General features: G+C 38.3%; 105 protein-coding genes and 1 tRNA gene (2 of these 106 only partly in view). 45 read left to right on the top strand and 61 right to left on the bottom strand.

Annotation, left to right across the window (positions count from 1 at the left end; translation table 11 throughout):
- Positions 1-997: the 3' portion of a DNA polymerase IV gene (gene dinB, locus LV716_RS08640; RefSeq protein WP_163417343.1), read on the top strand. It extends 113 nt beyond the left edge of the window; 997 of the gene's 1110 nt are visible here — the last part of the coding sequence; the start codon falls outside the window, past its left edge; it ends in the stop codon at positions 995-997.
- Between the two features lie 15 nt (positions 998-1012).
- Here dinB and LV716_RS08635 read toward each other — a convergent pair whose 3' ends face one another.
- Positions 1013-1465 (bottom strand): small multi-drug export protein, encoded by a 453-nt coding sequence (locus tag LV716_RS08635; protein ID WP_163417342.1) that lies wholly within the window; start codon positions 1463-1465, stop codon positions 1013-1015.
- Between the two features lie 188 nt (positions 1466-1653).
- On the opposite strand from LV716_RS08635, the gene LV716_RS08630 reads away from it, so the two are divergent.
- The gene (locus LV716_RS08630) at positions 1654-2232 is read left to right on the top strand and encodes a TetR/AcrR family transcriptional regulator (protein WP_163417341.1); all 579 of its coding nucleotides are present in this window, start codon (positions 1654-1656) and stop codon (positions 2230-2232) included.
- Between the two features lie 151 nt (positions 2233-2383).
- Here the strand turns inward: LV716_RS08630 and LV716_RS08625 are convergent, their stop codons facing one another.
- The 3 genes from LV716_RS08625 to LV716_RS08615 form a co-directional block, all read right to left on the bottom strand.
- Entirely contained in the window at positions 2384-2791 is a 408-nt protein-coding gene (locus LV716_RS08625; protein ID WP_163417340.1) for a plastocyanin/azurin family copper-binding protein, read from the bottom strand.
- Between the two features lie 33 nt (positions 2792-2824).
- Positions 2825-3373 (bottom strand): carboxymuconolactone decarboxylase family protein, encoded by a 549-nt coding sequence (locus tag LV716_RS08620; RefSeq protein ID WP_163417339.1) that lies wholly within the window; start codon positions 3371-3373, stop codon positions 2825-2827.
- A 286-nt stretch (positions 3374-3659) separates the two neighbouring features.
- Positions 3660-4508 carry a helix-turn-helix domain-containing protein gene (locus LV716_RS08615; protein WP_163417338.1) on the bottom strand — a complete coding sequence of 283 codons (849 nt, stop codon included), beginning with the start codon at positions 4506-4508 and terminating at the stop codon, positions 3660-3662.
- A 173-nt stretch (positions 4509-4681) separates the two neighbouring features.
- Between LV716_RS08615 and LV716_RS08610 the strand changes: the two genes are divergently transcribed.
- The gene (locus LV716_RS08610; RefSeq protein WP_163417337.1) at positions 4682-5203 is read left to right on the top strand and encodes a PAS domain-containing protein; all 522 of its coding nucleotides are present in this window, start codon (positions 4682-4684) and stop codon (positions 5201-5203) included.
- On the opposite strand, the gene pyk is transcribed toward LV716_RS08610, so the two are convergent.
- The 5 genes from pyk to LV716_RS08585 all read right to left on the bottom strand — a co-directional run bounded on the left by pyk (position 5200) and on the right by LV716_RS08585 (position 9554).
- Entirely contained in the window at positions 5200-6642 is a 1443-nt protein-coding gene (gene pyk / locus LV716_RS08605) for a pyruvate kinase (RefSeq protein WP_163417336.1), read from the bottom strand. The two genes, LV716_RS08610 and pyk, sit on opposite strands and share 4 nt — an antisense overlap.
- Positions 6643-6644: 2 nt before the next feature.
- A complete protein-coding gene (locus LV716_RS08600) occupies positions 6645-7109 on the bottom strand; it encodes an IPExxxVDY family protein (RefSeq protein ID WP_163417335.1) in 465 nt (154 codons plus the stop codon).
- 112 nt (positions 7110-7221) lie between these two features.
- Entirely contained in the window at positions 7222-7959 is a 738-nt protein-coding gene (gene rnc, locus LV716_RS08595) for a ribonuclease III (RefSeq protein ID WP_163417334.1), read from the bottom strand.
- 10 nt (positions 7960-7969) lie between these two features.
- Positions 7970-9220, bottom strand: coding sequence for a beta-ketoacyl-ACP synthase II (gene fabF / locus LV716_RS08590; RefSeq protein WP_163417333.1), 1251 nt, complete (start codon positions 9218-9220; stop codon positions 7970-7972).
- Positions 9221-9320: 100 nt separating this feature from the next.
- Complete coding sequence (locus LV716_RS08585; protein ID WP_010519573.1) at positions 9321-9554, bottom strand: acyl carrier protein; 234 nt, start codon at positions 9552-9554, stop codon at positions 9321-9323.
- 161 nt (positions 9555-9715) lie between these two features.
- On the opposite strand from LV716_RS08585, the gene purN reads away from it, so the two are divergent.
- From purN to LV716_RS08565, 4 genes are all read left to right on the top strand, one after another.
- Positions 9716-10288, top strand: a complete 573-nt coding sequence (gene purN / locus LV716_RS08580; protein ID WP_163417332.1) for a phosphoribosylglycinamide formyltransferase — start codon at positions 9716-9718, stop codon at positions 10286-10288.
- The gene (locus tag LV716_RS08575) at positions 10278-10913 is read left to right on the top strand and encodes a viroplasmin family protein (RefSeq protein ID WP_163417331.1); all 636 of its coding nucleotides are present in this window, start codon (positions 10278-10280) and stop codon (positions 10911-10913) included. Before purN ends, LV716_RS08575 begins: the two co-directional genes overlap by 11 nt.
- Positions 10914-11012: 99 nt before the next feature.
- The gene (locus LV716_RS08570; RefSeq protein WP_163417330.1) at positions 11013-11939 is read left to right on the top strand and encodes a PfkB family carbohydrate kinase; all 927 of its coding nucleotides are present in this window, start codon (positions 11013-11015) and stop codon (positions 11937-11939) included.
- Positions 11940-11986: 47 nt separating this feature from the next.
- Positions 11987-13885 (top strand): amidophosphoribosyltransferase, encoded by a 1899-nt coding sequence (locus tag LV716_RS08565; RefSeq protein WP_163417329.1) that lies wholly within the window; start codon positions 11987-11989, stop codon positions 13883-13885.
- 663 nt (positions 13886-14548) lie between these two features.
- Here LV716_RS08565 and LV716_RS08560 read toward each other — a convergent pair.
- A complete protein-coding gene (locus LV716_RS08560) occupies positions 14549-15157 on the bottom strand; it encodes a superoxide dismutase (RefSeq protein WP_163417328.1) in 609 nt (202 codons plus the stop codon).
- 115 nt (positions 15158-15272) lie between these two features.
- Here LV716_RS08560 and LV716_RS08555 point away from each other — a divergent pair, with 115 nt between their 5' ends.
- The 4 genes from LV716_RS08555 (at position 15273) to LV716_RS08540 (ending at position 23865) form a co-directional block, all read left to right on the top strand.
- Entirely contained in the window at positions 15273-18395 is a 3123-nt protein-coding gene (locus LV716_RS08555; protein ID WP_163417327.1) for an exodeoxyribonuclease V subunit beta, read from the top strand.
- A 9-nt stretch (positions 18396-18404) separates the two neighbouring features.
- Positions 18405-19598, top strand: a complete 1194-nt coding sequence (gene kbl / locus LV716_RS08550; protein ID WP_163417326.1) for a glycine C-acetyltransferase — start codon at positions 18405-18407, stop codon at positions 19596-19598.
- A gap of 113 nt (positions 19599-19711) precedes the next feature.
- Positions 19712-21070, top strand: a complete 1359-nt coding sequence (locus LV716_RS08545) for an OmpA family protein (RefSeq protein ID WP_163417325.1) — start codon at positions 19712-19714, stop codon at positions 21068-21070.
- A gap of 68 nt (positions 21071-21138) precedes the next feature.
- Entirely contained in the window at positions 21139-23865 is a 2727-nt protein-coding gene (locus LV716_RS08540) for a PD-(D/E)XK nuclease family protein (protein ID WP_163417324.1), read from the top strand.
- Here LV716_RS08540 and LV716_RS08535 read toward each other — a convergent pair.
- The 15 genes from LV716_RS08535 to LV716_RS08465 all read right to left on the bottom strand — a co-directional run bounded on the left by LV716_RS08535 (position 23860) and on the right by LV716_RS08465 (position 40190).
- Positions 23860-24573: an SDR family oxidoreductase gene (locus LV716_RS08535; RefSeq protein ID WP_205600110.1), complete on the bottom strand. Its 714-nt coding sequence runs from the start codon at positions 24571-24573 to the stop codon at positions 23860-23862. The genes LV716_RS08540 and LV716_RS08535 overlap by 6 nt on opposite strands.
- A gap of 392 nt (positions 24574-24965) precedes the next feature.
- Complete coding sequence (locus LV716_RS08530) at positions 24966-26060, bottom strand: hypothetical protein (protein ID WP_163417323.1); 1095 nt, start codon at positions 26058-26060, stop codon at positions 24966-24968.
- A 154-nt stretch (positions 26061-26214) separates the two neighbouring features.
- On the bottom strand, positions 26215-27789 hold the full coding sequence (locus LV716_RS08525) for a leucine-rich repeat domain-containing protein (RefSeq protein ID WP_163417322.1): 1575 nt from the start codon (positions 27787-27789) through the stop codon (positions 26215-26217).
- A gap of 52 nt (positions 27790-27841) precedes the next feature.
- Positions 27842-29566, bottom strand: coding sequence for a DUF5018 domain-containing protein (locus tag LV716_RS08520; protein ID WP_163417321.1), 1725 nt, complete (start codon positions 29564-29566; stop codon positions 27842-27844).
- 29 nt (positions 29567-29595) lie between these two features.
- Entirely contained in the window at positions 29596-31095 is a 1500-nt protein-coding gene (locus LV716_RS08515) for a leucine-rich repeat domain-containing protein (RefSeq protein WP_163417320.1), read from the bottom strand.
- Positions 31096-31146: 51 nt separating this feature from the next.
- Complete coding sequence (locus LV716_RS08510) at positions 31147-32463, bottom strand: leucine-rich repeat domain-containing protein (protein WP_163417319.1); 1317 nt, start codon at positions 32461-32463, stop codon at positions 31147-31149.
- 29 nt (positions 32464-32492) lie between these two features.
- A complete protein-coding gene (locus LV716_RS08505) occupies positions 32493-34088 on the bottom strand; it encodes a leucine-rich repeat domain-containing protein (protein WP_163417318.1) in 1596 nt (531 codons plus the stop codon).
- A gap of 28 nt (positions 34089-34116) precedes the next feature.
- Positions 34117-35112 carry a leucine-rich repeat domain-containing protein gene (locus LV716_RS08500; RefSeq protein WP_163417317.1) on the bottom strand — a complete coding sequence of 332 codons (996 nt, stop codon included), beginning with the start codon at positions 35110-35112 and terminating at the stop codon, positions 34117-34119.
- Positions 35113-35271: 159 nt separating this feature from the next.
- Positions 35272-35430 (bottom strand): hypothetical protein, encoded by a 159-nt coding sequence (locus LV716_RS08495; RefSeq protein WP_163417316.1) that lies wholly within the window; start codon positions 35428-35430, stop codon positions 35272-35274.
- Between the two features lie 231 nt (positions 35431-35661).
- A complete protein-coding gene (locus LV716_RS08490; protein WP_163417315.1) occupies positions 35662-37002 on the bottom strand; it encodes a hypothetical protein in 1341 nt (446 codons plus the stop codon).
- A 146-nt stretch (positions 37003-37148) separates the two neighbouring features.
- Positions 37149-37973: an AraC family transcriptional regulator gene (locus LV716_RS08485; RefSeq protein ID WP_163417314.1), complete on the bottom strand. Its 825-nt coding sequence runs from the start codon at positions 37971-37973 to the stop codon at positions 37149-37151.
- 280 nt (positions 37974-38253) lie between these two features.
- On the bottom strand, positions 38254-38712 hold the full coding sequence (locus LV716_RS08480; RefSeq protein WP_163417313.1) for a GNAT family N-acetyltransferase: 459 nt from the start codon (positions 38710-38712) through the stop codon (positions 38254-38256).
- A gap of 183 nt (positions 38713-38895) precedes the next feature.
- The gene (locus LV716_RS08475; RefSeq protein WP_163417312.1) at positions 38896-39384 is read right to left on the bottom strand and encodes a hypothetical protein; all 489 of its coding nucleotides are present in this window, start codon (positions 39382-39384) and stop codon (positions 38896-38898) included.
- Positions 39381-39671, bottom strand: coding sequence for a DUF1272 domain-containing protein (locus LV716_RS08470; protein ID WP_163417311.1), 291 nt, complete (start codon positions 39669-39671; stop codon positions 39381-39383). Before LV716_RS08470 ends, LV716_RS08475 begins: the two co-directional genes overlap by 4 nt.
- Positions 39672-40190 (bottom strand): DinB family protein, encoded by a 519-nt coding sequence (locus LV716_RS08465; protein WP_163417310.1) that lies wholly within the window; start codon positions 40188-40190, stop codon positions 39672-39674.
- A gap of 117 nt (positions 40191-40307) precedes the next feature.
- Here LV716_RS08465 and LV716_RS08460 point away from each other — a divergent pair, with 117 nt between their 5' ends.
- On the top strand, positions 40308-40751 hold the full coding sequence (locus LV716_RS08460) for an Lrp/AsnC family transcriptional regulator (protein ID WP_163417309.1): 444 nt from the start codon (positions 40308-40310) through the stop codon (positions 40749-40751).
- Positions 40752-40874: 123 nt separating this feature from the next.
- Here the strand turns inward: LV716_RS08460 and LV716_RS08455 are convergent, their stop codons facing one another.
- Entirely contained in the window at positions 40875-42401 is a 1527-nt protein-coding gene (locus tag LV716_RS08455) for a DUF5018 domain-containing protein (RefSeq protein ID WP_163417308.1), read from the bottom strand.
- A gap of 229 nt (positions 42402-42630) precedes the next feature.
- On the opposite strand from LV716_RS08455, the gene LV716_RS08450 reads away from it, so the two are divergent.
- The 3 genes from LV716_RS08450 (at position 42631) to LV716_RS08440 (ending at position 47490) form a co-directional block, all read left to right on the top strand.
- Positions 42631-44112 carry a sodium:solute symporter gene (locus LV716_RS08450; protein ID WP_233759262.1) on the top strand — a complete coding sequence of 494 codons (1482 nt, stop codon included), beginning with the start codon at positions 42631-42633 and terminating at the stop codon, positions 44110-44112.
- A gap of 312 nt (positions 44113-44424) precedes the next feature.
- Entirely contained in the window at positions 44425-45699 is a 1275-nt protein-coding gene (locus LV716_RS08445) for a ribonucleotide-diphosphate reductase subunit beta (protein WP_163417307.1), read from the top strand.
- Positions 45700-47490, top strand: a complete 1791-nt coding sequence (locus tag LV716_RS08440) for a ribonucleoside-diphosphate reductase subunit alpha (RefSeq protein ID WP_163417306.1) — start codon at positions 45700-45702, stop codon at positions 47488-47490.
- A 110-nt stretch (positions 47491-47600) separates the two neighbouring features.
- Here LV716_RS08440 and LV716_RS08435 read toward each other — a convergent pair whose 3' ends face one another.
- From LV716_RS08435 to cobA, 11 genes are all read right to left on the bottom strand, one after another.
- Complete coding sequence (locus LV716_RS08435) at positions 47601-48158, bottom strand: hypothetical protein (RefSeq protein WP_163417305.1); 558 nt, start codon at positions 48156-48158, stop codon at positions 47601-47603.
- 173 nt (positions 48159-48331) lie between these two features.
- The gene (gene recQ / locus LV716_RS08430) at positions 48332-50422 is read right to left on the bottom strand and encodes a DNA helicase RecQ (protein ID WP_163417304.1); all 2091 of its coding nucleotides are present in this window, start codon (positions 50420-50422) and stop codon (positions 48332-48334) included.
- A gap of 64 nt (positions 50423-50486) precedes the next feature.
- Positions 50487-51944, bottom strand: coding sequence for a rubredoxin (locus LV716_RS08425; RefSeq protein WP_163417303.1), 1458 nt, complete (start codon positions 51942-51944; stop codon positions 50487-50489).
- Positions 51941-55474, bottom strand: coding sequence for a nitrate reductase (locus LV716_RS08420; protein ID WP_163417302.1), 3534 nt, complete (start codon positions 55472-55474; stop codon positions 51941-51943). The genes LV716_RS08425 and LV716_RS08420 overlap by 4 nt, the downstream gene beginning before the upstream one ends.
- 157 nt (positions 55475-55631) lie before the next feature.
- A complete protein-coding gene (locus LV716_RS08415; protein ID WP_163417301.1) occupies positions 55632-56315 on the bottom strand; it encodes a response regulator transcription factor in 684 nt (227 codons plus the stop codon).
- A gap of 100 nt (positions 56316-56415) precedes the next feature.
- The gene (locus tag LV716_RS08410) at positions 56416-57738 is read right to left on the bottom strand and encodes an alginate export family protein (RefSeq protein ID WP_163417300.1); all 1323 of its coding nucleotides are present in this window, start codon (positions 57736-57738) and stop codon (positions 56416-56418) included.
- A gap of 29 nt (positions 57739-57767) precedes the next feature.
- Positions 57768-58595: an ABC transporter ATP-binding protein gene (locus LV716_RS08405; protein ID WP_163417299.1), complete on the bottom strand. Its 828-nt coding sequence runs from the start codon at positions 58593-58595 to the stop codon at positions 57768-57770.
- 17 nt (positions 58596-58612) lie between these two features.
- Positions 58613-59452 carry an ABC transporter ATP-binding protein gene (locus LV716_RS08400; protein ID WP_163417298.1) on the bottom strand — a complete coding sequence of 280 codons (840 nt, stop codon included), beginning with the start codon at positions 59450-59452 and terminating at the stop codon, positions 58613-58615.
- Positions 59453-59463: 11 nt separating this feature from the next.
- Positions 59464-60570 carry an ABC transporter permease gene (locus LV716_RS08395; RefSeq protein ID WP_163417297.1) on the bottom strand — a complete coding sequence of 369 codons (1107 nt, stop codon included), beginning with the start codon at positions 60568-60570 and terminating at the stop codon, positions 59464-59466.
- A 13-nt stretch (positions 60571-60583) separates the two neighbouring features.
- Complete coding sequence (locus LV716_RS08390) at positions 60584-61975, bottom strand: CmpA/NrtA family ABC transporter substrate-binding protein (RefSeq protein ID WP_163417296.1); 1392 nt, start codon at positions 61973-61975, stop codon at positions 60584-60586.
- A 235-nt stretch (positions 61976-62210) separates the two neighbouring features.
- Positions 62211-62987, bottom strand: coding sequence for a uroporphyrinogen-III C-methyltransferase (cobA, locus tag LV716_RS08385; RefSeq protein ID WP_163417295.1), 777 nt, complete (start codon positions 62985-62987; stop codon positions 62211-62213).
- 123 nt (positions 62988-63110) lie between these two features.
- Here cobA and nirB point away from each other — a divergent pair, with 123 nt between their 5' ends.
- From nirB to LV716_RS08365, 4 genes are all read left to right on the top strand, one after another.
- Positions 63111-65612 (top strand): nitrite reductase large subunit NirB, encoded by a 2502-nt coding sequence (gene nirB / locus LV716_RS08380; RefSeq protein WP_163417294.1) that lies wholly within the window; start codon positions 63111-63113, stop codon positions 65610-65612.
- A 78-nt stretch (positions 65613-65690) separates the two neighbouring features.
- Complete coding sequence (gene nirD / locus LV716_RS08375; RefSeq protein ID WP_163417293.1) at positions 65691-66065, top strand: nitrite reductase small subunit NirD; 375 nt, start codon at positions 65691-65693, stop codon at positions 66063-66065.
- A gap of 17 nt (positions 66066-66082) precedes the next feature.
- A complete protein-coding gene (locus LV716_RS08370; RefSeq protein ID WP_163417292.1) occupies positions 66083-66673 on the top strand; it encodes a DUF4202 domain-containing protein in 591 nt (196 codons plus the stop codon).
- A gap of 22 nt (positions 66674-66695) precedes the next feature.
- Positions 66696-68546: a type IV pili methyl-accepting chemotaxis transducer N-terminal domain-containing protein gene (locus LV716_RS08365; protein WP_163417291.1), complete on the top strand. Its 1851-nt coding sequence runs from the start codon at positions 66696-66698 to the stop codon at positions 68544-68546.
- A 498-nt stretch (positions 68547-69044) separates the two neighbouring features.
- Here LV716_RS08365 and LV716_RS08360 read toward each other — a convergent pair whose 3' ends face one another.
- The 5 genes from LV716_RS08360 to LV716_RS08340 all read right to left on the bottom strand — a co-directional run bounded on the left by LV716_RS08360 (position 69045) and on the right by LV716_RS08340 (position 74657).
- Positions 69045-69590 (bottom strand): hypothetical protein, encoded by a 546-nt coding sequence (locus LV716_RS08360; RefSeq protein WP_163417290.1) that lies wholly within the window; start codon positions 69588-69590, stop codon positions 69045-69047.
- Between the two features lie 51 nt (positions 69591-69641).
- Positions 69642-70481 carry a hypothetical protein gene (locus tag LV716_RS08355; RefSeq protein ID WP_163417289.1) on the bottom strand — a complete coding sequence of 280 codons (840 nt, stop codon included), beginning with the start codon at positions 70479-70481 and terminating at the stop codon, positions 69642-69644.
- Positions 70478-72415 carry a hypothetical protein gene (locus LV716_RS08350; protein WP_163417288.1) on the bottom strand — a complete coding sequence of 646 codons (1938 nt, stop codon included), beginning with the start codon at positions 72413-72415 and terminating at the stop codon, positions 70478-70480. Before LV716_RS08350 ends, LV716_RS08355 begins: the two co-directional genes overlap by 4 nt.
- An 11-nt stretch (positions 72416-72426) precedes the next feature.
- Positions 72427-73761: an SEL1-like repeat protein gene (locus LV716_RS08345; RefSeq protein ID WP_163417287.1), complete on the bottom strand. Its 1335-nt coding sequence runs from the start codon at positions 73759-73761 to the stop codon at positions 72427-72429.
- Between the two features lie 221 nt (positions 73762-73982).
- Positions 73983-74657 (bottom strand): response regulator transcription factor, encoded by a 675-nt coding sequence (locus LV716_RS08340; RefSeq protein ID WP_163417286.1) that lies wholly within the window; start codon positions 74655-74657, stop codon positions 73983-73985.
- Between the two features lie 802 nt (positions 74658-75459).
- Between LV716_RS08340 and LV716_RS08335 the strand changes: the two genes are divergently transcribed.
- From LV716_RS08335 to LV716_RS08320, 4 genes are all read left to right on the top strand, one after another.
- The gene (locus tag LV716_RS08335; protein WP_163417285.1) at positions 75460-75930 is read left to right on the top strand and encodes a hypothetical protein; all 471 of its coding nucleotides are present in this window, start codon (positions 75460-75462) and stop codon (positions 75928-75930) included.
- A gap of 657 nt (positions 75931-76587) precedes the next feature.
- Positions 76588-77118, top strand: a complete 531-nt coding sequence (locus LV716_RS08330; protein WP_163417284.1) for a YSC84-related protein — start codon at positions 76588-76590, stop codon at positions 77116-77118.
- A gap of 147 nt (positions 77119-77265) precedes the next feature.
- Entirely contained in the window at positions 77266-78171 is a 906-nt protein-coding gene (locus LV716_RS08325) for a DAPG hydrolase family protein (protein WP_163417283.1), read from the top strand.
- A gap of 234 nt (positions 78172-78405) precedes the next feature.
- Positions 78406-79089, top strand: a complete 684-nt coding sequence (locus LV716_RS08320; RefSeq protein ID WP_163417282.1) for a hypothetical protein — start codon at positions 78406-78408, stop codon at positions 79087-79089.
- 307 nt (positions 79090-79396) lie between these two features.
- Here the strand turns inward: LV716_RS08320 and LV716_RS08315 are convergent, their stop codons facing one another.
- Positions 79397-80101 carry an HD domain-containing protein gene (locus tag LV716_RS08315; RefSeq protein WP_163417281.1) on the bottom strand — a complete coding sequence of 235 codons (705 nt, stop codon included), beginning with the start codon at positions 80099-80101 and terminating at the stop codon, positions 79397-79399.
- A gap of 477 nt (positions 80102-80578) precedes the next feature.
- Between LV716_RS08315 and LV716_RS08310 the strand changes: the two genes are divergently transcribed.
- From LV716_RS08310 to LV716_RS08285, 6 genes are all read left to right on the top strand, one after another.
- Positions 80579-82954 carry a TonB-dependent receptor gene (locus tag LV716_RS08310; protein WP_163417280.1) on the top strand — a complete coding sequence of 792 codons (2376 nt, stop codon included), beginning with the start codon at positions 80579-80581 and terminating at the stop codon, positions 82952-82954.
- A 5-nt stretch (positions 82955-82959) separates the two neighbouring features.
- Positions 82960-83832 carry a DUF4249 domain-containing protein gene (locus LV716_RS08305; RefSeq protein WP_163417279.1) on the top strand — a complete coding sequence of 291 codons (873 nt, stop codon included), beginning with the start codon at positions 82960-82962 and terminating at the stop codon, positions 83830-83832.
- 284 nt (positions 83833-84116) lie between these two features.
- Positions 84117-84887: a sensor histidine kinase gene (locus LV716_RS08300; protein WP_163417278.1), complete on the top strand. Its 771-nt coding sequence runs from the start codon at positions 84117-84119 to the stop codon at positions 84885-84887.
- Complete coding sequence (locus LV716_RS08295) at positions 84880-85650, top strand: LytTR family DNA-binding domain-containing protein (protein WP_163417277.1); 771 nt, start codon at positions 84880-84882, stop codon at positions 85648-85650. The genes LV716_RS08300 and LV716_RS08295 overlap by 8 nt, the downstream gene beginning before the upstream one ends.
- 145 nt (positions 85651-85795) lie before the next feature.
- Positions 85796-86308, top strand: coding sequence for a hypothetical protein (locus tag LV716_RS08290; protein WP_163417276.1), 513 nt, complete (start codon positions 85796-85798; stop codon positions 86306-86308).
- A gap of 116 nt (positions 86309-86424) precedes the next feature.
- Positions 86425-86637: a hypothetical protein gene (locus tag LV716_RS08285; protein WP_163417275.1), complete on the top strand. Its 213-nt coding sequence runs from the start codon at positions 86425-86427 to the stop codon at positions 86635-86637.
- A 118-nt stretch (positions 86638-86755) separates the two neighbouring features.
- Here LV716_RS08285 and LV716_RS08280 read toward each other — a convergent pair whose 3' ends face one another.
- The 3 genes from LV716_RS08280 to LV716_RS08270 all read right to left on the bottom strand — a co-directional run bounded on the left by LV716_RS08280 (position 86756) and on the right by LV716_RS08270 (position 91104).
- On the bottom strand, positions 86756-89029 hold the full coding sequence (locus LV716_RS08280; protein WP_163417274.1) for a patatin-like phospholipase family protein: 2274 nt from the start codon (positions 89027-89029) through the stop codon (positions 86756-86758).
- A 1144-nt stretch (positions 89030-90173) separates the two neighbouring features.
- Positions 90174-90250, bottom strand: a tRNA-Ala gene (locus LV716_RS08275).
- 59 nt (positions 90251-90309) lie between these two features.
- Complete coding sequence (locus LV716_RS08270) at positions 90310-91104, bottom strand: universal stress protein (RefSeq protein WP_163417273.1); 795 nt, start codon at positions 91102-91104, stop codon at positions 90310-90312.
- A 53-nt stretch (positions 91105-91157) separates the two neighbouring features.
- Between LV716_RS08270 and LV716_RS08265 the strand changes: the two genes are divergently transcribed.
- The 6 genes from LV716_RS08265 to LV716_RS08240 all read left to right on the top strand — a co-directional run bounded on the left by LV716_RS08265 (position 91158) and on the right by LV716_RS08240 (position 95904).
- Complete coding sequence (locus LV716_RS08265; RefSeq protein WP_163417272.1) at positions 91158-91658, top strand: GNAT family N-acetyltransferase; 501 nt, start codon at positions 91158-91160, stop codon at positions 91656-91658.
- 12 nt (positions 91659-91670) lie between these two features.
- Positions 91671-93005 (top strand): MATE family efflux transporter, encoded by a 1335-nt coding sequence (locus LV716_RS08260; protein WP_163417271.1) that lies wholly within the window; start codon positions 91671-91673, stop codon positions 93003-93005.
- Between the two features lie 209 nt (positions 93006-93214).
- Positions 93215-93982, top strand: coding sequence for an enoyl-CoA hydratase/isomerase family protein (locus LV716_RS08255; protein WP_163417270.1), 768 nt, complete (start codon positions 93215-93217; stop codon positions 93980-93982).
- 195 nt (positions 93983-94177) lie between these two features.
- On the top strand, positions 94178-94606 hold the full coding sequence (locus tag LV716_RS08250) for a DUF3592 domain-containing protein (protein ID WP_163417269.1): 429 nt from the start codon (positions 94178-94180) through the stop codon (positions 94604-94606).
- 46 nt (positions 94607-94652) lie between these two features.
- The gene (locus LV716_RS08245; protein ID WP_163417268.1) at positions 94653-95102 is read left to right on the top strand and encodes a 6-carboxytetrahydropterin synthase; all 450 of its coding nucleotides are present in this window, start codon (positions 94653-94655) and stop codon (positions 95100-95102) included.
- Positions 95103-95136: 34 nt separating this feature from the next.
- Positions 95137-95904 (top strand): UDP-2,3-diacylglucosamine diphosphatase, encoded by a 768-nt coding sequence (locus LV716_RS08240; protein WP_163417267.1) that lies wholly within the window; start codon positions 95137-95139, stop codon positions 95902-95904.
- On the opposite strand, the gene LV716_RS08235 is transcribed toward LV716_RS08240, so the two are convergent.
- The 5 genes from LV716_RS08235 to LV716_RS08215 form a co-directional block, all read right to left on the bottom strand.
- On the bottom strand, positions 95901-97169 hold the full coding sequence (locus LV716_RS08235) for an MFS transporter (protein ID WP_163417266.1): 1269 nt from the start codon (positions 97167-97169) through the stop codon (positions 95901-95903). The genes LV716_RS08240 and LV716_RS08235 overlap by 4 nt on opposite strands.
- 1 nt (position 97170) lies before the next feature.
- A complete protein-coding gene (locus tag LV716_RS08230) occupies positions 97171-97554 on the bottom strand; it encodes a VOC family protein (protein WP_163417265.1) in 384 nt (127 codons plus the stop codon).
- A 4-nt stretch (positions 97555-97558) separates the two neighbouring features.
- Positions 97559-99247: a single-stranded-DNA-specific exonuclease RecJ gene (recJ, locus tag LV716_RS08225; RefSeq protein WP_163417264.1), complete on the bottom strand. Its 1689-nt coding sequence runs from the start codon at positions 99245-99247 to the stop codon at positions 97559-97561.
- Between the two features lie 58 nt (positions 99248-99305).
- Positions 99306-99659, bottom strand: coding sequence for a four helix bundle protein (locus tag LV716_RS08220; protein WP_163417263.1), 354 nt, complete (start codon positions 99657-99659; stop codon positions 99306-99308).
- A gap of 155 nt (positions 99660-99814) precedes the next feature.
- Positions 99815-100234 (bottom strand): OsmC family protein, encoded by a 420-nt coding sequence (locus LV716_RS08215; RefSeq protein WP_163417262.1) that lies wholly within the window; start codon positions 100232-100234, stop codon positions 99815-99817.
- A 55-nt stretch (positions 100235-100289) separates the two neighbouring features.
- Between LV716_RS08215 and LV716_RS08210 the strand changes: the two genes are divergently transcribed.
- From LV716_RS08210 to LV716_RS08200, 3 genes are all read left to right on the top strand, one after another.
- Entirely contained in the window at positions 100290-100892 is a 603-nt protein-coding gene (locus tag LV716_RS08210; RefSeq protein WP_163417261.1) for a carboxymuconolactone decarboxylase family protein, read from the top strand.
- Positions 100893-101009: 117 nt separating this feature from the next.
- Complete coding sequence (locus tag LV716_RS08205; RefSeq protein WP_163417260.1) at positions 101010-101579, top strand: DinB family protein; 570 nt, start codon at positions 101010-101012, stop codon at positions 101577-101579.
- Between the two features lie 81 nt (positions 101580-101660).
- Positions 101661-102245, top strand: a complete 585-nt coding sequence (locus LV716_RS08200) for a Crp/Fnr family transcriptional regulator (protein ID WP_163417259.1) — start codon at positions 101661-101663, stop codon at positions 102243-102245.
- Here LV716_RS08200 and LV716_RS08195 read toward each other — a convergent pair.
- The 8 genes from LV716_RS08195 to LV716_RS08160 all read right to left on the bottom strand — a co-directional run bounded on the left by LV716_RS08195 (position 102242) and on the right by LV716_RS08160 (position 107393).
- The gene (locus LV716_RS08195; RefSeq protein WP_163417258.1) at positions 102242-102817 is read right to left on the bottom strand and encodes a uracil-DNA glycosylase family protein; all 576 of its coding nucleotides are present in this window, start codon (positions 102815-102817) and stop codon (positions 102242-102244) included. The genes LV716_RS08200 and LV716_RS08195 overlap by 4 nt on opposite strands.
- Positions 102818-103014: 197 nt before the next feature.
- On the bottom strand, positions 103015-103368 hold the full coding sequence (locus LV716_RS08190; RefSeq protein ID WP_163417257.1) for a hypothetical protein: 354 nt from the start codon (positions 103366-103368) through the stop codon (positions 103015-103017).
- A gap of 31 nt (positions 103369-103399) precedes the next feature.
- Complete coding sequence (locus LV716_RS08185; RefSeq protein ID WP_163417256.1) at positions 103400-103870, bottom strand: YHS domain-containing (seleno)protein; 471 nt, start codon at positions 103868-103870, stop codon at positions 103400-103402.
- Positions 103871-104051: 181 nt separating this feature from the next.
- The gene (locus LV716_RS08180; protein WP_163417255.1) at positions 104052-104405 is read right to left on the bottom strand and encodes a nuclear transport factor 2 family protein; all 354 of its coding nucleotides are present in this window, start codon (positions 104403-104405) and stop codon (positions 104052-104054) included.
- A 92-nt stretch (positions 104406-104497) separates the two neighbouring features.
- The gene (locus LV716_RS08175; protein WP_163417254.1) at positions 104498-105550 is read right to left on the bottom strand and encodes an AraC family transcriptional regulator; all 1053 of its coding nucleotides are present in this window, start codon (positions 105548-105550) and stop codon (positions 104498-104500) included.
- Between the two features lie 55 nt (positions 105551-105605).
- Positions 105606-106277: a 16S rRNA (cytidine(1402)-2'-O)-methyltransferase gene (gene rsmI / locus LV716_RS08170; RefSeq protein ID WP_163417253.1), complete on the bottom strand. Its 672-nt coding sequence runs from the start codon at positions 106275-106277 to the stop codon at positions 105606-105608.
- A gap of 9 nt (positions 106278-106286) precedes the next feature.
- Positions 106287-106643, bottom strand: a complete 357-nt coding sequence (locus tag LV716_RS08165; protein WP_163417252.1) for a DoxX family protein — start codon at positions 106641-106643, stop codon at positions 106287-106289.
- Between the two features lie 63 nt (positions 106644-106706).
- Positions 106707-107393, bottom strand: coding sequence for a hypothetical protein (locus LV716_RS08160; RefSeq protein WP_163417251.1), 687 nt, complete (start codon positions 107391-107393; stop codon positions 106707-106709).
- A 158-nt stretch (positions 107394-107551) separates the two neighbouring features.
- Between LV716_RS08160 and LV716_RS08155 the strand changes: the two genes are divergently transcribed.
- From LV716_RS08155 to arfB, 7 genes are all read left to right on the top strand, one after another.
- Positions 107552-108196, top strand: coding sequence for a thymidine kinase (locus LV716_RS08155; protein ID WP_163417250.1), 645 nt, complete (start codon positions 107552-107554; stop codon positions 108194-108196).
- Positions 108189-109298 (top strand): alanine racemase, encoded by a 1110-nt coding sequence (gene alr / locus LV716_RS08150; RefSeq protein ID WP_163417249.1) that lies wholly within the window; start codon positions 108189-108191, stop codon positions 109296-109298. The genes LV716_RS08155 and alr overlap by 8 nt, the downstream gene beginning before the upstream one ends.
- A gap of 76 nt (positions 109299-109374) precedes the next feature.
- Positions 109375-109782, top strand: coding sequence for a large-conductance mechanosensitive channel protein MscL (gene mscL, locus LV716_RS08145; protein WP_163417248.1), 408 nt, complete (start codon positions 109375-109377; stop codon positions 109780-109782).
- A gap of 177 nt (positions 109783-109959) precedes the next feature.
- On the top strand, positions 109960-110973 hold the full coding sequence (locus LV716_RS08140; protein ID WP_163417247.1) for an aspartate-semialdehyde dehydrogenase: 1014 nt from the start codon (positions 109960-109962) through the stop codon (positions 110971-110973).
- Between the two features lie 77 nt (positions 110974-111050).
- On the top strand, positions 111051-113204 hold the full coding sequence (locus tag LV716_RS08135; RefSeq protein ID WP_163417246.1) for a prolyl oligopeptidase family protein: 2154 nt from the start codon (positions 111051-111053) through the stop codon (positions 113202-113204).
- Between the two features lie 63 nt (positions 113205-113267).
- On the top strand, positions 113268-114263 hold the full coding sequence (locus LV716_RS08130; protein WP_163417245.1) for a sulfate/molybdate ABC transporter ATP-binding protein: 996 nt from the start codon (positions 113268-113270) through the stop codon (positions 114261-114263).
- Complete coding sequence (arfB, locus tag LV716_RS08125; protein WP_163417244.1) at positions 114241-114645, top strand: alternative ribosome rescue aminoacyl-tRNA hydrolase ArfB; 405 nt, start codon at positions 114241-114243, stop codon at positions 114643-114645. The genes LV716_RS08130 and arfB overlap by 23 nt, the downstream gene beginning before the upstream one ends.
- Here the strand turns inward: arfB and LV716_RS08120 are convergent.
- Both LV716_RS08120 and LV716_RS08115 read right to left on the bottom strand, forming a co-directional pair.
- Positions 114642-115010 carry a nuclear transport factor 2 family protein gene (locus LV716_RS08120; RefSeq protein WP_163417243.1) on the bottom strand — a complete coding sequence of 123 codons (369 nt, stop codon included), beginning with the start codon at positions 115008-115010 and terminating at the stop codon, positions 114642-114644. The genes arfB and LV716_RS08120 overlap by 4 nt on opposite strands.
- Positions 115011-115101: 91 nt before the next feature.
- A protein-coding gene (locus LV716_RS08115) for a 3-oxoacyl-ACP synthase (RefSeq protein WP_163417242.1) crosses the window boundary here: on the bottom strand, positions 115102-115343 show its 3' portion. It continues 202 nt past the right edge of the window; 242 of the gene's 444 nt are visible here — the last part of the coding sequence; its start codon lies off the right edge, out of view; it ends in the stop codon at positions 115102-115104.

The raw sequence follows: 115343 nt of genomic DNA, 5'->3' as shown, positions 1-115343 counted from the left end.
TGGAGGTTCTAAACGAGGCGTGGTATCGGCGGCAAGCTACGAAGCCAGAAAGTTTGGAGTTCGCAGTGCCATGAGCGGCTATATTGCCCAGCGCAATTGTCCCGATTTAATTTTTGTAAAGCCCCGTTTTGACCGTTACAAAGAGGTTTCGCAACAGGTACGGAGTATTTTTTTTGAGTATACCGATTTAGTAGAGCCGCTTTCTTTGGACGAAGCTTATCTTGATGTTACCCAAAACAAAAAAGGGAATCCCTCCGCAACACTCATTGCAAAGGAAATTCGCAAAAAAATCTTGGGGAAAACCGGACTCACCGCTTCTGCTGGAATCTCCATAAATAAATTCATTGCAAAAGTCGCCAGTGATTACAACAAGCCCAACGGCCAGAAAACCGTAAACCCTGAAGAAGTAATCCAGTTCTTGGAAGATTTGGATATCCGAAAATTCTATGGGGTGGGAAAAGTGACCACAGAAAAAATGTACAAACTGGGCATTTTTACGGGACAGGACCTAAAGCAACGATCCTTGGAGTTCTTGGACAACAATTTTGGGAAAAGCGGAAAGTACTATTATTACGTGGTACGAGGCATCCATAACAGTGAGGTAAAACCACACCGCATTCCAAAATCCGTTGGCGCCGAACGCACATTTAGCGAAAATCTAAGTAGTGAAATTTTTATGCTGGAACGCTTGGAGAACATTGCTGCTGAACTTGAGAGACGCCTTCAAAAATCCAAAATTGCTGGAAAAACCGTTACTTTAAAAATTAAATATAGCGATTTTACGCTTCAAACCCGGAGCAAAACACTTCCGTATTATGTCGCCAATAAAGGGCTGATTCTTGAAACTGCCAAAGAGTTGTTATATCAATCCACATTGGAAAATTCGGTTCGCCTATTGGGGATTTCACTGGCAAATCTGAATACGGAAAAAAAGAGGAAAGAGCAGCCTGAGAAGGAGAAGGAATCCGTATCCGTGCAACTCAAGTTCGATTTTTAAAGTCGACGTCTAAGATTATAGCCCTTCTACAGAAACTGTCAATGTCCAAATAATCACGGATGAGAGAAAAATACCTATGGCATTGGCAAAGAATGCTTTTTTCTTTTCAATCTTAAAAAGATATGAAGCTATGCTCCCCGCGTATACACCTGTACCTGGCAGGGGGATCATTACGAAAAAAACCAGTCCCAGAAATCCAAATTTTTGAATCTTGGTGCCAGAGCCTGTTTTTGCCCTCCGAGCAACAAATAGTGCAGATTTCTTGTAAAAACGCCATTTGGTCAGATAACGGTTGATGTTTTCCAAAAAAAACATCATTATCGGAAACACGGCTACATTTGCCAAAAAGCATGCAATAAAAACCAGATAGCTGTTCAACCCTTTCATAATACCATAGGGTATTCCCACCTTGGCTTCTCCAAAGGGGGACAAACTCCAAAGCATAGCAGTGATTAAATCTATGATCATAGATTTTTTTGAAATGCAAAATTAGTCAGGAAATGCTTTAATCCATGAATTTTAAACGCTAAAAAAAGATTAAAACTTAGCACTAAAATCTCACTCTACAACGAGTTTACACGCTTCTGCAAAGACGTCAAAAGTACATTTTGCATAAAGAACAAACAGACAGACCAGTCTTTTCGTATATTTACTCTATGGAAAAAAACCCAATCCATCAAAAAATCATTACAGTTGCTGGTGAGCTCTTTTATACTAACGGATACAATAGTTCAGGCGTTAATGAAATCATAGCCAAATGTGGTATTGCAAAAGCAACATTGTACAGCCATTTTAGGTCTAAAGAAGCTATTTGCCTGGCTTACTTACAACAACGCCATGATACCTTTCTAGTATCATTGAAAGACTATGTAGCAAAAAGGAAGAAAGGGAAAAACCAATTGTTGGCCATTTTTGATTTCTTGATAGATATGTACCGGGAAGGAGACTTTTATGGATGTTGGGGCTTGAAAACCTTGGGTGAACTTTCACCAAATCAAAAAAACATATTTAACGCAATCCAAAAACAAAAGACAGAATTATTGTCGTATTTAGGTGGTCTTGTAAAGGATAACGTTATCAACGTATCAAAGGCCGAAACCGAAAAAATATCTGGTGGACTTTACTTACTATACGAAAGTGCCATCACAGAAAGTCATCTATTTAAAAATGATTGGCCCATTTTTATGTCCAGAAACATAGCGCCCTCTATTTTTAGCAATTTTCAATTGGTTTAAAACAAAAAAACGCCTAAAGAGCTTTCGTTTTAAGTTGTCTGGTCGAACTTGTCGAAACCGATTGTTGATGACCAACACACAAGGTATTTCGACAAGCTCAATATGACAATTACATTTGCTCTTTAGGCGTTATCCTAAGTTATTTTAGATACTACTTTACTATTAAAGTGTTGTCCGTTGCTGTTGGGTTTAAAGGACAGAAGTATACATACTCACCTTTACTTAACTTCGTGGGTTTTGAAGTTTGCGACGCACCTGTTTTAACAGGCTGGGTAACATATGCCGTCTTAATGTGGTTTTCAGGTTTACTGACATCCTTTCCCTTTTTTACCAGAACAAAGCCTACATCGTGCCCTACATCATTGTTTGCAATATCAAAAACATAGGTTCCTTCGGATACCGTTATCTGTTTTTGAGTAAACTCACCAGAAGTTTGTTCCAATGCAATGGTTTTTACTGGAGCATCTTTCATCATTTTATCCTTCATCATCTTGTCCTGGGCACTAACTGTAAATACAGTTCCTACGGCCAATACTAAAATTGCTACTACTTTTTTCATTTTTGTAATTTTTAATTTATTATGGTTTATTAATTATGCTTCTACAGCTTCTAGAGGTTTTGCCACTGGAAAGTCAACGGGTACTTTAGTTGTACTGTGTACATAGTTTGATATGGTTTTGTCTCCTACAAGAACTATGGTATCTATCAAGTTCTCCTTGGTCCAGCCAGCTTCAAAGAAGTTGTTCAGTACATCGTTGTCCGTTGCCCCTCTATTTTCCGTAATGTTTCTTGCCAATCGTGCCAGCGCATCCAACCTGTTATCAAAAGATGCTTTTCCTGCTCTCAATTCTAAGATTTGATCTTCGGTAAAACCGTTCATCTTACCTATTGCAGTATGTGCCGACAAACAATAGATACAGTTATTGACTTGGCTCACGGCCAAATTAACTGCCTCTTTTTCCTTTGCTTTTAAAGATGTTTTAGCATTGGCAAAGTTTAGGTAGTTCTGTAGTGCATTTTCTGAGTGGGCATAGGTAGCGTATAGATTTGGAACAAAGCCCAAAGCTTCTTGCAAGCTATCAAAAATTGCCTGATTGGTAGTGTTTACTTCTTCTTTTTGAGGTACATTGAATGTGCTCATAATTTTCAATTTTATTTAAAAGATTATTAGATATGGATTAAGAATTTGTGATGAACGGCTTTTCCGCATCACAATAAAAATCGTGGTGGTGTTTCTGCTCGCAATGTGCAGCAGATATAACAGGTGACATTACCTGTCTTTTGTGATTTGAAAAAATCGCTATGAGATTGAATATTGATTTTTCTGTTGCTTTCATTTTACTACTTCTTTAATTATAGGACAAAGATGTAGCTAAAAAGAAAGGAGGTGTTAGCAGCGATTTCCCGACTACTTGCCCAAATTTCCTTTAGGCGGTCAAAGTGAGGTTTTCTCTATACTCGGAAGGTGTCATCTGGGTCATTTTTTTAAAGAAACGACTAAAATGTGCTGGATCGTTAAACCCCAGATCATAGGCAATCTCTTGGTTTTGTTTATCGGTGAAGTGAATAAGGCGCTTTGCTTCCAAAACCAAGCGTTGTAAAATAATCTGCTGCGGAGATTTTTGATTATAGATCGAAAAAAGATTGGACAATGTTTTTGGAGATTTATAGAGCATTTCGGCATAATCGCTCACTTTTCGTTTGGTCTTGTAATGTATGTCTACCAAAAAATTGAATTTCCGTATAGTGTCTATCTGATCATTATCGAGTGCTTTCACAATAAGTTGTTCCTTGGCCAGACGTGTACTCATAATGATCAGTCGCTTCAAGAGCATTTGTAGCATATCACCCTGTATGGTATCTGGAGTAGAGAACTCATCTACAAAAACATCATACCAAATATTGAACTTTCTTAGCTGATCGCCCTCAATCGTGATTATGGGCAAATCCTGGGTGCCAAAAAAAAGGATGCCGTTACAGGAAACCTCACTATCGTGATCAGAAATACAATAGAACTCCCTATTAAAAAGAATGGATGATAAGGGTAACCTGGTCTTGGAAAAAGATACGTTTTGCAAATAAGTAACGGTAACTATTTGGTTGGGCAGTAGTCGAATTTCTATATCATCTACATCGATAATAAGGGGTTCATTGTTTCTATTCCATAAAAATTTAATGGTATTAAAGGTCGAAGTGAAACGTTGGTAATCATTTTTAATATCACTTGTCAATCCTAAAATAGCTCCTAATTTTGAGTCCTTATATTCATATTTCATCCAACCGTAATGCTTTGATTTGTAGGTATAGTACACCTAATTCTGGAAATTAGTCCACAATTCTTGTTTATACTTACATCTTTTTTAAAACACATTCTAGGCTATTTATTAAACAAGAGTGTTAATGTTCTCATCAGATTTTACTGCTACTAAAACTTTTAATAGTATTGAGCATGGAAAAGACAAGATTTTATGATGAAGCGATAAGTAATTTTTATCGTGACAAAGAAATAATAAGCTACCCTATAAGTTCTCTCGATATATATGCACAACATTTTAGCAAAGTCTGTAAAAACCTCCAAGATGTAAAAAGTTTGGGTGATTTGGCCAAGACCTCAAAATGGAGAAACGATGTGCCATTCCGAAACGAAATTCTGGATAAAGAGCATGTTGTTGTCGTAACGGACACCAAGTTAAACATTGTCTATGCCTCCCAAAATATCTATTTAATGAACGGATACCAACCAAACGAGGTCATTGGACAAAAACCAAAAATGTTCCAAGGTGAGGCTACCTGTAAAGAAACCACCAAAAAGGTTTCTGATGCCATAAGAGAGCAACGAGAGTTCGAAGCTGTTATCACCAACTATAGAAAAAACGGATCTATCTATAAATGTTGGATCAAAGGGTCTCCGGTTTTTGACATCAGCGGAAAAGTTGTCAATTTTATTGCATTTGAAAAAGAAGTAGCTTAAAAGCTACACGTTTCTATTTCCGTAACACGCAATGTATTCACCATACCTTTGTCCTTTATGGGCATGGCAGCCAGACTAATAAGCATATCCCCTACATCTAAAAACCCTTTCTTACAAGCGATTTGGTTTACATCTTCTATAGTTTCATCCGTAGAAACATATTTGTCGTAGTAAAAGGATTTTACGCCCCAAAGTAAGTTTAACTGGGTCAAAATTCTTTTGTTGGACGTGAACACAAGAATATGGGCACTTGGTCTCCATGCAGATATCTGAAACGCTGTATATCCACTATTGGTCAACGTTGAAATGGCCTGTGCCTGAATTTCATTGGCCATTGTTGCAGCATGATAGCATACAGATTTTGTAATGTACCTTTTTGTACGGATATGGGGTGGTGTTTGCGGAACGTTGATAAGGTTAGAGCTTTCTACGCTGACCAAGATACTGGTCATCTTTTCTATGACCTGAACGGGATAGTTCCCTACGGAGGTCTCTCCAGAAAGCATTACCGCATCTGCCCCGTCCATTACAGAGTTGGCGACATCGTTTACCTCTGCCCTTGTTGGTGTTAGACTCGTTATCATGGTTTCCATCATCTGGGTAGCAATAATAACGGGAATTCGTGCTTTTTTGGCACGTAATACTAGTTTTTTCTGAATAAGTGGCACTTCATGTGCAGGAACCTCAACGCCTAAATCTCCACGAGCTACCATTAAACCGTCGCAATAAGCAACAATTTTATCAATATTATCAACTGCTTCGGGCTTCTCTATTTTGGCAACGATGGGAATCTTGTGCTCGGAGTGTTTATTGATTAAGTTCTGCAGATCCAATAAGTCTTGACTGTGGCGCACAAAGGATAACGCTATCCAATCCACTTCCAATCCTACAGCAAAAATGGCATCTTTGATATCTTTCTCCGTTAAAGCCGGTAATGATATTGCAGTATTGGGCAGATTAACCCCCTTCTTGGACTTTAAAGGTCCACCTTGTACCACTGTAGCCGTTACCTCATCTTTACCATTGGTTGATTTCACTTCAAAAATGAGTTTTCCATCGTCCAATAAAATACGTTCTCCCTGTTTTACATCTTGGGGAAAACTTTTGTAATTCATATAGACACGCTCTGCACTTCCTTCAAAAGGTTCGCCAGTGGCAAAAGTAATTTCATCTCCAGGGGCCACAACAGCTTCGCCCCCCATAACTCCTACCCTAAGTTTTGGGCCCTGTAAATCAGCAAGTATGGAAGTATTGACTTCCAGTTCAGCATTTAGATCACGTATCATTTGAACACGCTCTGTAACATCGTCATAGGAAGCATGCGAAAAATTTATCCTGAACACATCTACCCCTTTCAACATCATTTCTTTAAGGACTTCTCTCTTACTGGTGGCTGGACCTAAAGTCGCTACAATTTTTGTCTTCTTTCTAGTTGGCATTTCTAAAAGATTAAGTTTCTTTTTGATCTTAAGGTTGTTGTTTCCACGGAATACGCCGTAATAACCTTAGGTATTTTATTAATCAATTTTATGTGTTGTTCAAACAGCAATTGGTTTTCAGTGTCGACTTTCAAAAAATAATCAACTTCTCTTCGTTCCCTTATCAAATATCCTGTTTTAAAGGAGGTATTGTTTTCAAAGAAACCCTCAGAAGGCATGCTTACCTCTACTTTGCATTTATTGGAAATAAGGCTCCAATACCTATCATTTACTTCATCATCCCATTCAAATGCAGCGAACGAAAGGTTTTGTTCAAAATGCAAATCCGTTTTCATTCTTTTTAAGTACAGTTGGCATGCAAAATTTAACACATAGGTCATAGCATAATCTTCCAAACTACTATGTATTGCGATGAGCTTAAAGCTGTCATCATAAAAGTCTGCTGATATTTTATGCGTAGTTGACATGACGTTAACACTAACTGTAAATATACTCCTAATACATTTGCCAGCCTAGTTGAAATTAGGTCAATGCATAACGAAGCTTTACGAAAACGTTAGAGTTTACCTTTATTTAAAGTTACTGATTTTCAATTCTGCTCTGTAACGCAAAATATGCTCTTTTGGATGCCTTTTCTTCTGCCTTTTTTTTAGAGGTAGCCCTAGCTTTGGCCATTATCTTCTCGCCAATACTAAGTTTAACCGCAAAGTGTTTTAGCTCATCATTACCCGTGTCTTCATAAACATCGTAATTGAATGTTTTCTTCTGTTTTTGGCACCATTCTATGACCAAGCTCTTGTAACTGATTACTTTACCTTCCAGTTGCTCAATATCAACATAGGGACGTATTACCTTTTCCCGAATAAATTTTTCGCAGTAGGGATAACCTTTATCCAGATATATTGCTCCCACCAAAGCTTCAAAAACATTACCATGAATATTCTCTCCAAAATGGGATTTGGGTATACGGCTCTCTACATACCGTAAGAGTTCTAGGTCTTTTCCCAATGCATTCAAATGTTTTCTGCTTACAATTTTTGAGCGCATTTTGGTGAGATATCCCTCATCTCCCTCGGGAACTTCTTTATACAGGTGTTTCGAAATAATTGTCCCTAACATGGAATCGCCCAAAAACTCCAACCGCTCATAATTCATGGGGTTACCGTCCGAGTCTCTTTTATTTACTGAACGGTGCAAAAATGCCTTTTTATAGATACTAAGGCTCTTAGGCTTAAATCCCAAAATTTTTTTCATTCCCAAAAAAAATTCCCCATCCTTTTTTGGAGGGGAATTAAATATTTTGGAAGTAAATTTCATCTGTATAAAACTACCCTATTTTTTTAAATAAAATACACGCATTGTGTCCGCCAAAACCAAAAGTATTGCTCATGGCGACATTAATTTCCCTTTTTTGTGCCTTGTTTAATGTTAGATTAAAGGACGGGTCTATATTTTCATCTACGGTACTGTGGTTTATTGTAGGTGGAACTATACCATGTTCCACAGCCAGTATGGATGCTATGGCCTCTATTGCTCCCGCAGCCCCCAACAAGTGACCTGTCATGGATTTGGTAGAATTGATATTGATGTTCTTAGCGTGATCTCCAAAAACTTTAGAAATGGCCTTAAGCTCGGCAACATCTCCTAAAGGTGTAGAAGTTCCATGTGTGTTTATATGGTCTACATCTTCTGGTTTTAGTCCTGCATTTTCCAAACAATTCTTCATTACCTCAACAACACCGATACCTTCAGGATGTGGTGCGGTCATATGGTGGGCATCACTGGATAGTCCACCGCCCAAAACCTCTGCATATATTTTTGCCCCTCTTGCCTTGGCATGCTCGTATTCCTCTAAAATCAATGCTCCTGCTCCTTCACCTAACACGAAACCATCTCTGGTCCCATCAAATGGTCTTGAAGCTGTTTCTGGACTTTCGTTTCTTGTTGATAATGCATGCATGGCATTGAAACCTCCCATTCCAGCTATGGTAACCGCCGCTTCACTTCCTCCAGTAACAATTACATCGCAATACCCTAGGCGTATAGAATTTAAAGCATCGAACATGGCATTTGCCGAAGAAGCACAAGCAGAGACCGTTGTATAATTTGGACCCATAAATCCATGCTTTATGGAAATATTGGCCGGTGCAATATCTGCAATCATTTTAGGGATAAAGAACGGATTAAACCTTGGAGTTCCATCTCCATCAGCAAAGTTTAAAACTTCTTGTTGAAAAGTTTCCAAACCTCCAATTCCTGCTCCCCAAATAACACCTACCCGTAACTTATTTATCTCGTCTAGATTTAATTTAGCATCTGCAATGGCCTCATCTGAGGAAATCAAGGCATACTGGGCAAACCTATCCAACTTTCTTGCTTCTTTTCTATCAAAAAAATCTCCAGGGTTATAGTCTTTAAGTTCGCAGGCAAATTTGGTCTTAAACTTTTCGGTGTCAAAATAAGTAATGGGCGCACAACCGCTCTTACCATTTTTTAGTCCTTCCCAATAAGCCCCTAAATTGTTACCTATAGGTGTGAGGGCACCCATTCCGGTAACTACTACTCGCTTTAACTGCATTGAACTTTGTTTTATCCTTTGGAACCTAAATTAAAAAAAAATTATCCATGTGATAGCTATCACATGGATAATTTATAATCGTTAGTAAGATATCATAAAATTACTTCGCTTCTTCTATATAGCTAATGGCTTGACCAACAGTTGCAATGTTCTCTGCTTGATCGTCCGGAATCTGGATATCGAATTCTTTCTCAAATTCCATGATAAGTTCAACAGTGTCCAAGGAATCCGCTCCTAAATCATTGGTAAAGCTAGCTTCTGGTACAACTTCATTCTCATCTACACCTAGTTTATCAACGATGATAGCCTTTACTCTTGATGCAATGTCTGACATAATTTTATCGGTTTTAAAAATTTAATCGTTGGCAAAAATATAAAACTTTAGATTAAATACACCATTTGTCGATAAAATGTGTCTCAAATCAAACATCTTACATATGAGTATAGTACTTTAGCCCTAAAGAATAAGTCAAAAAGTATAGTAGAATCCTTAGTATGAAGCGAATCGTAATCCTGGCCTCTGGTAGTGGTTCCAATGCGGAAAACATTATTCATTACTTTAAAGAAAATGATTCGGTCGAGGTAGCCGCTGTTTTGACCAATAATAAGTTGGCCAAAGTATTGGAACGCTGTGAACGGCTTTCGGTTCCCGCTTTTTTTTTTAACAGGGAAGCATTTTCACGTTCGGACAGTGTTATCGGACTACTGAAAAGTCTAAATCCAGATTTGATTGTTTTAGCCGGGTTTTTGTGGAAAATCCCGTTATCCTTAGTCGATGCTTTTCCGAATACCATCATTAATATTCATCCTGCCTTATTACCCAAATATGGTGGAAAGGGCATGTATGGTGCTAGAGTGCACGAGGCCGTAAAAAAGCATTCCGAGCCCGAAACCGGTATTACCATCCATTATATAAATGAAAACTATGATGAGGGAGCAATTATTTTTCAGGCAAAGATCGATGTGCTCCCCACCGATAGCGTAGATGACATAGCAGACAAGGTGCACCAGCTTGAATATGAGCATTTTCCAAAAATTATAAAAAAATTGCTTCAAGATGGCCAATAAACCAAAATTTTACGTAGTCTGGAAAGGCAAAAGACCGGGCATTTATGAAAAATGGGCGGATTGCAAAGCACAAATCGAAGGCTTTAAAGGAGCTCAATACAAATCTTTCCAAGAATTTGCAGAAGCGAAAAAGGCTTTCAACAGTAATTATTTGGAATACAAAGGAAAATCCAAGACCAAAAAAGAGCTTTCTGCAGAAGATCTCTTAAAAATTGGAGAACCCAACTATGATTCCATTTCTGTTGATGCAGCATCCAGTGGAAATCCGGGTAAAATGGAATACCAAGGTGTCGACACCAAATCAAAAAAAGTGTTGTTCAAACAAGGCCCTTTTGAACAGGGAACAAACAACATTGGAGAATTCTTGGCCCTAGTGCACGGTCTAGCATTTTTAAAAAACAATAAAAGCTCCCGCATACTCTACTCAGATTCCAGAATTGCCATAGGTTGGGTCAGAAAAAAGAAATGTGGTACCAAGCTAAAGAAAAATGCCAAAAACAAAGTTGTGTTCGAACTTATAGACCGCGCAGAAAAATGGCTACGTGAAAATCGCTATAACACTCCCATTGTAAAATGGGAAACGAAAGCTTGGGGGGAAATTCCTGCTGATTTTGGAAGAAAATAGGGCAGTCGATTATCAATTCTTCATCTTTTATCTAAATACGGCACATGTAGTTATGAATGGTATCGCTAAAGTGTATATTTGCAGCAAATTTTAAGATTGATGGGTAAACTTTTGATTGTTGGGTCTGTAAATATAGATAGTATAGAGACCCCTTTTGGAAAGGCCGACAGTATCGTTGGGGGGTCTGCGCCATTTATTTCCTTGGCTGCTTCCCAGTTTAAGGTAAACTCTGCCATAGTTTCTGTTGTTGGCGAAGATTTTCCTCAATCCTATTTAAACATATTGGAAGAACACAGGGTTGACGTTTCAGGAATTGAAATTGTTAAAGGCGGCAAGACTTTCTTCTGGAAAGGGAAATATCATAACGATTTAAATTCTAGGGATACTCTAGTAACGGAGTTGAACGTGCTGGCAGATTTTAATCCTATCGTTCCGGATAATTTTAAGAATGCCGATGTGGTCATGTTAGGGAACCTTCATCCTTCCATCCAAATGGGTGTAATCAATCAAATGGTAGAGCGACCAAAGCTTATAGTTTTGGATACCATGAATTTTTGGATGGACAATACCTTGGACGAGTTAAAGGATGTTATTCAGCATATTGATGTAATCACCATAAATGATGAAGAGGCACGCCAGTTGACAGGAGAATATTCTTTGGTCAAAGCTGCTGCCAAGATACAAGATATGGGACCTAAATATGTGGTCATAAAAAAAGGGGAACATGGGGCTCTTTTATTTAATGAGCAGCAAATTTTCTTCGCACCGGCCTTGCCCTTGGAGGAAGTTTTTGACCCCACCGGCGCAGGAGATACGTTTGCTGGTGGTTTTGCCGGTTTTTTGGCCGAAGCAAAGAATATTTCTTTTGAAAGCATGAAAAACGCAATAATACATGGTTCCAATCTAGCTTCATTTTGTGTAGAAAAGTTTGGAACAGAAAGGTTGGTCAACCTGCAAAAGCATGAGGTTGATAATCGATTATTACAATTTAAGGAGTTGACACAGTTCAATATAGAATTAACATAAATACCTGCCCTGAAAATTTTTCAGGGCTTTTTTATTTTTAAGATATTATGAGTGATCCTATTAAGCACGAATGCGGAATATCACTGATCCGTTTGCTTAAACCTCTTGAGTACTACAAAGAAAAATACGGTACTGCTTTCTACGGCGTCAACAAGATGTACCTAATGATGGAAAAACAGCACAATAGAGGTCAGGACGGAGCTGGTTTTGCAAGCATAAAGCTGGATATGAATCCGGGAGAACGTTACATGAGTCGCGTACGTTCCGCACAACAACAGCCAATACAAGATATTTTTGCCCAAATAAACAATAGAATAAACACTGCATTTGCAGAATATCCCGAATATGAGAATGACGTTGACCTTCAAAAAAAACATATTCCATATATAGGAGAGCTATTGATGGGTCACGTTCGCTATGGAACTTTTGGTAAGAATAGTATAGAAAGTGTTCATCCTTTTTTAAGACAGAACAATTGGATGCACCGTAATCTTATTGTTGCCGGAAATTTTAATATGACCAACGTGGACGAACTGTTCAACAACTTGGTTACACTTGGCCAGCATCCCAAGGAAATGGCAGATACGGTAACTGTCATGGAAAAAATTGGACATTTTCTGGACGATGCCGTAGCCAAACTATACAAACAAATAAAAAAGGAAGGCTTTAATAAAAGAGAGGCTTCGCCCTTAATAGCGGAGCGTTTAAATGTTGCCAAAATCTTAAGGAAAGCTGCCAAAAATTGGGATGGCGGTTATGCCATGGCAGGTCTTTTAGGGCATGGAGATGCCTTTGTATTTAGAGATCCTGCCGGAATACGGCCAGGCTACTATTATAAGGATGACGAAATTGTGGCCGTTGCATCGGAGCGGCCGGTCATTCAAACTGTCTTTAATGTTCCCTACGAGAGTGTGAAAGAGCTAGATCCAGGGCATGCTGTCATTATAAAAAAGAATGGATCCGTCCATCTCGAAGAAATATTGGAACCTACAGAACGAAAAGCCTGTTCTTTTGAACGCATCTATTTTTCTAGGGGAAGCGATAAAGAAATTTATCAGGAACGAAAAATGCTGGGAAAATTGGTATTCCCCCAGATTTTAAAATCCATTGATAATGACTTGGTCAACACCGTATTTTCATACATCCCCAACACCGCAGAAACTTCGTTCTATGGAATGGTGAAAGAGGCCCAAAATTATCTCAATAAAAGAAAAGAAGAACAAATATTGGCACTGGGCACAAAAATTACGGGGGATGAACTCCATGAGATTTTAGATGTTAGGCCAAGAATAGAAAAGGTGGCCATCAAAGATGCAAAGCTGAGAACTTTTATTACCCAAGATAGCAGTAGGGATGATTTAGTAACCCATGTTTATGATGTTTCTTATGGTTCTGTAAAAAAGAACGACAACCTTGTCATTATAGATGATAGTATCGTTAGGGGCACAACGCTAAAAAAGAGTATTCTTAAGATTCTAGACCGATTATCCCCCAAGAAAATAATCGTGGTTTCATCAGCACCTCAAATTAGATATCCAGATTGTTATGGTATCGATATGGCCAAATTGGAAGATTTTGTTGCTTTTAAAGCGGCACATGCGCTACATAAAGAAAATGGGACAACCCATATCATAAAAGAGATTTATGAAAAGTGTCTCGCACAAACAAGCTCAAAGGACAAAGAGGTGGTAAACTATGTAAAGGAGTTCTACGCGCCTTTTACGGCACAGCAAATCTCAAAGAAAACCGCCGAGATACTGAGCCCAGATGATATTAATGCGGAAGTTGACATTATATATCAAACAATTGAAGATTTACATAGGTCTTGTCCAAAAAATTTAGGAGATTGGTATTTTACAGGCAATTATCCAACTCCCGGCGGTAATAGAGTCGTAAACAGGGCCTTCATTAATTTCTACGAGGGGAAGAATCAAAGAGCTTATTAATTCGCTTTTTCTTATTTCGCAAAATATGTGCATTTCATCGATGAAACGAGTAGATTGGCGGGTTTTTGTACGATAGGATAAAGTCAAAACTACTTTAGCAGAGCCATAGCATAAGTAGGTTAAGTTCATGGTAAGATTTGGGGCAAAAAAGGTGGAAGCTATTCCACCTTTTTTATTTTATACAGTTCAACTTTACGCTCGTAATCTTTTTCCTCATCAATAGTACCCGCCAACGACACCCATAGTAATTCAACCAAATAATTAGGGTTTCATCTAAAAGCTTTTACTCAAAGGATAAGCTTGCCCTATTTTTGGAGAACCATAGCATAAGTAGGTTAAGTTCATGGTAAGATTTGGGGAAAGAGGGCGAAGGAGACTTCGCCCTCTTTATATTTGAACCCCAACGATTTAACAGATTTTAAGCGAGCTGCGGCCACTTTTAGAAATTTGAAAAATCAAAAAATTCCACAAAAACTTTTGTTATTTCTCACAATACCAGTATTTTAGTTTTGCCATAGCATAAGTAGGTTAAGTTTATGGTAAGATTTGGGACGAAAAGGGTGAGGGCTTCCTCACCCTTTTCTATTTTTGACTTTTCATGAAATACAAAGGCCCTGTACAAAATTGTACAGGGCCTTTTTAAATCTAAAAAATGCTATTTACTTATTTCCCAGCTTGATAGTTCTCGGAAACCTTATCCCAATTGATAACATTGAAAAATGCAGAAACATAATCCGGTCTCTTGTTTTGATAGTTTAAGTAATAGGCATGTTCCCAAACATCCAATCCCATAATAGGATTTCCCCCACAACCCGTTTCGGGCATTATTGGGTTATCTTGGTTTGGCGTTGAACAAATTGTAAGTTTACCACCTTCGTGTACACAAAGCCATGCCCATCCAGACCCAAATCTAGTTCCAGCTGCAGTGCTAAACTCCTCTTTAAAGCTATCAAAAGAGCCAAAAGCTTCATCGATTGCCGTAGCTAGATCACCGCTTGGCTGACCGCCTCCATCTGGTGACATTACTTCCCAAAAAAGACTGTGGTTGTAAAATCCTCCACCATTGTTTCTAACTGCTCCATTGGACATGTCAAGATTGGATAAAATATCAAGAATCTCTTTTCCTTCTAAATCCGTACCCGCAATTGCACCATTTAATTTAGTGGTATAGCCATTATGGTGCTTTGTGTGGTGAATTTCCATTGTTCTTGCGTCAATATGAGGCTCTAGAGCATCATACGCATAAGGTAATTTTGGTAATTCAAAAGCCATAATTATTTTGTTTTTAAGTTATTAATGATTCTTGTAAAAATACGGTTTTAAGAGATATATTCATTTAATTCCTTGTTAAGTTAAGTGAGGTAATCCGTAATTTGCAAGAAAAAAATTGGGGACGTCCAACTTTAAAATATACAATGCATCTGCTGGTTCTGGTAAAACATATACCTTGACCAAGGAGTATCTTAAGTTATTGTTCTCCAATGATTCCCCAACCAAGTTTAGGCAAATATTGGCCATAACCTTTACGAACAAAGCCGTGGAGGAAATGAAAACCAGAATTCTTGAGAGCTTATACAGTTTTGGGTCTATTAAAAATCCCGCTGATCAAGGAGCCCTTTTTCATGAAATTTGCCAAGACCTTTCATTGAATGCCCAGCAGTTGCAATCAAAATCAAAACGTGTCCTTAAAAGAATTCTGCACAACTATTCTTTTTTCGAAATCTCTACCATAGATAAGTTTAACCACAAAATCATAAAAACGTTTGCCAGGGACCTTCAACTTTCCCAAAACTTTGAAGTAGAACTGGACACCGAACAGCTTTTGGAAGAGGCTGTTGGTAATTTATTGGAACGCTCGGGCAGTGATAGAGAGCTTACCGATATACTTATTGCTTTTGCTCTTGAGAAAATTGATGATGACAAAAGCTGGAATATTTCTTATGATCTTGTAGAAATTGGAAAGCTACTTTTTCAAGAAAACCATGCCCCCTATCTTGAAAAACTGGAATCAAAATCCTTAGGAGATTTTAAACGGATACAAGCCAAGGTTACAAAGGAAATTAAACTATTGGAAAAAAAAGCCGTTGAAGCGGCAGAAAGAACTCTTTCAGAAATTGATGCTCTTGGGTTTGATGCTTCCGATTTTCCAAGACAAACCCTTCCAAACCATTTTAAAAAAATTCAGAATAAAGAATTCAATGTTAAGGTGCTCTACAGCAACAAACTGGAACAAAACCTAATTGATGGTAAAATTCTAAAGGCAGCAGATAAACGGGATTCCACCAAGCTCGGGGCAATCGTGCTCAACCAATTTTCAACAATTAAAAAAGTACTATATCAACTCAATTATTTTAAAAATATCTACGGCAATATCGTTCCATTGGCCCTAATCAATGAGATAGCCAAAGAAATAAAAAACATTGAGCTTGAAAAGGATATTATCCCCATTTCCTCTTTAAATTCCCTGCTTTCCAAAGAAATCAAAAATCAACCTGTACCTTTTATATATGAAAGATTAGGAGAAAAGTACCGCCATTATTTTATTGATGAGTTCCAAGACACTTCTCAAATGCAATGGAACAACCTAATTCCTTTGATCAGTAATGCCCTCGAAAGCGAAGACGAAAAAAGAGAACGTGGTTCTTTATTTCTTGTTGGTGATGTAAAACAGGCCATTTATAGATGGAGAGGTGGTAGGGCCGAACAGTTTTTAAATCTATTAATGATCCAAAACAATCCTTTTGTACTGAATCCAACGGTAAAAACCCTAGATACCAATTGGAGAAGCCACAAGGAGATTGTTCAATTTAACAATACTTTTTTTGCTACCATTGCGCCTTTATTTAAAAATGAGGATTACAGAACACTATTCTTAGAAGGCAGTAATCAAAAACCAAATAGCGAATCGGGTGGTTTTGTACAACTGTCATTCGTACAAGGGGATACTCCACAAAAAAATGAAGAAGCCTATTGTGCCGAAGTTTTAAAGGCAATTGACCAAGCTACATTACATGCCTACCGCTATTCAGATATTTGTATTCTGGTGCGTGACAATTCCAAAGGAATGTTGCTCGCTGATTTCTTACTTCAGAACAGGGTTCCCGTAATTTCATCGGATTCGTTATTGCTTGGTAAAAACCATAAGGTAAATTTCTTGATATCATTGTTGAAACTAATCGATAATGTTCATGATAAAGATGCGGTTTATGAGGTTTTGATGTTCTTAGCTCCTTCTGAAGATACTAGACATGATTTTATAGCCCAAGCCATTAATGACCCACAACTATTGCTTTCAAAAAACTATGGATTTCATATCTCAAAATTGAAGGGGCTGTCTGTTTTCAATATTTTGGAAAATGCCATCGTTCAATTTGACCTCTCCAAAACCGATGCCGCTTATCTTACCTTTCTAATGGATGAAGTATTACTTATAGAGAAAAAGGAAGGTCCTGAAATTCATTCTTTTCTAAAGCATTGGGAACAAAAGAAGAATACGCTCTCCATAGCCGCTCCAGATACTATAAATGCCATTAGGATCATGACGATTCACAAAGCTAAGGGTCTGGAATTTCCAATTGTGATTTTTCCTTTTGCCAATACTATAATCGATGATAAAAGAAAAAAGAAGAAGTCTTGGATTCCTACGACAGCTGTTGAAGAAAACCTAGGGTTACCAGAGTTTTTGGTGAATATCAATCAAGAAATGTTACATTATAATGAGGTTGCCGCAGAAATCTATTTGGATGAATCCAAAAAAACAACCTTGGATGCCATTAATGTGCTGTACGTAGCTTTGACCCGTGCCAAAAAGGGGCTGTTCATTATTTCTGAAGAAGGTAAAAAAAATAGCGTTTTGGCTGAGGCCAATTCCTATTCGGATGTATTCCTTTATTATTTACAAGAGCAAGGTCTTTATAAAGACGAAGAAACATGTTATTCCTTCGGAAGCATATTAAAAAATGATACTGTCAATTCTGAAACGTTGGAAGAGAATCAATATATCCCATATATCACAAGAAACAAAAGGGACGAAGGCTTTACTGTTTCAACCAAATCCGGTCAGTTATGGGATGATCAAAAAAGAACCGCTATCGAAATGGGCAATTTGGTCCATCATACGCTCGGCAACATTAAAACTTCAGATGATATTGAAAACGTAATCAAGGAACTAAAAGAATGGGGACATCTTCAAAAAGAATTTGAAGATTACCTAGAACAAAAGATTTTAGCTGTTGTAAACCATCCTGAGCTAAAAAGCTACTTTTCCAATGATTACGAAATCCTGAACGAGCAAGAAATACTAACTGTATCTGGAAAATCCTTCCGACCAGATCGTCTTGCGGTAAAAGGAAATACTGTAGTTATTATGGACTACAAAACGGGAAAGCCCTCTATTTCGCACGAACAGCAAATTTTAGAATATGCCCAAGTATTAAAAGACATGAATTTTGAAATTAAACATGCTATAATTGTCTATATTGACCAAAAAATAAATCCTATTTTCCTTTAATTAAAAACTATGTACGGAAAGATAAAAGAACACCTTACCCATGAATTGGATACTATAAAAGAGGCAGGGCTCTTCAAAAAAGAGCGTATTATAACGTCTCCACAAGATGCGGTGATAAAAATATCGACAGGACAGGAAGTCATTAATTTTTGCGCAAATAATTATTTAGGGCTTTCATCGCATCCAGAAGTGGTACAAGCTGCAAAAGACACACTGGACTCCCATGGGTTTGGAATGTCCTCTGTCAGGTTCATTTGTGGCACTCAGGATATACACAAAGAACTGGAAGGAAAAATAGCTGATTTTTATGGTACCGAAGATACTATTCTTTATGCAGCTGCCTTTGATGCCAATGGGGGAGTTTTTGAACCTTTGTTGACCGCGGAAGATGCTATTATATCAGATTCCCTGAACCATGCTTCCATTATTGATGGGGTTCGTTTATGCAAGGCAAAACGCTATAGATATGCAAATAACGACATGGCCGATTTAGAGGCTCAACTGAAACAAAGCAAAGAAGATGGAGCTAGGTTCAAAATAATTGTTACCGATGGTGTTTTCTCCATGGACGGGCTTTTGGCTCCTCTAGATAAAATTTGTGACTTGGCAGATGCTTACGATGCCATGGTAATGATAGATGAATGCCATTCCGCTGGATTCATTGGCGAAACAGGCAGAGGAACCTTGGAGGATAAAGGTGTCATGGACAGGATAGACATAATTACCGGCACATTGGGCAAAGCGCTAGGTGGTGCAATGGGAGGGTATACCACAGGGAAAAAAGAAATTATTGAGCTATTGCGTCAAAGGTCCCGCCCATATCTGTTTTCCAACTCTTTGGCCCCTGCCATTGTTGGAGCTTCTATTAAGGTTTTTGAAATGTTGGAAAACGACACTTCCTTAAGAGATAAGCTCGAAAGCAACACGGCCTACTTCAAGAAAGGCATGAAAGAGGCTGGTTTTGACATCATCGATGGTGACTCTGCCATAGTCCCTGTTATGCTATATGACGCAAAGCTATCCCAAAAAATGGCGGACATGCTATTGGAGGAAAATATATACGTTATCGGTTTCTTCTTTCCAGTAGTTCCAAAGGGCAAAGCAAGAATCAGGGTGCAGTTATCGGCCGCTCACGAAAAGCATCATTTGGACCAAGCAATAAACGCATTTATAAAGGTAGGTAAGACTTTAAAAATCGTTTAAGTGCGACAATTCTTCTATGTATTGCGTTAAAAAAAAAGAAAAATTGATTTTGTTAATAGTTCTTAACAACTTACATTTGCAGCTGATAAACACTTAAACTTAAAATTTTGAGCATGAAACATCTTAGCAAATTATTAGTTGTTGCCCTAGTTTTTATAGGAGCTAACAACATACAAGCGCAAGACGAGAACAATCCATGGCAGATTAGTTTCGGAGTGAACGCTATTGACGTTTACCCAACTAATGACGAAAACAATCCTTTCTCAAGCACAACATTGTTTGATGAATACTTTAACGTATCTGACCACTGGAACATCTTGCCATCTGTTTCCTTTGTATCTGTTTCTAAATACGTTGGTGATGGTTTCTCTGTTGGTGCAAGAGGTTCTTTGAACAGAATCGAAAAATTAGGTGACCAATCAGTTGATGACCTTTCACATTACGCTATAGATGGTACAATTAAATACAACTTCCTTAAGAACACTACTATAGATCCTTTTGTTGAAATAGGTGGTGGTTATACTTGGGTAGACGAAATTGGTGCTGGTACTGCAAATGGTGGTATTGGTGTTAATGTATGGTTTTCAGAAAACATTGGTCTTACATTACAAACACAGTACAAGCACGCTTTCGAAGATTACTTGGTTAAACATTTCCAGCACATGGCAGGTCTTAGCATCAAATTTGGTGGAACTGACACTGATGGTGACGGAATCTACGATAAAGACGATGCTTGTCCAGAAGTTGCTGGTCTAGAAGCTTTCAACGGTTGTCCTGATGCTGATGGTGACGGAATCGAAGATAGCAAAGATAGCTGCCCTAACGAAGCTGGTTCTAAAGAAATGAACGGTTGTCCTGATTCTGATGGTGACGGTGTTGCTGACAAAGATGATGCTTGTCCTAATGAAGCTGGTCTTGAGTCTTTAGCTGGTTGTCCAGATGCTGACGGTGACGGAGTTGCTGATAAAGATGATGCTTGTCCTAACGAAGCTGGTCCTGCTGAAAACAAAGGATGCCCATGGCCAGATAAAGATGGTGACAGCGTATTGGATAAAGACGATCAATGTCCAGATGTAGCTGGTACTGTTGCAAACAACGGTTGCCCAGAAGTAACTGAAGAAGTTCAAAAGCAATTGAACGACTACGCTAGAACTATCTTGTTCGATACTGGTAAAGCTTCCATCAAAGCTGAGTCTACTTCAGTAATGGTTGATATCATCCAAATCTTGAACGAGTATCCTAACGCTAAGTTTACCGTTGAAGGTCACACTGATAGTGTAGGTAGCGCTAAATTGAACCAGTCACTTTCTGAGAAGAGAGCTAACTCTGTGAGAGATTTCTTGATTGACAAAGGTATCGGTTCTGATAGATTGACTGCAATCGGATACGGTGAAGACAAGCCTATTGCTACTAACAATACTAGAGCTGGTAGAACTCAAAACAGAAGAGTTGAAATCAACTTGGTAAAGTAATTATAGGAAAACTTTAGTTTTCTATTTGAAAAGGCTCTGCATATGCAGAGCCTTTTTTATTTTAGCATATGCATCAAAGCTTTCTTGAACATGTTCTATATGACCTTCAGAAAAAAGAAGTGGCATTGGAATCATGTACCTTTATACTTCCCAGTAAGCGATCAGGCACTTTCCTGAAAAAATATATTTCTTCGATCATCACCCAAAATATCTTTAGTCCAGAAATTCTGTCGATTGAAGATTTTGTGTCCCAAATTTCCGGCATAGTTACAGTCCCTCCTATAGATTTATTATTAGAACTCTATAGCTCATATAAAAATTCAAAAATAAAAGTCCATGATGATTTTAACACTTTTCTAAAATGGGGACAAACACTATTACAAGATTTTAATGAGATAGACAGATATCTTATTCCAGCCAAAGACATTCTCAATTACCTTTCAGCTATCAAAGAGCTGACCCATTGGTCACTGCAAAGCAATAAGACTGAGCTAGTTCAAAACTATATGGAACAGTGGCAAAATCTTGAGGTGCTATACAATTCTTTTACTGTTTCTCTTTTATCCCAAAACAAAGGATATCAAGGTTTGGTGTATCGAAAAGCTGTTGAAAACCTTGATGATTACTCCCAATCCAGGAAGAAAAGCCAAATCATATTTATAGGCTTTAACGCCTTAAATACAGCGGAATCCATTATCGTACAGCATTTTCTTGAACATCCCGACAATAAAATCTATTGGGATATCGATTCCAATTTTCTAGATGACCCTATTCATGATGCAGGTCTTTTTATTAGAAATTATCAAAAAAATTGGTCGTACTATCAATCAAGAAAACTGTCCGGCATCCACAATATTTTTACTTCGTCCAAGTCGATTTCTATTACCGGTGTTCCAAAAAGTATTTCACAAGCCAAATATGTTGGTAACCTATTGCAGGACATCCAAGCTACATCTTCTATTGGTCTAAAAAACACTGCGCTTGTTCTTGCTGATGAGTCCTTATTGAATCCGGTCCTTCAGGCAATTCCCCAAGGAATAAACGAAGTAAACATAACAATGGGATTACCGCTCGAAGAAACACTTTTGTTTTCTTTTTTCATTACGTTGTTAGAATTAAACATCGGCAAAACTGAAAAAGGGTGGTTCTATAAAGATGTACTCAAATTTACTTCTAATCCCTATTTTCAAACCATTTCCGCATCAGAAAAAAGAGCTTTAGCTAAAAACATCACTGCGGACATAAAAGCAAACAACTGGCTTTACCTCAACAGCAACAACCTTTCTAATTACCATGAATCACAACGGCTTATTGACATTATCTTTCCCTTAGAATCCATGACTCCCATCAACTGGGTCGAAGGTTGCTTACTTCTTATCCAAATGTTGAAAGAGATTTATCAAAAAGAAGAAAATAGTAAAGAACTAGAATATTTATATAGATTTTATACTATATTCAACCAGCTCAAACAACATGTTTCTACCGTTGGCTTTATAACAAACCTAAGGTCGATACGGAGTTTTTTTGCTCAACTCTCTTCCATAGAGACATTGGATTTTATAGGAGAACCGCTCTCCGGTTTACAGATCATGGGCATGTTGGAGAGTAGAAACCTAGATTTTGAAACTATCATTCTCACATCGGTAAATGAGGGTATTCTTCCCTCTGGCAAATCTAACAACTCTTTTATTCCTTTTGATGTAAAACGAGAATATGGCTTGCCCACTTATAAGGAAAAAGATGCGATATATACCTATCATTTTTACCGACTGTTACAACGGGCAAAAAATATTCACATCATCTATAATACAGAACCGGATGTTTTGGAAGGGGGAGAAAAAAGTAGGTTGATCTCCCAATTATTGACGGATGAAAAACTCACTCCCTACATAACATATACCGTTGCATCCCCTCAGGTAGATATTCCTTTGCGTTCAGTGCCCGAAATAATCAAAAGTCCATTGCTTTACACTGACATAAAAACTTTTGCCAATACTGGTTTTTCTCCCACTTCGCTTACCAACTATATCAAAAATCCCATAGAATTCTATAAAAGGAACATTCTTAAAATAAATGATGTAGAAAAGGTACAGGAAACTATAGCAGCTAATACCTTTGGTACTGTTGTTCACGATAGTTTAGATGAGCTATATCAACCATTTATTGGGAGAGTACTAACGATGGAAAACTTTTCTCCTATTCGCAAAAAGGTAGAAGAAATCGTAGTAGCCCACTTTCATAAAAACTTACCGGGAATAGACATCACTAAAGGGAAATTTCTTTTGGTTTTTAAGGTCATTGTAAAGTACCTGAATACTTTTATTGATAAAGAAGTTATACAACTAAAAAAACATGAAATTAGAATAGTAGGTCTAGAGCAAAAGTTTTCAATAGCACTGGATTTTAATGGAGTTGATTTTCCCATAAAGTTAAAAGGTACGCTGGATAGAATAGATGAAGTAGATGGTATTTTAAGAATAGTCGATTATAAGACCGGAAGGGTGGAGCCAAGAAACGTAAAAATCAAAGATTGGGAAGAGCTCATCACCAACTATGATAAAAGCAAGGCATTCCAACTGCTATGCTATGCATTTATGTATTCCAAACAAAACAATATCGAATCTATACAGGCGGGTATCTACTCGTTTAAGAATTTAAATCAAGGCTTTTTACCTTTCTATTGTGACGGAAATAGCATCACAAAAGAAGTTTTAAAAACTTTTGAAGCTTATCTTGAAAAATTGATTTGCGAAATCTGTGACCCAGCTATACCCTTTTCTGATAAAATATTATGACTTCAAATCAGGTCTTGTTGGTCTAACCTCTATTTTGCTAGGCAATGTTCGCGGATGCATCATCAATAAATCCACGACCAATTTACCAATATCCTCTGCCTGTATTTTCCAAGCATCCTTTTCAGAAGGTTCGTTACCATTAAACTCAGAAGCTACGGACCCGGGCATAATCGTTGTTACCTTAATGTTGTATTTCCGCAAGTCCAACATAGCTGCTTGGGTAAAGCCAACCACACCAAATTTAGTCGCATTGTAGCCAGCACCTTGTGCAAAAAAGTTGGTTCCTGCTAAACTAGCCAAGGTCACATAATACCCTTCAGATAGTTTTAAAGCTTCAACAGAGGCTTTTAACGTATGGAAAACACCGTTGAGGTTTGTATTTATCATTTGGTGCCATTCGCTCTCTTTCATTTCATCAATAGCGGAAAAATGACCGACTCCCGCATTGGCCAGCACCACATCCAACTTCCCCCATCTTTCAATGACCTTTTTAATGGCATTGACCTCATCCTGGAGTTTAGAAACATCCGAACAAACCCCCAAAACGTTGTCCTTGTCCGTCAAACTTTGCACAGCTTCTTCCACACCTTTTTGGTTTCTTCCGCTTATGGCCACTTTCATTCCTTGCTTCAATAGCATTTGTGCCACACCATATCCTATTCCTTTAGTTCCTCCAGTTATATAAGCTACTTTACCTGTTAGGTCCATAATCCAAATTTGTTTAGAATACAAAATTCGTAAAACTATCTTTAAAAAAGCAGAAACCACCCAAATTTGGGTGGTTTCCTTTAAACACAGTATTGAATCAACATGCTAAACAAAAAAATCTAAACCTCACTATCAAATTACACTGACCTTATGAAAACTGGTCAATAGGTCACGGTTGTCTGTTGACCAATTCTAGTGTTTTTAAAGATGATGTTGAGAATTGAACATACTAATCACATCATTTTAGTGCCGTATATTTTATTCTCAAAATTTTAATAAAAGTACTTCCCATTTTCAATGGGCACTTGTCAAAAAATCAAGTTTTTAAAGTACTATAGTGATTCAAAAACAAAATTGGCACATAATAAAGGTGCTAAACAGCAGTAAAATAGCTACTCGCAATCCACTCGCCTTTTGCTACTTGAAATCATTCGTCTGTAAAAATAAGGTCCGCTAAAAGCACTACCATTATGGTTTTGGGCTATGGTAAACTCTTCGACCATACATTTTCCATTTCCGTATGATACGTATACGTACAAGCTAATTTCCCTAATCTTTTTCCTATCATTGTAAGGTCCCACATATGAAGCGACCCAGTCCGTTTTAAACTTTATCTTTTTCACGGTACCATCCCATCCTTGATCTCTGAATTTCTTCTTCATGATTTCAAGCGATTTGTTGGCCAATGTCGCATCCCTTCTGCCTTCTTCTAAACTGGAGAATGTAAGTCCCGAGGATAGCATGTTGTTTGCGCTTTTGACCAAAATAAACTCACCAACTGCAAGTGGTCTAATTACATTTTTTGCAAACGGCACATATTCAATTCTAACATTATGTTCTCCATCTGGTAATTTATCCAATTCTTCAAGCCAATATTTAGACACCAACTCGTCTTCAGGTTTTGGGGCCAACCATACCTGTCTTGTAGTATGGTGCAAATTTTCATCATCAAACGTTACGTTCTGTATTCTCCAGTTGGACAACTCTCCATTAATATACAATAAATACTCTGCCATGGCCGAACTGTACTTATTGCCACGAGTGACCTCTCTGGGACTATTTTTAGGGTCATCGCTTACATAGACCGTATCATTGGGAATAGAGCTCAGCAAGTACATTCTGCCATAGATATGGTCTCCCGAAGTGAGTTTTGTTTTTATTTTTGAAGGGTTTTCGCTACCAAACTGGATTTTTTCATTGGAAAACAGAATCTTACCAATGTTTTTTCGATGCATTTCGCTGGTAATCTCCTGCTGCGGAAGATCTTCCCTCCAGTTGTACTTAAGATAGGAAACTCCGTCCTTTTCATATAAAAGACCCTCTTCTTCCCATCTTTTTCGCTTAGCTTCTTCTTTCGCTTTCCTTTTTTTTTCCAAATATATCTCACTTTTTGATTTGCCCTCTGTGTTTTCTTCTTGCGCAGAAATATTCATGCTAAATAAGGTGATAAAAAAAATCACTAGAATCTGTATGTTATTTGACATCATAATATTGGTTTTAATTGTTTGGATTTCAATTTCAACCAATCTTTACTGCAGAGGTCGATACAAAAAATCCAGAAACAGTATGCTTTCGTTTATTTGATATATTGAAAAAAGTTTAATAGTTTCTATTTGGATATTGTTATGGGTAATTTGATTTTTATTCGCAAATAGCAGAATCGTCTTTTATGAAAGTCTCTAAATCCATATCGCAAATCTCCTTAGGGATACTCGTTAAAGAATTGTTTTGCAGGGCCAAAATCTTAAGGTTTTGAAGATTGGACAGTTCGACAGGTATACTTGTTAGCGAATTATTGTACAAAGACAATGTCTGAAGGTTTGTTAGATTGGACAATTCCTTTGGAATACTGACCAACGAATTATTGTACAACCTAAGTTCTTGAAGGTTTGCAAGGTTACCGAGTTCTACTGGCAGACTTGTCAAAGAAGCATTGTGTAAATAAAGCCTACGAAGATTTGAGAGATTCCCTATTGCAGATGGGAGACTTGTCAAGGGATTATCACGCAACCAAAGGTCTTGAAGGCTTGTTAGGTTTCCAAGTTCTGCTGGTAGACTGGTTAGGGAACACAAGTGCAAATAAAGCAGTCGAAGGTTTGATAAATTCCCAATCTCTGCTGGTAGACTGGTTAACGGGTTATCATATAAGTAAAGCTCTCTAAGATTGGCGGTAAGGCTACCTATTCCTGTTAAATCCGTTAGGGCGTTGCTTCTCAAATTAAGTCGGAAGAGCTTGGTGAGCTTACTTAAAACTGGAGGAACGCTGGTCATAGCATTGAATTCCAAATTAAGTATTTCCAGGTTAACAAGATTCCCAATTTCATTTGGTAAGCTTTTTAAGTCAAGACCAGACAATGAAAGAGCTCTAAGATTGGTCATACTGCCTATTACCGGAGGAACACTGGTCATCGAATTACTTTGTAGACCAAAGTCTTCAAGGTTGGAAAGGCTACCTATCGTTTCTGGAATACTTATGAGGGAATTGTAACCCAAATAAAGTGTATTGAGTTTTACCAGATTTCCCAATTCTGAAGGAATGCTCTCTAACGAATTTCGTTCTAGATCAAGGGTTTCTAAATTTGTTAGTTTTCCAATTTCTGACGGTAAGTTTGTTATCAGATTATTTGATAAATACAGATATGTAAGGTTAATAAGGTTACCTATTTCATTGGGTAAAACTACCAAGCCACTCTCTTCAAAACTTAGTCCTGTTACTACCCCATTTTCAACATAAACACCCTGCCAATTAGAAATGTCATCCTCCTCTATATCCCAGCTCAGGGTATTGTCCGGATTGGCATTGTACAGTTTAACAAGTATCTGTCTTTCCGTAGGGGAATCATTAGATAATGAGACCGTATAGCTAACCTCGCTATCATCCTCGGCCGTAACCTTGTATATTACAGAATCGGTAAAATCTGTGACCACCTTTTCCTTTGGATTTACTATCGCTTTTTCTGATATTGTAATCGTCGGTTTTAATACTTTTACATTCACACCAAATGGAACGGTGGCCGTAATCGTTTTGGCATCTTTGTCTATGGTAGCGGTAACATCCTCCGATAATCCATCGTTGTCGCTCGCCAAAAATTTGAAAGAAGTGATCTCCTTGGCATCACTTTTTTCTGTTTCTCTATCGGTTCCATTGTTATCGTCGTCCTTGCTACATGAGGCCAGTACGAACAGGCTTATAAATAGTATGCTGATTCTTTTCATTTTGAAGGTATTATTTTAACTATGCTGTATATAGTCCAAAAAAGCTTTAATATTAATTATCCAATAGAAATACATTTACCTCGTTTCGCCTTATAAGTTCAATGAAAGCTTGCGAAAATAGTTCTTCATCACCACGATCAATACGTAACCTATCCAAGCTCTCCAACCCTGCCATTTCCTCTGGAAAGCTTGAAAAATTATTCCAAAAAATCTCAAGTTGTTCAAGCTTCTTAAGCCTTCCTATTTCCTTAGGAAGTGTGGTCAATTCATTTTCCGGAACTTTCAAAATTTTAAGATTGGATAGATTCCCTATTGCTGCAGGAAGGGCGTTCAAACTGTTTTCATCAATATCAAGCTGTTCAAGATTGGATAGGTTCCCTATCCCTGGGGGAAGCTCGGTAAGGTTGTTCGCTCCCAAGAACAATATCTTTAAATTCGTGAGCTCAGATATTACATTGGGATATATTCCTATTCGGTTGTTGTTAAAATAAAAACTCTCGAGACTACCCTTTAGATTTTCCATTTCCTGGGGCAATTCGGAAATCTGGTTTAGGCTTAAATTCAAGACCTTTAGTTTGGTCAACTTTCCAATACCTGCAGGAAGTGTACGGATACCATTATTAATAAGGGATAGTTTTTCCAGTTCGGTAAGACCGGTAATCGATTCCGGAATAGTGCTTATTCGTTTCAAGACAACACTTATCTCGGTGACCCTACCGTTAACGACCGTTATCCCCTCCCATTTGGAGAGGTCTTCCTCTTCAATGTCCCAGCTTGTGGTGTTCAAACGGTTTGCATTGTACAGGGCAATAAGGATTTCCCTGTCCGTTAGCGCCTTCGTTACGGTGATTATATACTTCTGTTCACTATCATCGGCGGCCGTTACCACGTACTCCACCGCCTCACTAAAATCAACAACCTCCTTGTCCCCTGGGCTTACAGTCGCATTGGCCGATACCTCGACCGTAGGGCGCAATGCACTTATCTCCGTGCCCGAGGGTACCTCGGCCGTGATGGTCTTCCCTTCCTCATCTATAGTCGCATCGATATCTTCCGACAGCGCATCGTTGTCCGCTGCCAAAAATGTAAAGGAGGTTATAGCCTTGGCACTGGACCCTTCAACATTGACCGTGACCGTATACTTTTGCGCACTGCCGTCCGAAGCCGTAACCGTATACGCCACGGCATCGCTAAAATCCACAGCCGTCTTGTTTTCAGGGGTAACACTGGCCAGTGCCGAAAATGTGATGGTAGCGACTAACCCCCTTACATCGGTGCCTACGGGAGCCTCTGCCGTGATGGTCTTTTCTTCCTCATCGATGGTCGCCTCGACATCCGTGGACAGCGCATCGTTGTCGGCTGCCAAAAACTTGAAGCCAGTGATAGCCTTGGCACTGGATTTTCCTATAATTACAGTAATTGTGTACTTGTTTGTACTGCCATCCTCCGCCGTAACGGTGTAGGTGACTTCTTCGCTAAAGTCCCTAGACGTTTTGTCTTTTGGGTCCACTGTGGCCTTTTCCGACAATGCAATGGTAGGCTTTAGCGCCTTTACATCGGTGCCCACTGGAACTTCTGCCGTTACCGTCTTGGCACCTTTGTCGATGGTGGCCTTTACGTCTTGCGATAAGGCTTCGTTATCGCTCGCCAAAAAGGTAAAGGCGGTGATTTCATTGGCATCGCTCTTTTTCGCATCGCCACCGGTGTCATTGTCATCGTCCTTGCTGCAAGCGGCGAGCACGAACAGGCTTAAAAATAAAATACTGATTCTTTTCATCTTTGAGTATATGTCTTATTTTGGGGCTACTACTGCTCACAAACTTGGTTAGCATCTTTCTGGAAATCTTCGATGTTCAAAGCACAGATTTCCTTTGGGATTGTGGTGACTGGGTTACCTTGAATAAGAAATGCCTCCAGTTTCGATAAATTACCTATCTCTCTGGGGAGCTCCGCAATTTGGTTGAAATGCAAAATCAAGTCTTCCAAATTGGTAAGGCTACCTACGGAAGCCGGTATTGCCTTTATCTTGTTCTCCCTAAGGTCCAATCGGGTCAAATTGACAAGATTGCCTATTTCGTCTGATAAGCTCTCGATACTGCTTTCAGTGATATTCAAACTGGTCAGGTTTGTCATTTGGGTTATCCCCTCAGGGAAAGTCTCCATGTCGGAACTTCCAAACCCTAATATGGTGAGGTTTTTTAATTGTGTAATCTCTTCCGTGAAATTGGTTATCAGGTTTCCGCCAAAAAAGAGTGTTTCCAAATTGGTAAGATTACCAATGCTCGACGGGATTTCCGTTATTTTGTTGTCCGAAATACTCAACTCGGTCAAGTTTTTTAGGTTTCCTATTTCGGTTGGAATCGCATCGATATTAGTTTGGGCAATCGTTAAGGATTTTAGGTTTTTCAACTCCCCTATCTCTTTGGGCACACTGCTCAAAGATGCATTGACTATAAAAATAGATTCCAAGTTGGGGAGATATTTAATCTCTGGAGGAATGGCCGCTATATTTCTCGAAGTATAAGGAAAACTGAGCGATCGTACCTTTCCTTCATCATTGACTCCAACACCTGACCACCTGGTTATAGAGGGGTCAAAACTCCACCCTAAATTAGGGTTTGCCCTTCCAAATGCCATAAGGGCCTCTCTTTCCGTCAGTGCGGTAGCAGCTGTATATTCCGCCTTGGAACCATCTTCGGCCGTTACGGTATAGGTCACTTCGTTTGTAAAGTCCGTTGCAACCTTTTCCACTGGATCTACCTCGGCCTTATCCGATATTGTTATGGTAGGCTTCAATGCCGTTACGTCGGTCTCGGAAGATATCACGATTGTGATGGTCTTGTCCTCTTCATCGATATCTGCTTCGATATCTTCTGAAAGGGCATCATTGTCGCTCGCCAAAAACTTGAAGGAGGCAATCGCCTTGGCACTTGATTTCCCCAAGGTCACCGTGACCGTATATTTCGCCTCGCTGCCGTCCTCCGCGGTGACCGTATAGGTGACCGCTTCGCTAAAGTCTGTCTCAGCTTTGTCCTTTGGGCTAACGCTCGCTCCTTCCGATACCGTTATGGTCGGTTTGAGCGTCTTGATATCGACATTCGAGGGTAGCTCTGCCTTTATGGTCTTATTTCCCTTGTCTATCGTGGCCTTTACGTCTTCGGAAAGACCCTCATGGTCGGTTGCCAAAAAAGTGAACGAGGTAATCTCTGTGTCACTGCTTCCGTCCGTTCCATTGTTGTTGTCATCGTCCTTGCTGCAAGCGGCCAGTACGAACAGGCTTAAAAATAATAGGCTTAACTTTTTCATCTTTGGATATTTGAATTGTTTTTCTGTTTATGGTTTAGAGTTGGAGTTTTGTTATTCTTCGCAGACTTGGGTATCGTCCTTCCTTAGCTCATCAAGATCCAGAGCACAGATTTCTTTCGGTATAGCGGTCAAGGGATTACCTAGAATCCATAGTTCTTTTAGATTGGACAGGTTCCCGATTTCAGAAGGCAACGAGGCCAAGGAATTATCACTTAGATACAATTCTATTAAATTGGTGAGGTTTTCTATTTCTGATGGTAAAGATGTCAAGGAATTTTTGCGTAAGGACAGTTCTTGAAGATTTTCCAAGTTGGTCAGCGCAACAGGAAAACTGGTCAAGGAATTTCCACTTAATCTTAAAATCTCCAGTTTTGAAAGGTTGCCCAGTTCGTCAGGAAGGGTCGTTAAGGTATTGTCGAACAACAACAGTTCTGTTAAGTTCTCCAAGTTGCCCAGTTCGCCAGGGATGGTCGACAATGGGTTATTGCTAACAAACAATTTCTTTAGATTTATCAAGTTGCCAAGCTCAACAGGGAGATTGGTCAAGAAATTATTTGGTAAAAACAATTCTTCCAGCTTTTCCAAGTTGCCCAGTTCTACAGGAATATCCTTGAGCGCATTGCTGCTTAAGTACAGCTCTTCTAGATTTGATAGGTTGCCCAGTTCTGCAGGAATGGATGTGAACCCATTATTCGTCAAATTCAAGCTTTTAAGGTTGGTCAAGTTGCCTATTTCCAAGGGAACCGATGCTATCGTATTTCCTGAAACAGACAGTTCTGTTAAGTTCTCTAGGTCACCGATTGAAATAGGTAGCGTAAGCAAGTTGCTCAGGCCCAATCCAAGACCTACCACTTTGCCACCTTCCATAATAACCCCAGACCAGTCAGAAGGTTCCTTTTCTAAATCCCAGCCCAACGTATTTTCTGGGTTTGCATTGTAAATTGCAGCCAAGGCATCCCGCTCCGATAGCATTCTGTCGATTTCAACAACATATTTTGCTGTACTGCCATCCTCTGCCGTTACAGTATAGGTAACTTCCTCGCTAAAGTCTACAGTTACTTTGTCCTTTGGGTCTATGGTTGCCCCAACAGATACTTTGATCGTGGGCGTAAGACTTGAAAGATCAGCCGCATTAGGAACACGTGCCCTAATAGTCTTGGTATTGCCATCTATTGTGCCTGGAACATCCTTGGAAAACGATTCGTTATCAGACATTAAAAAGGCAAATTCCGTGATTTCCTTAGCTTCGCTTTTTTTCGTGTCGCCACCGTTATTGTCGTTCTCATCATCCTTGCTGCAAGCAGCTAGTACGAAAAGACTCAAAAATAAAATGCCTATTTTTTTAATATGTAATTCTATATGTTTCATGCTGTTTATTCTGTATTGTCTATTGATCGCTACTCTTCGCAGATGGCCTCGTCGTCCTTTTGGAAGTCATCAATATCCAAATCACAGATTTCTTTGGGAATGCTGGTTATCTGGTTACCGCCTAAATAGAGTTTTTCTAGGTTGGTAAGCTTGCCCATCTCCGAAGGCAACTCACTGATTTTGTTAAAACTCAGATACAGTTTCTTAAGGTTTACCAGACTTCCTATTTCTACAGGAAGCGTAGTTATATTGCTTAACTGTACACTGAACTCTTCAAGATTAGTAAGATTCCCGATTTCCTTTGGCAAACTGGTGAGATTGTTATTATCCCCTACAGATAAATAAACAAGCGTTGTCAAGTTTCCTATCTCTGGTGGAAGTGTGGTAAATGAATTATAGGAAAGCGCAAGTAGCTCTATGGAACTTAGGTTTTCCACTTCGGCCGGTATTTCATTTATACTATTTGAGTGCATTCTCAGTTCCCTTAGGTTTTCTAGACTGGTAACTCCCGTAGGGAAACTGGTTAAACGGGTTCTGAACAAATTCAAGATTTGTAGGCTTCCCTTTAAGTTGGCTATCCCGTCGGGTACATTGGACAATGGATTCACCCCCAAGTCCAAGTCTTCCAATTGGCCCAAACTCCAAAGCTCGTTCGGGAGTTCTTGGATTCCATTGTCGTAAAGGTTAAGCTCCCTAAGGTTTTGCAGTTGCCCTATTTCCGATGGAAGACCGGTCAATGAATTGTTAGCAAAATTCAACACCTTTAGGTTTGTCAAATCCCCAATAGCAGTTGGCAAGCTTTCTACCCGACTGTCCCTTAACCAAAGTTCCTCTAGGTTTTTTAGTTTCGTTATCTCTTCGGGAAAAGCAGTGAATTCCTCTGCGTATAGGTAAAACGCTTTCAAATTGGACAGCTCTGCTATTTCGGCGGGTAATTCGCTTAATTGCTTAGAGTCAAAATAGAGCGCTTTAAGGTTTTGGAGTTTTCCTATTTCGGGAGGCACTGAACTTAATTCATCTTCCTGAATAAACAATGTATCCAATGTTACGAGGTCCCCTATAACGGCAGGAAGCGTATTGATTCCCTTATTGTATATATTTAGTCTGGAAATCCCACTATCCGACAAGGTGATCCCTTCCCAGCTGGAGATGTCCCCATCTTCCAAATCCCAGTTGAGCGTGTTGTTCGGGTTGGCCTCATAAATATGGGTCAATACTTCTTTTGCCGACAACATCTCCATTATTGTGACATTATATGTTACGGAAGTGCCATCCTCAGCCGTAATCGTATAGGCAACGGTTTTCGTAAAATCAATACCATCCGCGCCTGTTGGGCTTACCGTGGCATTTTCGGAAATCTCTATGGTAGGGCTCAAGGCAGACACATCCGTTTCTGAAGGAAGGGTTACTTCTACCGTCTTGTTATCTTCATCGATGATACCTTCAAAGTCCTGCGACAGCACTTCATTATCGCTTGCCAAAAAAACAAAGGAAATAATCGTCTTGGCATCGCTCAGTTCTTCTTCGGTCTCACCACCGCCATCATTGTTGTCATCACTGCTACAGGAGGCCAGTACAAAAAGGACCAGAAACAAAATGCCTGTTTTTTTGATATATGTGTTCATATGTTTTATGTTGTTTATACATTAATCTTTATTCTTCACAAACTGCATTTCCAATACTAAAACTTGGGAGGTTCAGGTCACATATCTCCTTAGGAATTGTATCCAAGCGATTTCGGTCTACTAAAAAAGACCAAAGTTTGGTAAGGTTACCTATTTCCCTGGGAATGCTACTGATCCTGTTGTTACTTAAGACAAGGCGTTCAAGATTTGTTAAGTTTTCAATATCAGGGGGAATGCTACTGATTCTTGTTTGAGTTATAAACAGTTCTTTGAGCATTCTAAGATTCCATATTTCGTTTGGTACCGTACTCAGAAAATTTTTCCCTATTGACAATATTTCAAGATTTTCAAGATTCCCTATTTCCTTGGGTATCTCGCTTATCCCATTGCCATATACGTATAAGACCACTAGTTCTGAAAGGCTTCCAATTTCTTTGGGCAAAATGGTCAGGCCCTTTTCTGAAAGTCTTAGTTCCGTAACCTTGCCATTCTCCAAGGTAACCCCTTCCCAGTTGGACATGTCATCGTTCTTTAAATTCCATCCCAAACGGTTGCCCGGGTTAGCGTTGTAAAGTTTAACCAGTACCTCCCGCTCCGTAGGAGCGGTTATCGTTACCGTAACGGTATATTCCATTTCGCTGCCATCCTCGGCCGTTACCGTGTAGGTGACCGCTTCGCTAAAATCAGCTACTGCTTCATCCTTGGGGTCCACAGTTGCCTTTTCGGACAGTTCAATGGTAGGTTTCAGTGCCTTTACTTCTGCTACAAAAGGAACGGTTGCCGTAATCGTGTTGGCCTCTTTATCTATGGATGCCTGTATATCCTCGGACAGTGTCTCGTTATCAGCGGCCAAAAAGCTAAAGGCCGTGATTGCCTTGGCATCACTTTTTTCCACTTCCTTGTCGGGTTCCTTGCCGATCTCGGTACCATTGTCGTTGTCATCGTCCTTGCTGCAAGATGCCAGTATGAATAGACTTAAACATAAAATGCTCAAGTTTTTTACGTATTTGTGTGAGGTTTTCATGAGTTTGGGTTTAAAAATGAATTCTTTTTTGTTAACATTGACACAGGTCTTTCAGTAAGGCATCTTTAAGAATGCCTCATTGTTCTTTTAAATCATTTTCAAGTGTGTTCTGAAGTGTGCCCGATGCATACGATTGGGCAATAGGTTTATAGCGCCAGCTTAATCACCGGGCATATGAACCAATGGAAATAATCGATTCTCGTCTTTGACAAAATCTATGCGCTGCAACATCTGGTGCATTGCCATGTAAAAAGATTGCATTATAGTTTTTGGAATAAAATAATTACGAAAGAAAAAGAAAAAAATGTCTTTTTTCATAAGAATTTAGACTTTAATGTTGATATTGACGACTACAAAGTTAGAAGCGGAAGCTATACCCTTGTTTGTCAAAAAATCAATTTTTTTGAAAAAGCTCGTCAGAAAATTAATTTTTACGAAGTTTTTATTCTGACCCTATAGGTTAATTTGACCTTACATTAAATCTTTGTAAGCATTTGTTTTTAAATGCTTTGTACAACGAATCTTTAAAAGAATCCTATTTGTGGGCAGTTATTGTATCCACTCCAGCGAATGGTTTTTTTCCTTTATAAAATTGTGGGATTCTTTTACGCTAAAGTTCAAAAAATCGATAATTACCTTACTTTTTAAAGCGTGACCCTCCTTTTTGTCATATCCTTTTGTGGCCATTGTGGGCACTATATAAGGAAGGTCCGTAAAATCCATATGACCTGCATTTTTAAACCTTACCCAGTGGGATTTCTCAAAATTTTCCTCCATTATTTTTTTCACACCATCAAGCTCAAGCTTCTTGATTTTTTGATACAGTTTAACATTTGGGAGATTCTTTTCTTCCAATTCCTCATCGGGTAATGTAGGGGAAAATGAGCTTATATACAGCAACGGAACATCAAACGTTTCTATCGATGTTAAACTTATTGGCCCATCAACATTGATGACGGATTTTATATTTTTATCCTCTAGACCTGCAACGGTAGCAGTTGTTCCTCCCAAAGAATGTCCCATCAAGACTACTTGATCAAAATTGATATGGTTGGCGAGGAAAAAATCGTTGTTCTTGATGTTTTGAAGTGAAACCAAAATATCGTCCACTTGGTTGGGAACCACTTTTTGTACCAAATCTTGAATGAACTTTTTTTGGGCTTTAAAAGTTAAGGTTGTGGCATTGGACTTGTCAAGACCATAGCGTTCGAACGAAAAATTATGATCTATGGCCATAACCACATATCCATTTCCTGCGATTTCTTGAAGCAAAGCGGTGTTGTCCAAATTAGTGCTCGCTGCTCCATGTGAATATATGACCAATGGAAATTTAGCAGCACCTTCGATAACTTCCATAGTATAATAGGCAGCTGTTTCCACTAGGGACAAGTGCCCAAATACAAAATTTGGCATTCCCATTAATCCATCTAGGGACCGTTCTCGGTTTTGAAGATATTTACTGCGTTCTATAGTTTCTTGACTGGCTGGAAACCAAAATTTTACCAAAATATCCCTGTGTTTCCCTTTTGTGTCTTTAAGTGTTAGGTTGTAAGTACCAACCCTGTACTTGGAAACCAGTTCTGGAAACTCAAAAACAGGAACCAAAATGCTTACAGTTCCACTCACCAATATAAATAGTAAGGTCATAATCAATATGACTTTTCGAAATATCGTATTCTTCCATCTGTTGACATTGACTACAATAAGCACTATAGAAATACCATAAACAAAAAACATTTGCCATCGTATTCCTTCCAAGTAATAGTGCAATCCAAAAGGAATCAGGAGTACAACTGCCAAAATAGATTTCCTTCTGATTCTTCTGTTCGCAACTAGCCAAAGTATTGCAAGGCACACTTCTAAAAATAAAAGGAACTCGAACGGTCTCATACAAATTGTTGCCTCATCAGGAAATTTATTGCTGTTTCAAAAATCTTGGTCAAAATAAGAGCACAGTGCCATTTTTGATTTGTCAAAAAGTCAAGTTTTTATGAATTTTCATTTACATAAAAACTTTCAGCAGAATTGACGTACTGTTATTTTTGATAATATGAAGGCGACTTACCATATACCTTTTTGAATACCTTACTAAATACCGATAAATCACTATATCCAAGCAAATCAGCTATCTCGCTTATTGAGAATAAGCCTTCTTCAAGATGTTCTTTTGCTTTGGTCACCTTGAGCCAATTTATGTATTTATGAGGTGTCTTGCCGTAAACAGCTTTGAAGGATTCATAAAGATGATATTTGGACAAAGATGATTCCAGTGTTAACTCTTGAAATGATATGGGATTAGCGATATTGTCATGAATGTATTCGTAAACAATCAGCAATCTTCTATATATTTCTAGTTGAGTACTCTTTTTCTTTGCTACTATTTTACTGACATGGTTGTATGCATTTATCTGTTCTTCAGATATTCTTTGTAAAACTTCTATAGACAGCTCTTCGGGAGAAAAGAGTTTAAATTCTTCATTAGTACTTTGTTGATGTATGGATTTTAAAAGCTTTCCTGAGGGAAAGTAATCCGCATTCAATGGGCTTTCCATGTAGAAAGAGCTTTCATCAATTTGATTAAAAGGAGTATCCAATAGCTGTTTTATAGTAGCATTGTTATAAAAATTGAGCTGTTTCCTAAAGGTATCGGAGATGATTAGGCTCAGCACATCAATATATTCCTCTTTCTCGTTGCTATACTTCCATCCTGAACTAGGATTGATCACTATAAATCTATTTTCTCCGACCTTAACACTTTTGTGCTTCCAATGGAGCTCCCCCACACCATCTTTAAAAAAGATTATTGTCAAACTATTATCATCAAAAACGTAGTTTCCCAAAGGAGTAACAAAACGCATCATATAGTTCTTGTCATTAAAAAATTGGGGAGGCTTACTGTATTCTATGGTGGAAAAATGGTCGTAATATTTATCTCTATATTTAGCGATACTTCTTGTTTAAAAGGTTGATTGTTAGTTTTCTGATAGGTTTTTACGCATAAAATCCCATAAGAATATTACGGTAACAAGAGGTTTAAACTACAAAAAGGTTGCGCTAAATTTTTATTTAACTAGTTAAAAACTCAATTTTTCACAAGTAGTGAGGATGTACTTTTAAAGTATTGTTTTAGTCATTTTTTCATTACTCTAGGTGGAGAAAAAACCGCTCTTTTGTTTTTGAAGATGCACCTATTTGGTTATAGAACTTTATCGCACTTTGATTAAAGTAGGGCGTTTGCCACTCCATTCTTCGACAACCCATTTGTTCCCCTTCAACCTTTATTCGCTGCATGAGTTTTTTGCCTACTCCCATGCCTCTTGCAAGCTCTTTCAAGAAAAGGCAATCAATATAAATATAATCGTTGGCGCTCCACGTAGCATACTGCTTCATGTATGTGGCATAGCCTATCAACTCGTCATTACTTTCCACTACTAGACAGTACAGCTTTTTCTTTTTGCCGAACAGGTCTTTTTTTAGCTTACTATTTTTTCCATTTCGGATATAACTGGATTGTTCATAAATGGCATGAGCTTCGCAAAGATCAATTATAGCTTCAACATCATCTGGTCTTGCAAAACGTATTTGTGTTACTATTTTCATCTTTTAGATTTGTTTGATGTATTGAAATGTCAACGTCTTTTTCAATGATGTCTTTCGCCAGCCTTTTATCTCCTTGAATTTCAGAATAACTTACCACAATAAAACAAATACCCAGTAGATACAAAATTCCAAACAATCTGCATAGGTTATCCCAAAAAGACAAGCTTCTCAAAATCCTTTCTTTTATGTTATCCGGTTTTTTGATTGCGCCGTAGTAAGTGTATCTCTCAAATAGCATTCAAAACTTGGTTTTCCATTTAAAACAGTATTGATCCAAGCTTGTCGCTCATGTGCAAAAATTTCCAATTCCCATACACATAATAAGGCATTTGTACCGTAGGGCGAAGTGGTAATTGCGGTAGGAGTTTCATAACTGGAAAAGAAAATCTTGGTCTGTATCATTTCACCGCCAGTCCACCAATTCAATAAAATCCAGACACCTTCTCTTGCTTCGTGTGCGATCAAGAATGCCTTTTTATAATTTGGGAGTTCTGTATTTCCTATCTGCTCCAGCCAAGTAGGGAGCTTATCAAAAATATGCTGTAACGTTTTCTTGGATTGAAAAGCCTCCCTATTGGTCACGGTGTATACTTTTACATCCCACAAATTGATTTTGTTGACTCCCTTAAATTCAATTAATCTTGGTCGGTAAATAGCAAAGTCAGGTTTCATCTATGTTCTGGTTTCGTATTTTTATATTTTTCAATCAATAGCTCTACAGCCTTTATATCCTTAGGTTTATAAACACGTTTATTGGATGGAGGATACTTTTTTATCATTGCTTTAGGCCTTAGAGGTCTTTTTTCAAAGTTTCCTCCACAACTGGGGCAAATATTCTTGAACAGTTCCAAAGCACATTCACTACAATACGTACATTCAAAAGAACAGATCATTGCTTCTGTTGAATTATATGGAAGGTCTTTATTGCAGTGCTCACAATTTAGTCTTAATTCCAACATTTATAGATATTTTTCTTTTACGATTTCCATATGCCAGATTTCATGACCCAATATGGTGAATGCAGCAGCTCTAGCGGACATTGCATTACCATCAGCGTTTCCTATGGACATAAGGTCATCGTTAGTTAAGCTGTTCAATAATACTACAGAATTTTCACGATTCACAGTAAACTCAGTAACAAGCACTTCAATCGATTTCTTTTTGGCCCCGGAAGGTGCTATATAAATATTCTGGTCAAATCCTGCCAATGGCAGTTGATCTCTTCTTGCTATTCTAAAACATCGATACATAAAAATACGCTCGGTATCGATCAAATGTTGAAAAACTTCCTTTACGGTCCATTTATCTTCACCGTATCTAAAGTCTAGTTTAGCTTTTGGTATATTCAGGAAAAAATCAATCACTATATTGCGTTGGGCACTAAAACCCTTTCGGAGTTCCATCGTATTGGAAAGCTTATGAATGTATCTTCCATAGTATGGATTGAATTCATTTTCATTTAATTGTTGTATTGTCATTGCTGATTCTTTTGTCCAACAAAGTTAAAATCAAAGTAGCAACCGACTAATTATTTAATAATGTAAAAAATATATATTTCCTTATATTTAAATGTTTTTAATTAAAAATATTAATTAGTGAAGGTTGATAAGACAAATTGGAAAATATTGGAAATACTGCAATCCAATGCGAGAACTGCCTTAAAGGATATTGCAAAAGAAGTTGGACTGTCATCTCCTACAGTTGCTGAACGGATTCAAAAAATGGAAGAAGCAGGGATTATCGAAGCTTATGCTTCTAAAATTAATATGGAGCGTTTGGGCTATTTACTCGGAGTTTACATCTCCATAAAAATTCGTTTTGGGCAAGTAGAACATTTTCAAGCTTATATCTCTTCTGTACCGGAAATCTGCGAATGCCATAAATTGACCGGGCACGATTGTATGCTCATGAAGGGTTATGTTAGAAATCCCAAACATCTAGAAGACCTTAACGAGAGACTGGCCATTTATGGTGAATTGACCACATCGCTCATTTTGAACAGTATAGTCGACAAAAAAATATACGCAGGGCCTTTTTAAACCATCCCATCCTCAAAAGAACCGGCTTACCATAGGCCTACGTGCAAAAAAGAAATATGGTCGTCTTTTTAGCACGTAGGCGTTGGGTTTCATGTTTTTCTGCTTAGGTTTTTGTAAGTGTTTTTATTTTTCACAAACTGCATCCCCTTTTTGGAAATTCGGAATATTCAAAGCGCAGATTTCCTTTGGGATTGTAGTGACTGGGTTACCTTGAATAAGAAATGCCTCCAGTTTCGATAAATTACCTATTTCTCTGGGGAGCTCCGCAATTTGGTTGAAATGCAAAATCAAGTCTTCCAAATTGGTAAGGCTACCTACGGAAGCCGGTATTGCCTTTATCTTGTTCTCCCTAAGGTCCAATCGGGTCAAATTGACAAGATTCCCTATTTCGTCCGGTAAGCTCTCGATACTGCTTTCAGTGATATTCAAACTGGTCAGGTTTGTCATTTGGGTTATTTCTGCTGGGAAAGTTTCTATGTCGGAATTCCCAAACCCGAGTACAGAGAGTTTTTTTAATTGTGCTATTTCTTTGGTGAAAGTGGTTATCAGGTTTCCGCCAAAAAAGAGTGTTTCCAAATTGGTAAGATTACCAATGCTCGATGGGATTTCGGTTATTTCGTTATCCGAAACGCTCAACTTGGTCAAGTTTTTTAGGTTTCCTATCTCGGTGGGGAGGGCATTGAGTTTGGTTTGGGCAATCGTTAAGGATTTTAGATTTTTGAGCTCCCCTATTTCTTTTGGAAGACTCTCTAAAAAAAATGAATTTACGATAAAGATAGATTCCAGGTTGGGGAGATATTTGATCTCTGGAGGAATAACGCTTATCCTTACCCTCGAAGCAAAAGGAAAACTGAGCCCCGTTACTTTTCCTTCATCATTGAACTTGACGCCTGTCCACCCAAATATTGGCCGATCTAGATTCCATTCGAACTGTAAAACCGGGTTCGCATTATAAATCGCAATAAGGGCCTCTCTTTCCGTCAGTGCGGTAGCAGCTGTATATTCCACCTTGGAACCATCTTCGGCCGTTACGGTATAGGTCACATCGTTGGTAAAGTCCATAGCTACCTTGTCGTCTGGGTCTATGGTTGCCTTGTCCGATAGGGATATCGTAGGCTTCAATGCCGTTACATCGATCTCGGAAGAGATTGCTATGGTAATCGTTTTGTCTTCCTCATCGATATCTGCTTCGATATCTTCTGAAAGGGCATCATTATCGCTCGCCAAAAACTTGAAGGAGGCAATTGCCTTGGCACTTGATTTCCCCAAGGTCACAGTGACCGTGTACTTGGACTCACCGCCGTCCTGTGCCGTTACTGTATAGATGACCGCTTCGCTAAAGTCTGTCTCAGCTTTGTCCTTTGGGCTAACGCTCGCTCCTTCCGGTACCGTTATGGTCGGTTTAAGCGTCTTGATATCGACATTCGAGGGTAGCTCCGCTTTTATGGTCTTGTTTTCCTTGTCTATCGTGGCCTTTACATCTTCCGATAGGCCTTCATGGTCGGTTGCCAGAAAAGTGAACGAGGTGATTTCGGCTCCACTATTTCCCGTTCCGTTATCGTTGTCATCGTCCTTGCTACAAGCGGATAGTATAAAAAGGCTCAAACATAAAATGCCAAGTTTTTTTAGGGTACTTTGTTTCTTTTTCATGAGTTTGGGGTTAAAGTTAAAATTGTCCATTGTTTTAGTTTAAAATAAATCGTTCGGTTAAGATTGACGAGTACAAAAGTCGGGGCTAATTCATATTCCTTTTCGTCAAATAATTAATTTTCAAATGGTAATTGAGCCCAAACTGCATACAAGGCCCTATAAATTCTTAAATTGCAAGTATTACCAAATACGTTAAGCTAAAGACCAATCTTTAAAACAAACCGTTACTTTGAATCTCATCCTAGTTTTTTCCGTTATCGCAGGATATTTTATCTTGTTGATGGTCATCTCCTACTTTACTTCAAAAAATAGAAGCGACGAATCCTTTTTTACGGGAGACCGCGAATCCCCCTGGTTTTTGGTAGCCTTTGGGATGATCGGGGCGGGGCTTTCTGGGGTTACCTTTGTTTCGGTACCTGGAATGGTAGGCAACAACAGCCTGTTTTTTTATCAATTCATCCTTGGTAATATTGTTGGTTATCTTTTTATCACATTCGTACTTATTCCACTCTATTACAGGTTGCGATTGGTTTCTATCTACTCCTATCTTCAAGAAAGGTTTGGTAAAAAAACCTATAAAACAGGGTCATTGTTTTTTTTGGTGTCCCAATCTTTTGGAGCTGCGCTTCGACTTCTGTTGGCAAGTAAAATACTTCAATTTGCTTTTTTTGAACGGCTTGGTGTTCCATTTTTTGTAACGGTCATTATCATCCTTGTACTCGTATGGCTCTATACCAATAAGTCGGGCATCAAGACCATTGTTTGGACCGATACGTTCCAAACCACGTTCCTGATTTTTGGTGCTGTCGCCAGTGTATACGCCATTGGGGAATCGCTGGATCTGTCTTTAGGGGAATCTGTTCAAGCTGTTACGGAGCACAAGTATTTCGAAATCTTTAATTGGGATGGAAAGTCCAGCAATAATTTTTATAAACAGTTTATTGCAGGTATCCTCATTGCCATTTCCATGATCGGTCTTGACCAGAATATGATGCAAAAAACACTTACCTGCAAGAATCAGTGGGATGCACAAAAAAACACCCTTACCTATAGCTTGATCCTCGCCCTTACCCAATTTCTATTTTTAGGCCTTGGTATATTGTTGTACATCTATACTGAAGAAAATGGCATTTTACTTGAAATGAACGAAAAAGGTGTACTTCTAAATACAGACTCATTATTTCCAAACTTGGCGTTGAACCATTTAGGACTCATTGCCGGAATAAGTTTTCTATTGGGAATAATAGCGGCGTCATTTTCCAGTGTAGATTCTGCACTCACCGCACTTACCACATCATTTACCTATGACTTTTTGAATATTTCGGACAAATCCGGAGAAGAAAAGGAAAAATTAAAAAACAGGGTCCTCTTAGGGTTTTCGGGTGTCGTCTTTATCATTATCATGGCATTCTCCAATAGTGAAGGTGATGTTATTTCCTTAATATTCAAAGTAGCGGGCTATACCTATGGACCGTTATTTGGAATTTACATGTTCGGAATGTTCACGAAAATGCAGATAAAGGATAATATCGTTCCTATAATTTGCGTTGTGGCTCCAATTGCCACCTATCTTTTAGGTGTATTTTTCAAATCCCGTTTCAACTTCGACTTCGGATTTATAAACATTGCCGTCAATGCATTGTTGACTATTGTTGGGCTTCTTCTTATTCAAAAAAAGGTGGCTCATTTACCCAAAAAAGAACCTAAATAAGTTTCAGCATTTTGTTGAAGCAATTCTTTCAAAGCATTTCAAACTAAAAGGTAAAATCCGTGTTTATTTAAAGCTTCATTTTCAATAAAAATCTTTTTACAGAGAAGCATTAGCTTTTCATTTCTATTACAAGTATTTGATTTTTAATAATTTACAGTTCTATTTATTGTGATTTTGATTATAAAATTTAGCCTGTATTTAAAATTGTTGATAATAGTGTGGAAAACCTCCATGCCTTCCACAAAAAATAATGGCAATAAAATTTGACCTTTATACCTTGCTTTTTTAGTATAATTCCAATCACAAGACACTATGGAGATAACGCACGTCATTAAAAGGGACTTTGCTACTCGACCCTTTCAATTACACAAGATAACAAACGCTATTTTAAAGGCCATGACGGCCGCGGAACATGGAGGCATGGACGATGCTGGCCGTATTTCCCATCTTGTTTATGATGCGCTCCTAAAGCGTAAAGAATTGGACAAAAACTACGTGCCCACCGTAGAAGAGGTGCAAGACTTTGTTGAGAACAAATTGATGGAAAGTGGATTTTTTGATGTAGCAAAGGGGTATATTCTCTATCGTAACGAACAGGCCCAAAAACGCAAGTCCAATATTTTTGAAAAGCGTATCAACCTAAAGCCTTACGAATATCCAGCGCTCTACGAGTACGTGCCTGCTATAAGACATTCCTATTGGATTCATACCGAATTCAATTTTACCAGTGATATACAAGATTTTAAGGCGCGCCTTACCAACAAGGAACAAAGTGCCATAAAAAACACCATGTTGGCCATTTCACAGATTGAAGTAGCCGTGAAAAGTTTTTGGGGAGATATTTATCATAGAATGCCAAAACCAGAAATTGGATCAGTGGGAGCTACTTTTGCCGAAAGTGAAGTACGCCATCATGATGCGTATTCCCATTTGTTGGAAATTTTGGGCCTTAACGAGGAATTTAAAAATTTAAAGAAGAAACCCGTAATCATGAAGCGGGTGCATTACTTGGAAACGGCCCTTAGAAATGCAAAAAGTGAGGATAATAAGGAATATGCAGAATCAATTTTATTGTTTTCCCTATTTATAGAACACGTTTCCTTGTTCTCGCAGTTCTTGATCATCATGGCATTCAACAAGCATAAAAACATGTTGAAAGGAATTTCCAACGTAGTGGAGGCTACTTCAAAAGAAGAACAAATCCACGGAGATTTCGGAATTGATGTTATCAAAATCATAAAAGACGAAAATCCTGATTGGTTCAATGCCGATTACCACAACATGATACAAGATATGTGTAGAGAAGCTTTTGCTTCCGAAAGCAAGATTGTGGATTGGATATTCGAGGAGGGAGAATTGGACTTTTTGCCTAAATCCTTGGTGAACGAATTTATCAAAAACAGGTTCAACAATTCTCTTGAGAGTATAGGCATTGATAAGATTTTTGAAGTCGATGAAGCATTATTGGCCCAGACAGAATGGTTCGACGATGAAATTATCGGTACAAAACATGGCGATTTCTTCGTGAAACGCTCCATTAACTATAGTAAAAGAACACAAAGTATAACCAGTGACGACCTTTTTTAAATGATTGATTCAAAACACACGGCAACCCCTAAAACAACAGAAATAGTATCCGATAGCGACCAGCTCGTAAACGCAAGAAAAGAAGCCTTAAAAAATCTGGCCACAGCATCAAATGGTGGGTTTGAATGGCTGACCGAACATAGTAGAAACTTTTTGGCCTCAGGCTATTTGACGCAAGGTTATACTGCGGAACAACGCATACGCGAAATTGCGGATAGGGCAGAACAATTATTGGGGATACCTGGTTTTTCCGATAAGTTTTATGGCTATATGTCACAGGGTTTCTTCTCTTTGGCATCACCCGTATGGTCCAATTTTGGCAAGGAAAGAGGACTTCCTATCAGTTGTTTTGGATCTCATATCGATGATGATATGGGCAACATTCTTTACACGCAATCCGAGGTAGGGATGATGTCCAAACTTGGTGGTGGTACATCTGGGTATTTTGGCAAGATCAGGCATAGAGGAGCTGAGGTAAAAAATAATGGTCAAGCATCTGGTGCGGTCCACATCATGCAGCTTTTTGAGTCTATGGTAGATGTTGTGAGCCAAGGCTCTGTTAGGAGGGGGCGTTTTTCTCCTTATCTACCAGTAGAGCATCCAGATATTATGGAGTTTTTGGAAATCGGCACCGAAGGAAATCCAATCCAAGAGTTGACACATGGTGTCACTGTAACCGACCAGTGGATGCAGGAAATGATAGATGGAGATACTAAAAAACGTTCTATCTGGGCAAAAGTATTACAGCGAAGAGGAGAAATGGGCTATCCCTATATTTTCTTTAAAGATCATGCGAACAACGCTGCGGCTGATGTTTATAGGGACAAAAAACATAGTATTTACGCCAGTAATCTTTGTACCGAAATCATGTTGCCCTCCAACGATAATTGGTCGTTTGTTTGCGTACTGTCTTCTGTAAACCTATTGCACTACGATAAATGGAAAGATACCGATGCCGTGGAGACCATGGTATATTTCCTTGATGCCGTAATAACCGAATTCACCCAGAAGTTAGAAGCATATCGTGATTCCGATGATCGTGAAGACCGACAGACTTTTCTTTTTATGGAGCGCGCCTATAATTTTGCAAAAGAAAACAGGGCTTTAGGATTGGGTGTTTTGGGATGGCATTCCTTATTACAGTCTAAAATGCTTCCGTTCAATAGCCAAGAAGCCTATAACCTCAACAATGAGATTTTCCGTGCAATAAAAGAAAAGTCCTATAAAGCTTCCGAGGAGTTGGCCACCAAATTTGGAGAACCAAAAGTCTTAAAAGGCTATGGTCGACGTAATGCCACCTTGAACGCCATTGCCCCTACTACTTCATCAGCTTTTATTTTGGGCCAAGTGTCACAAGGAATAGAACCTATTTGGTCCAATACCTATGTTAAGGATATTGCCAAGGTAAAAACGACCATCAAAAATCCGTTCTTGTTAGCACTTTTGGAAGAAAAAGGGAAAAACACTACAGAAGTTTGGAGAAGTATTAGGGATTATGATGGTTCCGTACAACATCTCGATTTCTTGACAGAGGAAGAAAAAGATGTGTTCAAGACCTATTCGGAAATTGACCAACTGGATATTATTTATCAAGCTGCCAATAGACAAAATCATATTGATCAAGGGCAATCGGTCAATATTATCGTACATCCAGATATGCCAGTGAAAGAAATCAATAAAATCCATGTTACTGCATGGAAACTTGGCTTAAAATCACTGTACTATCAACATAGCATGAATGCTGCACAAAAATTCAAGCAAAAGAAAGAATGTGCTAGCTGTGAAGCGTAAAAAGTAATCTAGAATGTCATATTGAGCCTGTCGAAATATGTATTGGCCCATTAACCATTATTTGGTTTCGACAAGCTCAGTGACCTCTATACTTTATGGAACAATCTTTTTTATTCCAATTCGGCTTTAAAAGCACCTTTTATTTCAATTTCTTCACTACAATCCGATACACAAATTCCCTTAAAGTAAAATGTTCCAAAAATCATTTCCCCTTGTTGTTTGGGAATTCCTTTAACAGTTAATTTTTGCCTAAGCGTTTTTACCTTTGGGTCTAACGGTGGCCCCGGCATCCTATAATCAAATTCCGATTTAAACTGATTGTCAACAATCTTTATTGTCAAATTTTGGGAATACGCAGGATTTGTTTCGTAGATATTCAGTTCAAGAGTGTCAGCGTCTATTCGCCTTAATTCCGTAAACCTCATCAATCTCAGGCTGTCATTATTTACAATTGCATTGGATGTTATGATATATCGTGTCGAATCAGGAACATTATCATATCCAGATTCCGTTCGCAAAGTCATGGGGTTTAATATAAACTCCGTTGAATCAAACAAACCACTATTCAAGTTTATGTCAACAGCTATTGTATCAAATGCTGTTTTATCTTTTAGAGTTCCGCAAGAAATTAAGGTTGTACAAAGTATTGTTAACAGGGGATTTTTCATTTTAAAGTTGATTTTTGAATGGTACTTAATAAGCCATTATCCTTATTTTCTACAACTTGACTGCCCTTCGATTGCTCATATCTGTATCTGTACACGGAAAAGGGAGGCTAACGAAAATATAGCATGGATTTTGATGATACCAAGGAATAGTAATCAAACCTATATTACATAAATTACACATCCAGAAAATACAATCCAATTTTTATCTTCCAATAGGGTACCTTCTCTTCAAAATAGTCGAAATACGCTTTTAACCCTTCCGCTTCGGGCAAGTTGATTTTGGCATTTTCAATTTTGGAAAGTTCATCGAGAGTAATTAGTTCTTGAAGGTCTATTTCCTCACCCTGGGCATGCATCTTTATTAAGTGGTTGTAGATAGTATTTTCGGTAAGCTCTCGCTTTTGGGCAATTTCCGAAGGAGATAATCCCTCTTTAAACATACCAAACGACTGCTCGTGCGTTGGAATTTTTGGTTTTGATTCTTCAACATGAATTGCTATCTCTTTCAGGAAAACTTCGGCATACTTCTCCAATTTGGCTTCTCCCACTCCTGATACTTCGGCAAATTCTAATGGGGTGAGAGGCAATTTGGCTTCCATATCCTTTAAACTGGCATCTCCAAAAACTACATACGCTGGTACACCCTCTTCCTTAGCAATTTCATAGCGGAGCAAACGAAGCTTTTCAAAAAGGCCTGTTTTACTAGTTTGCTGCCGTGTTTTCTTTTCAGTTTGTTTCTCCACCTGATTCAGCTCTGCTAATTGCACCTGTTTTTTATGAAACAGGACTTCTTTTGCCAAAGGGGTCAGTGCAATACGATTGTTCTCCTTAAAACTGATTTCCAAAACGCCTTGGTTGAGCAATTGAATTACATACTGTTGCAAATCTTGCCAAGAAACATCTTTTACCGCGCCGTAAGTCTTAATATATTGAAGTCCTTTATCAAATACCTGTGCGTTTTGAGCACCACGAAGCACATCGATAAGGATTCCCATGGGTTCTTGCTCTTTCATACGGGCAACAGCCGAACATATCTTTTGTGTCAGTATCGTCCCATCAAAATAAGATGGTGGAGCTTTACAGATATCACAGTTGCCACAATCCTCGGTAACGTGTTCCCCAAAATAATTAAGCAATGCAATACGGCGACAGCTTAACGCTTCGGCAAATTGCTGCATACGCTCCAATTTAGCATTTTGTACTTGGGCATTTTCGCTTTCGGCTATAAATTTTTGCAGCTGGAATACATCCGCATAGCTATAAAAAAGTAACGTATGGGAGGGCAGGCCATCACGCCCCGCCCTGCCGATCTCTTGATAATAGCCTTCCAGGTTCTTTGGCAAGTTGTAGTGGATGACCCAGCGTACATTGCTCTTGTCAATACCCATCCCAAAAGCTATTGTAGCGCAAATAATCGATGTACGGTCATTGATAAAATCTTCCTGAACTTTTGTGCGTTCCTCAGCACTCATTCCCGCGTGATAAGCTTGGGCTTCATACCCTGAATTGCGAAGCTGCTCCGCTAACTTTTCTGTACTTTTTCTGCTCAAACAATACATAATCCCGCTTTCATCGGAGCGTGCTTGCAAGAAGTTTAGAATCTGCTTGACACGGTTTTGTCCTGGTCTAACATCTAAATACAAATTCGGCCGGTTAAAAGAGGCCAAATGCCTCGAAGCATCTAAAATTGAAAGCTGTTCTACTATATCGTCTTGTGTTGTTTTATCGGCTGTAGCCGTTAGCGCTATTACGGGAACTTCTGGAAAACTCGTTTTTAAACTTCCCAATTGTTTGTATGCTGGCCTAAAGTCGTGTCCCCACGAGGAGATACAATGTGCTTCATCAACAGCAAACAAGCTAATTTTCAATGCCTCAAAAATCGTATTGAACTGAGCAATGCTTTCCGGTGCAACGTAGAATAATTTCAGTGCTCCATTTTTAAGTTCTTCAAAAATGGCTTGTTGTACTTCTTGTGGTTGTGAACTGTTGTAATATGCCGCAGACACTCCGTTGGCATTTAAAGCGTCAACTTGATCCTTCATCAATGCAATCAACGGGGACACTACGATTGCTGTTCCGTCCATGACCAAAGCAGGCAATTGAAAGCAGAGGGATTTTCCACCTCCGGTAGGCATAATGGCCAAAACATCTTTTTTGGAAAGGACATCTTCTATTACTTCCAACTGGTTGGGCCTGAATGAATCGTAGCCGAAGTGCGTCTTGAGGAGGGGTAAAAGTTGTTGTTTATAATCGATAGTAGGCATGGCCAAATGTAATAAATGTTTGGCTACATTTAGTGGGAACTATAAGGTCAGCCAGTATCCATTACTACAAATCAAGCGTTTTTGCTTGTTCTATTTTCAATTCGGTTTTAATAAACGCATCTTTAGAACTACCACAAACGGAACAAACGTATTCTTCAGGGAGTTTTTCAAATTTTGTGCCTGAATCTATAGCATTTTTGCTGTCCCCAAGACTTTCGTCATAAACGGTCATACAAGATGGGCACTGGTATACTTCGCTTAGCGACATTGTTTTTTCCGAAACTTCGGTTTCTTTATTTTTTGTTGCGCCCAGTTGTTCAAAATATTTTTTACTGAGTTCCATTAGGAGCCCAGGCAATTCAATCTTATCTACATCCTGAGCATAAGAGATATAGTTGTTTGTATTGGGGTCAAAATTTTCAAAATACAACACATTATAGGTGGGTCTTACAGCAAACTCCTTTACAATTTCCGGAGCTTGGTTTTTCTCAATGATCACGGATGAAAAGTGAGATCTCTTCCCCGCTTCATTACTTATACCAAACGTGAGTCCATAAGTACTGATATCATTTTGGTCAAAACTACGTACTAAGAATTTTTTAAGCTCTAGAGCCTCTGTATCGTCAACAGGTAAATGCCAGTTCATTTCCAATTGTGAATGCCTGACATTAATGCCCCATTGTCCAAGAAAGCGTTCCAATTCCGGACGGCTTTTTTGTTTGATGCCTTTCACAATGAAAGACTTCCAAGGGGTAATACAAATCTTTCCAACACTATTGTCCAAACAAAAACCACAAAATTCCTTTAAAAACTCCAAATCATATCTGTTGTTTCTCCAATAGAGCCCCAACCAATATTGATCTAGACCCATACGGTTCATCCCTTCATAATACGGAAACGTTAAATACGGTATTTCCAAAGGCTTGGCGATACTCTTGTTGTTAGTATCTATACGCTGATTGAGCATATAAAAAAGGGTGTCAATGGTATTGGCCTCCGTATAAATGGCCTCAATGGCCTTACAAATTTTCACAATATCCCAGCTGTAAACCAAAACAGGATAATATGCCGCCTTCTCCCAATGCGGTAAGTCCACATGCAAATACCAATAGTCTTCTTGGTCCGAAGCAATAAAATTCAAGTTTCCGCTAAATAGGGGTACCAGACGTTGTTTGGGATCCGTAATATTGATTTTCAACTTAGGTATGTAATCGAACTGTTCCAAAATATAAAGATAGGTCGAACCCTTGAGCCAATAGGTCATCTCAAAAATATCGGCCGATACGTATGAGCAAACAATATTCTGAAAACTTCGGTCCCCAATTACATCGTTACCGAAAGAAGGAGTTAGATTGTCTTCAATATTATTTTTAGTGTCCAAAGGAAAAAGTAGGTCTTGTCTTGAACCAAAATAGACTTCGTTCAATCCTACTGATGTCAGCATGGTAATGCAATCTTTAAGCTCACCAGGGGAAGTCACTCCACCCTTTAAAAATATGCGATATAAGTTGTCATTTTTCATGCTTTTACTGTTTTTACTTCCGTATCAAGTAATGCCTTCACCTCGGGCTTGCAACTACCACAGCCAAGACCCGCTCCAGTTTCGACACATATTTGAGTGAAGCTATCACATCCATTGGCAATTACATCTTTAATATTTCCTTCGCCTACCTGACTGCATGAACAAATGAGTTTACCCTTTAATGGAACCGTATTGGATGTTCCCCTTAGGAGTTCGTCGCGCTTTTCGGAAAGTTCAATTTCATCTTCGATTAACCGTTTAAACTCTGCAAATTCATTTTTGTCTCCCATCAATATGGCTCCTTTTAACGTATCATCTTTAACGATACACTTTTTATAGAACCTTTTGCGCACATCCATCAAAATGATTTCTTCAAATGAACTATCATCGGGTGGAACATTGACCATCCCAATACTGCAAAGATCTAAGTTCTCAAACTTTAAAATGTTCATGAGTACAGAGCCCGAGTACATACTTCCAAGGTCACCTAAAATATAGTTAGCGGCAATGTCGGCTTGTTGCTCTGCAGCAGAAGTGATCCCGAACAAAGAATTTTTGTATTCTGCAATTTCACCCAAAGCAAAAATGTCAGGTCTACTGCTCTGCAGGTACGAATTGACCTCTACTCCTCTACGTGTTTTGATATCCGCGCTTCTTGCCAATTGAATATTGGGTCGTGTACCAATAGCATAAACAATAGCATTGCATGTTATGGTCCGCCCTGTTTTTAATGTCACTTGAAGTGTGTGTTTGCTTTTTTGTTCTTCAAAAACAGTGCTCACTTCACTATCAAAGTAGATTTGAATACCTCTCTCGGTGACGTCTTCGGCCAATAAGCGACTGGCCACGGCATCAAGTTGGCGTTCCATTAGACGTGGCGCACGTTGGATAATGCTGATATTGATATCGATTTTTTTAAGCGATGCTGCCAGTTCTAGGCCCAACAGTCCGCCCCCGACAATAACCACATGTTGTTGGTTGGACGCAAGTCCTGTTTCATTTAAATAATGTTTCAACCTATCCGCATCGCCTCTTTCACGCATCGTGAAACGTCCTGCCAAGTCCATTCGAACTTCATTGGGCACAAAGGCCCGACTACCAGTGGCCAATACGAGAATGTCGTATGAATGTGTTTTGCCGTTATCATCAGTAACTGTTTTTTCCTCGGAATCTATCCGTGAAATACCATTTGAAGGATAAAGATTGACATTCAACCTTTCTAGTTCTCCCCGCTTTAACTTGAGTAAGGACTCCCAAGGCAATTCCTCGTTCACATATTCTGGCAACAGCACCCTATTATAAAAAGGATAGGCTTCTTTTGAAAATACATAGAGGTCGTCGTCCTCATTTTTTTCTCGATATGATTGAATAAATCGATAGGCGGCAGCACCAGCGCCAACAATCACTATTTTTTGTTTTGGTTTTTGATATTTCTCGACCTTGACCGCACAATATTTAAAATCCGGCTCTTTAGAAATGGGATCTATCAAATCGTTCGTCAAGTTATTGGCCCTACTAAAATCGTTGTTCAAGATTTTACCCCAGTGCATGGGCAAAAAGACCACTTTCTCCCGAATATCAAAGTTGATTTTGACCTTTACCCGTACACTGCCCCTTCTACTGGTAACTACCGCAATATCTTCTTCTTTCAAACCATGTAAATAAGCATCTACTTTGTTCATCTCAAGATAAGGTGTGGGAATATGTGTGAGCAAACGTTTGACCTTACCTGTTTTGGTCCGGGTATGCCATTGGTCACGAATACGTCCAGTATTCAATATCAGTGGATATTCAGAATCCGTTTGTTCCGATTGGTTATATATTTTTCTTGGAGCATTAAAATGAGCCTTTCCATTGACGGTGAAATAGTTATGGTCTTCAAATAGCCGTGGTGTTCCTTTGTGGTTTTTATGTGGAACTGGCCACTGAAAACTCCCTTCGTTCTTTAGACGCTCATAGGACAGTCCAGAAATATCAATGTTGGTGCCCTTGGTCATCAAGCAATACTCATCGTACACTTCACTGGCCGAATTGTATTCAAAACTTGGATAACCCATTTCTTGACCAAAGCGCCATAAGATTTCTGCATCGGGCAACGCTTCACCAGGTGGGTCGATTACTTTGGGTAAATAACTGATACGCCGTTCCGAATTGGTCATGGTGCCCTCTTTCTCTAACCAACCTGCCGCAGGAAGCAGCAAATCCGCATATGTTGTGGTTTCGGAACGATGTGAAATATCTTGAACAACAACAAAGCTTGCGTTTTCGAGTGCTGCTTCCACTTTTTTGGCATTGGGCAGACTCACTACAGGATTGGTGCAGATAATCCAAACGGCTTTTAGTTTCCCATTTTTCAATGCATTGAACATTTCTGTAGCGGTAAGTCCTGGTTCTTTCTTTATGGGTTTTCCACCCCAAAATTCCTCCACTTCTTTTCGATGCTTGGGATTCCCCAAATCTCGATGCGCCGCAAGAAGATTGGCCATACCCCCAACTTCTCTACCTCCCATGGCATTGGGTTGCCCAGTAAGCGAAAATGGCCCACAACCTGGCTTACCAATCTGTCCGGTAAGTAATGAAATATTGAGCAATGCCATATTTTTATCCGTTCCGATTACACTTTGGTTCAGCCCCATGGTCCACATGCTAATAAACCGTTTGGAAGTACCAATGAGTTTACCGGCTTTCTTAATTTCTTCTAGAGTAATTCCACATGCCGCCGCAGCTTGTCTAAGTGTCAAGCTAAAAGCACTTTGCCTGCAAGCTTCAAAATTTGAGGTGTGCTTTTTGATAAAGGACGTATCTATTTTTTTGCGTTCGATCAACCATCGCGCAATGGCATTGAACAAAATAACATCGGTACCGGGTAAAATTTGAAGGTGTATATCGGCCAAGGCACATGTCTGCGTTTTTCTTGGGTCTACAACGATTACTTTAATATTGGGATTAGCTTCTTTATGCTTTTCCAATCTTCGGAACAAAATGGGATGACACCATGCAGGATTGGCCCCAGCAATCAAAAAACAATCGGCTAACTCGATATCTTCATATGCTATAGGCACCGCGTCTTCTCCCACTGTTTTTTTATAGCCAACAACAGCAGAACTCATGCACAAACGGGAATTCGTATCAATATTGTTGGTGCCAATAAAACCTTTGGTCAATTTATTGGCCAGATAGTATTCTTCTGTAAGGCATTGCCCAGAGACATAAAACCCAACACTATCGGGGCCATGTTTGTCAATAATACTTTTGAAAACTGCAGCCGCCCGCTTAAACGCAATATCCCAAGTAACCCTTTGTAATGGGTGGTTTCTGCTCCAACGCATCTCTGGATACAAGATTCTGTCACTCGTATCTTGGGCCACATAGTTCAGGTTCTTGCCCTTAGAACAAAGCATCCCTTTGTTTACGGGGTACTCTTCATTTCCAACAACCGATAGTGCTCCACGACTATCTTTGGTTACGGTAATTCCGCAACCTACCCCGCAATAGGAACAAATGGTATCTTGGCTTTCTTTTTTCTGCATAGCAACCTATTTGGTTTTTGCTATTTTTTAAAAAAGAAAAATAGAAAATTACGTAGTAATACGTAGTAAAGATTTCGTAATAGTTAGGCTTTATTCTTGGAGATTGGTAATTCTCGCACGTTTAATTTGTCAATTCCAAATCAGAAATGGAAAATGATTAGACCAACCCAGCTTCTCTAGCTTTTTTAGAAAGCTCAATCAGATTTTTGACTTCCATTTTACGCATCAAGTTAAAACGGTGGGTTTCTATGGTACGTTTGCTGTTTTGCAGCTGCTCCGATATTTCTTTGCTCGTATAACCCGACAAAATCAACTCAAGTACTTGAAGCTCTTTATTGGTTAGATCAAAGGCATTCGCTTTACTACTTTTTGAGAGGTTTACTTTGTTAGCCGCCTGTCCTTGACCAAATAAATTGTTCACCAATACGTTTGAAATATCCCCACTAAAATATTTGCCTCCTTCATCAACAGTTCGTATGGCCTTTATAAATTCGTTCTTATCCGTATCTTTTAATAGATAGCCATTGGCCCCTGCTTTTACCGATTTTAAAATATATTCTTCTGAATCGTGCATCGACAGAATGATGCACTTGGTTTTGGTATTTCGGGCATTCAATTTTTCAACTGCCTCAATACCGCCCATTTCAGGCATTCGAATATCAATAATCAAAATATCAGGTTGTTTCTCTGCTACCATAGCCATGGCCTCAGTACCATTGGATACTTCACCTATCACTTGGAGATTGTTTTCTTCTTCCAATAAGGCACGGATTCCGTCACGCACTAATGCATGATCATCGGCAAGCACAATTTGAATCGCATTATTAAGAACAGTTTCCATTTGAACAAAAATAGCCCAAAATCTGAATTGTCGAAAAAAATAGGTTGCCATGGCATTTAAATGCCATGGCAACCCTTCCTAGTATAATCAATGGTAGTAATTATTTAGCTTTTTTTGCAGTGGTAAAGAGGGTTGGTTTGATAATCAGCATTGCCCATGCCCAGTTTTGGGAACCTTTAAAATCAATCGCTGTTTCTGAACCCAGCCGGGCCGTTTCCAGTTCCTCCAAACCATCAGTTGCAAATAATTGGGAGTAGCCCAGCTTAATCGCAAAGCCATTAAACTTTTGGGTCAATACGATATCCAGTTCATTGCCAAGACTACGTTCCCCACTAGGCGTTTTTTCCATGCCATTAAAGTTCAAAAACTTCGTGAACAAAGTGGTTTTATCACCCAAGTTGAATATGGCACTTGCATGAATGTCCAACAAACCAACTCTGTTGACCCAATTGCCCACGTAGAAGTGGTCCATAAATCCATTGAACTTGTGGTTTGTTCCAAAATGGGGTAAAAAGGCCTCTGTGGCTTCGGTAGTAGTATCATCCCCACTTATCGCCTCGATTCCCAGACCCAATTTGGTTTTTGGGCTTATGGCATAAGTACTCTCCAGACCTAACAGATAGGCACCTTCAATGTCAATGCCATTAAAGAATTTTCCAGTCTGCAAGAATGCATTGCCCTCTAATCCAAATTTTCCTTTCTTATATGTTAAGTGAGTACCCGCGGTAAACGTACTTTGAATATCACTGACTTCCCCTGTATCACCGTCAATTTGTTGAAAACCTAAGTTGGCCAATAACAGGCTTGCACTAAAGTTGTTGAACTTTTTCTTGGCATAAAGGTGTTGCATTGTCTTATACTGGAAAGGATTGCCAGAATTGAATTCGGTTCCAGCATTTTTGAATCCAAACTTAGGTGCATTTTGCGAATCTGAATCTAAATCTTGGTTGAACGCAAAGCCAAGGTCAAACATAAATCCATCTTTTCGATATTTTATCATTGCTAAATCGTGATACCTCCCTTGCTGTGCCCAATCCAGACCACCAAAATAGCGTTGGTCATCATAGGACAAAACCTGACGCCCCAATTTTGTGGACCATCCTTTCCCTAACTGCAATTCTGCCCAAGCTTCAAAAAGACTAAAGGTGTCGTTGGCATCAATCGGGGCCAATTGTGGATTTTCGCCCCAAATTTGAAGGTCTTGAATATTGATATAGATTTCGTAAGAATCCGTTTTATAACCTGCCCCTATACGAGCTCGGGTGTTCGTCACAAAGCCGGCATCGACACCATCTTGTTGTAAGAATTGAAATCCGTTTCTATACTCCGTTCTTGGTCTAAATTGCGCATCCAGTGTAAATTGCGCTATTATTGGGTTAACCGATAGAATAAATAGGAATAAAATAAAATATAGCTTTTTCATAATTTCTGAGTTTACGTTGAGTGAGGTTTTTAATGTTCTAAAAAATCAATTAGATGTTTGCGATAGTTGTAATAGTCATTATGTTCCAAAACTGATTTTCGAGTTCTTGGTCGCTCGAAATCAATATTCAGAATGTCACCGATTTTTGCCTTTGGTCCACTGGTCATCATAACCACACGGTCAGCCAGAAAAATAGCTTCGTCCACATCATGGGTAATCATAACAGCCGTAATTTTTTCCTTGTTCCAGATTTCAATCAAAATATCCTGAAGTTCGCCTCGGGTCAATGAATCTAGCATTCCAAAAGGCTCATCCAGCAACAATACTTTTGGTTTAAAGGCAAAGGCTCTGGCAATACCCACACGTTGCTGCATACCTTGTGAAAGTTCGTTGGCCTTTTTGTTGAAGGCTCCCTCGAGTCCTACTTTATGCAAGTAATATTTGGCAATATCTTTTCGTTGTGTTTTTGTTGCATGTGGAAACACCCGATTAACGCCCAAAAGTACATTCTGCAGGGCCGTCATCCATGGCATAAGGCTTGGGGACTGAAAAATAACGCCCCGATCTGGTCCAGGGCCTTTAACAGGGTTCCCCAATACGGCAATATTTCCACTTGAGATAGGGTTTAATCCGGCAATCATGGAGAGCATGGTAGTCTTGCCGCAACCTGAATGCCCAATAATGGTTACGAATTCTTCTTTAAGGATTTGTAGGTTCAAATGCTCTAAAACCACATAGTCACCTTTTGGTGTCGGATATACCTTTTTCAAATCCCGCAAATCCAACATCACTTTGTCCAACGGAAATGTAATACCATTTTCATGGGTTTTTTCGATTGTTGTTGTCGCTGTGCTCATCTTAAAAAAATTTTACATTAGGCTACAAAGCTTTTTGGACTTAATTCAGGAAGCTCATAGGTGATGGTAGATACCGCTTTTCGTTCTTCACCAATGTCCATCAAGTACTCAATTATGGCGTTTCGGGTTTTTTTGTATTCAGCATTGTCATTCAATGCGGTCTTGTCCCTTGGACGGTCAATATTGATTTTAAACTCTGGTCCCAAAGTAGCTTTCGGGCCCGGTCTTAGAGGGATGATACGGTCCGCCATATAAATACCCTCGTCCACATCATTGGTAATAAGCAGTGCCGTTCGCTTGTCCTTGCTCCAGATGTTCAATATTTCATCTTGGAGGTTGCCTCGTGTCAATGCATCTAACGCACCTAAAGGTTCGTCCATAATAATCATCTCTGGATTCATGGCCAATGCCCGTGCAACTGCCACGCGTTGACGCATGCCTCCGGACAATTCTTTGGGGCGCTTGTTAATGGCAGGTGTTAAGCTGACCATATCCACATAATCGGCCACCCTTTGATCGATTTTAGTTCTGCTCTCTTTAGGGAATGCTTCTTTGACTGCCATAGCTATATTCTGACCCACAGTTAGCCACGGCAATAGTGAGTAGTTCTGGAAAATCACTCCTCTTTCATGGCTCGTATCCTTTACAGGTTCGCCTTTGAACAGCACTTCGCCAGTGGAGGGTTGCAATAGCCCATTGATTAAGTTGACCAAGGTAGTCTTCCCGCTTCCGGTAAATCCAACAATGGCAACAAACTCTCCTTCTTCAATGGACAGGTTGATATTTGTAAGTACCTCGGTGGCGCTTGTACCCTCACCGTATATTTTTCCAATATTGTTGAGCTCTAAATATGCCATGACTTGCGTTTTTATGCTGTAGCGTTTTTGTTAAATGAAACTGCATTTTGAATCCAAAGCATAATCCTATCCAATAGAAAGCCAATTATGCCAATGACGAACATGGCCACAATGATTTTTGAGTTTGAATCATTAGCCCCATTTTGGAATTCTTCCCAAACGAAAAGACCAAGTCCAGGGCTCTGAGCCAAAAGTTCAATCGCAATCAAGACCATCCACGCTACAGAAAGGGTAATACGTAGACCTGTAAAAATTAAGGGAAGCGAAGAGGGCAAGATTACTTTGAAGACTTTTTGAATCGGTCCTAATTTCAACACCTTTGCCACATTGATATAATCTTTGTCCACAGAAGAGACTCCCATAGCCGTATTTACCAAGGTGGCCCACATTGAACATAATCCGACACTGATAAACGAAATCACGAAGGAGTTGTCAGAGCTAGTACCTATCAATAGCGTTTTCACAATCATAAAGACCAACAAGTACCATACTACCGGTGACACTGGTTTAAAGACCTGAATGAACCAATTGATGGCATTCCTTAAGGTATTGCTCAGCCCAATGACAATACCAATAGGAACAGCAATAAAAAATGCCAGTAAAAACCCTGCAAAAACCGTTTTCAAACTGGTCAATACAATATCAATGAACGAAGGTCTGCCAGTGTATACGATGGGTTCTTTTCCCTTTTCCAATCTTTTGGTATTGAGTGCTTCGGTCTTTGCAATGAAATCCAATTTATCTTGTTTGATGATGTAGTGATCCGCAACCAATGTTTTAACCGAAGCCCAGACTTGACTTGGTGAAGGCAGGGTATTGGTCTGACAATCAAGACCGCCCGTGGCAAAACAAGCCTGTAGGGCGTTAGCTGCTACTTGACCTTGATCCTGTAAAGTTTTTTCGACCCTAAAATCGATTTCTCTCTGACGCAAGATGTCCGAGCCTATATGCCAAATTCCAAAAAAGGCCAAGATGGATATCAGCGGGATGATGAGTTTTTTCAGGACGCTTTTAAACTCAAATTTTGGGAGTTTCAACTTCAGTTTTGATACTAAACCCCGCACACCAACGGCCCATTTTATTTGTTCTGCTTTGGTTACTATCACACTTTGCTTCATGGCTTCTAGTAATTTAAAGTGAAGTCTCTTCTTTATTTCCTATTTTGAAGCTATTGATATAGCCAATGGGATCTTTTGCATCGTACGTATTGCCATCAATGAATTCCGATGTGGCTGGTTTGTAGCCATCTGTAGTTGGAATGTCACTTGCAGGAATATGGCCTTCGACCACCAAAAGTTCTGCCGCTTTTCTCCAGATATCTGGACGATAAATATCTTTGATGGTCTCACCGTACCACTCAGCTGGCTTTGACTGAGGAATCTGCCCCCATCTGCGCATTTGGGTCAAAAACCAAATACCGTCCGAATAAAAAGGATAGGTCGCATCATACTTGTAGAATACATTGAAGTCGGGCATGGAACGTTTGTCACCTTTTTCAAACTCAAAAGTACCGGTCATAGAGTTGGCCAACACCTCTTCTGGTGCACCCACATATTGTGACATCGACAATATTTTTACCGCCTCGGCCCTGTTTTCAGGTTCGTCCAACCACTTCCCGGCACGAATCAGGGCCTTAGTGACTGCAACCGCTGTGTTCGGATTTTCTTCAATAAACTTTTTAGTCATAACGAAAACCTTTTCCGGATTGTTCTTCCAGATATCGTAGTTGGTAGTAACAGGCACACCTATCCCTTTAAAAACAGCTTGCTGATTCCATGGTTCGCCCACACAATATCCATAAATGGTGCCCGCCTCTAAGGTTGCTGGCATCTGTGGCGGTGGGGTGACGGATAACAATACCTCGGCATCTATCTGGCCTTGAACATTATCGGCTGTATACATACCAGGGTGGATACCTGCAGCAGCAAGCCAGTAACGAATCTCATAATTATGGGTCGATACTGGAAAAACCATTCCCATTTTAAAAGGCTTTCCGCTATTCTTATAGCCTGTAATAACTGGTTTTAAAGCGTCTGCTTTTATGGGATGTACCGTTTTACCTTCAGAATCCACAGGTACGTTGGATTTCATTTTGGACCAGACGTCGTTTGAAACCGTGATACCATTTCCGTTCAAATCCATAGAAAATGGGGTTACTAATTCTGCCTGTCTTCCAAACCCAGCTCCAGCAGCAATAGGTTGACCGGCCAACATATGGGAACCATCTAATTGTCCATCAATAACACGGTCTAGGACATTCTTCCAATTTGATTGCGCCTCAACGGATACGAACAAGCCTTCATCTTCAAAAAAGCCTTTTTCCTTTGCAATCGCCAAAGGGGCCATATCCGTCAATTTGATAAAGCCGAATGTCAACTGTGGTTTCTCGATCTCCAAGGATACACTTGGCACATCTTTGACTTCGGCCAAATCAGCCGACTTCTTCTCTTTTTTACCACTGCAAGCGGTCAACACTACTGTTATAAGCGCAAGACCGAATAGGTTCTTAATTGTTGATTTCATAATCGTATGTTTAAAAGGTTGTACACTTTCTTCTTCAACAAACATACAGTAATAAATACGTATTTATACTTAGTTATAAAACATTTTAAGTCTTACTACGTATTTTTATGAGGAAAATAATATATGAGATGAAAAAATTAAGACTTCAAAATAATATGTGGATGAAATTGTGAAATCGAAAATGAGTAAACCATGGAAGGTTATAGAAATCACTTATTATTTGTAAAAAGCAAGATTAAAATGAAGAATGCAATACACGTTGCACTTCTTCTTCAAAGAACGATGGGTGCTCCGCCACTACATCTCCAACGACGATTATGCCTGGTTCGGAAAAGTCTACATCGCGAACCATGGCATCAATACCATTTAAGGTGGCTACCATACAAGATTCGTTGTTCAACGTACCGTTTTGTATTAATGCAATAGGAGTAAGTCCACTACGATACTTTCTTATTTCACGGGCTATTCGCGCTATTTTTCGAACTCCCATCAAAATGACCAGAGTTGCTGTAGATTGAGCAGCGAACTCTAAATCTTTAGAAAAATCTTTTTCCTTTTTCGTTGCTGTCACCACCCAAAAACTGCTGCTTGCACCTCTTTTAGTAACGGGTATTCCTTGGCTTGCAGGTACAGCAATGGCACTACTTACTCCTGGTATAACAACAACAGGAATACCGAACGATTCCACATAATCAATCTCTTCGGATGCACGACCAAAGACAAACGGATCCCCACCCTTTAAGCGGACAACATGACCATAGCTTAAGGCATATGTCACCAATAAGGTATTGATTTCTTCCTGTGACGAATAGTGTTTTCCACAACGTTTCCCTACGTATATCTTTAAAGTATTTTTTGGAATTTCTTTCAATAAATCTTTATCTATCAAGGCGTCATATAAAACTACATCCGCACCTTGCAAAGCCTTCAAACCTCTTATGGTTATTAGGTCTTTACTTCCCGGGCCTGCACCCACCAGAGTAACTTTCGGGGTTAAGGGAACTTGTTTCATTTTTACTTTTTGTAAGTTCTTATTGCTGATTTCACAACAAGGGTACGTAATTATTTTGATATAATTATATAAAAAATACGTAATTATACGTAATATTGCTTTGTTCAACTTAATTGAAGTGATATGAAAACTATTCTAGTCATAGGTAACGGAATGGTTGGTTATAAGTTTTGCGAGAAGTTTGTGGCCCAACCCAAGCATGAAGAATTTCAACTTATTGTTTTTGGTGAAGAACCTCGTGTAGCTTATGACCGAGTACATCTGAGCGAGTTTTTTGAGAACGGTGATGCTGAAAAATTGACGTTGGCACCACGTACATGGTATGAAAAAAACAACATCACCCTTTATACAAACGAAAGGGTAACCAATATCCATAGCACCAATAAAACAGTGACCACGCTAAGTGGAAAAACATTTGCTTATGATTATTTGGTCTTAGCTACAGGTTCCGTTCCCTTTGTGCCACCCATAAAAGGGGTTTTAAAAAAAGGGGTTTTTGTATATCGTACCATTGAAGATTTGGAACAGACCATGAAATTTGCTGAAAGCATCAAAGGAGGTAAAGCTGCGGTACTTGGTGGTGGTCTTTTAGGCCTGGAAGCGGCAAAAGCCGTGAAAGATATGGGGCTTGAGCCTCATGTAGTGGAATTTGCACCGCGATTGATGCCACGTCAACTGGATGATGACGGAAGTTTGGCACTACAGACCAAAATGAACGAACTGGGTATTTCGGTACATCTCAACAAAGCCACTCAACAAATTTTGGGCAACGGAAGTATTCAGGGTATGGAATTTTTGGATAACGAACAATTAGCTGTTGATATGCTTATTATCTCCGCAGGTATCCGACCTCGCGACGAACTTGCAAAAACATGTGGGCTGGAACAAGGCCCTAAAGGCGGCATTGTTGTTGACAATACTATGCGTACTTCGGACCCTGATATTTTCGCTATTGGTGAAGTAGCGCTGTACAATAAAATGATATATGGTCTAGTGGCGCCAGGGTATGAAATGGCACAGGTGGCCGTTGATCAAATTCTAGGCGAAAACACCCAAATGAGTGCTTCTATCGATATGTCGACCAAGTTAAAACTAATTGGGGTAGACGTAGCCAGTTTTGGAAATCCGTTCACTACCGATGATGAAGCACATACCATTGTATTTGAAAATAAACTACAAGGAATTTATAAGCGTATTAATATATCCAAGGACGGAAAACTACTATTGGGGGGCATACTCGTTGGTGATGCCGATGATTACAATATGCTTCTACAGTTATATCAAAACAAAATGACACTTCCAGAAAATCCAGAGGATTTAATTCTTGGAGCTAGAGGAGGTGAAGGTTCTGCTGTGGGCAATGTTATGGATTTACCAGATGAAGCCGTTGTATGTTCCTGTGAATCGGTCACTAAGGGAGCCATCTGTTGTTCAGTGATAGACAATGGCAATGAAAGCTTAAAAAGCGTTGCGAAAGCAACCAAAGCGACTACGGGCTGCGGAGGTTGCAAACCAATGGTTTCCGATTTAGTTACTGAAAGTTTAAAATCGTTAGGAAAAACCGTCAAAGTACGTATTTGTGAGCATTTCGACTATTCGCGTCAAGAACTATATGACATTGTCAAAGTTCGTAACATTCAAAATTATGATGAACTATTGGACGCCGTAGGACAAGGGCATGGTTGTGAGATATGTAAGCCCGTAGCCGCTGGTATTTTTGCCAGTTTGTATAATGAAACTGCCAATATGCAACAGACCATTCAAGATTCAAACGACAGGTTTTTGGCCAACATCCAACGTAACGGCACCTACTCTGTTGTACCTCGGGTGGCAGGGGGCGAAATCACACCAAAACAATTGATGGCAATGGGGCGGATTGCACAGAAGTACGATTTATATACAAAAATTACTGGAGGGCAACGTATCGATATGTTTGGTGCCAAGCTTCATGAACTCCCCAAAATTTGGGAAGAGCTTATTGCCGAAGGCTTTGAAACTGGTCAGGCCTATGGCAAATCGCTTCGTACCGTGAAAAGTTGCGTAGGTTCCACATGGTGCCGCTATGGAATGGATGAAAGTGTGAGCTTTGCCATTGAAATTGAAAATCGATATAAAGGCATTCGCTCACCCCACAAAATGAAAGGCGGGGTCTCCGGCTGTATTCGGGAGTGTGCTGAAGCGCGCTGTAAGGACTTCGGATTTATAGCTGTTGAAGGGGGTTGGAACGTTTATGTTTGCGGTAACGGTGGTGCAAATCCGAAACATGCAGAGCTTTTCGCCGAAAAGGTAGATAAAGAAACTGCCATAAAATATGTAGACCGCTTTTTAATGTACTATATCAAAACAGCAGCACCATTGACACGAACAGCGGCTTGGCTGGAAAAACTGGAAGGTGGTATTGCCTATCTTCAAAATGTCGTCATCCATGATTCTCTTGGTATTGCAGAAGAATTAGATGCTGAAATGCAGCGTTATGCCGACACGTATCGATGTGAGTGGAAAGAGGCTGTTGAAAACCCTGAAATTAGGTCACGTTATACACACTTTGTCAATTCAAATGAAGAAGACAATAACATTGAGTTTGTTTCGCTCAGGGAACAAAAAATGCCAAAGGCATGGACTTGATGAAGTACGAGGTACAAAGTGGGAGGTACAAAATTAGAAGTGAGAAGTTGGAAGTACAAATTTAAAAAATGACAAACGATGATGACACTAAATACCTATGAAGCAATGACTGAAGATGAGGTAACTGTTTGGTTTAAAGCAGCACCGGTTTCAAAGTTTCCAAAAAATGGAGGTGCTTGTGTAAAGTACAAGGACAAACAGATTGCCGTATTCAATTTTACACGTAAGGATGAATGGTATGCTTGTCAAAATCTTTGCCCACATAAAATGGAAATGGTACTTTCCCGTGGCATGGTCGGTGAAGATGGGGAGCATCCCAAAGTGGCATGTCCGCTTCATAAAAACACTTTTTCTTTAAAAACAGGTGAAAACTTGAACGGGGTATTGGATGCAATCGCCACATATCCTATCAAAATAGAAAACAACTTTGTGTATCTTGGCTTTTCAGAGTAACGCTTTAAAGTACACAAATGGGAATTTCTACAAAACAGGCCGAAGCATTCCGGCTTTTTGATGAGGCCAATCGCAAAGACCCCAACAGTGAAGTTTTTGAGGGCAAATCCTATCCTAAGGAATTATTGTATGCCCAACGCATGACGGAAACCCTCAATGCTTTTGCTCCTGAAGCTTCTGAAGCATTGCGGCTCACTGCAAGATGCCAACATATCTGTAGGTGGGAGATTCCCCGTGATGCCTATGAAATGAACCGGACAGGGTATCTCAAATGGCGACAGGAGCTCAAGAAATTCCATGCCCAAAAATCAAGGGAACTGCTTGAAATTGCAGGGTATGATAATGACCTTATCGAACAGGTCGAATTTCTGTTATTAAAAAAGCAGCTCAAAAAAAACGAAGAGACCCAAACATTGGAAGACGTCATTTGTTTGGTCTTTTTAAACTATTATTTTGAACCTTTTGCCGCAAAGCATGATAACACAAAGGTCATCGATATTCTGCAAAAGACTTGGCGTAAAATGTCTAAAAAAGGTCAACAAGCAGCGCTTAAGCTTCATTTTTCAGAAAAATCAGCGAATCTAATACAACAGGCGATTACTGCTTAGCCTTATCTAATGGTCGTACGGAATGAGCAATAATGTGAAAAAACTAGCATTGGACACCGCTACTTTTCTGAGGATTCAGAAGTGGTACTTACTTGCTATTGCCGGTATTGCGCTTACCATTATTATTGCCCAGCTTTTAATCCAACAACATCTCAACTCGCAACTGAACGACTCCAGGGTAATCAATGTTGCTGGTAGACAAAGGGCCTTTAGCCAAAAGCTGGTGAAAGAAACTTTGTTGATACAATTTGAAAACGACAATCAAGCTTCACAAAAAGAGCTTCTTGATACTCTAAAAAAAACACTCTCCGTTTGGAAAGTATCCCACGATGGGCTTCAGAACGGAAATGATAGTATCGGTCTTCCCGTGGAAAAGAATACACGAATTTTAAGCTTGTTCGCAGACTTGAACCCACACCATGAAGCTATGGTCAAAGCTGCAGAGGTCATTATAGCAAAAAAGGCTTCGGTTACGCTCGATACCTTGACCTATAATCAAGAGTTGCAGATACTGTTGTCCAACGAGCGGCCGTTTTTGACAAAAATGGACACTATTGTCAATGAATATGATACCTTGAGCAAAGAGAAACTGAAGACGCTCAAGCTTAAAGAATATCTATTGCTTGCGTTTTCACTATTGATTTTACTGCTAGAGGTTCTGTTTATTTTTAAGCCCCTCTCCATTCAAATTCGAAAGACCATTTCAAAATTGGTCCAGAGCCAGCTCGAATCGGAAACAAAGGCCTCAGAAATTAAAACGCTCTTTATCGAGAAAGAAAAATCGTTGTTAGAATTACAAGAGCTCAACTTTGTAATTGACAACGCCGCACTTTTTGCCAGTACCCGAAAAGATGGTTCAGTTGTTTTTATGAGCAAGAAGTTTCTGGAACTACTAGAGCAATCACAAGACACTATTCACAGGCCTTTGGCCGAATTATTGACCCAAGATGAAGGCCAACAACAGTATTTACGGGAGATCTTGACAAGCAAACGTAAAAATATGCGAACCGAGGAACTGGAAATAAAAACGGTTTCCGGTAAAAAACTGTGGCTGGATATGTCAATCATCCCGATACATCAATCAGGCCTTGAGCAAAGCATTCTTATTTTATGTTCAGATATTACCGAACGCAAGCACAATCAATTAAAAATTGAAGAACTGACCAAACAGAATTATGAGGAAAGTATCCGTCAAAAACAACTACAGGCAAGCCAGATTGTAGAGGGACAAGAAGAAGAACGCAAACGTATTGCAAAGGATATTCATGATGGTATAGGGCAAATGTTGACCGCCCTTAAATTCAATATTGAATCCATTAACTTGAATCAAAAGGAAAAAACAAAGGAAAAAATAGCGTATTTAAAGACCCTTGCATCGGACTTAATCAAAGGTGTTCGAACGGCTACATTTAACTTAACCCCACCAGAATTGCAGGATCACGGTATTTTTCCCGCCCTTCAAAAAATGACTCAGGAATTGAGCAAATTAACAGGAAAGAATATTCTGTTTGAAAATAAGGCTGAAGAAAACATCCGTTTTGATTCCTTGGCAGAAACGAACATGTACAGAGTTACCCAAGAGGCAGTAAACAACGCTATTAAGTATGCCGATGCCAATTATATTTTAGTGACCATTAACCATAAAGAAGACATCTTGAGCATTATGGTCGATGATGATGGCAAAGGCTTTGACCCCTCTATTTTAGAGCAACCACCAAAAAACACAAGTGAAGGCGGCATGGGTGTTTTCTATATGAAAGAACGTATTGGCTATATTAACGGACGGTTGTTCATCAATTCGATTCCCGGTGAGGGAACACGGGTTACCATCAATTATAATTTAAGTTCAGTTAATGGTGATTCAAAGCTATGACCATGTTTTGATTTTAAAGGTTTGAGGTGTTTAAATCTTAAAAGAGGCGTGAATGACAGAATCCTATTTTAAAATTCTGTATTGTAGAACACACGAAGATATTTTTCAATATGCCCAATACTTTTTCACTTAGGGTAAATTGCTTCGAGTTCTTTAAGAGAAAGTGCTCGCTTTCATTGAACTTTAAACATTTTAAATCATGTATTTTCCAAACTATATTTATAGGTCTGGTATCCTTCAATAAGAAACAACTCTTGAACTAAGCTTTCAGCTATCCTTCTAACCGTTAAAGTAAATAGTAATAGAAAATCATTTTTATTATAAGTAGAGATGTCTCTTCCAGTTGCTAATTATACTGTTTTAGGTTTATTTACTTCCATCAAAATGAGTTTACTAGGTTGAGCCAATTAATAAATAAATTGTTTATGCTAACTTAAATGTAACTTTCTTATTTTAAATGATTTAAATCTGTTGAAGTAAATTCAAAAACTTCATTCTCTAGCCTTTAATCGGCGGCAGTAAATCTCCTAAGTAAGCGTTGTTGAGGTCAGTGACCCAAGCAATCATAAGCAACAAGTTGGCCCTCATAAAGGGAGATTGTAATTCTTCTTCGCTAAAGGTTTCTAAGAGAAAGTTTCCTAGCTCTTTAGGAGCATTTATCGTTTCTCTCGGTTCTGCGTACCAATCTTTCCATAGTAAGATTTTGCGCATCAAAATTGAACTTTGATTATCAATTTCTTCCATCCCCTCAAGGCAAGTATTATCAATGTGTTTGCCTATCTGTACTTTTGTAACTTCTTTAAAAACAGTATCGGGAACTTTGCCAATAAAACTGTTCTCTTTAACCATTCTTTCAAAATAAAAAGAATACCTACTATTTTTACTTTCCCCGAGATACCCCTCTTCAATAAGATATTGTTCGTAACTATTCAGAACTGATTCTATATTGACCCCTTTTAAATTATATTTCGCTTTGACGCATTCTAGGTTGATAGAGTCGATATTATCCTGACCGCGACCTATATAACAACCTAAGGCATACATTAAGGCTACTATTTTGAATTTAAATTGCATTTTAAACATCGTTAATAAAGATTAGCAATTCCGTACCGGAACCAGATTATCATTATCATATCTGATTATTTTATGCTTTACTAGTAAGTCACTAAATTGTTTTGTAATAATGATACGACGCATTCCACCGCCAAATTGTTCTTGGGTTCTACAGATATAAAATTCAAATTTTTCTTCAAAAGGAGGAAGAAAATCAAGGGTACGCATTGTGAATTGTTTTACTCCACATACACCGCAAGGTTCTTCTATATCGTAGGCAGTATCTTCGATAAGAAGTTTACTCTTAGCTTCAGGTATGTCCAATTGTATGATATCAGATGATATTTTTCCTGTTTTATGGTCTATAACTTCTTTAAAAGCCAAACCAAGAGGTGATAATACCTCTTGGTAGAAATCCTTCTTGAAAAACATAACGTCATGTTCAAGAAGTGTAAAATTGACTTGACCTTTTTTCCACTTTATATTGGGAATGCGAAATAAAGCTTTCTGTTTTCTGCCTTCCCAACATCCAACAACTTTGCATTTAAAATCGTAGGTGTTTTCTAAATACGATTCGGCTGGTTGAGGACTTCCTTTGGATTCTCCAGTAAACAAAAGCAAATAATTCTTTGCGGTAGACAGCTCTTCTTTTGTAAAAATAGCTGTAGCTGGCGTTGAAATAAAATTCTTTGGTTTAGAATTGCCTAAAACCAATTTTTTTTTCGAATAAAAATCAACTATTCTTAAGTGAGTATCGCTATTTTCTTCAACCGTAAAGCTATCATAACCTACTTCGATATCCTTATTAATACCGGGAAGTGAACGCAAAAAATCTATATCTTTATTTCTCCACTCGGCACTATAATAAAGCAGTCTTTTCATAAACCTAAAGCTTTCAAAATATCAGGATAATCTTTATAAATTCTTCTTGCCTCATTCTTTAGCACATCTAAAGGTACGTTAAGAGTTCGAAAACCAGAAGAACCTATAGTTTTTCCTTCGTAACCAATAGCATTTCTCCATGCCGCAGTAAATGCTTCATGCTCTTTTTTGGTAAGAACAATAGATTTCCAACTACTTGAATTTGAACCCAACCATTGCGCAATCACGGGGTTCCCTGCAAATCTTTTTTCAATTAAATGATGAATTTCAACTCCTAATTTAGATCGCTTTACTTTTAAGTCAATAAAAACTTTTACATGTTCAGAATAAGACTTAAAACCAAATTTTTGAGCAAACTCAAACTTAGATAACGAGTTGGTAATTTTTAAATTATTGAGAACATCTAGTAATTGTGTCGACTTTACCAGAGCGGGTAGTTTTCCTATTAATTTAATTGCCAGTGATCCCCCAACTTCCCATAAAGCTAATTCAATTACAGGTTTAAAGGACTCTCCAACCGAATAAAGAATTATTTTTTGCCTGTCCAACTGCATCTTAAATCGTAGTTCTCGAGACGCTAAGTAATATTCATATAACTCATCGTTGGAAAATGATGATAAATCCTTATTGACCTCTTTTAGAAAACTAGCTACCTCTTTATACGTTGAGCTACCAAATCTATCTATAACGTCAGTATAAATTTTGATTTCTGAAATCAATTGTGCCCTAGTAGTTTGTTGATTCAAGAGACGTGGATTGATTTCATCTAACTCATTTTTCAACACCTCTTCCCTTTTGGTTTTAAAATAATTTGCTGCATAGCCTGGTCCATATTGTCCAAACGGTCCAAAACCCTGTCCTGCTGCGTTGATGATTCCAGTGGTATATTCTTCACTGAATGCCAGGCGTTCCATTGGCATAGCGGGAGCAAGTTCCTTTCCCCATTCCAATAATTTATTGTCACTCCAAATGGGAAGAGGTGTATATTTTCGAACACTTGACGGGAGACAATTCCCCATAGGAATGGGACATGTTCCTCTTTGATTAAAATGAATGAGGTAAGTACTCATTTGAAGCACCCTATCTTGCCAACCGAGATTTCTGTAGTGCTGCACTCTAATATTACTAAGCCGGTCTAACAAATCACCATTTACCAGCTTATCTAGACCTTTGGCTCTTCCCTCATGAAATCCAGTAGTATAATAGGCTTCACCAAAATCTTCTTTTGCATTATCTCTATACATTCTTGCATAAAACTTTGGTCCGGGACTGCTATCGTGATCATATTGGTAAAGTGAGTTTACATTATATGCCATACCCCTATATTCATCACAATAACCACATTCGATCCAGCTATCTAAAATGAAAAATTCCAATGCATGTTTTTCGCTTTTTTTATCCCAATCAACTTTCCTTTTTGACTCTCTCGAGAGTAAAGAATAGGTTCGTGCAACAACACCACCATTACGGTATCTTCCTCCACTTTCATAAAATTTGAAGTACTCTTTCTGGGCAGTAGTAAATGAGCTATGTTTAGTTGCCATTTGCCTATTCATTTCCTTTAAAAGAGTGCTTTCCTGTTTTCTCAACCACTCATCAATCTCTCGCTTAGCACGAACATTGGCAGCGATTTGAGATTGGAGTTGGGAAAGAATTGAGAAACTACCAAATTCAAGCTCAAAATCAAATGAAGGATTTTCGCAACAAACTGGATTTCCATAGATGTCCACTAGCTCGAAATCTCCATTATTTCTCGATGACGTATTCCTGTTATTTGATGATGATGTGTTTCTATTATTGTTTTGTGTAGTTCGTGATTCGCCATCATCACTTACCGCAATCGGCACCGCAAAAGGTCTAGATTGAGCATTCAGCTTATTCAATTGGATGCTGCTTGCTATAACAATTAAGAAAAAATATATTAGCTTTTTCATTGTGGTAGGATTCAGTTCTTGATAATTATTTTATTTTCTACACTCCCATTGTGCTTAATCGAAATGAGGTATGAACCTCGCCTTGACGGCAAATTATATACCTCCAGCGTATGGTTGCCTTTAGCTTTACGACCCGTAAAAACATTATCATGATAAAACGGCGTATCGTAGTAATTGGTAATTTCAACGCTTACATCCGCATCGGTTGAAAGTTCAAAGTTTATCAGGCAATGTTCTTTGAACGGATTGGGGTAAAGACGGATAAAATCACCTACTTGTTTTTCAAATGCAGTTAGTGCGGCACTATTAATTTCATCTTTCTTTTTAAGAATGACCAAACTTGGATTTCCACGTTCTTTCCACACAGGGAAGGTAGACGATACCTTACCGATAAGAAAGTTACCCTCAGATGTTTGAAACTTTCTAAATTCAATACCATCAATTTCTGTCATCAAATGAGTGAAATTCGGATAGTCTGTATACTGCTTCTTTACGGGCAGGGCAAGTGACCCGAACCGCAATGCACCGGCACTATAACTACCTACATCACTTGCTAGACTGTCAGCAATTTTTATTTCAGCTTTTAACTGGTCGTTGACTCCGTTTTGTCCGGTTAAGGTAAGTTCTGTAGGAAGTGTTCTAAAAATTTTTGAAGATGCCCAATCCAGTTCATAGAACTGCCCCTGCCATGTACCTTCCAGATAGTGATATTCTGGTGTCTTATCAAATCCTTTTAATTCATATAAGTCTTGGAGCGATGAAGTACTTATTGCACTGTCATACCCCTCGATTCCTATTTTTTCAGAAGGCATACTTTCTTCGTATTGTGGCAGTAAAACTTCGCTATTGTAGAGGTCGTTCGATTTAAGGATTGAGATTGCTTTTTGCTTGTTCACCTTCCTACCCAAACCAAGAAATTCCATCTTGGCTATCCAATGGAGTGCCATTTTTTCATCACTCTTTTTAAACCATCTGTACGCCTTCTTATAATCTTGTTGAACATTGCCAAAACCCTTTAGATAATAGTACCCGATTAGGTATGCCGCTTTGGTATTGCCAAGGTCAAATGCTTTTTTAAAGGATTTCAAAGATTTTTTAAAATTGACCTTCGTACCGATACCCTCTTTTTGGAGCATCCCCAAATAATACAAAGCTTCATGATTTTGCGATTCAGCCAATACTTTAACATTAGTAAAGTATTCACGAGACTTTTTCCTTTCGTGATTTGGACTATAGAGATAAGCCTCAATATCATCAAATAAATATTCTGCCGCTATGTTATCTTCCTGAGCAGAGACCCAGAAAGTTGCCATCAACAGAAACGATAGCGTAATTACTTTGTTCATAGGATAGGATTTTAACTATTTAGTTGTGTAACATTTTTATTATTCAACAGGTTTTTGAATTACTGTTAAATAATGTTAAAACTAAAAATTATGATACATAGATTTAGACGAAAACACCTTAGTCTCACTAAGGATTAAACCTTAGTTTTAGAAAAAACGAATAGGTTTTCGATGAACTGCTACGCTCCGCAATCATCTGCTAAAGAAAAGAACCCAAATTTCTAGGAAAAATCCAGTTCCTGTTTGAATAACTTCAGGAGGTCTTTGGTAGTGGAAGAAACCGCGCCTAATTTTTTAGCTATACTTCTTTTTCGATACTCTACTCCAGAAATCGAAATGCCCATTTTTAAGGCAATCTCAGAAAACGTATACCGCTTTGACATTAGATGGATAAGTTTAAGGTCCGTATAGTCAAGCCCATACTTGGAATAAGGGCTGTTCTTAATGAAATCGTTGATAGTCTTACTATAGACTAATTTGCCTTCAAGAACCGAGCAAATATCATCTCCAATACTCCTATAATTAATCTCACTTTTTATTAAAAATCCCGATGGCTTAATCTGGTCGATAATTGTTTGGTAAAGATATTTGTCAGCAATTGATGTTATAAGCATGATTTTACAGTCGGGAAAATGTTTTCGAAGTATCATTCCAATTCCCATTCCGTTCTCATTATCCTCATCTGACATTTTTTCAAGTCTATAATCTAGAATACAAAGGGTCGGGTTTTTACCTGACTTTAAAAACACATCAATGGTGTTATGCGCTATAACTAGACTATTGCATATATGAATATCAAATGGGTCGATTCTGTTATTATGAAAGAGTTCGCCTAAAATACGGCTATAGGCATCACTCAATGTAGGCTCGTCCTCTACAATCAGTATTTGGTTCATGATTTGGGTGATATGGAGTATTTAAAAACGTACAGAAAGATATGATATTTCAAGTGACATCCTCTTGATAAATGAAAGAAATTATTTAATCAATAAAGTTAATTTCTTCAGTCTTGATAGTCCTTTGACTCAATAGGGTCTATTGTAATCTCAAATTGTTTTGAGTCGAAATCTTTTATTTGACTTCAATACAATTTTTCTAATCTTTTACATAGGTTAAGATGAAGCATACAATAAGAGTTCTCATCTATAATCATATATCCATCCAAGTTGAACAAATCTCTTTGAATTTCTGGAGACTGTTTTTTATCTGGGTATTCTAAAATATCAAGGTAAATAATCCCTAGGGCAAGTACATGAGACACTTTTAAAAGGTTTTCAAACTTTAAAGTTAACAAGTGAGGCAAGCCAGAAGGTATTTATCTCCGTGGCATAAACAAAAAAGCTTCAAAAGTGAATCACCGTTGAAGCCCTATAATATGTGGTGGAGAATACCGGAGTCGAACCGGTGACTTCTTGCCTGCTAGTTTCCGAATTAGCATTCTTCTAAAATCTAAAAATCATTTTATTTGTCTTATTTTCAATAATTTACATCATTTTTCATAAAATCTAAAATCATTCAATACCATCTGATTTCAATAAAAAGTGTGCGCAAACTGTGCATTTTTATTCCTAACTTGATGTAAATAAAGCATCAAAATTGGTAAACGTTAGGCTCATTTTAGACACTCGAAAATCATCGAAAAGTTCCAATTCGGAACTATTTCCGATTGCATTACGAATCTATCATGTCAAACCAAGAATGATTCGCTTACCATATCATACTTCCAAAATTGGTTGGAACGAAAAGGAGCAAAGTTTAAAAAAATCAGCAGCCATCAATAAAACTTTGGATTGTGATAATATTAATCGAATACTATATAATAAACTTCATGATGCTAGAAGTCTTATTCATGAATTGGGAGATGGTATTCAACATATGGATATTGATATTTTAATAAATGAAATAAAAACTAGATGGCAAGATAAAATCAGTCCACAGCTTAAAAGTAAAATGCCAAACGGCCTAATGTTATCGGATTGGGGTAAAGTAATCATTGAGCGTAAAAGAAAACTAAACAAACAAGGTTTCGTTCGCTTTATTTCTGGAAACATGGAAGCTCCATATTTTTCGAACATTTTGGTCCCATTTCTTACCCTTAAACTTTGCGTGTGGATCCTGTTTCGATTTTATAGTGTTCGGGAAGAAAAGCGTAAAATAAAATCGAAATAGGGCGCACTCATTATTTCCTAGGATTATTATTCTATTTCAAAACTATCTTTGGTTCCACACTTTTCAAACAGCAACAAAGAACATCAAATTAATTTTGTGAAAAATGATTACACAAATAATCACAATTAGTGGCAAATAATATTTTTACAGTAAAAACTTAGTGCTTTTCACATCAATCATATTTAGCCAAAACATTCCAAATTTCATTAATTCCAAAAATCTAGAGAAAATCAGATTAATAGAAATAAAGCATAAATCTGTTTAACATTAATTGAAATCAAAATGCTATAAGAAGCTAGATATAAATATCAAGCTATCCCATAAAAAGTGAATTAACAATACTATTAAAAAAGACCAGAAATGGGACTGGTTTAATAATTGTAATTAACTCTTCTGCTGAATCTAATAAAACGGCCTTAAAATGAGACAAACAAATACTTTATAGAGCGTGATAATTATATAGCAAGAGAATATAATGTTTTGTTAACAACATTATGGTCAACTAATTAACCATACGATTCTTTTTTGATAAAATGAAAACTGTTTTATCCGCAAAAAACCTTGGTTAGGAAGAATTTTCCCCGTTTCATCACATTTTCATCTTTTCACAGAGGCTGTGCTTCTAATTTCGCTTTAAATAATTTTAAATATATAAACATGAAAGTTTCAAAATCGATTACAGTAGTGGCAATGATATTGACGGTGACCCTATCAATGGCACAAACAAAAACAGAAAGAAAATTGACAAAAGATGCAGTCAAGGCCAAACAGGTGTTGTTGGCCGAAAATCCAGAACTGGATACCCTATTTGAAAATTCGGCAGGATATGTAATATTTCCTAATGTTGGCAAGGCAGGGTTTATTTTTGGAGGAGCGGCAGGTAGAGGCGTTCTTGTCGAGAACAAAATGCTTTCGGGTACCGCGGATATGAAAAAAGTAAATATAGGTTTGCAAGCTGGGGTTCAAGCAATGGCTCAAGTTCTGTTCTTCGAAACCACGGATAGTTTGAGCGATTTCAAAGAAGGTAACTTCGAGTTTGGAGCACAAGCGTCCTTAATCGCCTTAAAATCGGGGTTAGCTACCAATGTTACTTATCAGAGAGGTGTTTCGGTATTTGTGATGCCAAAGTCAGGTCTGATGATGGATGCTTCTATCGGAGGACAAAAATTCAATTACAAAGCACTATAATCAGAAAATAAGTTAACAAAAAAGAGCCGTCAAAAGACGGTTTTTTAAATCTAATTTTCTGATTGCATTGTTCCTAAACATTAAATCACATTTAATCCTATTAATTCTTAAGAAAGGTTCTTGATTTTTGAACCAAACATCAAGATAATGGACAAATTTATTATAAGATTCTTTACTGGGATTTTTATACCTCTGTTTTTAGGTGCTTGTGCTCTTGGAAAAGTGGTAGACCCGATAGATTATCCGGTCGAGCTATCAGCTGAAGAACAAGAGCATCCGTTATCAAAGTACTATTACAATCACAAAAGAGTAAGCGATGAGCGTATGGCCGGCTTAGTGTATCATGAACCAGAAGCTGGTCTAGTATTTGAAGATATCAACGAAATGCTCGAACCAGGATATCTTCCATTGGAGAATGGGTATACCAAACTTAAGGATGGTACGGGATATGTAGCGGCGAACATTCAATTTCCCCAAACTAATGGTGAGATGATCGATTGGTGGTTCGAATGGGTAGGTTATGATGTAATTCGTTACAAAATATGGTACCCCGGATTGCACGCCTCGGCTCTTTATGAGAATTATGAAGAGCCTGAAACATTTTCTATTTCAAAATACGTTCTAGCGCATCCTGAAGGAAAAACCAAGCATACCATAGAGACTATGGTAAAGGAAGGTCCCCTGCAAGACCTTCAAATTACTTTTGTAAATCCGGAGCAGTATGGTCTGGACATTTCCAAATTGGGAAAAGACCAATGGGCAATTTGTGGAAACGTTAAATCTGGAAATCGTCTGGTGGTTCAAATGGCACACTTTGTAAGGAATACTGCGGATGGAGTAGAAATGCGAAGTAGGTTTTGGGTTGGGAAGGATCTACCGTGGGTTTTAAGGAAGTTGGGTGTCAAAAATCAGGCGCTTTATGACCTTGCGCACCATTGTCTTTCAGAATATACCCAATTGGCAAGTTTTTTGCCAGAGGTTTACAATAAATATACGACCGACTTAGGATTACGTGAAAATGATGTTCTAACACAACGAACACGGTCAGAATAGGCGCCACCTCTCTTTGTTCCCTACAAACATTGATTTGCAGGTTTTGTATTTGTGGATGGTGAAGCTATTTCAATAAAAAAAATTATAAATCTTATGAAACTAAGGTCTAGATTACTCTTAATATTACTCTTAATCGGGTTACTTTTTTGTGGTTGTGTCAATTTGTTCACATACGCTGATTTGAGATCCGAGGGATATGTTTATCCCAATGATATTTCCAAAGCTAAGCTGCTTATGCAAGAAATGTCAGTTGCCCACAGGAATCATCTTTGGGATGATATCCAAACCTACAATGTACAATTGGAAGAGGAATCCTTTGGGTTTTTCGGCAAAAAATCATCTCCATTCAAAGAGCTCGATATGATTTTTTCCCTAAACTACATACCAAAAACCTTCGATGGTTTGATGGAGATACGCAGCGGAAAGGAAAAAGGACAATTCTGGGGAGTACACGAAGGAAGAACATACCAGAGAATTGGAGAGAATGTACTGGTTAAAGAAAATGATGCATATCAATTTTCAATAAATACCTATCAATATTTCCTTGAGCTTCCTAATAGGATAACCGAAGCTACCATAGTAGATTATCTTGGTTCGCAAACAATTGATGGTATCGCCACAGATGGTATTATCGTCTCTTGGAATACGTTGGAACCTCAGAAAGATATTGATCAATTCGTTATTTGGTTGCACTCGAAGACAAAACGAATTGTCAAGGTAGAGTATACCATTCGAGAAAAGTTCAAGTTTGTTAGAGGAGAGGCTTTTTATAGAGGTTACAAAGAATATGATGGTTTTCTATTGCCTACGGAAATTGCCTCTAAATCCAACATAAAGAAAAACGGGTATATTCATGTGAAACAAATCAAAGAGTTTACACCAAACGTTTTGACCATAAACGAGCTAAGACCTCTTTAATTTGGAAGTTCACTCAATAATCGAGATTTATAATGCCCTGAAGCTTACCTGGAAATCGTATAAGAATTCCTTGTGGGCTTGCCCAAAGCTAGTTTACTTCACCTGGGTTATATAACTACTTTGCGGATAGTGATGAGTTGATTTGTATGACTATTTTGCATGGTGGGTAAGGATTGGAAATCGATTCCTCGGTTTAAAAAAATCATACTCCTATGTATGGGTTTCAAAATACTGTTCTCGGATATTGAAAGAATCAATAAAAAAACCAGCGGGATAGTGTTTACCTGTATTTTTTATGTTATGATGTCTATAAACTAATAATGTCGCCACATATCATTTTTATCTTCCCTTGTATACCTCTAGAGGAGAATAAATAAGGAGGCTCTTCCCAAAGGTGTTCTTTACTTTTCTGAATTTTTTCCAATAGCTGTTCATTTTCGTATATCAACCACCTTTTCTTCACATCGAGTACATTCTTTCCAAAGTCCGTATTAAAAGAAATATTCTTCAAAAATTCCAGATTTTTTCCGTACCATTCTTCGTGTGTATAGTGTGAGGAGTCAATAGAAGATATTTCTTTTCTTAGCAGGCTGTTAAGCTTCCAGTAATCGTTCCGAGAAATATGGAACATATCGGCATCCATGATTATAGCCTCGGCCAGACTCTCTGGGACAGCACCATATTTAGTGGACATGATGCAATCGGTAACTTGATATATTATGGAAGATCGTACTTTATTGGTTTTTAGAAAATTGGCCGCCATTTCTGCGCTTAGACGTTTGTGACCTACGTTTTTGCTTAAAAAGCCTATGTCGTGAAACCAAGCGGCCAATTCGAGAATCATGACCTGTCTTTTTTCCAGCTTTGTTTTTTTTGAGATTATCTGCACCGCTCCAACCACCATCCTTGTGTGCGCAATATTGTGGTAATATATGTTTTTGGGCAGATGAAATGTAAGTAGATTGGTCACGTAGTGTTCAACTTTTTTCATCAAAACTTGTTCTTGTTCCATAATTTCAACTATTTTGATTTAACTGGGAATAAACCTAAAATAAAGGAAATGAGATTTGTTAAAATATTGTTTCATCCTTGGATTTTTCCGTTAAGCGCCCTGATTTCGACACTAGGCAAAATTGCATAGTGCAGCAGGGTTGAAAATTTCAAATTAATAACGAGAGTTATCAGAGCTAGTTTTAAATCTTCACCACCATTAAATGGTTACTAATACAGGAGCGTGCTAACCCTAGTATTTATATTTTCAAGGGAAACTTCCCCACGTAGAGCATTGGTAACTAGGCTATTTCCTAAGTAGAAGGTGGTTCTGAAACATTTTTAGGTTTAGCGAATTATGATTAAGAACATGTTAAAATTCCTTTAACACCCTTACTTCCTGTTTTATCGGATTATTTCCCTGTTCAGCACTTCTGTAATGGATAACCCTATGGTCTTGAAATAGTTTTGGGCCAACAAATAACTAATAATCAATCTTATGAAAAGATACATTTTATTCACGATGATGTTAATTGCTTTCACGGGTAATGCCCAAAAGGACTATACCTTGAGTGGATACGTCAAAGAACAGACTAGTGGGGAAGAACTATTTGGAGTCAATGTCCTGGTAGGCACTTCGAATGGTACAACCACAAACGACTATGGTTTTTACTCCATAACACTTCCCGAGGGTACATATCAGGTAGTAGTAAGCTATTTGGGTTTTCAAGAAGTGGTTAGGGAAATCGAACTGAACACGGATCTCAAGATCAATTTTGAGATGACAGAGGATGCCGCACAGTTAGATGAGGTTGTGGTTACTTCCAAAAGTGTTGCCAAGGATGTAAGATCTACCGAAATGAGCGTATCCGCCATTAAAGCCGAAACAATTAAAAAACTACCTGCCGTACTTGGGGAACCCGATTTATTGCGGTCCATACAATTATTACCTGGGGTTTCAAGCGTAAACGACGCTTCCTCGGGAATCAATGTTAGGGGAGGCTCTGCCGATCAAAACCTTATCCTTTTGGATGAGGGAACAATTTATAATGCATCCCATTTATTTGGTTTCTTTTCGGTTTTCAATACAAGCGCCATAAAGGATGTAAAGCTCTATAAAGGTGGTATTCCCTCTATTTACGGAGGTCGTCTGTCATCAGTGCTGGATGTAAAGCAAAGAGAAGGAAACATCAAAAAATTTGGTGGAGAGCTTGGCATTGGACTTATTTCCAGTAAGGCTTTGATTGAAGGCCCTATTTTTAAAGGAGATCGAGAAGAAGGTCGGGGTAGTTACATGCTCGCGGGAAGACGTTCTTATATTGATTTGTTCGCACCCCTTTCAAGCGATTTTGAAGATACCACTTTGTTCTTTTATGATCTAAATTTAAAGGCCAATTATAATATTAACGAGAACAATAGGATATTTCTTTCAGGATATTTTGGCAGAGATCGCTTTGAGATCGATGACTTTTTGGGAACTTTCTGGGGCAATGCATCAGGAACCTTGCGATGGACAAGCGTTCTAAACGATAAGTTATTCTTGCAGACTTCTGCAATTTTCAGCAACTATGATTATAACCTGGATAACTTAAGATCGGGGTCAGAATTCAGATGGAACTCGAATATTTTGAATTTTAATGTAAAACCTAAACTAACATGGTTTATCAATTCCAAGAACACCTTGACAGCAGGTATCGACTACACCTATTATAACTTTCAACCAGGTGATATCAGCCCCTTAAAAGGTTCTGCCATCAACCCACAAAAATTTAGAGAAAAATTTGCGACGGAAGGTGCAGGTTATATCGATTTTAAACGTGAGTTTTCAGATAAGTTGAGCGTACGGTATGGATCAAGGCTTTCGTATTTCAATCGTATGGGTAGTGATGTTGTTCCAACCTATGAAAATGGAAGTCCCTTGACCTACCTTCCAGAACAAGATCTTTATGTGGAAAATGCAGTTATAGGTGAAACCGCTTTTGGTTCGGGGAAAAGTATTGAGACCTTTTTTAATCTTGAACCACGTTTTTCTGCCCGCTATCTACTAAATGATGACAGTTCATTAAAAATGAGCTACAACCGTACGTATCAATATCTACACTTGATATCGAACACAACTTCGGCCACTCCTTTGGATGTATGGGCGCCAAGCGGTAGTTTCTTAAAACCCCAATACGCCGACCAAATCGCATTGGGCTATTTCCGAAATTTTAAGGAAGGGGCATATGATATGAATGTAGAGGTTTACTATAAGGATATGAATGATGTTACGGATTTTATAGACGGTGCAGACTTGCTTTTCACTGAAAATATTGAAACGCAGGTTGCACAGGGAGATGGACGTGCATTTGGATTGGAACTTCAAATAAACAAAAACGAAGGAAAGCTAACGGGTTGGTTAAGCTACACGCTGGCAAGAAGTGAACGTAAAGTACTTGGCATCAATAACAATGATTTTTACCCGGCTAATAATGATCAGCTTCATGAACTCAATTTGGTTGGGTTCTATAAACTGAACGATCGGTGGGACTTGGGCGGTAACTTTGTCTTTGGTTCAGGAAAGCCTGTAACTTACCCTACTGGACAGTATGAGCAAAATGGTCTGGTCGTTGCAGATTACCAAAACCGCAATGGGGACAGGCTTCCTGCATATCATCGATTGGACCTTTCGGCAACTTTAAACCCAAAGCCCGGCAAAAAGGGAAAATGGATATTCAGCATTGCAAATGCCTATAATAGGCAAAATGCCGCTTCTATTTTCTTCAGGGAACTCGGTGAGGTAAATGATGTCGAAGTTGCAACGGGTGAGACGGAGGCCGTTAAGCTATCATATTTTGGAATTGTACCAAGCGTAACCTATCAATTTAAATTTTAATAAAAATGAAGACTAAAACATATTTAAGAACAGTTTTATTTGTGGTACTGACCACTTTGACCATTGCATGCGAAACCGTTGTTACCGAGGATATTACTCTTAATGGGGGAGAACCCCGGTTGGTTCTGGATGGCGGTATTGAAAGAAACACCATATCACCCCTAGCGGAGCAGCAGATTCGATTGTCCTCAACTATCGGGTTTTTGGATACTGAAGACCCTACGCCGGTTACCGATGCAGTAGTTTTTGTTAGCGATGGTACTGCAGACTATGAGTTTACACATGTTAGTAATGGGATATATACAAATTCCAGTATCACTGCCAGTTTGGATACACAGTACACGATAACGATTGTATGGAACGGAGAGACCTATTCGGGTTCGGATAGCCTTAGCGAAGTAGTCCCTTTTGTGGACGTTTATTCAGAGTTTGAAGAAGAAACCGAATTTACAGAAGAAGGGTATTTTGTTAAATTTGATAGTCAAGATCCTGAAAATGAGGAAAATTTTTACTACTATCGAGTCTTTAGAAATGGGGAGTTCGTCATAGTTCCAGATCCAGGGAATGGACTTACCTTAGTTGAAAGTGATGAATTCTTTGACGGACAGTTACGTACCGGAGTGAATCCTAACGAAGAAGCGGTATTTGAGGTGGGCGATATTGCCACTGCGCAACAGTTGGGTATCACCAACGATTATTTTAATTACTTGGTAGAGCTCTTTAACCAGACAGGAAACCAAGGATTGTCCTTTATAGGTAATCCCCCACCTGCTTCGATTAGGGGTAATATTTTGAATATGGATAATCCCAGTAATAGGGCCTTAGGTTATTTTTATACCGTTGACGTTCAAGAGGTAACCATAGAAATTGTTGAATAGATTAAATGTTGAAAAAAAGTAGGGTATATTTTTATTTGCTGATAAGCTTTCTGATTTGCTTTTTTAATTTCCTAACAGAAATAGAAGAAAATAGCTTAGATGAGGCCATCTTTGAAACGGTAGTTATATTTCCCCTTATTTTGCTTTTGCTGGGTGGGGTATATATTACGAGAAAATTTCTTGTCAATAGGGAATATTTCTCTGAACGCTATGAAAGTGATTCCAAGCTGTGCAAGAGAAATCTCATCCAGGTAATCGTACTAAAGGTTTTATTGATAACATTTATGATTAAAGCCCTAGCAGACTGGTTGTTCAATGATGATGCTGACAGTGTTTTTTTTGATGTTATTTTCTTTGCTATACTTGCAGCAAGCACAGTGGCCGTATTATTGGTCTATTTTCTGGAGAATTTTATTTCCACAGTAGAGAACAAACACCATATCGAACTTCAATTGTCCCGCCATGAAAAGGAAAAGGTGATTGCCAAATATCTGTCATTAAGGAGACAATTGAACCCTCACTTTTTATTCAACAGTTTTAACGGTCTGATAAGTTTGATTTCCATTGACCAAAGAAAAGCGGAAAACTTTGTGGAAGAACTCTCCAACATATATCGGTATAATCTTTCACAGGCTGATGAAGTCGTAGTGAGTTTGAGAAAGGAACTTAAAATGATAGCTTCTTATGTAGGACTGCAACAGATAAGATTTAGTGGGGCACTGATCTATAAGGAGGAGGTTAAAGAAGAATATAAGGATTTTTTAGTGCCTCCAATGAGTCTTCAACTATTAGTAGAAAATGCCATTAAGCACAATAGAGTGGAGACAAAGAATCCTCTCGTCATTGAAATTTTTATTGAAGCTGATTATGTAGTGGTGAAGAACAATCTCCAGCTAAGAAATAAAGGTAATGGAGCAAGAGAGTCTTTTGGAATTGGCATAGAGAACTTAAAAAAGCAGTTGGAGGTGATACAGTCCCGAAAACCGATTTTTGAAGTCGAAAATGAACATTATACAGTCAAGATACCAATGATAAAAAACGAAATCGATGATTAATACGCTGATAGTTGAGGACGAGCCTTTAGCAGCTGAACGATTGAAGGTGCTGTTGGGTGAAATGGACAGCGAAATCCAAATCAAAGGAAGAACACAGTCCATAGAAGAGACCATAACATTTTTGAACAATGAAGAAGTGGATTTGATGTTTTTGGACATTAACCTATCTGATGGAAACTCATTTGAGATATTTGAGCGTATTGCCAACAAAACGCCTATAGTATTTACTACTGCCTACTCAGAATTTGCTATTAAGGCATTTGAGCGGAATAGTGTTTCCTACCTTCTAAAACCCATCAAGAGAGAGGAATTGGCCATGGCCCTGAACAAGTTCAAGGAATATCATCTCTCTACAGAAAAGGAAACGATAAAAAATGCTCCACTTTCTTTTTTGCAAAACCAGATGTCCTTTAAGGAACGATTTGTTGTAAAGCATAACAACCGTCTCGAGACCATCAACGTTAAAGATATATGTTACTTTTTTGTAGAGGATAAGGTAACGTTCTGCATGTTAGAATCCGGGAAACGATTCTACTTGGACATGAATCTGAAAGAATTGGAAAACAAATTGGATCCTTTGAATTTTTTTCGGGCAAACAGAAAGTACTTGATTAATTTGAAAAGCATTGGCCAAATGTATTACGTCTCGCAGTCTCGCATAAAACTTGAACTTGTACCAAAAAACACCAATGACCCGAACCCAATCTTGGTCGCCATAGAAAAAATTGGAAAGTTCAAAAGGTGGTTAGATGGAGAAGTATAAACTTTAAATAAGAGTATTTAATTTTTGGAGATGTTATACTTACAGTTCAATGGGTAACCGTATTATAAAATGTTTTTAATTAATTACGGTTTTCGCTAAATATCTCAGTCTGTATAAACATAGATTGAGTAAAACACAGAAAAAAATGAAAATTAATTTCAATAATGTGTTAAAATTTTGGCTTGGCATAGCTATAATTTTTTTGGCATATTCCATTGTAAAACTTTCTAATTCCTTAACGTCTGTTAATAGAAATATTCCAAATATTCTAAATGCAATACCTTCTATAACCAATAGAATAGATAGTATTCAGACTAAAATACCGTTAATTTTATATGAAACCAATAGTTTAAGAAATACTACAATTCCAAATATTCTTAATGAATTTAATTTAGTGCGCACCCAAATTCCTGAGGTACTAAAAAGAATAGATTCAATACACAAGGAAGTTCCTAATATTACGAATACAATTGATAGGACCACTTTAGCCATAAATCAATCGATCCTTCGAGTAGATTCAATCAATAAACAAATTCCGGAAATAATGTTAACGGTAAATACAACTAATGATTCTATTTCAAGTTACATGGAACAAGCGCATCTGGTGGTTGCAAATGCTGACAAGGTTGCGAATAATGTGGCAAGAGAGCTTCAATAGGTTTTATTGGTGGTATTCTTTCTTCTCCTTTTGATACTGCGAAAGAAATAGGAAATTTTGTTATTGGCGAAAAAAGTAAGTTAACAGATGAAGATACAATCGTTGCTGAAGAACAAGTGATTTTATTCCTCAACCAAAATTATGATAACAATAAACAGGAATGGACCAGTAAAAAGATTAATAAATCTGGAGGAATTGAAATATTACGTAGTTACCAAAAAAAGGGTAGAACGATAAAAAAGATTAAAATAGATTTTGACGATTTAAATGAATCCATTGTTGCCTTGTTCTTTCAGGACAATGATAAAAAATGGCATTTTTGGAAATAGAACTATGAATAAGTATGTACCTAATCCTATTTTATTCAATGTTTTAAGACTATTAATTGTTTTGGGGTTCTTTTATGATAACAAAATCTCACAGATCCTTATGGCCCAAAAGAAGCTTTTAAAACCAGTATCCGATACTTACAAATAGTTCACCTTCTTCAATTTCTTTTGCGGAGTACATTATTCTTATTGGCCCTAGAAAGGATTCGAAACCATAGCCTAATCCAAATCCTGATAAAATAGGTCCTTTGAACAAATCACCTTCTGTGTATAAGTTATCCCCTACTTCAGCAAAATTTGCGGAAAAAATAAGGTGATTTTTTTTTGCGAATTCAAAATCCATGCTAGCATTTGACTTCCAAAAACTATTTCCAGGGATACTCAAGAAATCATATCCGAAAAAAGGAACGAAATTATTGATCAGATTATTACCATAACCTCCCAATACAAAGTCAAAAGAGTTTACTTCCGAGGTTCCAATTTTAAACCCTCCGGCCAATTCAAAGTTAATGGATAGATTTTGCGTTATGGGCATGGCTAACCCTAATTGTGCTTTGGTTATTGCAAATTCGGAGAAATCATCATTAAAATCAGATGCAAGGAGATAAAAATGGATGTCACTGTCAAAATATATTCCTTTTCTAGGAAAATAGATGTTATCGTATGTGTCCAATTTAAGTTGAGCGAAAGTACTTAAATAACTGCTTTTTTCGAACAAAAGTCGATTGTCGTTATCTACTGGAGTTTCAATTTCAGGATTTTCGTTCTCATTCAATTCCTCTAATATGGTATCTGTACTATATCTTAACGATTTATGTTCCACGCCTAAAGTAATACCAAGTTCTTCCTTCAATTTAGATTGTAAATAGAGTTGGTTGGTAAAGTCGGTAACAACCAAATTTATATTGTTTACGCCTTCAACGTTGGGCACTTCATAATTATTCAAGAGAATGTTATAAGCGATATCTTTTTCAAATTCATTCAGCCTTGAATTTAGCCCAAAACTCCAGTATGCCCCTTTATCTATATAATATTCCATTTCATATCTAAGTCTATCCCCAACAATAAGATCAAAAGAGAACAATCCATCTTGGGTCAATACATCTTTTTGGGTAAGGTTTACTAGTACAGCACTCCTGTAAAGTTCATCATAATGTGCTCCAAAACGTATAAAGCTTTTGTCCTTGCTTTCCTTCAAATTTAATTGAAGTTCTTCCCTATCATCAATGGAATGCAAACGATAGCGAATATTTTCAAAATTGCGAGTAGCGACCAGATTATTTATTCCATGTTGTAACTCGTTAAAAGTGATACTATCACCAAGTTTGAACCTTAATTTTCCCATAATATATTTTCTGGAATGATTTACTTTATCTCCTAGGAAAGACATGTTATTTATGATTATTTTGTCATTAGGCTCAAGATAGTTTGTCGGAAGCCGTAATGTATTTTGTGGTTTTGATACGGATTTTAAATCCGCAAATAATTTTTTAGCAGCGGTTTGCCCCAATTCGATTATGGTATCGTTCTTGGCAAAATCCAATACCGAATAATCTTCCATTGGAGGTTTGATATAAATTGTTGTCCTTTTTGATTTCTCTTTCATGTAATCAACTGAATCAAAGTTGTTTATCTGTAAGAGTATTTCCGTAAAGGAGGATAAGGCTTCACGATTAGATAGCCCATGTTGCACATCAACCCCAATAATAATATCAGCACCCATGTTATATACTTCTTCCAAAGGATAGTTGTTAACGACACCACCGTCGATTAAAATTTTGTCATCAATTTCAGCTGGCGCAAAGAGTGATGGTAATGTACCGCTTGCCATAATGGCTTCTGGCAGATATCCTTTTTTCAGGACAACTTCATCGCCACTTTCAATATCTGTTGCAATACAAACAAAGGGGATTGGCAATTGATTGAAATCTTTGATATTTCTAACATGGTACAATAACCTAGCCAATTCATTATAAATATTCTGACCCCCCGAAAAGGCCGACGGCACCGAAATTTTGAAATTATTGAATGGTAGGGTTACTGCATATCTTTCGGAGTCTTCTTTTTCATAAAAAGTCTTTGCATTCCGTGGAAGGTTGTCTTGTATCAACATTCCAAGGTCTGTGGCCCTAAAAATAGAATCAAGTTCAGATGCTGAGTATCCTGCTGCATACAATCCCCCTATAATGGCCCCCATGCTGGTGCCCCCTATATAGTCTATTTGGACACCTGCTTCTTCAATAATTTTAAGAGCCCCAATATGGGCGAGTCCCTTTGCACCACCTCCACTTAATACAAGCCCTACTTTCAAATCATCTTCTTTCTTTTCTTCTTGCGCTGAACAAAATACGGTAAGGAACACGGTAAAAATGAGGTAATAGGTTTTATTCATCTGACTTGATTGGTTGAGTATATTATTCAATACGTTATCTATTCGTACAACAGTATTGTGATATGAATATGATGTTATTATCTATTAAGATATTATGCTAGTGTAAATACTCTCCTATAAATCCAGATAAGCCTTTGAAACAATAGATAAAAGCTAATTTTTTATTGTTAAACCTATTGCTTGATTTAGTTTCTTGACAAATTGAATGCATCAATTGCTGCCATAGTTCTTTCGAGATATTATGGATAGACGTTTTGGTAAATACTCTTTTTGAACGGTAGGCCTTAAAATGCCTTTGGCATAACGCATGAGAGAATAAAAAAAATAAGGGTTTTGGGACAAACTTTTTTAGGACGATTTAAATTATCTTTAATTTCGGTCCGAGATTTAAAAATTCAAAATAGTAAGGGCGAAGTTTCATTTGAAAAGCAAGCTTGAAAGACTCTCTACAAACCTCTTATTTTACTAAAAAAAGTTTACATAAAGACATATTCCCATTGACTTTACCAACTTTATAACCACAAAATTCTCAGAAGAGAATATCAAGTTTTTAAGAATAGAATCCCTGTTCATTAATTATTGTGTATAACAAAGATAATCCTGTGGAGTGCCCGAATTTATGCCGAAAAGCAAATGCCCAATCAGGATTGTTGTTGTTACCGAATTTAATAAACTTTATGAGCTAAAGAGATACTATAGTCTTAGTTCTGGATATGGATTAATCAAAAAAGCAGAAAGGGAACTTTTTTGTAAAGGGGTTTAAACAGGTAATTTTTCAGGTCTGGGCAAATAATAATAGGGCTTGTTTTTATCGAAAACATCGATATAAATCGATTGGCAAAATCCACTTTCCAATGAGACAAGGACTTATTAGAATCAAGTAATGAATAAATCCTCAAGTGAGTATTACAAAAAGAACGTTTTTTGGAACTTAGGTGTGCTCAAGTTTAAGGTGGTTTGGTTTTTTAAAAAGTTAGTGTGGATAACACTTGAAAACTAGATTAAAAACACAGTAACTTGATAGATTTTGACACTATTAATGTTAAATTTTACCTAATCTCAAAGAAAATTTCAAAAGTGTGCACAAACTATGCATTTTGTAAAACAAAAAAAGCCCTCACATCTGTGAAGGCCTGTATTTACTTGGTGGAGAATACCGGAGTCGAACCGGTGACCTCTTGCCTGCCAGGCAAGCGCTCTAGCCAGCTGAGCTAATCCCCCTTGAAGAGCGCAAAGGAAAGGCTTTTTAGCAAAGTTTCAAAATAGAAACGATATCCATATTACTTTTTAACGCTAAGTATCAATACGGGTATTGGAACAAAAAATTCCGATTTTGGTATTGTATTTTTCTCCCATAGCTTCTTGAAGAATCCTCGCTTTCTTCTAAAGACGCACAACATATCAGGTTGTTGTGCTTGATAATATTCTAAAACACCCAAGTATGTAGTAGGGTTCGATGTAATGGTCAGATGTTCACTAAGGTCTAAAAGAGAAGTATTTACCTGAAGGTCTTCTTCAGAATACCCTGGTCTTTTTACCAGTAGAAGATTAATACTGGCCCTAAATTTATCTTTGATTTCAATCAGCGGGTTTAAGGTACGGCTTCTTTTAACGATGCCAGAGCCAAAAGCGGTCATAATATTCTGAATAGGCTTGAATGTCGTACCTTTTGGTATGATCAACGTAGGAATGTTTGTTTTCTTTACGATTCTGCCCGTAGTAGTCCCCAAATAAAGTTCATCTTCAATAGCGTTGCTTCTTGGTGCAATAAGAATAAGATCTATGCCCAGTTTTTTATCAATTTCTTTTAAGCCATCAATAATATCACCATTATAGGTCGTTAGTTTTATTTCAACGTTTTTTGTGTCTACCGTATCTATGATTTCTTTAAGCTGCTCTTTACTGCTTTTTACCACCTTATCCTTAACATTGGCCAAGCTTCCAGTCCCTGATGTTACTGTAAATACATCCATTACAAAAACTTTTGCCCCAAAGTTCGAAGCAAAATCTATCACGTATTGGAGCGTATCGGAAGAATTTGGAGAAGTTCCTATAGGTACTAGTATATTATTCATTGTTCGGTGGTTATGATTATAGCTTAAATTTACAATTTAATTAAATCGAATCCATGATAAGACATGCAAAGATATCTCAAATTAAGGATATACAGAACCTTGCGAAAGCATGTGCAGAAAAAATGATAGCTAACAGAATTTATCAATGGAATGAGCATTATCCCACAAAAAATACCTTTATAAAAGATATTGAAAGAAATGAGCTCTATGTAAAAATGTTGGACAATCAAATCGTTGGCACTGTAGTGGTTTCTACTTATATGGACGAAGACTATGTTCCAGTCCAATGGCTAACTCCTAACAAAAACAATATTTACATTCACCGTCTAAGCGTTCATCCAAGCTTTCAAGGAAAAGGATTTGCCCAGGAACTCATGAATTTTGCAGAGGATTATTCCAAAACCAACGGATATGCTTCAGTACGGTTAGATACGTTTTCACAAAACAAGAGAAATCAGCAATTTTATGAACAAAGGGGCTATCAAAAACTTGAAGATATCTTCTTTCCTAAACAAAGTTCCCATCCTTTTCACTGTTACGAATTAGTGCTGTAACTTGCACCGGATTTGAAGACTCTAGTCAATTTTAAGACCATTAACCAACTGGCCATCCCAGCGACCATTTCTGGTATCGCAGAACCTATACTTTCTATTACAGATACTGCCATTGTGGGCAATATTCCTGTTGATGGATTGGAATCCTTAGCTGCTGCGGGCATCGTAGGTTCGTTTTTGTCCATGCTCATTTGGGTTTTGGGGCAGACACGTAGCGCAATTTCTGCTTTAATTTCACAATACTTGGGAGCCGGAAGATTGAACGAAGTCAAAGACTTACCAGCTCAGGCTATATTTTTGAATATTCTTTTGAGCATTGTACTCCTATTATCTACAATTTTTATTGTGGAAGATATTTTTCGTCTGTTTGAAGCTACGGGAAAAATACTAGATTACTGTATTTCGTATTATTCCATTCGTGTTTGGGGGTTTCCACTTACACTATTTACTTTTGCTGTATTCGGTATTTTTAGAGGATTACAAAACACCTACTACCCTATGGTAATCGCTATTATAGGTGCCATAATAAATGTTATCCTCGACTTTATTTTTGTGTATGGTATCGAAGGGATAGTTCCCGCCATGTATCTCGAAGGAGCTGCATGGGCCAGTCTCATCTCGCAAGCGGTTATGGCCATTTTGGTATTCATTCTTTTGATAAAGAAAACCGAAATAAGCCTAAAGTTGGTTTTTCCTTTAAACAAGGAAATCAAACGTCTTATTATAATGAGCCTGAACCTATTTGTAAGGGCCTTGGCACTCAATACTGCTTTGATCATAGCGGTTCGTGAAGCAACAATGCTTGGGGACAAGTATATCGGAGCTCATACCATAGCCATAAACCTTTGGTTGTTCGCAGCTTTTTTTATTGATGGCTACGGTGCTGCCGGGAACAGTATGGGCGGAAAATTATTGGGAGCAAGAGATTATCCCGGTCTTTGGGAACTCGCTAAAAAAATAATTACGTATGGTTTGGCGATAAGCCTTCTTTTAATGGTTGGAGGATTTTTATTTTATAGGCCCATCGGACAAATCTTTTCCAATGAGGTAATCGTTTTAGAAACTTTTTATGGAATCTTCTTTATCGTTATCCTTGGATTGCCCATGAATACACTGGCCTTTGTTTTTGATGGACTTTTTAAAGGGTTGGGTGAAATGAAATACCTGCGAAATGTATTGCTCTCTGCTACTTTTTTAGGTTTTATACCTTCGCTGTACCTAGGCAAATATTTAGGTTGGGGCTTCTACGCCATTTGGATTGCCTTTGTAGTTTGGATGGCCATTCGTGGATTTGCACTGGTCTTTAAATTCAGGAAGAAGTTTAGACCCTTATTGGGAAAAACGTAATTTAGATGAATTTCAGAGTTCAGAGTTCAGAGTTCAGAGTTCAGAGTTCAGAGTTCAGAGTTCAGAGTTTAGAGTTTAGAGTTTAGAGTTTAGAGTTTAGAGTTTAGAGTTTAGAAACGTACGAATCCAATTAACAAAACAAAAAACCAACAACCGACAATTGACCATTGACCATTGACCATTGACCATTGACCACTAATAACAAAAATATGTCCACTATCCGACCCAACGGAAGCCTTTATACTAAAATTGAGAATAGCGTAGCGACCATTGAATTTGGCCATCAAGCCAGTAATTCCTTTGTTTCTGAGCTATTGGAGCGTCTAGCCAATGAATTTGAAAAGCTTTCACATAATGATGAAGCTTCCATAATAGTTTTAAAATCCGAAGGGGACCGTGCTTTTTGTGCAGGCGCATCTTTTGATGAATTGGTAGCTATTTCAAATCTTGAAGAAGGAAAAGCCTTTTTTAGTGGTTTTGCCAACGTAATCAATGCCATGCGAACGTGTCGCAAACCTATTATTGGTCGCATACAGGGAAAAACGGTAGGCGGTGGTGTTGGTCTGGCAGCTGCCTGCGACTACACATTTGCCACCGAGGCAGCATCTATCAAACTTTCTGAAATTTCCATAGGAATCGCGCCATTGGTCATCGCTCCAGCTGTAGAACGAAAACTGGGCAAATCTGGGTTGGCAGAACTTTCTTTAAATCCAACAGAATGGAAAAATGCCTATTGGGCGAAAGAAAAAGGGTTGTTTTCCAAGGTCTATGATTCTATTGCAGAAATGGACAAGGAGTTGGATTTTCATACCCAAAAACTGGCTTCCTATAATCCCGAAGCTTTGATAAAAATGAAGCAGATTCTTTGGGAAGGCACGGATCATTGGGGAGACTTGTTATTAGAAAGAGCAGAAGCTTCAGGCAAGTTGGCTCTATCTGAATTTACCCGAAATGCCTTATCCAAATTCAAAAAGTAAACGCAACAGCTATGAGATTCCTAAACACTAATCGATTCTTGTCTTCGTTATATACTTATTAATATTCTTAAAGCTTTATATGGATATTCTCAACTTTCTCAATAACGACCTCGTATTTCCGATTTTTGCACTTGTTGTACTGATTGTGTTTTTTGTAAATCGCATTCGGACAAGGCGTAAATTTAAACGGTAACCATGTCCAAAAATAAAAGTATGCTATGGATTGTCTTTTATTTGTTTCTTTTCCTTATCGGAACTTTTTTGGCATATAACGCCTATATCAAATATCAAAAAACCCAGCACCTTCTGAAGAGAGGTATAAAAACTACGGCTACCGTAATCCAATTTCATACCCATCAAAGCGATGGAAGTACGATGTACAAGCCAGTTTTTGAGTTCAAGGATAGGTCGCATACCAAAAGAACTTTTGAAAGTGCCATAAGTTCAAATCCACCATCTTATAAAATAGGTGAGAAGGTAAAAATCATCTATGATAGAAACGATAGTGAAGCTATAAAGACCATATCGTTTTGGGGGCTCTACCGTTGGAGTGTTATCCTTTTTATGGTTGCTGCTCCTTTTTTGATCATAGGTGGTTCATATTTGCTCTATGCGAGTCGCTGATATTTCTTTGATCTAAATTCCTACTTTTGCCCATCAATCTTCAACAATGGACAAAATTAGAATCACAAAACAATTTTCCTTCGAAACAGGCCATGCACTCTACGGATACGATGGCAAATGTCGCAATGTCCATGGGCATAGTTACAAACTCTCGGTAACTGTGATCGGAACACCTATAACAGATACCACGCATGTAAAATTAGGGATGGTCGTAGACTTTGGTGATTTAAAGAAGATAGTCAAGGAAGAGATCGTAGATAAATTTGATCATGCTACGGTTTTCAATAAGAACACACCACATGTTGAGCTTGCTAAAGAATTATCGGAAAGAGGACATAACGTTATTCTGGCCAATTACCAGCCCACCAGTGAAAATATGGTCATTGACTTTGCTGAAAAAATTAAAAATCGCCTTCCCGAAGACATCAAATTACATGCTATTAAACTACAGGAAACTGAAACTTCTTTTGCTGAATGGTTTGCTGCGGACAATTGATCCAAAAAGCGGTAATTCTTATCTTTACACGTAAATGAAAGCCATCACCATTCCTAAGGACAAGAAAGTCTACTTTGCAAGTGACAATCATTTGGGTGCTCCAACTTCAAAGGAAAGTTTACCTCGTGAAAAGAAATTTGTGGCTTGGTTGGATTCCATTAAACACGATGCTGCCGTAATTTTTTTAATGGGCGATTTATTCGATTTTTGGTTTGAATATAAGACCGTTGTTCCCAAAGGATTTACCCGAACATTGGGAAAACTGGCAGAACTCACGGATTCTGGTATTGAAATCAATTATTTTGTTGGAAATCACGATTTATGGATGAATGGTTATTTTGAAGAGGAGCTGAATATTCCCGTTTATCACAAACCTCAGCAATACTTGATCAACGACACTTCTTTTTTTGTTGGTCATGGTGATGGTCTGGGACCTTACGACAAGGGTTTTAAGCGCATGAAAAAGGTGTTTACCAATCCTGTCGCCAAGTGGTTTTTTAGATGGTTACATCCTGATTTAGGTGTCCGTTTGGCACAACATTTATCCGTTAATAACCGAATCATTTCAGGTGAGGCAGATGCCACTTTCTTGGGCGAGGATAAAGAATGGTTGATCCTATATGCCAAACGAAAACTGGAAAGTCAGCATTACGACCATTTTATTTTTGGGCACCGCCACCTTCCCATGGAAATTCAACTCAATGAAAAATCAAGATATACCAATCTTGGCGATTGGATTTCCTATTTTACCTATGCCGTTTTTGATGGGGAAAAATTATCGCTCAAAAAGTTGGAAGACTAGTCTTTCTCATGTTCTTCAATATCTTTTGTTAGATCCAACCTTCTAAATGTTGGGGAAACCAAGGCCGTTGTACCTACAGTGAGCAACGTCATACAACCTCCAAAAACCACTGCGGATACCGTTCCCAAAAATTTTGCGGCCAATCCGCTTTCAAAAGCGCCCAATTCATTTGATGAACCGACAAAAATGGAGTTTACAGATGCTACCCTGCCACGCATATGGTCTGGCGTTTTTAATTGTAGAATGGTCTGGCGAATGATCATGGAAACGCCATCTACGGCTCCACTTAAAAATAAAGCGACAACAGAAAGCCAGAAGGATGTGGATATCCCAAAGACGATAATACAAACACCAAAAGCAAAGACGGCCAAAAGCAATTTCTTTCCTGCATATTTGTGTAACGGGAATCGGGTGGAGCCCAACATGGTTATAGATGCCCCTACTGCGGGTGCGGCCCTTAAAATACCGAAACCTTCAGAACCTACGTGTAGAATATCCTGAGCATAGATGGGTAAAAGTGCTACGGCACCTCCAAAGAGCACCGCAATCATATCCAACGTCAGTGCACCAAAAATAGCTTTGCTATTAAAAACGAATTTTAATCCGTCCTTTAAGCTTTGAAAAACAGGCTCTCCAATTTTAGGATTTAGAATTGGTTTTCGAGAAATCTTAAAGAGCAACAACAAGGCTATTAAAGAAAAGGCGAAAATAACACACATGGACCAGTGAACACCAATCCAACTGATGCTGAATCCTGCCAAAGCAGGGCCAAGAACGGATGCCATTTGCCAAGTGGAACTACTCCAAGTAGCCGCATTGGGATAAATTTTCTTTGGGACAATAAGCGCTATCAAGGAAAAAATAGTAGGCCCCAAAAACGCCCTTACCAATCCTCCAAGAAAAACCAAGAAATAAATGGCGTACAGAATATTTGTTGAAGACATACTGGTTTCCAAAGATGGATTACTTAGAAAGAAAAGTCCAAGACTGATGACCGAAAATCCAAGAATACACTTTATCAACAGGTTTCTTTTTTCTTTCTGGTCTACAATATGGCCCGCAAACAGTGCCATGCCCACTGCGGGAATCACTTCCATTAACCCAATTATCCCTAACGAAAGAGGGTCTTTGGTCAGGGAATACACTTGCCATTCTATAACAATAAACTGCATGGACCATGCAAAAACCATGGCAAAACGTACGCCTAAAAAAATATTGAATTCTTTAAAACGCAATGCAGCGTAGGGGTCAAGCTTCTGTTCCATACTAGACCGTAATCTCTATTCGGTTCTGTTCAGGGTCCATTACTACACTTTCATAATACCCATCACCCGTTGTTCGCGGTTCTCCAATAATATCAAAACCATCTTTTCGTAAGGTTTCGGTCAATGCGTCAACTACAGCCTTACAACCTACAGATACGGCAAAATGTGCAATCCCCGTACGTTCTTCCGTTTTATCAAATACTTTTATATCAGGTCTATGCATCAGTTCAAGACGGGTACCTTTATTAAAACTCAAAAAATAGGATGTAAATTTTTTTGTTGGATTATGGTACTTTTTACTTGATTTGGCCTTAAAGTAATTTTCATAGAAAGTTTTCATAGCTTCTAAATCTTGTACCCAAATCGCAAGGTGCTCAATTCTCATACATTTAGTTTACATCTTTAAGCTTTAACTGAAGCGTTGTTGTACCGTTCCACTCATTTTCATCCAACGTAAATGCAATGGCAAACTGGTTTTCATTTTTAACTCGCTCTAATTTATTCCCTAAGTTAAAACCTATAGCCCCAAACTTAGGTGAACCATTCTGAAAAACCGATATCTTTAGGTGCTTTTCATCTTCACCAATACCTTTTGCATAACCTGCATCTTGAACTTTTTCAGCCATAAAAACAGGTGTCATGTTTCCTGGACCAAAAGGAGCGAACTGTTTTATAATACGCATTAATTTATCATCAATTTGATGCAATTCAATTTTGGCATCTATGGTAAGTTCCCGTTCCAATAAGCTGGAATCTATACTTTCGGAAACTACTTTTTCAAATTGTGCTTTAAATGTTTCATATTGGTTTTCGAGAAGTGTCAGTCCCGCAGCGTATTTGTGCCCTCCAAATTGTTCCAAACAATCGGAACAGCCTTCCAAGGCATTGTACACATCGAACCCTTTTACGGAACGCGCAGATGCAGCAAGTTTTTCTCCACTTTTTGTAAAGACCAATGTAGGGCGATAATATGTTTCCGTAAGTCGGGAAGCTACAATGCCTATAACGCCTTTGTGCCAATTCTCATCATAAACTACAGATGTAAATCGATTTTCCTCTTTGTTTTCCTGAATTTGCACTAGGGCTTCCTCTGTAATTTGTTGATCAAGATTTCTTCTATCCGAATTAAACGCCTCAATAGCAGCTGCAAACTTTTCGGCACTGTTCAAATCGGTTTCCACCAACAAGTTCACGGCATGTTGGCCATGCTCCATTCTTCCCGCAGCGTTTATTCTTGGTGCTATGATGAAGACAACATCTGTAATGGTAAGCGATTTTTTCTTTATTTGATTGATTATCGCCTTAAACCCAATCCTTGGATTAGAATTGATGACCTGTAGACCATAATAGGCCAAAACCCGATTTTCCCCTGTAATCGGCACAATATCCGCTCCAATAGCGGTTGCCACTAAATCTAAATACGGAATAAGTTCATCAATATTTCCTCCATTTTTTAAAGTGAGCGCCTGTATCAATTTAAATCCTACGCCACAGCCACAAAGCTCTTTATAGGGATACCCACAATCCTCACGTTTAGGGTCAAGAATGGCAATTGCATCAGGAAGCATATTCCCTGGCCTGTGGTGATCACAGATAATAAAATCGATTCCTTTGTCTTTTGCATATGCGACTTGTTCAATAGCTTTTACTCCACAATCCAAAGCAATAATCAACGTAAAATCATTGTCCGAAGCAAAATCGATTCCTTGAAGCGATACACCATAGCCTTCCGTGTAGCGATCCGGTATGTAGGTAGCAACGTTAGGGTATTGTTCCAAAAGATAGGATGATAGTAAGGCAACGGAAGTTGTTCCGTCCACATCATAATCCCCATAAATTAAAATATTCTCGTTATCCGCTATGGCCGATTCAATCCGTGCAACCGCTTTATCCATATCCTCCATTAAAAATGGGTTGTGCAGATGGGAAAGTTGTGGGCGAAAGAATGATTTCGCCTCATCGTAGGTACTTATCCCTCTTTGTAGTAATAACTGTGCTACCAATCCGTCAACCTTCAGGTCTTTGGAAAGTTGGTCGATGTCTTCTTGAGTAGGTTTGGGCTTTATGGTCCAGCGCATATCTATAAAATACAAACACAAAAATCAAACTCAAATACAACAGGTTTGAAGAGGTCGGTTATTGACTTTTGTTTTTAATTATTGTTGCTATAATCTTTATTAATTGTTCTATTTCGTCAAGAAGTTCTTTCCGATTTAAATCACTTCCATAATTAATCTTTTCCAGAATCTTTAAATTGATTCGTGACTCCTTTAATTCCTTTAAACAAATAGAGGCCTTATGTTTAAAGTCCTTATCCGTTTGGGCTCCTTGCATCTCCCCAAAATTAAGAGCCGAACTACCGGATGACCTTAACAGTTGGTGACCATAATACTGACCCGTAAAATCATTGGGTAATTCTTTACAAAAAAGGGCTATATCCGCCGCAAACGATACTAATCTATCTTCTAGGTCAAACTTTTTATCTTTCATATGTTATACGAAAAACAAGCTTGGGTTTGAGCTTGAAAATTATATTTGAATAGTTACAAAGCTTATAAATATTTATGAATCTGCATAGTTTTTAAACTTGCGCTTTGAACTTGTACTTGAAATTTGAGCTTGAACTTAAAACTTGTACTTAAGCTTTACCCATGAAACACCGTCTTAATCTCCAACTCCGCGAACCGTCTGAACATTTCCATAACACCGCAATATTTTTCTACGGATAGGTCAATAGCTTTTTGTAATTTCTCTTCATTCAGATTTGGCCCGTGAAAGTGATATTCTATGGTCACGGCATCATAATACTTGGGGTGTTCATCGGTCAAGTTGGCAATAGTTTCAATATGAAATTCGTCCACTTCCAGTTTCATTTTTTTAATGAGCGAGGCAACATCCAAACCAGAGCAACCAGCCAAAGAAGATAACATCAATGCCTTTGGACGATAGCCATCACCCTTACCCCCATCTTCTGGACTTGCGTCGATTCTTAATGTTTGGCCCGAAGGATTATTGCTTTCGAAGGCCATTTCTCCTAACCATTTGGTAGTAATATGATTTGTCATGATGTCAAATTTTTGTTTCTTGTAGCTTCCAAAAATACAATTAATACACACATCTATGGCATTAGTAAATCCACTTGATCCCAATCATGATTTAGAGACTAAAAAATTAGCTGAATTCTTTAACGAGACTCTTGGTTTTTGTCCAAACTCCATCTTGACGATGCAGCATAGACCAGCTATTTCAAAGGCATTTATCAACCTAAATAAAGCCGTAATGGCCAATGAAGGTAGGGTTACGTCAGCTTTAAAACGGATGATTGCATGGGTGAGCAGTAATGCCACGGGATGTCGATATTGTCAAGCACATGCCATTAGGGCTGCAGAGCGTTATGGTGCAGAGCAGGAGCAATTGGACAATATTTGGGAATACCGAACCCACGAAGCTTTCTCAGAAGCCGAACGCGCAGCTTTAGATTTTTCCTTGGCCGCCTCTCAAGTTCCCAATGCAGTGGATGCAGAAATCAAAGCAAAACTCTACGAACATTGGAACGAAGGTGAAATTGTGGAGATGCTAGGTGTAATCTCCTTATTTGGATATTTGAACCGCTGGAACGACTCCATGGGTACTTCTATAGAAGAGGGTGCTGTTGAAAGTGGGGAACAGTATTTGGGGAAACATGGTTGGGAAGAAGGGAAACATGATGGGTCTAGGTATTAGATTTTAGATATTAGACGTTAGACCGCTTCGCTGTTGGATTTTTTGATTCTTGGATTTCTTGACCTACATCAAGTTTTGTAGCAACATTAACCTTGAACTTTGCTAAAAAATAGAAGTATGGCAGCATTGGTCCTCACCTCGGAAAATCAAATTCAGCGGTTAAATCATATTCTAAATACCGTAAAAAAGCATCAGACTTTAGATGTAACCATATTAAAAACACCTCCAAATCCAAAGGTCTGGAACATTGTCGAAATCATTGCGCACCTAAACATTTCCTATGGCAAGTACGTGGAGAAAATAAATGATACGCTAGCAAAATCAGCAGATATCGATAAAGAACCAGATGGGTTCAGGACAAGACGTTGGCAGAAATTAGTTATTGAAGGACAACGACCCAAGAATGGAGTCCGAAAAATGAAAATGAAAACGCTAAAGCGGTTTGAGCCATTATTGGACAAGAACGAATTGACAGGCGAAAAAATAGACGAGGTTTTCGATGCGTTTTTTGAGCTGCACAATCATTTGAAGCAATCTATCTTAAAAAGCAGGAACAAAGATGTAACCAAAATTAAGATAACCTCTGCCATAGGCCCTGTTGTAAAATTCTACCTTCCAGAAGCTTTTGAATTTTTACTTTGCCATTTGGAGCGACACATGGTACAGGTTGATGAAATTCTGGCGTAACCCGTTCATCTTTCTACTTTCACTTTTTCTTTGACTATAGTCGATATTAGCTATTTTTAGATTCTCTATAGTCGGAGTGTTATGAATGACGAAACTTTTCTTCGCTTAAAGCAATTCTTTCCACAAGTCAATTTTGAAAAAGAAGAGGAAAACTATTTTCGTTCGCTTTGGAAGCCTAAAACCTTTAATCAATACGATCTTATAACCGAAGCTGGTGCTATTGAGCGTTATTTTTATTTTGTGCTTGAAGGCGTACAGGCCATCTATATCCTAAACGAAAAGGGAGAGAAAGTGGTTTTGGGGTTTTCCTATTCGGGAAGTCCATCCGGAGTCTTTGATTCGTTTATTTCCAAGCAGCAATCCCATACGTTTTTAGAAGCCCTAAAACCTTCAAAGTTATTGGGCATTTCATTGACCGATTATCAAGGTTTGTTTCAAAAGTTCCCCGATTTCAATATTTGGGGCCGTTTGTTTTTTCAAAATATATTATTTGGTCGTTTGCATAGGGAAGTGGAGCTTTTGACCCTATCAGCGGAACAGCGTTATATTGCATTCATGCAGCGTTGCCCGGATGAATTAAAAGTGATTCCCCAAAAATACTTGGCCTCATATCTCAATATGAAACCAGAAACCTTTAGCAGGTTACGTTCGAGTATTTCTTACTAGTTTTTTAGTTGTTGGGCTATATGGTTTTGAAGCATGGGTACAACCTCCTCTTCAAACCAAGGGTTTTTGCTTATCCAAAATCGATTTCTGGGCGATGGATGCGGTATTACAAAATAATAGGGCACATAGTTGATGAAATTCCGTACGGTCTCTGTTAAATTTTTTTCCATTCTCTTTCCCAAATAATACCGCTGGGAGTATTGCCCAATAAGAATTGTTAATTTTAGATTGGGCATTTTGTTGAGAAGCGGTTTATGCCATAGAGGAGCACATTCGGTCCTTGGAGGTAAATCTCCTGTTTTTCCTTTTCCGGGATAACAAAATCCCATGGGCATTTGTGCAATTTTGGTCTCGTCATAAAATTCTTCATCCGTTACACCCATCCATTTGCGAAGCTGTTTGCCACTATGGTCATCCCAAGGTATTCCGGTTTTATGTACTTTGGTGCCTGGTGCATGCCCAATAATTAAGATTCGTGCGTCTGGGTGTCCGGCCACTATGGGCCGTGGACCTAAAGGAAGGTGTTCTATGCACACTTCACACTTGCGGATATCGGAGAGTAATTGTTTCATGTTTGTTAAATGTATAAAAAAGCTAGGTGGTCAAAACTACACTTAGCTTTTGTTGGACTAATTTTATGGTTCATAGTAAGCACCAAAGCACATCAATCATACAATTGACATGCTTTGAACCACAACCAATCTAAATCTTTAGTTGTTTTTATGTGAAAAAGAACCTGGTTTTAGCATTGTTCTCTACTTTCCTTGTTCTAGGCCCTTATTTCTGCTTTATGAAGGCTAACCACCGTTAGTACCGCAATTCCATTTATCCAATAGTAATAAGCATCTATTCCATGAAAAGAAAGAATAAAAGGTGCCAGGATAAACACTACGGCAACTATAAAATCAACCAACAGATGAAACTTATAAGGAATAACTTTTAGTGCTCCCAAATGGTGATCTGTTAGTAACGTTAGCACAAAGGCTGCAACTCCTGTAGCTACCGAAAGCTGCAAAGCCAACGGGTTAGAACCGCCCAAACCTAACAAGAATGGCAGCACTATTAATGCAATAGCTACGGGGTAATCTAAAAATGCGTGAATTCTTTTGGTTACAAATTTCATGATCTAAAATTTTAGTGATTATTAAAATGGTCTAGTTATGTGTCTTACCTAACTTTTTCCAATTGGTGTCCGCAACACTTTTTAATTTACCATGATTGTTTTCTGCAAGCCAAAGTTGTTTTGCATCAAGCTCTACATTGTTCAAATACAAATAATATTTTCCATCTTTTACTATGAATTTAGTTGGGTCTACTCTGAATTTTGCTCCAGCATAGATTCCAAAAGCACAGAAACCACCATATTGAGGCATATACTTGGAAGGGTTTTTATCAAACGTTGCCTTTTGCTCTCCAGAAGTGAAATAATATACTACTTTCTTGTACTCAGATTTGTACGCTTTGTTACCTCTTTGAGCCAATCCCAAATCCAAATAGGATACAGGGCTATAACCTGCAAGTGCAATATTACTGTTGTCAATATTGTTGGCCATTTTGTCCTGGGCCGATAAACTTGTAGCAAATGTTAATGCTACTACTACTATGGATAATTTTAAAATTTTCATTTTACTTTTCTTTAAATATTTACTTGTTTTTAATTACTACGTCTTTATTTCTATTAATATTTTTCTCTACAAGTCCTAATTGATAATGCAATCTGGACCTTATAAAAAGGGTGCCAAAACTACTCTCACTATTGCGATGCAGTCGATTACCTTTTTTAATATGAGAGAAATAGGGGAACATTTATTGAGCGTTGAAATACTCTTCCTCAACTACTTTACCATCGTTGTTCCAAACGCGACGAATAATCTCGTGCCAGTAGATTTTGCTGTCATCCTTCATGTTGAAATCAAAAGTGAATTCTGACGCTGATACATTTCCATCTACAATTGTATGATGGTGGGTTATGCCGTTTACTTGAGCAATCGCTCCTGCGAAGCCTTCCATTTTTTCGACCATTTGCTGTTTGTCAGTGGTCGCTAGTCCATTATAGTCAGATGTTGTTGCGTCTTCTGCGAAGAATTGTTTTACTGCGTCTACAATGGCTCCTTTGCCTACAATGCCATCCATTTCGATGGCCAATGATTTAATATCCATTACTTCTATTTTTAATGATTAAACAAATTTTAGTTTGTAATTACACTGCAAATTTCAGAATGGAAAGCCCTTTAGGGCATACAAAAAAGACGCTAAGAATTGTACTTTTTGATTTTGTAATCGGTGGGAGTACTCCCTGTGTAATTTTTAAAGAAGTGTGAGAAGTGGTTGGCCTCTTCAAAACCAAGTTTATATGCAATATCCTTTATAGATGCTTCTTGAAGCAATAGTTTTTTTGAGGTGGAAATCAATTCATTTCGAATCAACTGACCTAAAGATGCATTCATTTTCGCTCTCGTTTTTTTGGATAGTGCTTTTATGGAGAGATTCATTTTGTCAGCATAAAATTCAAGATTCCGATGCTCCGCATGATGGTCCTTTAATAATTCGATAAGGTTCTTGGTGAACGTATCACGATTTTCATAATCGAAATCGTTTCGGAAATCTGATGGGGTCTGTCCCGTGGTGTTTTTAAATACCCGGTTAAAATATGCTGGGTCCTTGTACCCTGTTTCATAAGAAACCTCTTGAATACTCTTATCTGTAAATGCTATTTTCTTTTTGCTCTCCATCAATCTTTTGTTAGAAAGCAACGTCTTTACAGATAGCCCTATTTTATCCTTAACGAGTGCTTGGGCATTGTATCCATTTTCCAACATTAAAGCTGAAAGGTCCTTGTTGTTGAAATTGCCGTAATATTCATTATCGATAATCTCTTTAACATCGAAAATGATCTGATATTCTTGCTTGCTGGCTTGAAAAGGGTTTTGCCAATACCATTGCTTGGAGGAAATATCTATGATTTCGGAAGTATTTTCAGAAAACGCGGTGTTGGACAAATATCTTTTGCACTCCTCGCATTCGTTAAAGTTGATATAGCCCAACGAAATCAAATGTTTAAAGAGTACTCGTACTTCTTTCTTATCAAAAACAGTCTTGTTTGGGAATTCTATCTTTCTTACAACAAAATCATCTGAAAAGAATTTGATATACTGACCTTTTTCCAAGTAAATGGCCTTGTCTTGCCAGTCGTTATAGTTTTTGAAATCGACTTGGATAGTTCCCGAACCAGAAATAATGTGTAGTAGGGTATACTTGTTTATAAAGTACACCTTGTTCAGTTCGGGATGGAATTTTTGTACCACTTTGGTTTTAGGTTATTGACTAAGTAAGTCGGAAATATAGCTGTTTACTATCAGTTTAAGGTTTTCCCCCAACTATAATAACAAACTCACCTTTAGGTGGTTTTACTGTAAAATGTTCTAGAACTTCGGCTGCTGTTCCCCTAATGGTTTCCTCATACATTTTGGTCAATTCCCGCGAAACAGAAACCAATCTATCCGCTCCAAAGTATTCCACAAATTGGGTCAAGGTTTTAAGCAATTTATGGGGCGATTCGTAAAATACCATCGTTCTTTTTTCTTCCGCCAATATTTGCAATCGGGTTTGTCTGCCTTTTTTAATCGGTAGAAATCCTTCAAAGACAAAACGATCATTAGGGAGTCCACTGTTCACTAGTGCTGGAACGAATGCTGTTGCTCCAGGAAGACATTCAACTGCTATATCGTTTTCCACACATGCCCGGGTCAATAAAAATCCAGGGTCTGAAATCGCCGGGGTTCCGGCATCGGAAATTAAAGCAAAGCTAACACCTCCTTTAAGTTTTTCGACCAAAATATCCACTTGTTTATGCTCATTGTGCATATGATGGCTTTGCAGCGGTGTATCAATCTCAAAATGTTTGAGCAGTTTTCCGCTAGTACGGGTATCCTCCGCAAGAATACAATCAACTTCTTTAAGGGTTTTTATGGCCCTAAGTGTGATATCCTCCAGATTTCCTATTGGTGTCGGCACCAAATATAATTTCCCCATAAATTTATGTTACCGTCTTACTTCTTTTTCCGAAAAATAAGAGGTCAAAACAAAGATAAATGCAAGAACAGCTCCCATATGTTCACCGTCACTGACCATGTAATGTGCAAAAAATGCCAAAACTGAATTGAAGAAGAATCCTGCATAGGCCCATTCTTTCAACCATTTTGAAAAATTTCCCCATATGGCCAATAATCCTAGAATTTTTGCAACCGCCATAGGGTAAATAAGATACGTGGGATACCCCATATTCACGAAAAATTCCCGAATCATTCCATGATTGAAAAAATAATTGTAAACTGAAAAACACATAATGGCCGTCAACAATACAGTTGAAGCCCAGAAAAGGGTTTTCTTCAGATTCATGGTTATTTATTTTAAGGTTATCGTAACCTTAAAAGTATAAAAAGTAAAATGGATGGAGATGAATTAAGCGAACCTACGCTCTATTAGCGCTATAAAACGTGTTTCATATTCCTCCTTGCCCGTCCAATCATGATACTCTGGTTTCACCATATTTTTGATAAACGCCTTGGACCGTTCTTCGGTATCAATGGTATTCAATTGGGAAAGTACTCGCGTATAATCATCCATATTTCCATTGAACAAATGCTTTACAAAGGCTAGTTTATCGTTAAGACCAATTTGAAGGTCTTTAATGTATGTATCGTTCAAGGATCTTGACCTTACATTTTCAGAAATTACCTTTTCGTCCGTAGGGGAAAGTATTTCTTTCTCGTTCTTGATGAATTCAGGTTTTGCTACAAATTCTTTAAAAACATGTTCTACCGCCACATCCGAAGGCATTTCTGAAACCATGTCCTTAATGGTGTCCATTCCGGGTATGATAATATCTTCTTCATGGGGATTGCTTTCCGGTACCGAAATGTTCTCGCTCAATACAGCGTTTGCCATTTTTTCAAATCGTGATGCGATTGTATTCTTGGAAACGTCCACTTCAACATCGTTTAACTTCTCATCTATAAATTTGAGTACGGCCAACTTTTCATAAATTTCTTTGGCCTTATCGTAAAGCTCCGTCAATTCTTTGTCCTCTCTGGTAGTTATAATATCAGTGGACAATTTTATCAGTTCCTCCCTTAATTTCCGTATCATAGCTATTAATCTTTACTATAAAAATAAAATCATTTTTAGTATCCCCCTAAGAACAAAAGGTTAAATTTTATTCTTAAATCAAGGCATATTTTTTTAGTAGTTTTGTGCTTTGCTTTAATCAAACGAAAAAACTACACAATTTCGTTTAAAAATACGGTATGTTTCTCGAAAACACGGTAAACCCTAAAGAACAATTTGGATGGATAGAAGTTATCTGTGGTTCCATGTTCTCAGGAAAAACCGAAGAATTGATCAGAAGATTGAAGCGTGCGCAATTTGCCAAACAAAAAGTAGAGATTTTTAAACCTATTGTGGACACCCGTTATCATGAAGATATGGTGGTCTCCCATGACTCCAATGAAATTAGGTCTACCCCTGTTCCAGCTGCAGCCAACATCCGTTTGTTGGCAGATGATTGTGATGTTGTTGGAATTGACGAAGCACAATTCTTTGATGATGAGATTGTTACCGTCTGTAACGATTTGGCCAATCGTGGTATCCGTGTTGTTGTTGCAGGATTGGATATGGACTTTAAGGGGAATCCTTTTGGACCCATGCCCGCACTCATGGCTACAGCAGAATACGTGACCAAAGTCCACGCAGTTTGTACACGTACCGGAAATCTGGCCAACTACAGTTTTAGAAAATCCGATGAGGACAAATTAGTCTTACTTGGAGAAACGGGTGAGTACGAACCGTTGAGCAGGGCAGCATTTTATAAGGCAATGCTCAAAGAAAAAGTAAGCCAAATGAATGTCGATGCCGAGGAAGTAGAAGCAAAAAAGAAAGCCGCCAATGGATAAAGTTGGTGAGACTACGCTACAAATAGATTTAGCTGCACTAGAACACAATTACAGGTTTTTAAAATCTAGATTAGCACCCCAAACCAAATTTTTAGCTGTTGTAAAAGCCTTTGCCTATGGCAGTGATATGGTGACCATTGCCAAAAAGATGGAAGCATTGGGTGCGGATTATTTTGCCGTTGCCTATGTGAATGAAGGTATTTTGCTTCGGAATGCGGGTATTACACAACCAATTTTGGTATTGCATCCACAGCCTATAAACCTTGTTGAAGTTATTGAACATTGCTTGGAGCCTAGTTTGTATTCGCCAAAAATCCTTCAGCTTTTTTTAGAGGTTGCCAAATATAAAAACCAAACGGATTATCCCGTCCATATTAAATTTAATACGGGTCTTAATCGATTGGGGTTTAGCGAAAATCATATTGATTTCATTACTTCCCAACTAAAAAACAGGCAAGAACTTAAAATAACTTCCATTTTTTCACATCTAGCTGCTTCGGAAGATGAATCCGAAAAAGCTTTTAGCCAAAAACAAATAGCAACGTTTCAGAAAATAAGTACTGCTTTGAACAATAGGTTAGGGTATGTTCCTTTTCGGCATCTATTGAACACTTCGGGAATCTTAAATTACCCCGAAGCACAATTTGAAATGGTACGAAGTGGCATTGGACTCTACGGTTATGGCAATGACAAGGCTTTTGATGAACAACTGAAACCCGTAGCCACCTTAAAAACCATCATTTCCCAGATTCATGAAATACAGCCGAACGAAAGCGTAGGTTATAATAGGGCCTTTACACCCAAAAACCAAAGAAGAACCGCAACATTGCCGCTTGGTCATGCAGATGGTATTGGCAGACAATATGGCAATGAAAGAAGTTATGTTTTTATCAATGGAAAAAAAGCTTCTATTATTGGCAATGTATGCATGGATATGATTATGATTGATGTTACCAATATTGATTGTAATGAAGGGGATGAAGTTGTGGTCTTTGGACCAAATAACTCAGCAGAAAATTTCGCAACTTCTGCTAACACAATAGCATACGAAATCCTGACTGCAATTTCACCTAGGGTTAAAAGGGTTGTCGTAACCCTATAATTTTACAGGTTCTAATTGGCTTAACCCCTTTTTTTGGTTACATTGTGTGTGTATTAACCACTAAAACTATTATACTATGTTGAAAGAATTCAAAGATTTTGCAATGAAAGGAAACCTCGTGGACATTGCCGTAGGTTTCGTAATGGGTGCAGCATTTAATAAGGTCGTTGCTTCCTTTACTGGAGGAATAGTATCTCCTTTAATTGGTCTCATCTTTAATGCAGACTTCAAAGATTTAAAATATATAATTACAGAAGGAACTATGAACGATGCAGGTGAAAAAGTAGGGGAAGTGGCAGTATTATATGGTGAATTCTTAACCAATGTAATCGATTTTATCATCGTGGCCTTTGTAATGTTCATGATCGTAAAAGGCGTAAACAAGATGAAGAAAAAAGAAGAGCCAGCTCCAGAAGCACCAAAAGGCCCATCCCAAGAGGAATTGCTCGCCGAAATCAGGGATTTATTACAAAAACAAAAATAGTAAGCCTTACTTGGCTACCGCTACATCACAGTAGTAATCTTAAAGCCGTCAATCTGTTTTCGCTAACCGATTGACGGTTGTTTTATTTATAACATTTTGTTATTTTTTGATTAGAAGAAAAAAGAACACTTGTTTAGTTTTTATTCTACATTACCTTTGTCCTACTAAAAGATAAAAATGAAAGTAGCAGTTATTGGCGCAACCGGAATGGTTGGTGAAGTAATGTTGAAAGTATTGGCAGAACGTAATTTTCCAATTACGGATTTGTTATTGGTAGCTTCTGAACGGTCTGTAGGTAAAAAATTAACCTATAGAGAAAATGAATATACCATTATTGGGCTTGCTGATGCAGTTGCAGCTCAACCCGATATCGCTATTTTCTCGGCAGGTGGTGACACTTCCTTGCAATGGGCGCCAAAATTTGCCGAAGTTGGCACAACCGTTATCGATAATTCCTCGGCATGGCGTATGGACCCTACCAAAAAATTGGTGGTTCCTGAAATTAATGCCGCTCAGTTAACGACCGAGGACAAAATTATTGCCAACCCCAACTGTTCCACCATTCAGATGGTGTTAGCGTTAAGTCCGCTCCACAATAAGTATCAGATGAAACGTGTAGTGGTCTCTACCTACCAATCCGTTTCTGGAACTGGGGTAAAAGCTGTTCAACAACTTGAGAATGAAATTGCAGGTGTACAAGGCGAGATGGCTTACCCCTATCCCATAGGTAAAAATGCATTGCCCCATTGCGATGTGTTTTTAGAAAATGGATATACCAAAGAAGAAATGAAATTGGCCAGAGAGCCACAAAAAATACTGGATGACCGAACTTTTTCGGTTTCAGCGACTGCAGTTCGTATTCCAACAGCTGGTGGTCATTCTGAATCTATTAATGTGGAATTTCATAACGATTTCGATATAAGTGAAATACGAAAGTTGCTAAGTGAAACACCCGGCATTACCGTGCAAGACAATCCAGATACAAATACGTATCCCATGCCTATCTATGCGCATGGTAAAGATGATGTTTTTGTAGGCCGTATCCGTAGGGACGAAACCCAGCCCAATACCCTGAACATGTGGGTCGTTTCTGATAATCTTAGAAAAGGAGCCGCAACTAATGCAGTACAAATTGCAGAATATTTGGTAGAGAACAAGTTGATTTCCAACACTCCAGAAATTATTTCTTAAAATACGTTAAAGCTTTTTTTCTCTTAAGAAATTGCTTGTTTTTGTAGTATTTTTAACAAAATCAATCTATAAAAACAATGCGAAAATTAAGTCTTTTTATAGCCGTAATCATTTTCGCGGCTTGTGAAACTACCTCCAAAAGAGAACCAATCGTTGTGAACTATCCTACCACTAAAAAAGTCGATACCGTAGACACCTATTTTGGAACCGAAGTCAAAGACCCTTATAGATGGTTGGAAGACGACAGGAGTACCGAAACCGAAGCTTGGGTAAAGGAACAGAATGCTTCTACCTTTGGATATTTGGATAAAATCCCTTTTAGAGAGGATTTAAAAAACAGACTGGAAAAACTTTGGAACTATGAAAAATTAGGGTCTCCTTTTAAAGAAGGTGATTATACCTATTTCTATAAAAATGATGGGCTTCAAAATCAATATGTAGTTTACAGAAAAAAGGAGGGTGAAGAAGAAGCTGTTTTTTTAGACCCAAATACATTTTCTGAAGATGGAACAACATCGTTGATGGGATTAAAATTCACCAAGGATGGCTCAAAAGCAGCTTACTTAATTTCTGAGGGAGGTAGCGATTGGCGAAAGGGTATCGTTATCAATACAGAGGACATGGAGATTGTTGAAGATACTCTAGTGGATATCAAATTCAGTGGTATCTCATGGAAAGGAACTAATGGGTTTTTCTATTCCAGCTACGACAAACCTGAAGGTAGTGAGCTTTCTGCCAAAACGGACCAGCACAAATTGTATTACCACGAACTGGGAACTCCTCAATCTGAAGATAAGTTAATTTTTGGCGGTACTCCTGAAGAAAAACACCGTTATGTCCAAGGCTATGTTTCGGAAGATGAAAACTATTTGTTCATCTCCGCTTCAACATCAACTTCGGGAAATAAATTATTCTTAAAAGACCTTACACAGCCCAACAGTGATTTGGTCACTGTTCTGGACAATACCGAATCTGATACGTATGTCATAGAGAATGAAGGCTCCAAACTCTTTTTGGTGACCAACATGGAAGCCCCCAATAAAAAAATAGTGGTCACCGATGCTTCCAACCCAACTCCGGAAAACTGGAAAGACCTCATCCCTGAAACCGAAAATGTATTGACCGCTGGAAATGGCGGAGGCTACTTTTTTGCAGAATATATGGTCGATGCCATCTCCAAAGTAATGCAGTATGACTACAAAGGCAAGCTCGTACGAGAAGTTGAATTACCAGGGGTAGGCAGTGCCAATGGTTTTGGGGGCAAAAAAGATGAAAAGGAATTTTATTTTTCCTTCACTAATTATAATACCCCAAGTTCTTCGTACCAGTATAACGTAGAGACTGGAGAATACAAACAGTATTGGAAACCGGAAATAGATTTTAATCCAGAAGATTATGAATCAAACCAAGTATTCTATACTTCTAAGGACGGTACAAAAGTGCCGATGATAATAACCCATAAAAAAGGTGTCGAGTTAAATGGTAAAAATCCGACCATTCTCTACGGGTATGGAGGGTTTAATGTAAGCCTAACCCCATCATTCAGTATTGTCAATGCCGTTTGGATGGAACAAGGCGGAGTCTATGCCGTTCCCAATCTAAGAGGGGGTGGCGAGTACGGTAAAAAATGGCATATTGCAGGAACCAAGCTACAAAAGCAAAACGTATTCGATGACTTTATCGCTGCGGCAGAATATCTTATCGAAAACAATTACACTTCTAAAGAATACCTAGCTATACGTGGTGGTTCTAACGGAGGATTGTTGGTCGGGGCAACCATGACCCAACGCCCAGATTTAATGCAAGTGGCGTTACCAGCAGTTGGCGTATTGGATATGCTCCGCTACCATACGTTTACTGCAGGAGCAGGTTGGGCCTACGATTACGGCACCTCTGAAGATGATGAAGAAATGTTCAAATATATCAAAGGTTATTCACCTGTGCATAATGTAAAAGAAGGAACAGCATACCCTGCTACTTTAGTGACCACGGGAGACCATGACGACCGTGTGGTGCCTGCCCACAGTTTCAAGTTTGCCGCAGAATTACAAGAGAAGCAAACGGGTACCAACCCAACATTAATACGTATAGAAACCAATGCAGGACACGGTGCAGGAACTCCCGTAAGCAAAACCATTGAGCAATATGCCGATATTTTTGGTTTCACGCTCTTTAATATGGGTTACGACCAACTTCCAAACCAAGCTGTATTAAAGGAGTTCAAGGACTAAAAAACTCTTAAGAATTTTAAAAATCCGTTTCTATTGAAGCGGATTTTTTGTTGTTTTACATCTATGCTTAAAGTTCATATAGATTCCTTCGGCTATCAAGACCAAACTATTTTAGAGGATATTTCTTTTACTGTAGCCAAAGGTGAACATTTGGCATTGATGGGAGAGAGCGGCTCTGGAAAAAGCACCCTTCTCAAAGTTATTTATGGGCTGCTCCATCTAGAAAATGGCACGGTTTTTTGGGGCGAAAACCAAGCTTTAGGCCCAAATTTCAATCTAATTCCTGGAGAATCGTACATGAAATACCTCTCTCAAGATTTTGACCTGATGCCCTTTATATCAGTAGCCGAAAACATTGGGCAACACTTATCCGTTTTTGAGCAAGAGACCCATGAGCAAAGAATTCAAGAATTATTGGAGCTTATTGAGCTTGAAGCTTATGCAGAAACAAAGGTCAAAAATCTAAGCGGCGGACAACAACAACGGGTAGCCTTGGCGCGGGTATTGGCACAAGAACCAGAAGTATTATTGTTAGATGAGCCCTTTGGTCATATCGATAATTTTAAAAGAAACTCGCTTCGCAGAAAACTGTTTCCTTATTTAAAAAAAAAGGGAATAACATTGCTCACCGCTAGCCATGACCCAAATGATGTTTTACCCTATGCAGAACAAACGCTTGTTTTGGAACAAGGAAAAATGGTAGCCCATCAAAAAACGAAAAAGTTATACAAAAGCCCCCCTAATTATTATACCGCTTCTTTATTTGGAGAAGTCAACAGCATCCCTATTAAATTATTGAAAGCCTATGCAGAGATTGATAAATCCGTTCTCATCTATCCCAATGAGCTTCAGGTTTCTGATACCACGGGTTTAAAAGTCAAGGTAACAAACACCTATTTTAAAGGAAGTCATTATCTAAATGAAGCTGAAGCAAATGGCGATACTGTTCTTTACTTCAATACGCAAAAGCGATTAAAGCTCGGCGATACTGTTTTCCTTAATGTATCTTTAGAAACAATCAATAAGCGTCTTCAAGTTGAACAGAGAACAATTACTTAGAGAATTAAACTTTAAAGCTGTTCGTAGCAGTGGTGCTGGTGGTCAACATGTTAACAAGGTTTCTTCTAAAGTAGAGCTGTCTTTTTCATTGGAAAATTCACAAGCTTTTTCTGAACAGGAAAAGAGGCGTATCCTCAAAAAAATGGAATCCCGATTTACCAAAGAAGGAATTCTAATCTTGTACTGTGATGAGGCCCGAAGCCAGCACAAAAACAAACAGCTAATCATCAAACGCTTTTTCAGCTTACTAAAAAAGGCTTTGGAAGTTCCCAAAAAGCGAAAACCAACAAAGCCTTCAAAATCTTCGATTGAAAAACGATTGAAATCCAAGAAGATAGATTCGTTTAAAAAGACCAATCGTCAAAAACCAAGGTTGGATTAACTCATGGAAGGCACCTCATAATGGTAGGAAGCTTTCTTTATAGCTCCATTTTCCACTTGATACATGCAAAGTTCATCCATTTGCATTCTTCCAGTTTCCTTAAATGTGGCATCCATTGACATTGGCACCACAAAGTGATTTCCCGCTACTACTGGGTCACCAACGGTTCCGCCGTGCATCTCTTCAATACCTGCCGCCCATTCACGGTACTGATTTATAATATTCTCCCTGCCGATAGTTATTTCGTTTGGCATTCCGGGCATTTCCACGCTCAAAGCATCTTCAGCATAAAGACCATAGGCTTCGTCGTACTTTCCCTCTCTGCAAAAACTCACTAGTTTGTCCGCAACTTCTTGTGTTGTCATGATGTTTATTTTTGGTTACTGATTTTAAAGATAGGAAACTAACTTGTTCAATATTTTAAGAAATAGTTAAAACTAATTGAATATGAGATGGTTAAGAAATTTCTAAAATCTCTTTTTGCATCCCATTGAACAGAAAGACTTCCTTGGTTTCTTTTCCCAATAAAGCTTTAGAAATTGGCGAACTGGGGGAAACGCAGAAAACAGATATGTCTTTTGTTTTGAATTCTCCTGCCGAAATTGAGATGAAGTACTTTGAAGTACTTGTTTTTACCAAACTCCCCAGAGCAACCTTGTGCGGTACTTTTTCAATAGCAACCTTTTGAAGCAGCCGTT

Source organism: Flagellimonas sp. HMM57, assembly GCF_021390175.1.
GTDB lineage: Bacteria > Bacteroidota > Bacteroidia > Flavobacteriales > Flavobacteriaceae > Flagellimonas.
This window is presented reverse-complemented; position numbering and strand designations above follow the sequence as displayed.

Coding starts and splice junctions, on each gene's coding strand:
- fabF (WP_163417333.1), bottom strand. CDS start 9,220: ATGCAGTTAAAGCGAGTAGTAGTTACCGGAATGGGTGCCCTCACACCT.
- LV716_RS08425 (WP_163417303.1), bottom strand. CDS start 51,944: ATGAAAAATGACAACTTATATCGCATATTTTTAAAGGGTGGAGTGACT.
- LV716_RS08120 (WP_163417243.1), bottom strand. CDS start 115,010: ATGACAACACAAGAAGTTGCGGACAAACTAGTGAGTTTTTGCAGAGAG.
- LV716_RS08180 (WP_163417255.1), bottom strand. CDS start 104,405: ATGGATATTAAATCATTGGCCATCGAAATGGATGGCATTGTAGGCAAA.
- LV716_RS08515 (WP_163417320.1), bottom strand. CDS start 31,095: ATGAAAAAGTTAAGCCTATTATTTTTAAGCCTGTTCGTACTGGCCGCT.
- LV716_RS08620 (WP_163417339.1), bottom strand. CDS start 3,373: ATGAGCACATTCAATGTACCTCAAAAAGAAGAAGTAAACACTACCAAT.
- LV716_RS08235 (WP_163417266.1), bottom strand. CDS start 97,169: ATGGAACAGAAGCTTGACCCCTACGCTGCATTGCGTTTTAAAGAATTC.
- LV716_RS08445 (WP_163417307.1), top strand. CDS start 44,425: ATGGAGATAACGCACGTCATTAAAAGGGACTTTGCTACTCGACCCTTT.
- LV716_RS08420 (WP_163417302.1), bottom strand. CDS start 55,474: ATGCAGAAAAAAGAAAGCCAAGATACCATTTGTTCCTATTGCGGGGTA.
- rnc (WP_163417334.1), bottom strand. CDS start 7,959: ATGAAATTTACTTCCAAAATATTTAATTCCCCTCCAAAAAAGGATGGG.
- LV716_RS08140 (WP_163417247.1), top strand. CDS start 109,960: ATGAAAGTAGCAGTTATTGGCGCAACCGGAATGGTTGGTGAAGTAATG.
- recJ (WP_163417264.1), bottom strand. CDS start 99,247: ATGCGCTGGACCATAAAGCCCAAACCTACTCAAGAAGACATCGACCAA.
- mscL (WP_163417248.1), top strand. CDS start 109,375: ATGTTGAAAGAATTCAAAGATTTTGCAATGAAAGGAAACCTCGTGGAC.
- LV716_RS08630 (WP_163417341.1), top strand. CDS start 1,654: ATGGAAAAAAACCCAATCCATCAAAAAATCATTACAGTTGCTGGTGAG.
- LV716_RS08485 (WP_163417314.1), bottom strand. CDS start 37,973: ATGATGCGTTTTGTTACTCCTTTGGGAAACTACGTTTTTGATGATAAT.
- LV716_RS08575 (WP_163417331.1), top strand. CDS start 10,278: ATGGCCAATAAACCAAAATTTTACGTAGTCTGGAAAGGCAAAAGACCG.
- LV716_RS08185 (WP_163417256.1), bottom strand. CDS start 103,870: ATGAAAATTTTAAAATTATCCATAGTAGTAGTAGCATTAACATTTGCT.
- LV716_RS08600 (WP_163417335.1), bottom strand. CDS start 7,109: ATGTCAACTACGCATAAAATATCAGCAGACTTTTATGATGACAGCTTT.
- LV716_RS08320 (WP_163417282.1), top strand. CDS start 78,406: ATGCAAGAAATGTCAGTTGCCCACAGGAATCATCTTTGGGATGATATC.
- LV716_RS08355 (WP_163417289.1), bottom strand. CDS start 70,481: ATGAAAAGACTGCTTTATTATAGTGCCGAGTGGAGAAATAAAGATATA.
- LV716_RS08195 (WP_163417258.1), bottom strand. CDS start 102,817: ATGAAACAATTACTCTCCGATATCCGCAAGTGTGAAGTGTGCATAGAA.
- LV716_RS08490 (WP_163417315.1), bottom strand. CDS start 37,002: ATGAGACCGTTCGAGTTCCTTTTATTTTTAGAAGTGTGCCTTGCAATA.
- LV716_RS08635 (WP_163417342.1), bottom strand. CDS start 1,465: ATGATCATAGATTTAATCACTGCTATGCTTTGGAGTTTGTCCCCCTTT.
- LV716_RS08215 (WP_163417262.1), bottom strand. CDS start 100,234: ATGACAAATCATATTACTACCAAATGGTTAGGAGAAATGGCCTTCGAA.
- LV716_RS08300 (WP_163417278.1), top strand. CDS start 84,117: ATGATTAAAGCCCTAGCAGACTGGTTGTTCAATGATGATGCTGACAGT.
- LV716_RS08295 (WP_163417277.1), top strand. CDS start 84,880: ATGATTAATACGCTGATAGTTGAGGACGAGCCTTTAGCAGCTGAACGA.
- LV716_RS08290 (WP_163417276.1), top strand. CDS start 85,796: ATGAAAATTAATTTCAATAATGTGTTAAAATTTTGGCTTGGCATAGCT.
- LV716_RS08570 (WP_163417330.1), top strand. CDS start 11,013: ATGGGTAAACTTTTGATTGTTGGGTCTGTAAATATAGATAGTATAGAG.
- LV716_RS08305 (WP_163417279.1), top strand. CDS start 82,960: ATGAAGACTAAAACATATTTAAGAACAGTTTTATTTGTGGTACTGACC.
- LV716_RS08405 (WP_163417299.1), bottom strand. CDS start 58,595: ATGAGCACAGCGACAACAACAATCGAAAAAACCCATGAAAATGGTATT.
- LV716_RS08270 (WP_163417273.1), bottom strand. CDS start 91,104: ATGAATAATATACTAGTACCTATAGGAACTTCTCCAAATTCTTCCGAT.
- LV716_RS08190 (WP_163417257.1), bottom strand. CDS start 103,368: ATGAAATTTGTAACCAAAAGAATTCACGCATTTTTAGATTACCCCGTA.
- LV716_RS08345 (WP_163417287.1), bottom strand. CDS start 73,761: ATGAACAAAGTAATTACGCTATCGTTTCTGTTGATGGCAACTTTCTGG.
- LV716_RS08350 (WP_163417288.1), bottom strand. CDS start 72,415: ATGAAAAAGCTAATATATTTTTTCTTAATTGTTATAGCAAGCAGCATC.
- LV716_RS08540 (WP_163417324.1), top strand. CDS start 21,139: ATGCATCAAAGCTTTCTTGAACATGTTCTATATGACCTTCAGAAAAAA.
- LV716_RS08335 (WP_163417285.1), top strand. CDS start 75,460: ATGATTCGCTTACCATATCATACTTCCAAAATTGGTTGGAACGAAAAG.
- LV716_RS08255 (WP_163417270.1), top strand. CDS start 93,215: ATGTCCACTATCCGACCCAACGGAAGCCTTTATACTAAAATTGAGAAT.
- LV716_RS08475 (WP_163417312.1), bottom strand. CDS start 39,384: ATGAAACCTGACTTTGCTATTTACCGACCAAGATTAATTGAATTTAAG.
- LV716_RS08510 (WP_163417319.1), bottom strand. CDS start 32,463: ATGAAACATATAGAATTACATATTAAAAAAATAGGCATTTTATTTTTG.
- LV716_RS08365 (WP_163417291.1), top strand. CDS start 66,696: ATGAGCAATAATGTGAAAAAACTAGCATTGGACACCGCTACTTTTCTG.
- LV716_RS08280 (WP_163417274.1), bottom strand. CDS start 89,029: ATGAATAAAACCTATTACCTCATTTTTACCGTGTTCCTTACCGTATTT.
- LV716_RS08160 (WP_163417251.1), bottom strand. CDS start 107,393: ATGATACGGAAATTAAGGGAGGAACTGATAAAATTGTCCACTGATATT.
- LV716_RS08520 (WP_163417321.1), bottom strand. CDS start 29,566: ATGAAAAGAATCAGTATTTTATTTTTAAGCCTGTTCGTGCTCGCCGCT.
- LV716_RS08330 (WP_163417284.1), top strand. CDS start 76,588: ATGAAAGTTTCAAAATCGATTACAGTAGTGGCAATGATATTGACGGTG.
- LV716_RS08505 (WP_163417318.1), bottom strand. CDS start 34,088: ATGAACACATATATCAAAAAAACAGGCATTTTGTTTCTGGTCCTTTTT.
- LV716_RS08130 (WP_163417245.1), top strand. CDS start 113,268: ATGCTTAAAGTTCATATAGATTCCTTCGGCTATCAAGACCAAACTATT.
- LV716_RS08200 (WP_163417259.1), top strand. CDS start 101,661: ATGAATGACGAAACTTTTCTTCGCTTAAAGCAATTCTTTCCACAAGTC.
- LV716_RS08325 (WP_163417283.1), top strand. CDS start 77,266: ATGGACAAATTTATTATAAGATTCTTTACTGGGATTTTTATACCTCTG.
- LV716_RS08415 (WP_163417301.1), bottom strand. CDS start 56,315: ATGGAAACTGTTCTTAATAATGCGATTCAAATTGTGCTTGCCGATGAT.
- LV716_RS08155 (WP_163417250.1), top strand. CDS start 107,552: ATGTTTCTCGAAAACACGGTAAACCCTAAAGAACAATTTGGATGGATA.
- LV716_RS08610 (WP_163417337.1), top strand. CDS start 4,682: ATGGAAAAGACAAGATTTTATGATGAAGCGATAAGTAATTTTTATCGT.
- cobA (WP_163417295.1), bottom strand. CDS start 62,987: ATGAAACAAGTTCCCTTAACCCCGAAAGTTACTCTGGTGGGTGCAGGC.
- LV716_RS08310 (WP_163417280.1), top strand. CDS start 80,579: ATGAAAAGATACATTTTATTCACGATGATGTTAATTGCTTTCACGGGT.
- LV716_RS08470 (WP_163417311.1), bottom strand. CDS start 39,671: ATGTTGGAATTAAGACTAAATTGTGAGCACTGCAATAAAGACCTTCCA.
- LV716_RS08250 (WP_163417269.1), top strand. CDS start 94,178: ATGTCCAAAAATAAAAGTATGCTATGGATTGTCTTTTATTTGTTTCTT.
- recQ (WP_163417304.1), bottom strand. CDS start 50,422: ATGCCTACTATCGATTATAAACAACAACTTTTACCCCTCCTCAAGACG.
- nirB (WP_163417294.1), top strand. CDS start 63,111: ATGAAAACTATTCTAGTCATAGGTAACGGAATGGTTGGTTATAAGTTT.
- rsmI (WP_163417253.1), bottom strand. CDS start 106,277: ATGGGGAAATTATATTTGGTGCCGACACCAATAGGAAATCTGGAGGAT.
- LV716_RS08340 (WP_163417286.1), bottom strand. CDS start 74,657: ATGAACCAAATACTGATTGTAGAGGACGAGCCTACATTGAGTGATGCC.
- LV716_RS08565 (WP_163417329.1), top strand. CDS start 11,987: ATGAGTGATCCTATTAAGCACGAATGCGGAATATCACTGATCCGTTTG.
- LV716_RS08615 (WP_163417338.1), bottom strand. CDS start 4,508: ATGAAATATGAATATAAGGACTCAAAATTAGGAGCTATTTTAGGATTG.
- LV716_RS08135 (WP_163417246.1), top strand. CDS start 111,051: ATGCGAAAATTAAGTCTTTTTATAGCCGTAATCATTTTCGCGGCTTGT.
- LV716_RS08495 (WP_163417316.1), bottom strand. CDS start 35,430: ATGAAAAAAGACATTTTTTTCTTTTTCTTTCGTAATTATTTTATTCCA.
- LV716_RS08390 (WP_163417296.1), bottom strand. CDS start 61,975: ATGAAATCAACAATTAAGAACCTATTCGGTCTTGCGCTTATAACAGTA.
- LV716_RS08535 (WP_205600110.1), bottom strand. CDS start 24,573: ATGGACCTAACAGGTAAAGTAGCTTATATAACTGGAGGAACTAAAGGA.
- LV716_RS08370 (WP_163417292.1), top strand. CDS start 66,083: ATGGGAATTTCTACAAAACAGGCCGAAGCATTCCGGCTTTTTGATGAG.
- LV716_RS08625 (WP_163417340.1), bottom strand. CDS start 2,791: ATGAAAAAAGTAGTAGCAATTTTAGTATTGGCCGTAGGAACTGTATTT.
- LV716_RS08465 (WP_163417310.1), bottom strand. CDS start 40,190: ATGACAATACAACAATTAAATGAAAATGAATTCAATCCATACTATGGA.
- LV716_RS08240 (WP_163417267.1), top strand. CDS start 95,137: ATGAAAGCCATCACCATTCCTAAGGACAAGAAAGTCTACTTTGCAAGT.
- LV716_RS08585 (WP_010519573.1), bottom strand. CDS start 9,554: ATGTCAGACATTGCATCAAGAGTAAAGGCTATCATCGTTGATAAACTA.
- LV716_RS08165 (WP_163417252.1), bottom strand. CDS start 106,643: ATGAATCTGAAGAAAACCCTTTTCTGGGCTTCAACTGTATTGTTGACG.
- LV716_RS08560 (WP_163417328.1), bottom strand. CDS start 15,157: ATGGCTTTTGAATTACCAAAATTACCTTATGCGTATGATGCTCTAGAG.
- LV716_RS08480 (WP_163417313.1), bottom strand. CDS start 38,712: ATGAAAATAGTAACACAAATACGTTTTGCAAGACCAGATGATGTTGAA.
- kbl (WP_163417326.1), top strand. CDS start 18,405: ATGTACGGAAAGATAAAAGAACACCTTACCCATGAATTGGATACTATA.
- purN (WP_163417332.1), top strand. CDS start 9,716: ATGAAGCGAATCGTAATCCTGGCCTCTGGTAGTGGTTCCAATGCGGAA.
- LV716_RS08410 (WP_163417300.1), bottom strand. CDS start 57,738: ATGAAAAAGCTATATTTTATTTTATTCCTATTTATTCTATCGGTTAAC.
- LV716_RS08220 (WP_163417263.1), bottom strand. CDS start 99,659: ATGAAAGATAAAAAGTTTGACCTAGAAGATAGATTAGTATCGTTTGCG.
- LV716_RS08360 (WP_163417290.1), bottom strand. CDS start 69,590: ATGTATGCCTTAGGTTGTTATATAGGTCGCGGTCAGGATAATATCGAC.
- LV716_RS08265 (WP_163417272.1), top strand. CDS start 91,158: ATGATAAGACATGCAAAGATATCTCAAATTAAGGATATACAGAACCTT.
- LV716_RS08500 (WP_163417317.1), bottom strand. CDS start 35,112: ATGAAAACCTCACACAAATACGTAAAAAACTTGAGCATTTTATGTTTA.
- LV716_RS08525 (WP_163417322.1), bottom strand. CDS start 27,789: ATGAAAAGAATCAGCATACTATTTATAAGCCTGTTCGTACTGGCCTCA.
- LV716_RS08395 (WP_163417297.1), bottom strand. CDS start 60,570: ATGAAGCAAAGTGTGATAGTAACCAAAGCAGAACAAATAAAATGGGCC.
- LV716_RS08210 (WP_163417261.1), top strand. CDS start 100,290: ATGGCATTAGTAAATCCACTTGATCCCAATCATGATTTAGAGACTAAA.
- LV716_RS08530 (WP_163417323.1), bottom strand. CDS start 26,060: ATGATGTCAAATAACATACAGATTCTAGTGATTTTTTTTATCACCTTA.
- alr (WP_163417249.1), top strand. CDS start 108,189: ATGGATAAAGTTGGTGAGACTACGCTACAAATAGATTTAGCTGCACTA.
- nirD (WP_163417293.1), top strand. CDS start 65,691: ATGATGACACTAAATACCTATGAAGCAATGACTGAAGATGAGGTAACT.
- LV716_RS08230 (WP_163417265.1), bottom strand. CDS start 97,554: ATGAGAATTGAGCACCTTGCGATTTGGGTACAAGATTTAGAAGCTATG.
- LV716_RS08545 (WP_163417325.1), top strand. CDS start 19,712: ATGAAACATCTTAGCAAATTATTAGTTGTTGCCCTAGTTTTTATAGGA.
- pyk (WP_163417336.1), bottom strand. CDS start 6,642: ATGCCAACTAGAAAGAAGACAAAAATTGTAGCGACTTTAGGTCCAGCC.
- LV716_RS08315 (WP_163417281.1), bottom strand. CDS start 80,101: ATGGAACAAGAACAAGTTTTGATGAAAAAAGTTGAACACTACGTGACC.
- LV716_RS08455 (WP_163417308.1), bottom strand. CDS start 42,401: ATGAAAAAGAAACAAAGTACCCTAAAAAAACTTGGCATTTTATGTTTG.
- LV716_RS08245 (WP_163417268.1), top strand. CDS start 94,653: ATGGACAAAATTAGAATCACAAAACAATTTTCCTTCGAAACAGGCCAT.
- LV716_RS08435 (WP_163417305.1), bottom strand. CDS start 48,158: ATGAAAAATCCCCTGTTAACAATACTTTGTACAACCTTAATTTCTTGC.
- LV716_RS08440 (WP_163417306.1), top strand. CDS start 45,700: ATGATTGATTCAAAACACACGGCAACCCCTAAAACAACAGAAATAGTA.
- LV716_RS08400 (WP_163417298.1), bottom strand. CDS start 59,452: ATGGCATATTTAGAGCTCAACAATATTGGAAAAATATACGGTGAGGGT.
- LV716_RS08205 (WP_163417260.1), top strand. CDS start 101,010: ATGGCAGCATTGGTCCTCACCTCGGAAAATCAAATTCAGCGGTTAAAT.